The 112,921-nt window shown below is 64.3% G+C and carries 103 protein-coding genes and 2 riboswitches (1 of these 105 cut by a window edge); of the genes, 42 read left to right on the forward strand and 61 right to left on the reverse strand.

The window, feature by feature from the left end:
* The first annotated feature begins 708 nt into the window (after positions 1–708).
* Positions 709–1,779 (forward strand): PHB depolymerase family esterase, encoded by a 1,071-nt coding sequence (locus J2X56_RS16735; RefSeq protein ID WP_310161012.1) that lies wholly within the window; start codon positions 709–711, stop codon positions 1,777–1,779.
* 88 nt (positions 1,780–1,867) lie between these two features.
* Here J2X56_RS16735 and J2X56_RS16740 read toward each other — a convergent pair whose 3' ends face one another.
* Positions 1,868–2,359 carry a DinB family protein gene (locus tag J2X56_RS16740; RefSeq protein ID WP_310161014.1) on the reverse strand — a complete coding sequence of 164 codons (492 nt, stop codon included), beginning with the start codon at positions 2,357–2,359 and terminating at the stop codon, positions 1,868–1,870.
* 75 nt (positions 2,360–2,434) lie between these two features.
* A complete protein-coding gene (locus J2X56_RS16745; RefSeq protein ID WP_310161017.1) occupies positions 2,435–3,613 on the reverse strand; it encodes an MFS transporter in 1,179 nt (392 codons plus the stop codon).
* A 95-nt stretch (positions 3,614–3,708) separates the two neighbouring features.
* On the opposite strand from J2X56_RS16745, the gene J2X56_RS16750 reads away from it, so the two are divergent.
* Positions 3,709–4,155 carry a helix-turn-helix domain-containing protein gene (locus J2X56_RS16750; RefSeq protein WP_310161020.1) on the forward strand — a complete coding sequence of 149 codons (447 nt, stop codon included), beginning with the start codon at positions 3,709–3,711 and terminating at the stop codon, positions 4,153–4,155.
* Positions 4,156–4,372: 217 nt separating this feature from the next.
* On the opposite strand, the gene J2X56_RS16755 is transcribed toward J2X56_RS16750, so the two are convergent.
* From J2X56_RS16755 to J2X56_RS16775, 5 genes are all read right to left on the reverse strand, one after another.
* Entirely contained in the window at positions 4,373–4,960 is a 588-nt protein-coding gene (locus J2X56_RS16755; RefSeq protein WP_310161023.1) for a mechanosensitive ion channel family protein, read from the reverse strand.
* A 248-nt stretch (positions 4,961–5,208) separates the two neighbouring features.
* Positions 5,209–8,388: a CusA/CzcA family heavy metal efflux RND transporter gene (locus J2X56_RS16760; protein WP_310161027.1), complete on the reverse strand. Its 3,180-nt coding sequence runs from the start codon at positions 8,386–8,388 to the stop codon at positions 5,209–5,211.
* Between the two features lie 29 nt (positions 8,389–8,417).
* Positions 8,418–9,668, reverse strand: a complete 1,251-nt coding sequence (locus tag J2X56_RS16765) for an efflux RND transporter periplasmic adaptor subunit (protein ID WP_310161029.1) — start codon at positions 9,666–9,668, stop codon at positions 8,418–8,420.
* Between the two features lie 8 nt (positions 9,669–9,676).
* A complete protein-coding gene (locus tag J2X56_RS16770) occupies positions 9,677–10,963 on the reverse strand; it encodes a TolC family protein (protein ID WP_310161031.1) in 1,287 nt (428 codons plus the stop codon).
* Positions 10,964–11,032: 69 nt separating this feature from the next.
* Positions 11,033–11,404: a cobalt transporter gene (locus J2X56_RS16775; protein ID WP_310161033.1), complete on the reverse strand. Its 372-nt coding sequence runs from the start codon at positions 11,402–11,404 to the stop codon at positions 11,033–11,035.
* Between the two features lie 378 nt (positions 11,405–11,782).
* On the opposite strand from J2X56_RS16775, the gene J2X56_RS16780 reads away from it, so the two are divergent.
* Positions 11,783–12,712, forward strand: a complete 930-nt coding sequence (locus tag J2X56_RS16780; RefSeq protein WP_310161036.1) for an NADP-dependent oxidoreductase — start codon at positions 11,783–11,785, stop codon at positions 12,710–12,712.
* A gap of 50 nt (positions 12,713–12,762) precedes the next feature.
* Here J2X56_RS16780 and J2X56_RS16785 read toward each other — a convergent pair whose 3' ends face one another.
* From J2X56_RS16785 to J2X56_RS16795, 3 genes are all read right to left on the reverse strand, one after another.
* Positions 12,763–13,350, reverse strand: a complete 588-nt coding sequence (locus tag J2X56_RS16785) for a carboxymuconolactone decarboxylase family protein (RefSeq protein ID WP_121040862.1) — start codon at positions 13,348–13,350, stop codon at positions 12,763–12,765.
* A 139-nt stretch (positions 13,351–13,489) separates the two neighbouring features.
* A complete protein-coding gene (locus J2X56_RS16790; RefSeq protein ID WP_209569397.1) occupies positions 13,490–13,801 on the reverse strand; it encodes a hypothetical protein in 312 nt (103 codons plus the stop codon).
* Positions 13,802–14,083: 282 nt separating this feature from the next.
* On the reverse strand, positions 14,084–14,989 hold the full coding sequence (locus tag J2X56_RS16795; RefSeq protein WP_310161042.1) for an alpha/beta hydrolase: 906 nt from the start codon (positions 14,987–14,989) through the stop codon (positions 14,084–14,086).
* Positions 14,990–15,079: 90 nt separating this feature from the next.
* Between J2X56_RS16795 and J2X56_RS16800 the strand changes: the two genes are divergently transcribed.
* Both J2X56_RS16800 and J2X56_RS16805 read left to right on the forward strand, forming a co-directional pair.
* Positions 15,080–15,457: a MerR family transcriptional regulator gene (locus tag J2X56_RS16800; RefSeq protein ID WP_121040866.1), complete on the forward strand. Its 378-nt coding sequence runs from the start codon at positions 15,080–15,082 to the stop codon at positions 15,455–15,457.
* Between the two features lie 242 nt (positions 15,458–15,699).
* Positions 15,700–16,629, forward strand: a complete 930-nt coding sequence (locus J2X56_RS16805) for an amidohydrolase family protein (protein WP_310161047.1) — start codon at positions 15,700–15,702, stop codon at positions 16,627–16,629.
* A gap of 69 nt (positions 16,630–16,698) precedes the next feature.
* Here J2X56_RS16805 and J2X56_RS16810 read toward each other — a convergent pair whose 3' ends face one another.
* The 6 genes from J2X56_RS16810 to J2X56_RS16835 all read right to left on the reverse strand — a co-directional run bounded on the left by J2X56_RS16810 (position 16,699) and on the right by J2X56_RS16835 (position 22,980).
* On the reverse strand, positions 16,699–18,021 hold the full coding sequence (locus J2X56_RS16810) for an MFS transporter (protein ID WP_121040870.1): 1,323 nt from the start codon (positions 18,019–18,021) through the stop codon (positions 16,699–16,701).
* Positions 18,022–18,082: 61 nt separating this feature from the next.
* On the reverse strand, positions 18,083–19,024 hold the full coding sequence (locus J2X56_RS16815; RefSeq protein WP_310161052.1) for a hydroxyacid dehydrogenase: 942 nt from the start codon (positions 19,022–19,024) through the stop codon (positions 18,083–18,085).
* A complete protein-coding gene (locus J2X56_RS16820; protein ID WP_121040874.1) occupies positions 19,021–19,710 on the reverse strand; it encodes an RraA family protein in 690 nt (229 codons plus the stop codon). The genes J2X56_RS16815 and J2X56_RS16820 overlap by 4 nt, the downstream gene beginning before the upstream one ends.
* 47 nt (positions 19,711–19,757) lie before the next feature.
* The gene (locus tag J2X56_RS16825; RefSeq protein WP_310161057.1) at positions 19,758–20,678 is read right to left on the reverse strand and encodes an SMP-30/gluconolactonase/LRE family protein; all 921 of its coding nucleotides are present in this window, start codon (positions 20,676–20,678) and stop codon (positions 19,758–19,760) included.
* Positions 20,675–22,021 (reverse strand): MFS transporter, encoded by a 1,347-nt coding sequence (locus J2X56_RS16830; protein ID WP_121040878.1) that lies wholly within the window; start codon positions 22,019–22,021, stop codon positions 20,675–20,677. Before J2X56_RS16830 ends, J2X56_RS16825 begins: the two co-directional genes overlap by 4 nt.
* Before the next feature lie 11 nt (positions 22,022–22,032).
* Positions 22,033–22,980, reverse strand: a complete 948-nt coding sequence (locus J2X56_RS16835; protein ID WP_134134349.1) for an amidohydrolase — start codon at positions 22,978–22,980, stop codon at positions 22,033–22,035.
* 127 nt (positions 22,981–23,107) lie between these two features.
* Between J2X56_RS16835 and J2X56_RS16840 the strand changes: the two genes are divergently transcribed.
* A complete protein-coding gene (locus tag J2X56_RS16840; RefSeq protein WP_121040882.1) occupies positions 23,108–23,989 on the forward strand; it encodes a LysR family transcriptional regulator in 882 nt (293 codons plus the stop codon).
* Positions 23,990–24,107: 118 nt separating this feature from the next.
* On the opposite strand, the gene J2X56_RS16845 is transcribed toward J2X56_RS16840, so the two are convergent.
* The 3 genes from J2X56_RS16845 to J2X56_RS16855 all read right to left on the reverse strand — a co-directional run bounded on the left by J2X56_RS16845 (position 24,108) and on the right by J2X56_RS16855 (position 27,098).
* Positions 24,108–24,605, reverse strand: a complete 498-nt coding sequence (locus tag J2X56_RS16845; protein ID WP_310161062.1) for an SgcJ/EcaC family oxidoreductase — start codon at positions 24,603–24,605, stop codon at positions 24,108–24,110.
* 168 nt (positions 24,606–24,773) lie between these two features.
* Positions 24,774–25,457 carry a response regulator transcription factor gene (locus tag J2X56_RS16850; RefSeq protein WP_134134346.1) on the reverse strand — a complete coding sequence of 228 codons (684 nt, stop codon included), beginning with the start codon at positions 25,455–25,457 and terminating at the stop codon, positions 24,774–24,776.
* Positions 25,458–25,469: 12 nt separating this feature from the next.
* The gene (locus tag J2X56_RS16855) at positions 25,470–27,098 is read right to left on the reverse strand and encodes a HAMP domain-containing sensor histidine kinase (protein ID WP_310161065.1); all 1,629 of its coding nucleotides are present in this window, start codon (positions 27,096–27,098) and stop codon (positions 25,470–25,472) included.
* Between the two features lie 155 nt (positions 27,099–27,253).
* On the opposite strand from J2X56_RS16855, the gene J2X56_RS16860 reads away from it, so the two are divergent.
* From J2X56_RS16860 to J2X56_RS16875, 4 genes are all read left to right on the forward strand, one after another.
* Positions 27,254–28,273, forward strand: coding sequence for a GNAT family N-acetyltransferase (locus tag J2X56_RS16860; RefSeq protein ID WP_310161068.1), 1,020 nt, complete (start codon positions 27,254–27,256; stop codon positions 28,271–28,273).
* Positions 28,274–28,580: 307 nt separating this feature from the next.
* A complete protein-coding gene (locus J2X56_RS16865; protein ID WP_166675520.1) occupies positions 28,581–29,702 on the forward strand; it encodes an alpha/beta hydrolase in 1,122 nt (373 codons plus the stop codon).
* A 467-nt stretch (positions 29,703–30,169) separates the two neighbouring features.
* The gene (locus J2X56_RS16870) at positions 30,170–30,847 is read left to right on the forward strand and encodes a YitT family protein (RefSeq protein ID WP_310161073.1); all 678 of its coding nucleotides are present in this window, start codon (positions 30,170–30,172) and stop codon (positions 30,845–30,847) included.
* Between the two features lie 115 nt (positions 30,848–30,962).
* A complete protein-coding gene (locus J2X56_RS16875) occupies positions 30,963–32,222 on the forward strand; it encodes a nitrate- and nitrite sensing domain-containing protein (RefSeq protein ID WP_310161076.1) in 1,260 nt (419 codons plus the stop codon).
* 24 nt (positions 32,223–32,246) lie between these two features.
* Here the strand turns inward: J2X56_RS16875 and atzF are convergent, their stop codons facing one another.
* From atzF to J2X56_RS16910, 7 genes are all read right to left on the reverse strand, one after another.
* Positions 32,247–33,662: an allophanate hydrolase gene (gene atzF / locus J2X56_RS16880; protein WP_310161078.1), complete on the reverse strand. Its 1,416-nt coding sequence runs from the start codon at positions 33,660–33,662 to the stop codon at positions 32,247–32,249.
* Positions 33,659–37,282, reverse strand: coding sequence for an urea carboxylase (gene uca / locus J2X56_RS16885; protein WP_310161080.1), 3,624 nt, complete (start codon positions 37,280–37,282; stop codon positions 33,659–33,661). Before uca ends, atzF begins: the two co-directional genes overlap by 4 nt.
* A gap of 98 nt (positions 37,283–37,380) precedes the next feature.
* Positions 37,381–38,016, reverse strand: a complete 636-nt coding sequence (locus J2X56_RS16890; protein ID WP_121040900.1) for an urea amidolyase associated protein UAAP2 — start codon at positions 38,014–38,016, stop codon at positions 37,381–37,383.
* 15 nt (positions 38,017–38,031) lie between these two features.
* On the reverse strand, positions 38,032–38,763 hold the full coding sequence (locus J2X56_RS16895) for an urea amidolyase associated protein UAAP1 (protein WP_039783237.1): 732 nt from the start codon (positions 38,761–38,763) through the stop codon (positions 38,032–38,034).
* Between the two features lies 1 nt (position 38,764).
* Positions 38,765–39,541: an ABC transporter ATP-binding protein gene (locus tag J2X56_RS16900; RefSeq protein ID WP_209569415.1), complete on the reverse strand. Its 777-nt coding sequence runs from the start codon at positions 39,539–39,541 to the stop codon at positions 38,765–38,767.
* Positions 39,538–40,353, reverse strand: coding sequence for an ABC transporter permease (locus tag J2X56_RS16905; RefSeq protein ID WP_134134335.1), 816 nt, complete (start codon positions 40,351–40,353; stop codon positions 39,538–39,540). Before J2X56_RS16905 ends, J2X56_RS16900 begins: the two co-directional genes overlap by 4 nt.
* Positions 40,354–40,501: 148 nt before the next feature.
* Positions 40,502–40,602: riboswitch (guanidine-I (ykkC/yxkD leader) on the reverse strand.
* A 94-nt stretch (positions 40,603–40,696) separates the two neighbouring features.
* Complete coding sequence (locus J2X56_RS16910; protein ID WP_310161086.1) at positions 40,697–40,852, reverse strand: hypothetical protein; 156 nt, start codon at positions 40,850–40,852, stop codon at positions 40,697–40,699.
* A gap of 440 nt (positions 40,853–41,292) precedes the next feature.
* A riboswitch (guanidine-I (ykkC/yxkD leader) is annotated at positions 41,293–41,392 on the forward strand.
* Between the two features lie 67 nt (positions 41,393–41,459).
* Between J2X56_RS16910 and J2X56_RS16915 the strand changes: the two genes are divergently transcribed.
* From J2X56_RS16915 to J2X56_RS16925, 3 genes are all read left to right on the forward strand, one after another.
* A complete protein-coding gene (locus J2X56_RS16915) occupies positions 41,460–42,536 on the forward strand; it encodes a putative urea ABC transporter substrate-binding protein (protein ID WP_034333841.1) in 1,077 nt (358 codons plus the stop codon).
* Between the two features lie 150 nt (positions 42,537–42,686).
* Positions 42,687–43,619, forward strand: coding sequence for a TorF family putative porin (locus J2X56_RS16920; protein WP_310161090.1), 933 nt, complete (start codon positions 42,687–42,689; stop codon positions 43,617–43,619).
* A 141-nt stretch (positions 43,620–43,760) separates the two neighbouring features.
* Entirely contained in the window at positions 43,761–44,378 is a 618-nt protein-coding gene (locus tag J2X56_RS16925; RefSeq protein WP_134134333.1) for a flavin reductase family protein, read from the forward strand.
* 15 nt (positions 44,379–44,393) lie between these two features.
* On the opposite strand, the gene J2X56_RS16930 is transcribed toward J2X56_RS16925, so the two are convergent.
* From J2X56_RS16930 to J2X56_RS16970, 9 genes are all read right to left on the reverse strand, one after another.
* Complete coding sequence (locus tag J2X56_RS16930; RefSeq protein ID WP_034333847.1) at positions 44,394–44,837, reverse strand: MarR family winged helix-turn-helix transcriptional regulator; 444 nt, start codon at positions 44,835–44,837, stop codon at positions 44,394–44,396.
* A gap of 101 nt (positions 44,838–44,938) precedes the next feature.
* Complete coding sequence (locus J2X56_RS16935) at positions 44,939–45,721, reverse strand: Asp/Glu racemase (RefSeq protein WP_051156182.1); 783 nt, start codon at positions 45,719–45,721, stop codon at positions 44,939–44,941.
* The gene (locus J2X56_RS16940) at positions 45,718–46,743 is read right to left on the reverse strand and encodes a carbon-nitrogen hydrolase family protein (RefSeq protein ID WP_310161096.1); all 1,026 of its coding nucleotides are present in this window, start codon (positions 46,741–46,743) and stop codon (positions 45,718–45,720) included. The genes J2X56_RS16935 and J2X56_RS16940 overlap by 4 nt, the downstream gene beginning before the upstream one ends.
* Before the next feature lie 60 nt (positions 46,744–46,803).
* Positions 46,804–47,739, reverse strand: a complete 936-nt coding sequence (locus tag J2X56_RS16945; protein ID WP_121040914.1) for a fumarylacetoacetate hydrolase family protein — start codon at positions 47,737–47,739, stop codon at positions 46,804–46,806.
* A gap of 53 nt (positions 47,740–47,792) precedes the next feature.
* The gene (locus tag J2X56_RS16950) at positions 47,793–48,932 is read right to left on the reverse strand and encodes a cupin domain-containing protein (RefSeq protein ID WP_310161099.1); all 1,140 of its coding nucleotides are present in this window, start codon (positions 48,930–48,932) and stop codon (positions 47,793–47,795) included.
* Between the two features lie 31 nt (positions 48,933–48,963).
* On the reverse strand, positions 48,964–51,285 hold the full coding sequence (locus J2X56_RS16955; RefSeq protein ID WP_310161101.1) for a bifunctional salicylyl-CoA 5-hydroxylase/oxidoreductase: 2,322 nt from the start codon (positions 51,283–51,285) through the stop codon (positions 48,964–48,966).
* Positions 51,282–51,725 carry a thioesterase family protein gene (locus tag J2X56_RS16960; protein WP_204726885.1) on the reverse strand — a complete coding sequence of 148 codons (444 nt, stop codon included), beginning with the start codon at positions 51,723–51,725 and terminating at the stop codon, positions 51,282–51,284. The genes J2X56_RS16955 and J2X56_RS16960 overlap by 4 nt, the downstream gene beginning before the upstream one ends.
* A 10-nt stretch (positions 51,726–51,735) precedes the next feature.
* A complete protein-coding gene (locus tag J2X56_RS16965) occupies positions 51,736–53,244 on the reverse strand; it encodes an indolepyruvate oxidoreductase subunit beta family protein (RefSeq protein ID WP_310161104.1) in 1,509 nt (502 codons plus the stop codon).
* A 59-nt stretch (positions 53,245–53,303) separates the two neighbouring features.
* Positions 53,304–55,508 (reverse strand): indolepyruvate ferredoxin oxidoreductase subunit alpha, encoded by a 2,205-nt coding sequence (locus J2X56_RS16970; RefSeq protein ID WP_121040924.1) that lies wholly within the window; start codon positions 55,506–55,508, stop codon positions 53,304–53,306.
* A 483-nt stretch (positions 55,509–55,991) separates the two neighbouring features.
* Here J2X56_RS16970 and J2X56_RS16975 point away from each other — a divergent pair, with 483 nt between their 5' ends.
* On the forward strand, positions 55,992–57,017 hold the full coding sequence (locus J2X56_RS16975; protein WP_134134324.1) for an AraC family transcriptional regulator: 1,026 nt from the start codon (positions 55,992–55,994) through the stop codon (positions 57,015–57,017).
* Positions 57,018–57,098: 81 nt separating this feature from the next.
* On the opposite strand, the gene J2X56_RS16980 is transcribed toward J2X56_RS16975, so the two are convergent.
* The 5 genes from J2X56_RS16980 to J2X56_RS17000 form a co-directional block, all read right to left on the reverse strand.
* Positions 57,099–58,724: an NAD(P)/FAD-dependent oxidoreductase gene (locus J2X56_RS16980; RefSeq protein ID WP_310161108.1), complete on the reverse strand. Its 1,626-nt coding sequence runs from the start codon at positions 58,722–58,724 to the stop codon at positions 57,099–57,101.
* A 4-nt stretch (positions 58,725–58,728) separates the two neighbouring features.
* The gene (locus J2X56_RS16985; RefSeq protein ID WP_121040930.1) at positions 58,729–59,526 is read right to left on the reverse strand and encodes a cyclase family protein; all 798 of its coding nucleotides are present in this window, start codon (positions 59,524–59,526) and stop codon (positions 58,729–58,731) included.
* Positions 59,527–59,571: 45 nt separating this feature from the next.
* Positions 59,572–60,024, reverse strand: coding sequence for a flavin reductase family protein (locus J2X56_RS16990; protein WP_310161574.1), 453 nt, complete (start codon positions 60,022–60,024; stop codon positions 59,572–59,574).
* Between the two features lie 117 nt (positions 60,025–60,141).
* Positions 60,142–61,392, reverse strand: a complete 1,251-nt coding sequence (locus tag J2X56_RS16995; protein WP_286866643.1) for a styrene monooxygenase/indole monooxygenase family protein — start codon at positions 61,390–61,392, stop codon at positions 60,142–60,144.
* Positions 61,393–61,496: 104 nt separating this feature from the next.
* Positions 61,497–62,285 carry an SDR family oxidoreductase gene (locus J2X56_RS17000; protein ID WP_039783210.1) on the reverse strand — a complete coding sequence of 263 codons (789 nt, stop codon included), beginning with the start codon at positions 62,283–62,285 and terminating at the stop codon, positions 61,497–61,499.
* A gap of 427 nt (positions 62,286–62,712) precedes the next feature.
* On the opposite strand from J2X56_RS17000, the gene J2X56_RS17005 reads away from it, so the two are divergent.
* The 3 genes from J2X56_RS17005 to J2X56_RS17015 all read left to right on the forward strand — a co-directional run bounded on the left by J2X56_RS17005 (position 62,713) and on the right by J2X56_RS17015 (position 66,726).
* Complete coding sequence (locus tag J2X56_RS17005) at positions 62,713–63,624, forward strand: transporter (protein WP_209569423.1); 912 nt, start codon at positions 62,713–62,715, stop codon at positions 63,622–63,624.
* Between the two features lie 103 nt (positions 63,625–63,727).
* Entirely contained in the window at positions 63,728–65,308 is a 1,581-nt protein-coding gene (locus J2X56_RS17010) for a methyl-accepting chemotaxis protein (RefSeq protein WP_310161118.1), read from the forward strand.
* Between the two features lie 257 nt (positions 65,309–65,565).
* On the forward strand, positions 65,566–66,726 hold the full coding sequence (locus J2X56_RS17015) for a Bcr/CflA family efflux MFS transporter (protein WP_209569425.1): 1,161 nt from the start codon (positions 65,566–65,568) through the stop codon (positions 66,724–66,726).
* 78 nt (positions 66,727–66,804) lie between these two features.
* Here J2X56_RS17015 and J2X56_RS17020 read toward each other — a convergent pair whose 3' ends face one another.
* Both J2X56_RS17020 and J2X56_RS17025 read right to left on the reverse strand, forming a co-directional pair.
* The gene (locus J2X56_RS17020; protein ID WP_209569426.1) at positions 66,805–67,980 is read right to left on the reverse strand and encodes a Xaa-Pro peptidase family protein; all 1,176 of its coding nucleotides are present in this window, start codon (positions 67,978–67,980) and stop codon (positions 66,805–66,807) included.
* Entirely contained in the window at positions 67,980–68,378 is a 399-nt protein-coding gene (locus tag J2X56_RS17025; RefSeq protein WP_209569427.1) for a nuclear transport factor 2 family protein, read from the reverse strand. Before J2X56_RS17025 ends, J2X56_RS17020 begins: the two co-directional genes overlap by 1 nt.
* Before the next feature lie 62 nt (positions 68,379–68,440).
* On the opposite strand from J2X56_RS17025, the gene J2X56_RS17030 reads away from it, so the two are divergent.
* Positions 68,441–68,842 carry a helix-turn-helix domain-containing protein gene (locus tag J2X56_RS17030; RefSeq protein ID WP_209569428.1) on the forward strand — a complete coding sequence of 134 codons (402 nt, stop codon included), beginning with the start codon at positions 68,441–68,443 and terminating at the stop codon, positions 68,840–68,842.
* Here J2X56_RS17030 and J2X56_RS17035 read toward each other — a convergent pair.
* Positions 68,809–70,056, reverse strand: coding sequence for an MFS transporter (locus J2X56_RS17035; protein WP_209569429.1), 1,248 nt, complete (start codon positions 70,054–70,056; stop codon positions 68,809–68,811). The two genes, J2X56_RS17030 and J2X56_RS17035, sit on opposite strands and share 34 nt — an antisense overlap.
* The gene (locus tag J2X56_RS17040; protein WP_209569430.1) at positions 70,053–70,586 is read right to left on the reverse strand and encodes a GNAT family N-acetyltransferase; all 534 of its coding nucleotides are present in this window, start codon (positions 70,584–70,586) and stop codon (positions 70,053–70,055) included. Before J2X56_RS17040 ends, J2X56_RS17035 begins: the two co-directional genes overlap by 4 nt.
* A 73-nt stretch (positions 70,587–70,659) precedes the next feature.
* Here J2X56_RS17040 and J2X56_RS17045 point away from each other — a divergent pair, with 73 nt between their 5' ends.
* The 5 genes from J2X56_RS17045 (at position 70,660) to J2X56_RS17065 (ending at position 76,243) form a co-directional block, all read left to right on the forward strand.
* Complete coding sequence (locus tag J2X56_RS17045) at positions 70,660–71,580, forward strand: LysR family transcriptional regulator (protein ID WP_310161132.1); 921 nt, start codon at positions 70,660–70,662, stop codon at positions 71,578–71,580.
* A 109-nt stretch (positions 71,581–71,689) separates the two neighbouring features.
* Positions 71,690–72,076 carry a FlxA-like family protein gene (locus J2X56_RS17050; protein ID WP_209569432.1) on the forward strand — a complete coding sequence of 129 codons (387 nt, stop codon included), beginning with the start codon at positions 71,690–71,692 and terminating at the stop codon, positions 72,074–72,076.
* 171 nt (positions 72,077–72,247) lie between these two features.
* Positions 72,248–72,955, forward strand: coding sequence for a gluconate 2-dehydrogenase subunit 3 family protein (locus tag J2X56_RS17055; protein ID WP_134134317.1), 708 nt, complete (start codon positions 72,248–72,250; stop codon positions 72,953–72,955).
* A 43-nt stretch (positions 72,956–72,998) separates the two neighbouring features.
* Positions 72,999–74,780, forward strand: coding sequence for a GMC family oxidoreductase (locus J2X56_RS17060; RefSeq protein WP_034334785.1), 1,782 nt, complete (start codon positions 72,999–73,001; stop codon positions 74,778–74,780).
* A gap of 11 nt (positions 74,781–74,791) precedes the next feature.
* Positions 74,792–76,243, forward strand: a complete 1,452-nt coding sequence (locus J2X56_RS17065) for a cytochrome c (protein ID WP_209569433.1) — start codon at positions 74,792–74,794, stop codon at positions 76,241–76,243.
* Positions 76,244–76,264: 21 nt separating this feature from the next.
* Here the strand turns inward: J2X56_RS17065 and J2X56_RS17070 are convergent, their stop codons facing one another.
* Genes J2X56_RS17070 through J2X56_RS17080 form a run of 3 tightly spaced genes read right to left on the reverse strand, consistent with a single transcriptional unit; the run spans position 76,265 to position 78,031 of the window.
* Positions 76,265–77,065 (reverse strand): alpha/beta fold hydrolase, encoded by an 801-nt coding sequence (locus J2X56_RS17070; RefSeq protein WP_121040946.1) that lies wholly within the window; start codon positions 77,063–77,065, stop codon positions 76,265–76,267.
* Between the two features lie 14 nt (positions 77,066–77,079).
* Positions 77,080–77,391, reverse strand: coding sequence for a YciI family protein (locus tag J2X56_RS17075; protein ID WP_121040948.1), 312 nt, complete (start codon positions 77,389–77,391; stop codon positions 77,080–77,082).
* A 13-nt stretch (positions 77,392–77,404) separates the two neighbouring features.
* Complete coding sequence (locus J2X56_RS17080) at positions 77,405–78,031, reverse strand: FMN-dependent NADH-azoreductase (RefSeq protein WP_121040950.1); 627 nt, start codon at positions 78,029–78,031, stop codon at positions 77,405–77,407.
* A 155-nt stretch (positions 78,032–78,186) separates the two neighbouring features.
* On the opposite strand from J2X56_RS17080, the gene J2X56_RS17085 reads away from it, so the two are divergent.
* Entirely contained in the window at positions 78,187–79,173 is a 987-nt protein-coding gene (locus J2X56_RS17085; RefSeq protein ID WP_121040952.1) for a LysR family transcriptional regulator, read from the forward strand.
* Here J2X56_RS17085 and J2X56_RS17090 read toward each other — a convergent pair.
* On the reverse strand, positions 79,151–80,044 hold the full coding sequence (locus J2X56_RS17090) for a LysR family transcriptional regulator (protein ID WP_034334773.1): 894 nt from the start codon (positions 80,042–80,044) through the stop codon (positions 79,151–79,153). The genes J2X56_RS17085 and J2X56_RS17090 overlap by 23 nt on opposite strands.
* Positions 80,045–80,284: 240 nt before the next feature.
* Here J2X56_RS17090 and J2X56_RS17095 point away from each other — a divergent pair, with 240 nt between their 5' ends.
* Genes J2X56_RS17095 through J2X56_RS17130 form a run of 8 tightly spaced genes read left to right on the forward strand, consistent with a single transcriptional unit; the run spans position 80,285 to position 87,290 of the window.
* Positions 80,285–81,316: an ABC transporter substrate-binding protein gene (locus J2X56_RS17095; protein ID WP_227022542.1), complete on the forward strand. Its 1,032-nt coding sequence runs from the start codon at positions 80,285–80,287 to the stop codon at positions 81,314–81,316.
* A 39-nt stretch (positions 81,317–81,355) separates the two neighbouring features.
* Positions 81,356–82,408 (forward strand): ABC transporter ATP-binding protein, encoded by a 1,053-nt coding sequence (locus tag J2X56_RS17100; protein ID WP_227022541.1) that lies wholly within the window; start codon positions 81,356–81,358, stop codon positions 82,406–82,408.
* Positions 82,405–83,265, forward strand: a complete 861-nt coding sequence (locus J2X56_RS17105) for an ABC transporter permease (protein WP_121040957.1) — start codon at positions 82,405–82,407, stop codon at positions 83,263–83,265. The genes J2X56_RS17100 and J2X56_RS17105 overlap by 4 nt, the downstream gene beginning before the upstream one ends.
* A complete protein-coding gene (locus J2X56_RS17110; RefSeq protein WP_310161144.1) occupies positions 83,262–84,062 on the forward strand; it encodes an ABC transporter permease in 801 nt (266 codons plus the stop codon). Before J2X56_RS17105 ends, J2X56_RS17110 begins: the two co-directional genes overlap by 4 nt.
* A complete protein-coding gene (locus tag J2X56_RS17115) occupies positions 84,059–85,183 on the forward strand; it encodes an FAD-binding oxidoreductase (RefSeq protein WP_121040959.1) in 1,125 nt (374 codons plus the stop codon). The genes J2X56_RS17110 and J2X56_RS17115 overlap by 4 nt, the downstream gene beginning before the upstream one ends.
* Positions 85,155–85,466 carry a (2Fe-2S)-binding protein gene (locus J2X56_RS17120; RefSeq protein ID WP_121041360.1) on the forward strand — a complete coding sequence of 104 codons (312 nt, stop codon included), beginning with the start codon at positions 85,155–85,157 and terminating at the stop codon, positions 85,464–85,466. Before J2X56_RS17115 ends, J2X56_RS17120 begins: the two co-directional genes overlap by 29 nt.
* Positions 85,463–86,866, forward strand: a complete 1,404-nt coding sequence (locus J2X56_RS17125; RefSeq protein ID WP_310161148.1) for an FAD-dependent oxidoreductase — start codon at positions 85,463–85,465, stop codon at positions 86,864–86,866. The genes J2X56_RS17120 and J2X56_RS17125 overlap by 4 nt, the downstream gene beginning before the upstream one ends.
* 52 nt (positions 86,867–86,918) lie before the next feature.
* On the forward strand, positions 86,919–87,290 hold the full coding sequence (locus tag J2X56_RS17130) for a RidA family protein (RefSeq protein WP_083859679.1): 372 nt from the start codon (positions 86,919–86,921) through the stop codon (positions 87,288–87,290).
* Between the two features lie 58 nt (positions 87,291–87,348).
* On the opposite strand, the gene J2X56_RS17135 is transcribed toward J2X56_RS17130, so the two are convergent.
* Positions 87,349–89,424: a TonB-dependent receptor gene (locus tag J2X56_RS17135; protein ID WP_375163930.1), complete on the reverse strand. Its 2,076-nt coding sequence runs from the start codon at positions 89,422–89,424 to the stop codon at positions 87,349–87,351.
* Positions 89,425–89,612: 188 nt separating this feature from the next.
* On the opposite strand from J2X56_RS17135, the gene J2X56_RS17140 reads away from it, so the two are divergent.
* Positions 89,613–90,530: a LysR family transcriptional regulator gene (locus J2X56_RS17140; RefSeq protein WP_134134310.1), complete on the forward strand. Its 918-nt coding sequence runs from the start codon at positions 89,613–89,615 to the stop codon at positions 90,528–90,530.
* A 3-nt stretch (positions 90,531–90,533) separates the two neighbouring features.
* Here the strand turns inward: J2X56_RS17140 and J2X56_RS17145 are convergent, their stop codons facing one another.
* The 3 genes from J2X56_RS17145 to J2X56_RS17155 all read right to left on the reverse strand — a co-directional run bounded on the left by J2X56_RS17145 (position 90,534) and on the right by J2X56_RS17155 (position 92,476).
* The gene (locus tag J2X56_RS17145; RefSeq protein ID WP_134223774.1) at positions 90,534–91,070 is read right to left on the reverse strand and encodes an SRPBCC domain-containing protein; all 537 of its coding nucleotides are present in this window, start codon (positions 91,068–91,070) and stop codon (positions 90,534–90,536) included.
* Between the two features lie 106 nt (positions 91,071–91,176).
* Positions 91,177–91,881 carry a carboxymuconolactone decarboxylase family protein gene (locus tag J2X56_RS17150; RefSeq protein WP_310161155.1) on the reverse strand — a complete coding sequence of 235 codons (705 nt, stop codon included), beginning with the start codon at positions 91,879–91,881 and terminating at the stop codon, positions 91,177–91,179.
* A gap of 37 nt (positions 91,882–91,918) precedes the next feature.
* Entirely contained in the window at positions 91,919–92,476 is a 558-nt protein-coding gene (locus J2X56_RS17155) for a flavodoxin family protein (RefSeq protein WP_121040969.1), read from the reverse strand.
* A gap of 150 nt (positions 92,477–92,626) precedes the next feature.
* Here J2X56_RS17155 and J2X56_RS17160 point away from each other — a divergent pair, with 150 nt between their 5' ends.
* Complete coding sequence (locus tag J2X56_RS17160) at positions 92,627–93,580, forward strand: LysR family transcriptional regulator (protein ID WP_310161158.1); 954 nt, start codon at positions 92,627–92,629, stop codon at positions 93,578–93,580.
* 13 nt (positions 93,581–93,593) lie between these two features.
* Here J2X56_RS17160 and J2X56_RS17165 read toward each other — a convergent pair whose 3' ends face one another.
* Both J2X56_RS17165 and J2X56_RS17170 read right to left on the reverse strand, forming a co-directional pair.
* Positions 93,594–94,058, reverse strand: a complete 465-nt coding sequence (locus tag J2X56_RS17165; protein WP_310161160.1) for a cyclophilin-like fold protein — start codon at positions 94,056–94,058, stop codon at positions 93,594–93,596.
* Between the two features lie 115 nt (positions 94,059–94,173).
* Positions 94,174–95,085, reverse strand: a complete 912-nt coding sequence (locus J2X56_RS17170) for a LysR family transcriptional regulator (protein ID WP_134134301.1) — start codon at positions 95,083–95,085, stop codon at positions 94,174–94,176.
* 256 nt (positions 95,086–95,341) lie between these two features.
* Between J2X56_RS17170 and J2X56_RS17175 the strand changes: the two genes are divergently transcribed.
* Both J2X56_RS17175 and J2X56_RS17180 read left to right on the forward strand, forming a co-directional pair.
* On the forward strand, positions 95,342–96,571 hold the full coding sequence (locus J2X56_RS17175) for an MFS transporter (RefSeq protein ID WP_121041364.1): 1,230 nt from the start codon (positions 95,342–95,344) through the stop codon (positions 96,569–96,571).
* A complete protein-coding gene (locus tag J2X56_RS17180; RefSeq protein WP_121040977.1) occupies positions 96,568–96,981 on the forward strand; it encodes a cupin domain-containing protein in 414 nt (137 codons plus the stop codon). The genes J2X56_RS17175 and J2X56_RS17180 overlap by 4 nt, the downstream gene beginning before the upstream one ends.
* A gap of 98 nt (positions 96,982–97,079) precedes the next feature.
* Here the strand turns inward: J2X56_RS17180 and J2X56_RS17185 are convergent, their stop codons facing one another.
* The gene (locus J2X56_RS17185; protein WP_039783185.1) at positions 97,080–98,129 is read right to left on the reverse strand and encodes an NAD(P)-dependent alcohol dehydrogenase; all 1,050 of its coding nucleotides are present in this window, start codon (positions 98,127–98,129) and stop codon (positions 97,080–97,082) included.
* Between the two features lie 371 nt (positions 98,130–98,500).
* Between J2X56_RS17185 and J2X56_RS17190 the strand changes: the two genes are divergently transcribed.
* Positions 98,501–99,514, forward strand: coding sequence for an XdhC family protein (locus tag J2X56_RS17190; RefSeq protein ID WP_204726868.1), 1,014 nt, complete (start codon positions 98,501–98,503; stop codon positions 99,512–99,514).
* A 104-nt stretch (positions 99,515–99,618) separates the two neighbouring features.
* Here the strand turns inward: J2X56_RS17190 and J2X56_RS17195 are convergent, their stop codons facing one another.
* The 6 genes from J2X56_RS17195 to J2X56_RS17220 form a co-directional block, all read right to left on the reverse strand.
* A complete protein-coding gene (locus J2X56_RS17195) occupies positions 99,619–100,977 on the reverse strand; it encodes a cytochrome c (RefSeq protein WP_121040983.1) in 1,359 nt (452 codons plus the stop codon).
* Between the two features lie 18 nt (positions 100,978–100,995).
* Positions 100,996–103,248, reverse strand: a complete 2,253-nt coding sequence (locus tag J2X56_RS17200; RefSeq protein ID WP_310161166.1) for a molybdopterin cofactor-binding domain-containing protein — start codon at positions 103,246–103,248, stop codon at positions 100,996–100,998.
* Positions 103,245–103,859, reverse strand: coding sequence for a 2Fe-2S iron-sulfur cluster-binding protein (locus J2X56_RS17205; RefSeq protein ID WP_310161168.1), 615 nt, complete (start codon positions 103,857–103,859; stop codon positions 103,245–103,247). Before J2X56_RS17205 ends, J2X56_RS17200 begins: the two co-directional genes overlap by 4 nt.
* Positions 103,860–104,094: 235 nt before the next feature.
* Positions 104,095–104,475: a DUF2442 domain-containing protein gene (locus tag J2X56_RS17210; protein WP_310161170.1), complete on the reverse strand. Its 381-nt coding sequence runs from the start codon at positions 104,473–104,475 to the stop codon at positions 104,095–104,097.
* Between the two features lie 142 nt (positions 104,476–104,617).
* A complete protein-coding gene (locus J2X56_RS17215; protein WP_310161172.1) occupies positions 104,618–105,682 on the reverse strand; it encodes an aldose epimerase family protein in 1,065 nt (354 codons plus the stop codon).
* Positions 105,679–106,944: a DNA-binding transcriptional regulator gene (locus tag J2X56_RS17220; protein ID WP_039783179.1), complete on the reverse strand. Its 1,266-nt coding sequence runs from the start codon at positions 106,942–106,944 to the stop codon at positions 105,679–105,681. The genes J2X56_RS17215 and J2X56_RS17220 overlap by 4 nt, the downstream gene beginning before the upstream one ends.
* A gap of 324 nt (positions 106,945–107,268) precedes the next feature.
* Between J2X56_RS17220 and xylF the strand changes: the two genes are divergently transcribed.
* From xylF to J2X56_RS17245, 5 genes are all read left to right on the forward strand, one after another.
* A complete protein-coding gene (gene xylF, locus J2X56_RS17225) occupies positions 107,269–108,285 on the forward strand; it encodes a D-xylose ABC transporter substrate-binding protein (protein WP_034330283.1) in 1,017 nt (338 codons plus the stop codon).
* Positions 108,286–108,393: 108 nt separating this feature from the next.
* On the forward strand, positions 108,394–109,950 hold the full coding sequence (gene xylG, locus J2X56_RS17230) for a D-xylose ABC transporter ATP-binding protein (RefSeq protein WP_134134290.1): 1,557 nt from the start codon (positions 108,394–108,396) through the stop codon (positions 109,948–109,950).
* Positions 109,951–109,975: 25 nt separating this feature from the next.
* Positions 109,976–111,166 (forward strand): sugar ABC transporter permease, encoded by a 1,191-nt coding sequence (locus tag J2X56_RS17235; protein WP_199725046.1) that lies wholly within the window; start codon positions 109,976–109,978, stop codon positions 111,164–111,166.
* A 76-nt stretch (positions 111,167–111,242) separates the two neighbouring features.
* Positions 111,243–112,034: an SDR family NAD(P)-dependent oxidoreductase gene (locus tag J2X56_RS17240; RefSeq protein WP_034330287.1), complete on the forward strand. Its 792-nt coding sequence runs from the start codon at positions 111,243–111,245 to the stop codon at positions 112,032–112,034.
* A 33-nt stretch (positions 112,035–112,067) separates the two neighbouring features.
* On the forward strand, positions 112,068–112,921 hold the beginning of the coding sequence (locus J2X56_RS17245) for an IlvD/Edd family dehydratase (RefSeq protein WP_310161177.1). It continues 931 nt past the right edge of the window; only the first 854 of its 1,785 coding nucleotides appear in the window; its start codon is at positions 112,068–112,070; its stop codon lies beyond the right edge, outside the window.

The following is a 112,921-nucleotide window of genomic DNA, read 5'->3' on the forward strand; positions in this document are numbered from 1 at the left end:
GATATCAAGGGTCGTACGACCGTGTGGCCGCCTTTGGTAGACGATGGAAGGTGGGTCAAATGGAGAGGGTCAAATCTGCGAGCAAATCAACACACCTAATTTATTATGTTTGGCCAATCACTTCCCCTTATTAGAGTTTTGTGATCGTAATCAGCCTCGGTGCTACCCCTAGCACATGCAGTGAGGCCAATCGATCTAATTTTTGTCGCGAAACCCCCGTTACATTGTTATTTTTTGGGAAGTTTCTTAATTCATATTTCACCGCAATTCTATTAGAAGCAGATTTTCCTGTCACTTTGTCAGAATTTAAAAATCTATTCTGGTTAATTGCTATCGGCTAGTTGGGACTGGCGGCGAATCAAGCTCTGGGTACTGCGCGGTGCACGCCTGGAAGATTCCAAAAGGAAATTACGCGAGCAACTTTATTATTTGCGCTCATCATGGAATCACCTAAACCGCTATAGCCCGACCATCTTATTCACTGTAGTCATGGCTGCGGCGTGTCCTTGAGCAACGAAGAAGCCCCCCATTCGCCCTTAATTGATCCCCCTGGCAGTTCCAGCTGGCCGCTAGGCCATGCCCGGAAAGGCCAGTTGGCCGACTGTCGTTTCGGACATTGCGCGCTGCGCCCTTTCCGTATTTCGCACGAGAACCCGCCAGCAGGCACCACGGTCAAATGAAACCCTTCATCCACCCGGCATCACCCCGATGAAAAAACTGAGCCGCCTGTGGCTATCGGCCATGAAAAAAGCCGGGAAAGTACAGCGCAAACAATTTCTCGATTTTCTTTCGCCCACTTCACCCCGCAGCAAAACCTCATCCATACGCAAGCCCAAGACCGCTCCCCGTGGAGCCAGCGCATCCACATCCGAAGTCACCGTCACCTCCGCAGTCCATCACGTCCCCGCCACCACCCATTCACTGCAGTATCGCCTCTGCCTGCCCAAGCCCACTCCTTCAGAGCTGCCCTTGATCGTGATGCTCCACGGCTGCCAACAAAACGCTGCCGACTTTGCGCAAGGGACCAGGATGAATGCGCACGCAGCAAAACACGGCTTTGCCGTCCTGTATCCCGAACAATCCTTGCGTGCCCATCCGCACCGATGCTGGCGATGGTACGCACCGGACGCCCAGAAGGGCGAAGGTGACGTCGCATTGGTGGCCTCCCTGATCCAGGAAATCCTGAAAACGCACCCCATCGACCCGCAACGCATCTACGTCTGCGGTATCTCTGCCGGTGCAGCGTTGGCACATCTCCTGGCATTGACGCATCCCGAACTCATCGCCGCTGTCGCGCTGCACGCCGCCCCGGTTTCGGGTGTCTGCAGCAATGCCGCCGCAGCGTACTCGGTGATGCAGCACGGATCGCTGCGCGCTTCAGCCGCCGCCAAACGGGCCCTCACACGCTTTCCCCGAACGGGCGCATTACCTGCGATCCTCATCGGCGGGACTGACGACAAGATCGTTCGGCCCATCAATCAGCGCCAGCTGCTGGAACAATTTCTTTTACTCAATCACACGCAGGGCCTGACTGAGCAGCCTGCCCGGGAAACACCCTACGGCCGCACCTCCAAAAAGCAGCCTCGGCGCAGGATAGTTGCAACCCGTGACTATGTGCGTGGCCGCAAGCTCATCATCCGCTCAGTGTTGATCGAGGGACTCGGACACGCCTGGAGCGGAGGGGACACCACCCTCTCCTACAATGCAGCGGGGCCGGACGCCAGTCGGCTGGTTGTCGATTTTTTCTCCCGGCATCGCCTGGAACCGGGGATGAAGTGAAGCATCCTGGTCACCCGCACTACCGAAAAGAGAGGAGCGCAAAGCAGATCAGCCATGCATCAAAACACGACTGCGTTTTGATGCATGGCTAGTTCCTTCTCTCGGGTTCTGCAGCATGAATGAACACGTTGTAAGTATCCGCAGGACGTGTCCCCGCGGCCAGATCAAGCGCATGGCCAATCGCCCCGCGATGGTAAGTGCCGTGATTGATGAGGTGAAAGATGACTTCTTCGCGGCTGAGTCTTCCGCGCTTCCCATCCACGAACGTGAAAGAAATATCTTCCTTCAACTGGCTGGGACTGAGACTCTTCGCATAGGTCAGCAACCACTGGTTCGCCGCCATCAGCCTGGCCCCCAGCTCAGCCAGTTCAGGCAGGTGCTCGGTATTGGTGGAGTCATGCGGATCGGCCACGCCACGCAATCTGGCTTGGAACAATTCCTCAACACGCACCATGTGGTTCAACTGTTGCCGCGCGAAATCGAACGCGCGCTGTTGTTCCTCTTGCGTGAGTTGCGCGACCGCGTCAAGAATGCGGCGATCCGACCAGTGGTTGTATTCCAGGATATTGGTAAAGTCCATGAGCCATCTCCTCCGTAGCCCTGAACGATACCTCAATGGTGCGCATCATGCCTGGCGCGATTACAGGGTCCTGCCCTATCGCAGTCTGCAGGTGATCCGCCAGAACAGCAGAGCGCTGAAGCTGACGGCGGCACCAAGAAGACAGACACCCCGCCACCCCTGGGCCGCATAGACAACGGTAGTAGAGAGTGCGCCCAGACCGCTGCCCACCGCGTAAAAGAGCATGTAGATGCCGATCAGGCGGCCATGCGCTTCCGGACTGCTGCGAAGAATCAAGCTCTGGTTCGTGACGTGCAGCGCCTGCCCGCCCAGGTCGAGCAAGATGATGCCGGCCACCAAGGCCCACAGCGACCCATCCATCAGCGACAAGGGCCACCAGGCCAACAGCAAGAGCGAGAGCGCGGCCGCACTGGTGCGTTGTGCGTGTCCCTTGTCCGCCCATCTTCCAGCGCGTGATGCCGCCAGCGCTCCAATGACGCCAACCAGACCAAAAGAACCAACCACGGTATGAGAGAAGTGATAGGGACTCGCGCTCAAGGGAAGAACCAAGGCACTCCAGAAGATATTGAAGCTGGCGAACATCAACATCGCCAGCACACCTCGGACCTGAAGTACCTTGTCATGACGAAGCAAGGACCACATCGACGCAAGGAGCCTTGCATAACTCAATCCATTCGAGAACACCGGTACTGCGGGCAGGCCTCGCCACAGCGGCCAGGCCAACAACAGCATCATGAGGGCCGCACAGAAGTAAACGCCCCGCCACCCCGTGACATCGCTGATCGCACCAGAGAAGACGCGTGACAAAAGCAAACCGATGAACACGCCAGTTTGCGCAGCACCCACTACCCGCCCACGTTCGCTCTCACTTGCGACGCTCGCGGCGTAAGCAATCAGGCCTTGCGTCATTGCCGTTCCCAGCAAACCGACTGCCAGCATGCCCGCCAACAGCGTACAAGAAGTCCGTGCCAGTCCCACCGTGACCAGTGCACAAATCAGACCGGACAACTGAAGGCCAGTCAGCTTCTTGCGCGCCACCTTGTCGCCAAATGGAACCAGAAAGAGCAAGGCCAGCGCACAGCCGAGCTGGGTCGCCGTCACAACACCGCCGACAGCTGACTGATTGATCCTGAAATCTTGAGACAACGCATCCAGCAAAGGCTGGGCGTAATAGACATTGGCTACGCTCAAGCCACTGGCCAACGCAAACAGAAGCAGCAAGCGGCGGGATAACGCAGGGGAAGATGGGACCATGGCAGCAATCTGGTTTCAATTTAAAACCATTTGAATGCTAGTGGATATGGTTTTAAAATGCAACCACATTGCGGACTACTCCAGCTGGAAGGCTTATGTCGACTCAACTGAATCATGATGAAGAATACTGTCCCGTCGCACGCAGCGTGAGCGTGGTGGGGGACCGATGGGCGCTGCTGATCGTGCGGGATGCGTTTGACGGGGTACGCAGGTTTGGCGACTTTCAGCGCAACCTGTCTGTATCGAAGAACATTCTGGCAGACCGCCTGCGCAAACTCGTGGATGCCGGCATCCTTCAGACGCAAGCGGCATCCGACGGGACGTCTTATCAGGAGTACGTGCTGACTGAAGCGGGACTCAGTCTGTTTCCATTGCTCGTTGCGCTAAGACAATGGGGGGAAGCACACCTGTTCAAGCGCGGTGAGCGCCATTCCGTCCTCATTGATGCAGAGACCGGGAAGCGGGTGACGTATATGGCACCGCTTTCCGCAGACGGCAGCTACCTGCACCCGGCACGCACACTGGTGAGGAAAGTGAAATAACCAGGCTGCCGTTTATGTTGGCCCCGCTGTTGGGGAGGCCGCCTGGCATCGTGCTGATGCAACCTCGGTATCTGCAGCATATGGAATTCCTTGAATGGCTGTCGCTGTTCAGGGACCTGCGCAGTGCGGGAGCTCTGATAAGCAGCCCGGACTGACGAACTGGTCGGTTGGAAGAGATCGCCCCCGCGAACCAGTCAGTACTCCCTTCCGCGAGCCACTAAAATTCCACCCCACCCTCATCATTCCACCTCCGCACAATCCGCTGAAAGAACATGCTGTTGGGCAGCTGCAAAATCGTCTTCGCTTCCTGCTCCTGCCCTTCCTCCAGCAAGGTGGTATAGACCAGATTGATATCCAGCACGCGCCCCTTGACGCCGGGCTTGTCGCCGCCCTCCAGTACCTCGATCAGATCCCCCACGCGGAACGGGCTGGTGGTGAAGATCAGGATGGCGCAAAACAGATTGGACAACACGCTCCACACCGCAAAGAACGCCACCGCACCCACAGCGGCAAACCCGGTGAACGCCGACCACAGCACCGCTCCGGACACGCCCATGCGCTCCAGCGCCCACAGCATGGCACCGCCATAGATGAAAAATCCCAGTACCCGCTGCGTGAGCATGACGGCCGTGGCCGGCAGTCCGTAAGTCCGCGCGATCCTGGCCATCACGCTTCGGGCCACCCGCATGATGGCCAGCGCCAGCAGGAAGATCAGGACCACCTCCGTCGCCGGCACGAGCACGTCGAACCAGTCGGCCATCCATTGCGGCAGGTTATCGTGGATGGACTGCAATACTCTGTTCATTCATTTCCTCTTGAAAATCATTTTGACGATGCGTTCCCGATCATGCACCGACACCCCACCTGCAGAAAAAGTGCCCTGAACATCCATCGTGATCCGGCAACATCGAAACAGCGCACAGAGTAAACCAGTTTCAACGGAAAATCTGACTTCGTCACATCAGCGGACAAAGTCCCTGATAAAAACAGGAGAGCCCCTGGCAGGCCCTCCTTCACGTCAGTGCGTCTCCTGCTGTTGAAGAGTTGACGCCCTCATGCTGCCCCCCTCCTCTTCCGCCAAAATCCAGACCGGCGCACCACGCCCTCTTCATCCCCCGCATGCGCCAGCCGGTACAGCAGCGGCAGCACCAGCAAGGTCAGCGCCGTCGAGGACAGGATGCCGCCGATGACCACGGTAGCCAGCGGACGCTGCACTTCGGCACCAGTCCCGGTCGCCAGCGCCATCGGCACGAAGCCCAGCGAAGCCACCAGCGCCGTCATCAGCACCGGACGCAAGCGGGTCATGGCCCCCTCGTGAATGGCTACATCCAGCGACCGCCCCTCCTCGCGCAGACTGCGGATGAAGGAGATCATCACCAACCCGTTGAGCACCGCCACCCCGGACAGCGCAATGAAGCCCACCGCCGCCGAGATCGACATCGGGATGTCGCGCAAGGCCAGCGCGAGAATGCCGCCGGTCAGTGCAAACGGAATGCCGGTAAACACCAGCAAGCCATCCTTGACGTTGCCAAACATGGCAAACAACAGCACGAACACCATCAGCAAGGCCACGGGAATGACGATCTGCAGACGCTGCGTGGCCGATTGCAGGTTCTCGAACTGGCCGCCCCAGGTGGTCCAGTAACCGGTCGGAATCCTGACCTCGGACTGCAACTGGCGCTCGGCATCAGCCACGAAACCACCCAGGTCCCGTCCGCGCACGTTGGCGCTGACTACGATGCGGCGCTTGCCATCTTCGCGGCTGATCTGGTTGGGACCCGGCGCGATGTTGAGCGTGGCGACCTCACCCAGCGGAACGTAACTGGTACGCTGCGCGCCCTCCTGCAGCGGCAAGGCCACCGGCAGGCGACGGATCGCCTCCAGATCGGTGCGGGCCTGATCAGGCAGGCGCACCACGATGGCGAAGCGGCGGTCGCCCTGGAACAGCGTCCCGGCTTCCTTGCCGCCGATGGCGGTGGCGATGGTGTCCTGGATGTCCGAGACATTGAGTCCATAGCGCGCCGTCTTCTGGCGATCGATGTCCACCGTCAGCATCGGCAGGCCGGTGGTCTGTTCGATCTTGACTTCGGTGGCACCGGGGATCTTCTCCAGCACGGCCGATATCCTGGCCGCCGTCTCGTTGAGCACCTTCATGTCATCACCAAAGACCTTCACCGCGACGTCACTGCGCACGCCCGAGATCAGCTCGTTGAAGCGCAGCTGGATGGGTTGCGAGAACTCGTAGCTGTTGCCCGGGATCTTTTCCACTTCGGCCTGGATCGCGGCCAGCAACTCTTCGTGCGTCTTTCTCGGCTGGGGCCACTGGTCCTGCGGCTTGAGCATGATGTAGCCATCCGAGATGTTCGGCGGCATCGGATCGGACGCCACTTCGGCCGTGCCGGTGCGGGCGAACACGCGTTCTATCTCGGGGAATGTCTGCTTCAGCGTGCGCTCGATCTGCTTTTGCATCTCGAGCGACTGGCTCAGGCTGGTACCGGGAATGCGCAGCGCCTGCACCGCCATGTCACCTTCGTTCAAACTTGGTACAAACTCCGTTCCCAGGCGCGTAGCCACTGCACCGCACACCACGATCAGGGCCCCGGCAAAGGTCAGCACCACGGCCTTGTTGTCCATGATGCGCTTGAGCATCGGCTCATACAGGCGCTTGGCCCAGGCCATCATGACGTTCTCCTTTTCCGCGACGCGCTCGCCGATGAAGAGCGCGATGGCGGCGGGAATGAAGGTGACCGACAGGATCATCGCGCCGACCAGCGCCGCCACGACGGTAAAGGCCATCGGCGTGAACATCTTGCCCTCGACGCCGGTGAGCGCAAACATCGGCAGATACACGATCATGATGATCAGCTGGCCGAACAGCAGCGGGCGGCGCGCCTCCTTGGCCGCAGCGAAGACCTCATGGAAGCGCTCGCTGCGGGTGAGCGTGCGCCCATGATGCTGCTGCGCATGGGCCAGCCTGCGCACGCAGTTTTCCACGATCACCACCGCGCCGTCGATGATGATGCCGAAGTCCAGCGCACCCAGACTGAGCAGGTTGGCACTCACCTTGTTGGAGACCATCCCGGTGAAGGTGAACAGCATGGCCAGCGGAATCACGGTGGCCGTGATGATGGCCGCGCGGATGTTGCCGAGGAAGACGAACAGTACCGCCACTACCAGCAAGGCTCCTTCGACCAGGTTCTTCTTGACGGTGGCGATGGCCTTGTCGACCAGTACGGTGCGGTCATACACGGTCACTGCCTCCACGCCCTCGGGCAGGGTGCGGTTGATCTCGCGCATCTTCTTGTCCACCGCCTGCGAGACCTTGCGGCTGTTTTCGCCGATCAGCATGAACACGGTGCCCAGCACCACTTCGCGGCCATTCTCGGTGGCGGCACCGGTGCGCAGTTCCTGACCGATCCCCACCTCGGCCACATCGCGCACGCGTATCGGCACGCCCTTCACGTTGGCCAGGACGATGTTGCCGATGTCTTCCGTGGAACCCACCTGGCCCGGTGCACGGATCAGGTATTGCTCGCCACGCCGCTCGATGTAGCCGGCACCGAAGTTGTTGTTGTTCTTCTCCAGCGCCTTGACGACCGTGTCCATGGTCATGCCGTAGGAGGCCAGCTTCTCCGGTGAGGGTGCTACCAGATACTCCCTGGCGAAACCGCCGATGGTGTTGATCTCGGTGACGCCCGGCACCAGGCGCAGTTGCGGCTTGATGACCCAGTCCTGGATCTCGCGCAGGTCGGTGGCGCTATAGGGCGTGCCATCGGCCTTGCGCGCATCCTCCCTGGCCTCTACCGTCCACAGGTAGATCTCGCCCAGGCCGGTGGAGATCGGCCCCATGCCGGGATCGATGCCGGGGGGCAGCTGGCTTCTGGCCTGCTGGATGCGTTCATTGACCAGTTGCCGCGCAAAGTAAATGTCGGTGCCGTCCTTGAAAATCACCGTCACCTGCGACAGGCCATAGCGCGAGAGCGAGCGCACCTGTTCCAGATGCGGCAGTCCCGACATGACGGTCTCGATCGGATAGCTGATGCGCTGTTCGGTCTCCAGCGGTGAATAGCCGGGCGCGGCGGTATTGATCTGCACCTGCACGTTGGTAATGTCGGGGACGGCGTCGATGGGCAGCTTCTGGTAGCTGTAGATCCCGTACGCGCCCATGCCGAGCACCGCCAGCAGGACCAGCCATCGATGCTCGATGGCAAAGCGAATGATGCGTTCAAACATGATTGTCGTCTTTCCTGAAGTCGCGCTGGTCAGTGGCTGTGCTCGGCGGAACCCTTGCCAAGTTCAGCCTTGATGGCGAAGCTGCCGGTGGCGGCATAGCCGGTGCCGGCATCGAGGCCCGAGATAATCTCGACGGACTTGCCATCGGAACGTCCCAGGCGTACTTCCCTGACCACGAAGCCATCCGCATCACGGACGAACACCACGTTCTTGCCCTCGACCGTCTGGATGGCATCGGCTGCAACGGCCACCGGGACCTGTGTCTCGCCGGCGATCACCTCGACATTGACGAACAGGCCCGGACGCCAGAGGTCACCGGTATTGGGCAACACCACATGGGCCTTGGCCGTACGGCTCTGTTCGCCGATCAGGGAGCCGACGTAGGAGATCTTGCCTTCGGCACTGGCATCGAAGGCGGTGGCGCGCACCACCACCTTCTCGCCGACCCGGACCACCTGCATGTCCTTGGGCGAGACGATGATCTCGGCCCAGACACTGGAGAGATCGGAGATCAGGAAGGTATTGGCATCCTCGCGCACGGCCTCGCCCAGGCCGAGATGTTTCTCGACCACGATGCCGTCGAAGGGCGCGCGGATTTCATAGCGGTTGAGGTTGCCGGACGATGTGCCCGTGGCACCGATGGCCCGCAGCTTCTGCTGCGCATTGCGCACCGCCACCTCGGCCTCGCGCAGCGCGGCTTGTGCTTGCAGATAATCCTGTTCGGCCGAAATCTTCTGTTCCCACAGGTGCTTCTCGCGCTGATACGCGCTGCGGGCCAGCGACAGGCGCTGTTCTGCATTGAGCAGGTCGGATCGCTGCTCGGAGACGGCACTGCTGCTGATGACCGCCAGTACCTGGCCTTTCTTGACCTTCTGGCCCAGATTGGCCGAGACCGATTCGACGATGCCGGCGACCTGCGGGACTACGTGCGCAGTGCGATCTTCATTGAAACGGATCTCGCCCGGCAGCTGCACGGTGGACCTGATCTGCAGGGGACCGGCAGTGTCGACCCGGATGCCGGCGGCGGCAATCTGCTCCTTGCTCAGGGCGATCTTTCCTTCTTCCTTGTGCTCACCTTCCTTGTGCTCGTCGTCCTTGTGCTCATCATGCGCACTCTTGTCCTTGTGTCCGCCCTCTTCACGATGCTCGCCATCTTCCTGGTGGGCGTCCGGCTTGGCGTTGCTACCCTGAGCGGAGTTGCCCTTCATCAGGATGATTCCCGACACGAGCGCTGCAATGGCGATGATCGCCGCGATGGTGAATGTCTGCTTCTTTGTCATGGTTGTTCTCACTCTGCTGGAAGGGTCTCGATGCCGGCCAGACGATCAAGATCGGCGGCGGCCTGGAAGGCGGTGGACAGGGCTTTCCAGTACTGTGCCTTGGCCTGGAAATAGGTGCGCTGGGCGTCAAGGACGTCCAGGTAAGCGAACTTGCCTGCTTCAAATCCGGTACGGGCGGCCTGGTAGGCCGATTGCGCGGCCGGAACGATGTCGTTGCGCAAGGCCGTGGCCTCTTCCCTGGCATTGCGCAACCGCTCGAAGCCCTGTGCGGCCTCGCCCTGCATTTGCACCTCGGCCACCGCCAAGGTATCGCGTGCGATATCGACGCGCTTCAAGGCTTCCAGCTCATTACCCTGGTTGCTGTCGAAGACCGGGATGGGCACGGAAAAACCCACCACCCACATGTTGCGGGCACTGGATTCATCGCGCTTGTTGCCCAGGGTCAGGCTCACATCGGGAGTGCGCTTGCTGGTCTCGATCCGGGCCAGCGCACGGCGGCGCTCGACTTCAAGCCGGGCCAGGCGCACTGCCGGGCCATTGGCGACCTGTTCGGTCAGCTGTGCAATCGCCGGCAAAGGCGGCAGGGACTCGACGCCGCCTTCACTCAACTGAACGCGGTCATTGCCACCACCCCACAGCATCGCGAGGGTTCTTCGTGCGAGGAGCAGCTCGCTGTTGGCTTGACTGAGTTCCAGTTGCGCGCCGGACTGCGCCACCTGCGCCTTGGTCTGTTCGACGGGAGAAATCTTGCCTGCCGTAACGCGCCGACCCGTCATCTCGGCCGCGGTCTTCGCCAATCCGAGCAGTTCGCTGGCAAGACGCTGCCGCTCGGTGGCGACCATCACGTCGACATACGCGGCCACCACGGCGGCGCGCAGTTCGCTGCGTTTGGCGGCGTACTCCAGCACGGCCATGTCGCGGGCACGCTGCGCGGCCTCGATGCGGGCACCGCGCTTGCCGCCGAGTTCGATGGCTTGATTGATCTGGTAGGTGGTGGTGCGGCTGGATTTGCGGACATCCTCGATCAGCGCCGAGAATTCCGGATTGGGCCGGGCACCCGCTTGCAGGATCGTGGCCTCGACGGCCTCGATCTCTTTGCGGGCGGCGGCCAGCGTCTTGTTGTGGTCAAAGGCCAGGCTGATCGCGGCTTGCAGCGAGAGCGGGCCGGCTTCCCGGTCCAGGGCGGATGCCGTGGCGTGCAGAATGGATTGCGGGTTGGATTGCGCGGGTGATTGCGCATGGCTGGAACTGGCCGCAAGCAGCGCCAGCCCCAGCGTGAAGCTGTGACGAAACATCGAATTCTCCTGTGATAAGAAAGGGAATTCGGCGAGAGCAGATGATGGGTGTGGATTGTCCTCGCCGACTCAGGCGGCGAGCAGCCAATTGGGCTTGTCGGGCCCGTCGGCGATGTGGGAGGCAGGATGGGAAACGTGCTTGAAATGGGCGGATACACGCGTGGCCAGCGGCGCGATGAGGAGCCTGCTGCCGGCCTGTACCGACTTCATGGCGCAGAAGTGGCAGAGGGAACAATCCAGGTCGAGCTCCCCTGCTTTGGATTCCTTGGAGTCCTTGGAGTCCAAGGACTTCACCTGCGCGTGCATCTCGGCAGCGGGGTGGTCGTGATGTCCCAGGTGCGCGGACGTACTCTCCTTTTCCGCCTGGCAATACGATGCCACGGCCGCCCAGGAGAGCTGCATCGGCAACAGGAAAGCAAGCAGGAGAATCAGTGCGCGCATGGTGGAAATGAGAGATGGCGACCAGCCAGTCCGGCAAGAAGCGGGGCGATTATGCACCGTCGTACAGCGACGCGTCAAAGGCCTTGCGCTGTGCGGGGCTGCCGGCAACATCCGGCTTGACGGAGCGGGCCTGCATCGGCTGGCCCGGACGCGTGGTTTCCGGGAATGAATTCTAAGAAGCGGGTAGAGACAGAAAGATTGCCGAGTCATTACAGCGCTGTAATGACTTCGGCCAGGCTGGCCTTGCATCAGCAAGGCTGATCGGCTGAATCTGCAGGACCGATTTGCACGACCGTGAGTCGACTCTCTAGTATCCGTGCATGGCCTCCTGCGAGGAGGAATGCGGCATCTTCACAAGCACTCCATGAAAGACACACGATGAATACGCAAGCCATCCGCTATCACCAGTATGGCCCGCCCGATGTCATGGCCCTGGAAGCCATTGCGCAGTTCCCGCTGGAACCCGGCCAGGTCCGCGTCAGCCTGCGCGCGGCGGGCGTGGCTCCGCTGGATACCAAACTGCGCGCGGGCCTGCTGCAAGCTCAGCTGGCATTGACGCTGCCCAAGGTACCGGGCCGCGACGGTGCCGGCGTGATCGTCGAATCGCGGGCAGAGGGTCTCCCTGTCGGTGAGCCCGTGTGCGTGATGGCCGACATGTTCGGCCAGGGCAGCTACGCCGACAGCATCGTTGTGCCGGCCGCGCGCGTGGTCAGGCAGCCGTCCACGCTCTCGACCAGGCAGGCAGCCGCCTTGTTGCAGCCCGGTGCCAGTGCCTGGATCCCCATCGTCAAGACGGCGCAGGTGCGCAGCGGGATGAAGGTACTGGTGCACGCCGGGTCGGGTGCAGTGGGGAGTCTGATGATCCAGCTGGCGCTGCATCTGGGGGCCGAAGTCTGGGCGACCTGCAGCAGCGCCAACCGGGACGACGTCCTGGCACTGGGCGCGACCGGCGTCATCGCCTATGACAAGGAGGATTTTTCGGCGCTGCGCGGAGTGGATGTCGTCTTCGACCTGGTGGGCGGGGAGACCCACGACCGTTCCTATCCGGTGCTCAAGCCGGGCGGCCAGCTGGTCTGGCTGGTTGCATCACCGATCCGGGAGCGCGGCGAGGAATTCAAGGTGCGCGTGGTCCGCGCGATGATTGATGATGCCCCGGAGTGCCTGCGCGCGGTGGCGAAGCTGGCAGAGGAACGCGTATGGGTGCCGACGGTCGGCCAGTGCTTCCCGCTGGCCGAAGCTGCCCGCGCGCATGCCTTGCTGGAGTCAGGCAAGGCAGCGCGCGGCCGGATCGTGCTGGATATCCCCTGATTCAAACATGGGGGCGGAATGTTTGAATTTCCGCCAGGGCCGCCCTCCGATCATCGCGCAGCTTGACCGGTCTGCTCCGCAAAGGGCAGCGCGCCATCGCCGTGGCGCACATGGAAGACATTCAGAGTCATCGCCACCAGGGAGTAGTAACCCAACAAACCCACGAGATTGACCAGCACCTCGATGCCGAAACGCTGTTCGGCTTCCCGGTACAAGGGGTCGGAAATGCGTTTGGTCTCGTAGAGTTCCTCCACCAGTTCCCAGATCATCTGTTCATCACGCGCAGCGAAGTCAGGGCGCTCGCCGCGACGGATCCGTTCGACGTTGGCCGCGTCCAGTCCCGCTTCGATCCCGATCGGATAGTGGATCTGCCATTCGGCCTGGGCTTGCCACCTGGCGGCGGTGCACAGGATGGCCAGTTCCGACAGGGACAAGGGCAGCTGCGTGTGATAGCGGCAGAATGCGCCCAGCTTCTGCGCATGCTGGGCCAGTTCGGGACTGTGGATCCAGGACAGGAAGGGGCCGGCGAGGTTGCCGCGCGGGCCCTTCAGGATATCGTCCAGGACTTCCTTTTGGGCCGGCGTGGCGGTGGCGACGTCGACGGCGGGGAGACGGGGCTGGCTCGTGTCTTGCTGCATGGGCTTCCTTGGCAAAGGCGGGAGTGACGGAAACGAGCATGATAACGCCCGATCCGGCTGCGGGGCACCAGCCTGGTGTGCAGCTCATCTTGCCCGCTGCCTCTCCACGCCCGACTATGTTCTGCGAGGGCGCAATGGCCTACTGGCTGGACAGCACACCCAGGACGATGAATCCCGCCAGGGTGATCAGCTGCAGAACGAACAGGATCGACACCGGCTTGTTCTGCCAGGGCTTCTGAATGCAGGCGTAGATCGCCAACAGACAGCCGCCGGCAAATGCAGCGTACAGGACGAAGTTGAACAGTGCCCCGATCAGGTAGACGCCGGCCATCGGGCCCATCCCGGAAGCACCGAACCTGGCCGTGGATATCGTCAAGACCGCCAACCCCACTGGCCCCCAGAACAGCAGCCCCGAGAGGAACAGCACCAGACTGCCCCATGGGTTGCGCACGGCAGCGGCCGGGGATGGAGAATTTTCCGGGGACGGGATTTCCGGGGTTGGAGTTTGGGGTGAGCGGGCTTCTGGCGATGAGTTTTCTTGTGGTTGCATGGCGCGCGATCTCAGTTGGACAGGAAAACGATCGGGAACCGACGCCAGCGGCGCAGCACCGGACAGTGCTGCTATAGAGCCCTTTCCGCCCCCGGAAGTTCTCGCTTGGCGAGAATTTTATTTCATATTGCTGCAGCTTTTCGCGAGCCAGCCAGCCGTGGAAGCATCATCCGCGATATCCCGTTAGCGACCAGCATGCTTGTTCAGGAAGGCAGCCAGGTCCGCATTGAAGCGGATCGGTTCCTCGATGAATGGTGCGTGTCCGGAATCAGGATAGACAATGCTTTCAATCGCGGGATTGAGCTGACGCGCCCGGGCAATCGCCGGTTCTGTCCTGACCAGCGCATCTTTGCCGCCGTAGAGGAACAGCAGCGGAATCCTGGCACGGCTGAGGCCCTGCTCAGCAAACACGCTCATGGACTGCACTGCCTTCTGCATCGGCCATGACGCCATGGCGGCATTGGCCAGCAGCCGGGAGAACGTGGCCTCATCGGGCTTGCTGTTGAAGCACAGTGCGAGGAAGGCACGCTCGCCGTCCAGATGTGTCTTCAGGTCCGCCGAGATCATGTCCTTGTACACCTGCGGATGTGAGGTGATCTGCTCGGCGTTCAACTCCACCACACCGTCGACGTAGACGGCACCGCGAATGCTTGCATCGCCGTAGGCAGCCAGATAATTCGAGATGACCACGCCTCCCAGCGACCATCCGACCAGGATCGCCCCCTTTGCATGGGCCGCCTGAATCACCGCTGCCAGGTCTGCGGCCCAGATGCGTCCATCCCGGTATGCATTCTCGGTTGCTGGCTTGTCCGATTTACCGTGCCCGCGCAGATCATAAGAAATCAGACGGTACTTCGCCAGTGCGCCATCGGCGAACTGTGCTTCCCAGTTCAGGTGGCTGCCCAGCAGACCGTGGATGAACAGTACGGGCGGCCCGTCGGGATTGCCCGCCTCCTGAATGGCCAGGACGACGCCATCAGGGGCTACGGCAGAATATTCTTTCAAGCCGGAGTGCGCCCAACCCGGACCGGCAAAGGCCAGGGACAGGATCAGCAAGAAAATGAATCGGCAAGACTGCTGGACAAGCATGGGGAACTCCTCATTGAGCAAGTGGTTTAGACTTGCAGTCTCAACCCTGACATCAATGTGAGGGTCAAGCCATTTTTTGGAGTCAAGGCGATGAAGACCAAACAGCGCCACAGCCAGCTCTCGATTGGCGAGCTGGCCAACAGCACCGGAGCCAGCATTCGAGCCATTCGGCACTATGACGAACAGGGCCTGCTGGCTTCCACCAGATCGGACAATGGCTACCGGATGTTTTCAACACTGGCGGTCACCCAGGTGAAGCAGCTCCGCCGCTTTCTCGACGCAGGATTCAATCTGGCCGAGATCAAGGGTTTTCCCGAATGCATGCTGATCGTCGATGGCGCACTGGCCTGCCCGGAAACCAAAGGCGTACAACGGACAAGGCTGCTGGCCATCGACAAGCAAATCACGGAATTGCAGAAGCGCCGCTTGCAGTTGCGCTCGATGCTGGAGGACAGCGCCGGCAAATGAACGGCCGACATCGCCGGCTGATCACTTCGTTGCAGAATGTCACTAACGCAAGCAGTCAATCGTTCGAGGCGTCGTCAACAGGCCTCTCGGCCTGAATTGCAATCCATTCCCCGCAGTTATGAATGCAGAAAAAAAAGGAAATAGTCTGCATCCCACCCCATCACTAGACTCCATGGCAGACGCTGGTGCCCTCTGATCTGGTGCGCCCCGGCCGTCCCGACAACAACAATGCAAGGAGACCCATGGTCAACAGAAGACAATTCCTGGCCGGCAGCCTGCTCGCCTGTACTGCAGCGCGCTCGGCTATCGCCCAATCCATTCCCAACTCAGCCGGCGACCAGCCACCTCGGCTCAAGGCGCCAGCGCTGGCCTGCGACAGCCATCACCACATCTATGACGCGCGCTTCCCGGTCTCGCCGCACTGGCGCGGCGGCCGCCCCGACGGCGCCACCGTAGCCGACTACCGGCGCCTGATGGCCAAGCTCGGCATCGCCCGCAACGTGGTGGTCCAGCCCTCCACCTATGGCAGCGACAACCGCTGCCTGCTCGATGCACTCACCCAGTTCGGCGCGCAGGCACGCGGCATCGTGGTCATCGACGATGACGTGGAACTGGCGCAATTGAAGGAGATGGATCAGTTGGGAGTACGCGGCGTGCGGGTCAACTTCCTCTCGCCGCAAAGCTGGGGCATCACTACCGTGGACCGCTTGCTGCGCACGGCAAAGCGCATCGCGCCGCTGGGCTGGCATGTGCAGGTGCTGATGTCGGGCGCGCAGATCGCCGAGCATGAAACCGTGCTGGCCGGCCTGCCCACCCCGGTGGTGATCGACCATCTGGGCCGCATCCCGCAGCCGCAAGGGCTGGATCATCCCGGCGCACAAGCCATCCTGCGCCTGCTGGCCAAGGGCAATACCTGGATCAAGCTCTCCGAGCCCTATGCCGATACGTTGCAGGGGCCGCCTGATTATCCCGATACCAGCCTGCTGGCGCGCGCCTATCTGCAGGCTGCACCGCAGCGTACGCTGTGGGGCAGCGACTGGCCGCATCCCACCGAAAAGTTCAAACCGGATGACGCCGTGCTGTTCGACCTGCTGGCCGCCTGGGCCCCTGATCCGGCGCTGCGCCATCAGATCCTGGTGAGCAATCCGGCGAGTTTGTTCGGTTTTTCCTGAAACCGCGACACGCAATGCAAAAGAGCCGCCTGCGCAAGCAAGGCGGCTCTTTTGTCATCACGCTTGTGCTCAGCGCACGGCTTCCTTCAAACCACCGGTAGCGGCCACGCGCGACTTGCGCGACAGCACCAGCAGGATGGCCACGCTCACCACCGACAAGCCCACCAGCGGCAACAAGGCCATGGCGTAGCTGCCGGTCGCATCCTTGATCCAGCCGTAGGCGTTGACCATCAGGCCACCGCCGATCAGGTTGGAGACGGCATTGATCCCCGCCAGTCCGGCCGCGGCCGAACCCGTGGCCAGCCAGGTCGAGGCCATGGCCCAGAACGGTCCCTTGAACGAATATGCGCCAATCAACACCATGGTCAGCAGCAGCACCACCGGGGCCAGCGTATTGGCCAGCGATGCCAGCGCCAGGCCGCCACCGATGAGGATCAGCGGAATGGCGGTATGCCAGCGGCGTTCACCGGTCCGGTCGGAATGACGGCCCCACCACACCATCAGCACCGAGGCCACCAGGTAGGGAATCGAATTGACCAGGCCGGTCTGCATCACCGTCAGCCCGAAGGACTTGAGCAACTGCGGCTGCCACACGTTCAACACCGAACCGGCCGCCGAAGCGCAGGCACACACCAGGGCCATGCCCCACACGTGCGGCTGGCTGAACAGCTTCCACAAGGGAATGTGCTGCTTGGCGGTGCGGCTGGCCGCTTCCTTGTTCATGGTGGCAACCAGCCACTGGCGCTGCGCATCATTGAGCCAGCGCGCCTGGTCCGGACGATCCGTCAGGAAGAACAGGCAGACCACGCCCAGCAACACGGTCGGCAACCCTTCCAGCAGGAACAGCCAGTGCCAGCCGCGCAATCCGCCGATGCCATCCATCTGCAGCAGCAGCGCCGAGACCGGCGAGGCCACGAAGCTGGCCGCCGGGATCGCCACCATGAACAGCGCCACGATGCGGGCGCGATATGCCGATGGCACCCAATAGGTCAGGTACAGCACCACGCCAGGGAAGAATCCGGCCTCCGCAGCGCCCAGGATGAAGCGCACGAAATACAGTGAAACCGGCCCCTGCACGAAGGCAGTACAGGCCGAGATCAGGCCCCAGGTGACCATGATGCGGGCCAGCCATTTGCGTGCGCCGAACTTCTGCAGTGCCAGGTTGCTGGGCACTTCGAAGATGAAATACGCAATGAAGAACAGGCTGCTGGCAAAGCCGAACATCTTGGGCGAGAGCCCGATGTCGTGGTTCATCTGCAAGGCCGCCATGCCGATGTTGCCGCGGTCGATGAAGGCAAACAGGTAGCACAGCATCAGGAAGGGCAGCAAGCGCCAGGTCACCTTGCGCACGGTCTCTTGTTCGAGCCGCTTGTCGTCTTGGATGGTCTCCATGTCTCTCTCTCGGAAGTCGGGTGCCGCCTGTGTCGGCGGCTGGCCCGTCAGTCATTATGAATCAGCCGGTAACGGTCTGTTCGTTCAATACCGCCAGGACGTTGCTGGCCGCGCCGGTGCCCATGGCGATGTAGGCGTCGGCCGTCACGCCGCCGATATGCGGGCTCAGGATGGCGTTGCTGACGTCCTGCAGCGGATGCGGTGCGGAGAAGGGTTCCTTCTCGAAACTGTCCAGGCCGGCTGCGCGCAGCTTGCCCGAAGCCAGTGCCGCGATCAGCGCCGGTTCATCGATCAGTCCGCCGCGCGCCGTGTTGACCAGGATGGTGCCGTCCTTCATGCGGGCCAGCGATTGCGCATTGATCATGTGCTTGTTGTCGGCCGTCAGCGGGCAGTGCAGCGAGACCACGTCGGATTGCGCAAACAGCGTATCGAGATCGACCAGCCGCACGCCTTGCGGAGCGTCCTTCGCATACGGGTCATAGGCCAGCACCGGCATCTCCAGCGCGACCGCCACAGCAGCCACGCGACGCGCGATGGCACCGATGCCGACCAGGCCCAGCGTGCGTCCGCGCAGCTCCAGGCTCTTGTGGGTGGACTTGTCCCAGTGGCCTTCGCGCATGCGCTGGTCCAGTCCGACCACGTTCTTGGCGCAGGCCATGATGAGCGCCCAGGTATGCTCGGCCACCGCCGGCGCATTGGCACCGGCCGCCGCCTTGACGGCAATGCCGCGCGCCTTGGCCGCTTCGGTATCGATGGAATCGATGCCGGTGCCGTGCTTGGAAATCACGCGCAGGCCGGGGGCCGCATCCATCACGCGCGCGCTCACGCCGCCATAGCGCACGATGATGGCCACCGGCAGATGTTGCTGCACCAGCCTGACCATGTCTTCCTCGGTCGGCTTGGCACCGGCATAGACCAGCTGAAAGTCGCGCAGGATCTCAACCGCTTGCGGTGCCAGGTCGACACCGGTGACGATCACCACTTCCTTCTTGAAAGCGATCACAGCGATTCTCCTTCGGCCAGCACGCCGCCCTTGCGCAGTGCGCCTTCCAGCCAGGCCGGGCGCAGCGGGCCGCCACCACGGATTTCGGTGAGGCGCTTGGTTTCATCGGCCACCTTCTTGGCGGCAGCCGCCAGCAGCGATGCGGCTTTCTCACGCTCGACCACCACCACGCCATCGGCGTCGCCCACGATCAGGTCACCTGGCTGCACGGCGGTGCCGCCCACCGAGACCGGCCAGTTCACGCGGCCGGCGATGTTCTTGGTCGGGCCGTTCGGATTGGCGCCCACGGCATAGACCGGAAAGCCGATGGCACGGATCGCTTCGGTATCGCGCACCGAGCCATAGATGATGATGCCGGCCAGGCCGCTGGCCTTGCATTGCGACACCATGATCTCGCCCATCAGCGCGCAGGTCTCATCACCCTTGCCATCGATGACCAGCACGTCGCCCGGCTTGGCGATGGCCATGGCGGCGTGGATCATCAGGTTGTCACCGGGACGCACTTCCACCGTCACGGCCGGTCCGGCCACGCGCATGGAGGGCGACAGCGGTGCCACGCGGCTGCACAGGGTACCGCGACGGCCGGCCACATCGGCCAGGATGGAGGCCGGGAATTCTGCGGCCTGCGCCACGATGGCAGCGTCGACGCGTTCGATGTCGCGGATGAAATCAGGTTGGGTGCTCATGGGGATCCTTTGATGGAAGAATTGAAGATGCAGTCAGGGGACCACGCTCAAGCGTGGGAATACATGGGCAGGCCGGCCACCGGCACGTCGGCGCGCAGGATGGATCCGGTCTGGGATTCGGTGATGAAGAGGCTCTTGCCATCCACTCCGCCAAAGGCCAGGTTGGTGGTCGAGATGCCGGCCGTGGAGCGGATGCGCAGCAAGGGTTCGGCGAACTTCGACAGACGCCAGATGGAACCGAAGCCGGTGTGGGCGATGTAGAGGCAGCTCTCGGCATCCAGCGCCAGGCCATCAGGACCGGCCATGCCGCCGTGCAGGTTGGCGAACACGCCGACCTTGCCCACCACGCCGTTGTGATGCAGCGGGATGCGCCAGATCTGCTGTGCCCGCGTGACCGCCACCAGCAGGTGGTTCAGGGCCGGGTCATAGACGATGCCGTTGGGGCTGGGGATGGTGTTGATGAGGCAGGTCAGCTGGCCATCAGGTGCCAGGCGATACACGCGCCCGGTGGCATCCTGCATGCCGGTCTGGCCTTGGTCGGTGAAATAGATCTCGCCCTTGGGACCGAACACCAGGTCATTGACGCCCTTGAAGCCTTCCGAGCCAACCGTTTCCAGCAGCGGCGTGACGGTGCCGGTATCGGGATCGAGCTGCACCAGGCCGCGCTTGTAGTCGGTGATGACGATGCGGCCGCTCTTGTCGATCTTCAGGCCATTGGGCCAGCCGTCGTATTCAGTGACCAGTTCCCATTGGCCGTCCATGCTGATGCGGAAGATGCGGCCATAGGGAATGTCGGTGACGTAGAGCCGGCCCTGGCGGTCGAAGGACGGGCCTTCGAGGAAGGAATCGATGGGCAGGCCGCCCCGGTTGGCATCGCCCCAGGCATTCTTGCGGGGGGACCGGAAATGATCGGGCAAGCGCGTGAAGACGCTGGCTTCGACCGTGGGAGGCGGGGCAAAGAAGCTCATGCTGTTTCCTTGGAAGTGGAAGGGGCACGGGACGGATCACCCAGTGCCAGCGTGATGACGGCACCCAGCAGCAAGGCACCGGCCACGAAGATCAGCGGATAGGTAAAGCCCTGGGTGCTTTCGCGGATGAAGCCGATCACCGACGGGCCGACGAAGCCGCCCAGGTTGCCGATGGAGACGATCAGCGCCAGGCCGCCGGCGGCCGCGCGGCCGGTCAGGAAGCCCGAGGGAATGGCCCAGAAGGTCGCCTGGAACGACAGGATCGACGCCACCGCTATGGTGATGGCCAGCATCTTCAGCAGCGGCGTATGCAGGAAGGCCGAGATGGCCAGCGACAGCGCCGCCAGCACGATGGCCCCGGCCACGAAGAACAGGCGGTGCGCACTGCGATTGGCCAGGCGCGCCCACAGCGTCATGGCCACCGCGCCGACCAGGTAGGGAATGGCCGCCACCAGGCCGACCTGATGCGAGGGCAGTCCGAACTCGCGGATGATCTGCGGCAGCCACAGGCCGATGCTGAGCGAACCGATGATGCCGCAGAAATTCGCACCAGCCAGCGCAAAGACACGCCAGTTGGTGAAGGCATCCTTGAGCTTGTTGCCATGGCGGGCGGCCAGCACGTTCTGCTCGGTGGACAATTCGTTTTCCAGCCACTGCTTTTCAGAAGGCGTGAGCCAGGCCGCCTTGGACGGACGATCCGGCAGCAGGAACAGGCACAGCACACCCAGCAGCACGGCCGGCAGTGCCTCCAGCAGCAGCAATACCTGCCAGCCCTTGAAGCCCCACATGCCGTGCAATTCCATGAGCGCACCCGACAGCGGCGAACCGATGATGTTGGCCACCGGGATGCCGATCAGGAAAAAGGCCGTGGCCTTGCCGCGCCAGGCACCGGGGAACCACTGCGTGAAATACAGGTAGATGCCCGGCGTGAAGCCGGCCTCGGCCATGCCCAGCAGGAAGCGCGCCAGTGCAAAGCTCTTGGGGCCGACCACGAAGGCGGTGGCCATCGAGATCACGCCCCAGGAAATCATGATGCGCGAGATCCACATGCGCGCGCCGAAGCGGTGCAGTGCCAGGTTGCTGGGAATCTCGAAGAAGAAGTAGCCGATGAAGAACAGACCCGCACCCAGACCGAACTGCGAGGGCGTCAGGCCCAGGTCCTTGTTCATGGTCAGCGCGGCGAAGCCGACGTTGATGCGGTCCAGATAGCTGACCACGTAACACAGCAGGATGAAGGGGATGAGGCGGCGCATCACCTTCTTCATCGTGGCTTCTTCGCTGACGGCGGCGGTGAAGCCGGCTGCGGCAGCGTGCGCCGCGGCTTGGGTGGAAACCTGCGACATGGTGTTCTCCGTCAGAATTGGTAAAGGCGGGCGGGGTTGTCGACCAGCACGGTGCGCAGCATTGCGTCGGACCCCAGCCATGTCGTCATCACATCGAGCAGGCGCGCATCATCGGGCTTGTGCTGCTCGGTCGGATGCGGCCAGTCGCTGCCCCACACGACCTGCGACGGTGCGGTCTGCACCAGGGTGCGGGCCAGCGGCGCGACATCCTCGTAATCCGGCGCACCACGCTTGCTGTAGAGGTAGGCACCGGAAAGCTTGACGCTGGCGCGCTGCTCGCGCATGAGTCCCGTCACGAAGTCGAAGACCGGATGGCCCGGACCGGCCTGCAGGGGGATACGCGCAAAGTGATCGAAGACCAGCGGCACCGGCAGCGCCGACAGCAGCGCGCGATTGGCCAGCAGCACGTCATTGGGCATGTTGACCTGGAGATGCCAGCCCAGCGCTGCCACGCGGCGTGCGAGAGGTTCCATCATCTCCACGGTAGTGACCGAGCCCAGCGCCAGGTTGAAGCGCAATCCGCGCACGCCGGCCTGATGCAGGCGCTGCAGCTCGGCATCGCTGACCTGGTCATTGACCACCGCGACGCCGCGGGCAGTCGCACCCAGTTGCGCCAGCGCATCGAGGGTGCAGCTGTTGTCCACGCCATAGGCCGAAGGTGTCACCACCACGTTGCGCGTCGTGCCCAGCCGCTGCTGCAGGCGGCGATACATGGGGACGGTGGCCGGAGCGTGCAGCAGCTTGGCACCCGGTGCCCACGCGAAACGCGGGTCGTAGATGTGCATGTGGCAATCACAGGCATCGGCGGGCAGGCGGCTGGCGGCGTGTTGCGTGCCGGCGGAGTGGGCATAGGGCTCGGTTTGCGCACGCGCCAGCGGCAGCCGGGCGATGGCACCGAGGCCGAGCGCGAGCCGTGTACTGTGCCGCAGGAAAGCGCGCCGGGAAGGCAGGTCTTGCATCGTGCTGGTCTCCGTGTTGTCGTCGCCGCGAAGGGCGAGGGTTCTTGTTTGGAGGGCAGTCTACGTGCGGGGATATTTAATGTATATTTGCTTTTATTTTGTTATCCATAACTTTCAGGAATGAATCATGGACTTCCGCGATCTCAAGTATTTCGCCGTCATCGCCGAGGAAGGGCACGTGGGACGGGCGGCTGAGCGGCTCTTCAAGACGCAGCCGGCGCTGACCAAGTGCATTGATCGCCTGGAAGAACAACTGGGCGCACCGCTGTTCGAACGCGTGGGTCGCGGCATCCGTCTGACACCGGTGGGCGAGGCCCTGCTGCACCGCGCACGCCGCATCAGCCTGATGATGGACGAGACTGCACGTGAGATCGGCGACTACGCGCACGGGCGCGAAGGCAACATCCGCCTGGGCTGCATCCCGACCCTGGCCGAACACATCCTGCCGGGCATCTGCCAGCAGTTGCTGGCCGAGGCGGAGAAGGTCACGATCGATCTGAAGGTGTCGATGAACGATGCCCTGCTGGAGGGCCTGAAGGCGGGGGAACTGGATGTGGTGCTGGGGCCGATGATCCAGGATGACGAACTGTTTCACACCGAAGAAATCATGCGCGACGAGATGGTCGTCATGGCCAGCCCCAATCACCCCATCTTTGACCGCAAGATCCGGCTGCGCCATCTGCTGGAGTATCAATGGGTGCTGCCGGCGCAATCCGTACTGAGCCGGCAGTGGCTGGACAACGTCTTCGACCGTCATCACCTGTCGCGTCCGACGGTGCAGATCACCCCGACGGTGCTGAACATGATCATGCCGCTCATCGAGCGCAGCAATTTGCTGGGCTTTGCTTCCAAGCTGAACCTGCTGGCCGGACGCAATCACCTGCGCGAGGTGGTGCTGAAAGAAACCACGATGCTGCGCCGGATGGGATTGAGCTACCGGCGCGATACCTATCTTTCGCCGGCGGCACTGAGGCTGATCAAGATCATTCGCGGGACCACGCTGGACTGATGGGCAAGAGGCCCGCTGGTCCGCCCTGCGGCGCATGCACATTCCTTTCGTCTTGGCGATGACAGCAGGACGAACCAGCGCAGCGATTTATCGTGATCCGCTGACCCGGCAATGCGCCTCAGCGAATCGCCTGCTCCGGCATGGCCGAGGAGTGATGGTGGGCGATGAGCCACTTGCCGTCCTGCCACTCGTAGACATAGGTGTAGCGCGCCTGCACCTTCTTGCCATCGGCGAACTTGAAGGTATAGGTGCCGACGTCCTGGGCCACGTTGCAGCCGATCTTGACGATGCGGCTGTTGATCGTGCCTTGCGGACCGCTCTTGAGGAACTTCACGAAATAGTCGCGAATCTCGGCCGGGTTGGTGCGCGGCTGGTTGGAGACGGTCGGCAGCAGCACGCCGTCGGCAGCATAGTTGGCCACGACCTGGTCCGGATCACCCGTGCGCAGGGAGGCGTTCCAGCGATCGAACAAGGCTTCGATCTGCTTCGGGGTGGCGGCTGCGCAGGTGGCGCTGGCAGGCTGTGCGGCCGCTGCGGTCTGAGCCGCAGCCGGCAGGGCGGTGGCGATGCCAAAACCGGCCAGGGTCAACAGGGGGATGGCGATACGATAGTTCATCAGGTTTCCTCTCAGGGGGACTGGTTCAGATGCCGTCTCCGGCACCGCGCCACGAAAACGGCGCAACACCATTCTGGAGAGGCGAGATGAACCTCAACCCGCGATTTCCATGAAGGCTCGCTGAGCGGAAGATGAACGCAAGATGAACGGCGGCCGCTGGCCGGCCCTTCACGCAGGCTGGTCGTCGAGGCGATAACCGAGTCCGCGCACGGTCTTGAGCAGGGGCAGATCGTGGCCCTCGTCGATCTTGCTGCGCAGGCGGCGAATGTAGACGTCGACGATGTTGGTCAGCGGATCCTCGTTGGCCCCCCAGACGTTGGAGAGGATGCGCTCGCGGCTGTAGAGCCGGCCCGGTGCGCTCATCAGCAATTCCAGGAAGGCCAGTTCCTTGGCCGTGAGCGTGATGGGCTTGCCGGCGCGCGTGACCTGCATGCGCTCGCGATCGAGCACCAGATCGGCCACTTCCAGCACGGTCGCCACGGTGCGCTGCTCGCGTCCGCGACGCAGCAATGCCTCGATGCGGGCCAGCAATTCCTCGAAGGCGAAGGGCTTGGTGAGATAGTCGTCCGCGCCCAGGCGCAGGCCGGCGACGCGGTCGTCGACATCGCTGAGCGCCGTCAGCATCAGGATGGGGACGTGATTGCACTCGGCGCGCAGCGTCTGGCACAGTTCCAGCCCGGTCATGCCGGGCAGCATCACGTCCAGCAACAGCAGCGCATGCTCGCCTTCGCGAGCCAGCTGCAGGCCATCCGGCCCGGTGCGGGCATGCTGTACGCGGTAGCCTTCGGCACGCAGTCCACGCGAGAGGAAATCGGCCACGCGGGCGTCGTCTTCGATGATGAGGATGTTCATGGTGATGCAGGATCAGTGGTCTCGGCTGCCGGATACCGGTGCGGGATGGCGCGGCAAGTCGATGGTGACGCAGGTCCCCTCTCCGGGTGTGCTCTGCAAACGGATCTCCCCATGGTGCGCATGCAGGATGGCACGCGCGATCGACAGCCCGATGCCGGTCCCGTCGGCCCGATGCGCCCGCGCACGGCGGCCGCGCACGAAGCGCTCGAAGACCTGCGGCAATTCGTCGGCATCGATGCCGATGCCCTGGTCGGTGATCAAGATCTGCACCCGATCCGGCTGCTGCAGGCATTGCACGCTCACCACGGCCCCGCGCGGAGAATAGCGGATGGCATTGTCCAGCACGATGACGATGGCCTGGCGCAGGCGCTCCGCATCCGCCATCAGCCAGCAGGCATCGGCCTCCGGGAAAGGCAGGCGCTGCACGCTCACCTGATTGTCCGCGCCCAATGCTTCGGCAACGTCGGCCGCATCGGTGAGCAGTTCGTGCAGCTGGATGGGCTGCGGCTGCATCACGATCTGGTCGGCTTCGGCCTTGGCAATGAGCAGCAGGTCATTGATGCGGCCGGTGAGCTGCTTGCTGTCTTCGACGATGCGCTGCAGGGCCTGGCGATATTCCTGCGCCGGCTTGTCCGCGCCGCGCAGGGCGATCTCGGCTTCGCCACGGATGGCAGTGGTGGGGGTGCGCAATTCGTGGCCGAGATCGGCGAACAGCTGGCGTCGCCGCAGGTCGATGTGCTGCAGGGTTTCATGCGCATGGCGCAGTTCGCCGGTGCGCGCCTCCACGGCCTCTTCCAGCCGGCGCCGGGCGGCATCGGCATCGGCGCGGTGCTGCTGCAGTTCGGCGGCCATGGCATTGAAGTCCTCGGCGACGCGATCGAATTCATCGCCGGAACCGACCGGTACACGATGATCGAGCTGGCCCGCGCGCAAGGCGCGCACGCCGTCCAGCAAGCGTTCCAGCGGCCGTTGCAGGCGGCGTCCCAGGTGCAGCGCCAGCAGTGCCGCTCCCAGCAAGGTCATGATGACCATGAAGATGGCCTGGGTGCGTACCCGGTCCAGGCCGCGTTCGGTGGCCAGGCGCGCAATCGGCACCGCCTTGCGCTGGCGCTCGATGGCTCCGTTGAGCAGCTCGCGTAGGTCGCGTCCGCGCGCCATGTCGAAGACTTGATTGATCTCGCGCCAGACGCCCGAGAATTCGGCATCGCCCCGCAAGGGGGCCAGGGCCAGCAGGCGGGTCTGCACGGCGGCGATGTTGTCGCTCAGCAGGTCAGCCACCGACGCCAGCTGTTCGACATCGGCGGGGATCGGCACCTGGTCGCGCGCGGCGATCTCGGTCCACAGCGTGATGTCGCGCCGTGCCAGTTGCTGCAGGCGCGCGGCACTCTCCTGCATGCTGGCCAGCAGGCGGTCGCGTACCTCGGGCGAGGCATCGGCATCCATCAGCTGCTGCGAAGCCCACACGCGCAAGCGCTGCTTGTTGGCGGACAGTTCCAGCAGCTCGGACTGGATGTCGCTGGCCAGCCGGCTGTGCTGCGCATAGTCATTGACGCGGTTGGCACCCCAATAGACGAAACCGGCCTGCACGCAGACCAGCACGACCAGCAAACCAAAGGCGAGAGAAAGCCTGAGACGAAACATGAGCGATGCACGAGGAGGGGCAGGGAACGTGGAGTGTACACGGAACAGATCACCGCAAGATCACGGCTGCCCGCAGCCGGCACGCCAGCCCCGACACGGGTATGCTGATAGCCCCGCTACCACCTGACCGATGCCCGCGCCCCCGGTCCCGCAAGATGACGCGCTCTCCCCTGCTCCGCCTGGCCCCGCTGGCGCTGTTCCGGCAAACCCTCCCCTCGGATCTCGACCACCTGGTCGCCCTGCGCATCACCGCCATGCGTCCCAGCCTGGAGCAGATCGGGCGCTTCGATCCGCAACGGGCGCGCGAACGCTTCACCAGCGGCTTCGTGCCGGAAGTGACCTTCCACATCATGCAGGCAGGCCAGGCCGCAGGCTTCTTCGTGCTGGAGCGACAGACCGACAGGCTGCGGCTGCGTCATCTGTATCTGCATCCGGACTTCCAGCATGGCGGCCTCGGTGCGCAAGTCCTCAGGCGCATTCTGGCCGATGCCCGCCGCCATGGCTGCAGCGTGCAGCTGGCCGCCCTGCGCGACAGCCCTGCCAATGCCTTCTATCAGCGCCACGGCTTCGTGCAGGCCGGCGAGGGAGAATGGGACATCCTTTATGAGCATCCCCGGCCTGCAGACGCCACCGCAGCGCATGCACCTGAAGCTGGCGTCATACGCTGGCTGGAGCACGCCGACCTTCCCGCACTCGATACGATCCTGCGCCAGCATGTCCGCGATCTGCACGATGGCAGCGTGGTCGAGGTCGAGATCGCCGCCATCCGGCAAAGCATGAACGGCGAGCGGGATGCCGATGGGCGCTACCGCAGCTATCTGGTGGCGCGTGATGCGCAGGGCGTCGCGCTGGGCTGCATGGCGCTGTCGGGTCCGGATGCGCGCATCAGCAGCCATCTCGCACTGGATACGCAGGGACAAGGGAGCGCGCTCGAATTGCTCAATGTCTTCGTGCATCGCGACGCCATGCGCGGACGGGGAATCGGCCGTGCGCTTTTGCAAGCCGCCTGCGATGAGGCCCGTGCGGCCGGGGCCACCAAACTGGTCGTCAACAGCGGGCCGCGCTATCGCGCCAGCTGGGGTTTTTACGACCATCTCTTCGATGCCAGCCACGGAATGATGATGGATTACTACGGCGCAGGCCGGCATGCCAAGGTGTGGAGCATGGCGCTCTGAACAGCGCACGCATGGCCACTCCGATGGGGTGGTCGTCACAGCTGCAGGCGAACACACACCTCTATCCATTAGCCAGGCTAATAAGGTAATTAAGCATTGATTAGCTAGTCAGTCCTGCGGTCCCCTGACAGACTTTGTTCTGTCCCGGAGAGGTTCCCCCCTGACCGCCCGGGGCACATCACGGCGCATGGTCCGTATCCACCAGGACGACAGCCGCCGAGCCTCTGCCCGGCGGCTGGTGGGTTGCGCGCCGATATGAACTTCCTTTCCCCCTTGGCGTCCCGGGGGGCCATTGACCGGAAATGCAATGAACGAACCGACCCAATCCGCAGAAAACCCGCTCCGTCCGGAGCCGTCCACCGTGAGCCGCCGCGGCATGCTCAAGGCAGCTGGCGCCGGCCTTGCCGCCCTGGGAACCACCTTCATGACCACTGCCAACGCCCAATCCAGGCAAACTACTGCGCTGCCGTTCAGCGCTGACGGCACCCTGTGGGACAAAACCTTCGCGCGCAGCGACAAGGTCGAGCACCGCAAGGTCAGCTTCCGCAACCGCTACGGGATCGTGCTCGCAGGCGATCTCTATGAACCGAAAAACATCAGCGGGCGCATCGCCGCCATCGTGGTGAGCGGGCCATTCGGCGCCGTCAAGGAGCAATCCTCCGGACTGTACGCCCAGACCATGGCCGAACGCGGCTTCGTCACGCTGGCCTTCGATCCCTCTTTCACCGGCGAGAGCGGCGGCGAGCCGCGCAATGTCGCCTCGCCCGACATCAATACCGAAGACTTCAGCGCCGCCGTCGACTTCATCGGCCTGCTGCCCCATGTCGATCGCCAGCGTATCGGCATGATCGGCGTCTGCGGCTGGGGTGGCATGGCCCTCAATGCGGCCGCTGTAGACAAGCGCGTCAAGGCGGTGGTTGCCAGCACCATGTACGACATGACACGCGTGCTCTCGCGCGGCTACAACGACAGCGTCACGCTGGCCCAGCGCACGGAGCTGCTGGAGCAGCTCGGCCAGCAACGCTGGAAGGATGCCGAGCGCGGCACGCCGGAACATGGTCCGGTCATGAACCAGCTCAAGGGCGGCGAGCCGCCATTCCTGGTGCAGTATCACGACTACTACCGCACCCCGCGCGGCTTCCATCCGCGCTCGGTGAATTCGAATGCCTCGTGGACCAGGACCATGCCGCTGTCCTTCATGAACATGCCCATCCTCAGCTACATCAAGGAAATCTCTCCGCGCCCGCTGTTGCTGATCCATGGCGAGAAGGCACACTCGCGCTACTTCAGCGAAACCGCCTTCGCCGCCGCCGCCGAGCCCAAGGAACTGATGATCATCCCGGGGGCCGTACATGTGGACCTGTACGACCGTGTCGACCTGATTCCCTTCGACAAGCTGACCAGCTTCTTCCGCACGCACCTGGCCTAGCCGCTGCAGGCGATCAGGGGTGCCACATCAGTGCCCTGATCGCTTTCTCCCTCCTTCTTCGGGCCACGCAGAGTGCGCTGGCCCGATCCACGTTGCCTGTGCGGTGAGACTCATGCGCCCGATCGATGAACGCAAGTGGATTGATCTGTAGCGCAGATGAATGCCAACGCGCCAAAGACCCGTCATCTTCCCTCCTGCGGCCAATTCCTTGCACCAGCAAGGTGAATCCTGCTGCCTTGCTGCTCTTTTTTGCATTGGCACATTTCCTGCTAGCCGAGAAGTGTTGCAGCAGCGCCGCGCCGCCTCATCCGGCGGTCGCCGCACTGCAACAAATCCATTACCATGCGCACCTGCGGCGGCTGTCGGCGATTGAAGGCAGCTGCACACTGATGACTGGGTCAGCTTACCCGCCGGCCTGGCCATTGACGTGACGCGTTCGTTATCCACGATTGATGATTGGTATTGCCATGACGACTTCCACTGCGGATTCCTCGCCCTCCTCGCCGATTGCCTCCGCGCCTCCTGCGCGCGCAACGGCTCCTGCCACCCCGGCCGTGCGCCACAGCTGGATCGACAACCTGCAGGGCCAGCTCTTCGGGGTGGTGATGATCGCCTTCGGCATGTCCATGCTGCACAGCCTGGGCCTGATCATCGGCCAGATCGCCGGCGTGGCCTTCCTGGTGACCTATGCCACCGGGATCAGCTTCGGCATGGCCTTCACGATCATCAACCTGCCCTTCTACCTGCTGGCCGCCTTGCGCATGGGCGCGGCCTTCACCTGGCGCACTCTGGCGGCCGTCACCGCCGTGTCGGTCCTGACCAACGTGGCTGGCAACTACATCAGCTACAGCCATCTCGATCCCGCCGTCGGTGCCGTGCTGGCCGGCCTGTGCGTGGGCATTGGCCTGATCGGCCTGTTCCGCCACCAGGCCAGCTGCGGCGGCATGAGCATCCTGGCTACCTATGTGCAAGAGCGCACCGGCTTCAAGGCCGGCTGGCTGCTCATGGGTTTCGACCTGGCGCTGTTTGCGACGGCGGCGCTGTTCCTGCCGATGGATCGCGTGTTCTATTCGCTGGTCGGCGCCATCACGATGAACCTGTTCGTGGCGTGGAATCATCGCTACGAGTGGTATATCGCCCGCTAGCGCTGGCAGGGGAAGCGCCGGGCGGGGCGATTCCATTACAATCCGGGACATCCATGCATCGCACGAATCTTGCTCGCGATGCGGCCAGCCATTGTGATTCTTAGCCCTGCCCGCCATGAGCCAAGTCCTGAACTACCTGATCACCGCCCGCCGCTGCGAAGCGGAAGAACTGCAACGCCTGGCACACACCTGCCAGCTGGTACTGACCGTGGGCAAGCTCATCCATTGCCTGCAGCAGGAACGCGGCCTGTCCAACATCTATCTCGGTTCGCGCGGCGAGCGGGATGCGCAGGCCTGGCAGGAGCGCGTGGCCGCCAGCCAGGCGGCCCAGTGCGAGTTCGACACCTGGCTCGGCTCCACCGTCCCCGACAACGCCCTCTCCAACGGCGCTCGCCTCTACACCCGCATCGCCTTCGCCCTGCATGCGCTGGACGGGCTGCCCAAGCTGCGCGCCGATGTGGCCGCACTGGCCTGCACCCCGGCGGCCAGCTACGAGCGTTTCAAGACCGTGGTGGGTGCCTTGCTGGCGCTGGTATTCGAAGCCGCTGACGTGGCGGTGGATCCGCAGATTTCGCGGTTGCTGGTGGCGCTGTTCAACCTGATGCAAGGCAAGGAATTTGCCGGCCGCGAACGGGCCGCCGGCGCTGCCGCCTTCGTCACGGGCAAGATCACGCGCGAACAGGAACAGACCATCGAGACCCAGATCGAGATGCAGGAACAGGCCCTGCGCCGTTTCGAATCCTTCGCCGAAGGCTTCCGCAATGAATGGAGCGCCATGCAGGCCACGCTGCCGCTGGCCGATCTGGAACGCCTGCGCCGCAAGCTGCTCACCGCCCACGGCCGGCCGCTGGATCCCGAGCTGGCCGATGCCTGGTATCAGTGCTGCTCCACCCGCATGGATGGCCTGCATCAGGTCGAGATCCATCTCGCGCAATACGTGCAGTCGCAATGCCAGGACAAGATCCGCGAATTGCAGAAGGACCTGGACCATCAGGGCCAGTTCTTCACGCAGGCCGATGACCGTGATCCGCTGGCCTCGCTGACGGCCTTCGCCTCCGGCCTGGATGGCCAGCCGTTGCCGGACGGCTCGCTGAGCGCGGGCGTGGGCCCGCACCTGACCCAATCCATCGTCGACATCCTGCGCACCCAGTCCGAACGCCTGCAGAACCTGACCCAGGAACTGGCCACCGTGCGCGAGAGCCTGGAAGAACGCAAGCTCATCGAACGCGCCAAGGGCGTGCTGATGATGAAGCAGGGTCTCAACGAAGAGGCCGCCTATCGCCTGCTGCGCAAGCATGCGATGAACCAGAACCGGCGCATTGCCGAAGTGGCGCAGGCGATCCTGTCGCTGACCGAGATCCTGCCGGACGCCTGATCCGGCCTCCCTGCCCTCGCTCTTTCAAGCAGCCAGCAGCCGGCTTTCGATGTGACGCTGCCCGGCCAGCGGCCGCCCATGGGCGCGCTGCAGGGCATCGGCCACACCCAGCAGCCTCTGGTCGCTGAAGGCCGGACCGAATACCGTGATGCCCCAGGGCAGGCCGTTCTTCATGAAATTCATGGGCGTGGCCACGGCGGCGTAATCCAGCATGTTCATGAAGTTGGTGTACCAGCCCAGGTCCGAATTGCGCTGCACTGGCTGCTCGCGCAATTCTTCAAGCGTCACCGGGCGCGGATAGGCCGGCGTCACCACGCAATCGACGGTGGCCAGAATGCGGTCGCATTCGGCCTTCAGTTGCTGCAGGCGATATTGCGCGCGGAAGGTATCGACGGCGCTGAACTGCGGTGCCTTGCGCAGCACGTCGCGAATCACCGGCAGGATTTCCTCAGGCCGTTCCTGCAGCAGTGCCTCGATGGTGCTGTAGCGTTCTGCTACCCACGGCCCTTCGTAGAGCAGACGCGCTGCCTCCAGGAAGGGAGTGAAATCGATGGTCACGGGCACACCGCCGATGGCCTCCATCTGCTCCAGCGCCTCCACGAACAGGACCGGACTCTCGCTGCAGCCGAGGAATTCCAGCTGACGCGGCACCCCCACGCGCAAGCCTTTGCGCGGTGGCTGGAAGGCCGCAGCATCGTTGTGCGGCAGGTTGGCGCGGCTGTATTCATCGCGCTCATCGGGCTGCATGGCCTGCGTGCAAAGCGCCAGCAGGTGGCTGGCCTCGGCCGCCGTGGCAGTGAAGAAGGTCACGCAATCCAGCGTGCGGCAGGCGGGCACCACGCCGGCAGTGGAGAGCAAACCCTTGGTCGCCTTCAACCCGACCAGATTGTTCAGGGCGGCGGGAACGCGGCCACTGCCGGCGGTATCGGTGCCCAGTGCAAAACTGCTCAAGCCCAATGCCACCGCCAGCGACGAGCCGGAGGATGAACCGCCGGAAGGATAATCCGGATGCACGCTGTTGCGGCAAGCGCCATAGGGCGAACGCGTGCCGTTGAGGCCGGTGGCGAACTGATCCAGATTGCATTTGCCCACGGGGATCGCGCCCAGTGCGATGAGCTGCGCCACCAGCGTGGCGCTCTCGCGCGGCACGTAGCTGAAGGCCGGACAGGCGGCCGTAGTGGGGATGCCGGCCAGGTCGATGTTGTCCTTGATCGAGAACGGCACGCCATACAGGGGCAGGCTGTGCGGGGATTGCCCTTCCAGTGCCTGCAGGTAGGGCTCGGTTTCCTCCTCGCTCAAGAGATGGATGTAGAGCCGGTATTGCGGGTTGAGCGCGATGGCACTCTCACGCAGGCGGCCGATCACGGCGCGCGGCGACAGGCTGCCATCACGATAGGCCGCCGTGAGCGCATCGATGCGCAGGTCAAAGGAATGGATCATGCGGCCTCCTCTTCAGTGTTTTCCATGACCAGCACGCACTGTCCCGCGCGCACCGGACTACCCGGCTGCACCCGCACTTCGGCGACGATGCCCGCTTCAGGCGCGGTGATGTTGATTTCCATCTTCATCGACTCCAAGATCATCAGCAGCTCACCCTGCGCTACACGCTGGCCGGGACTGACCTTGACCTGCCACAGGTTGCCGGCAATCGGTGCATCCACGGACAATTGGCCCGCCTGCAGCGGCTGGTGATCTTGCACGATGGCGCTGCTCTCCTCGCTCTCGTAGTTGGCCTGGCCGCTGGCGATCCAGCGCTGGCGTTCGGCATCGAAGGCGGCCTGCTGGTGCTGGCGGAAGGCGGCAATCCCCTCGGCTTCGCGCTGCAGGAACTCCTGGTAGTCCGCCAGGTTCAGCTGGGTCTCTTCGATGCCGACCTCGAAGCGGCCCAGCGGGAAATCGCGGCGGATGGTCTGCAATTCTTCGGCCGTGACCGGATAGAAACGAATCTGGTCAAAGAAGCGCAGCAACCACGGCTTGCCCCGGAAGGCGGCGACCTCGCGATAGCGGTTCCACATCTGCAGCGTGCGGCCCACGAACTGGTAGCCGCCCGGCCCTTCCATGCCATAGATACACATGTAGGCGCCGCCGATGCCCACCGAATTCTCGGCAGTCCAGGTGCGCGCCGGGTTGTACTTGGTGGTGACCAGGCGATGGCGCGGGTCCAGCGGTGTGGCCACCGGCGCGCCCAGGTAGACGTCGCCCAGTCCCATGACCAGGTAGCTGGCATCGAAGACCGTCTCACGCACCGCACCGATGTCCTTGAGGTCGTTGATGCGGCGGATGAATTCCAGATTGCTGGGACACCAGGGCGCATCCTTGCGCACCGTGGTCATGTATTTCTCGATGGCGAGCTGGCAGGCCGGATCGTCCCAGGACAAAGGCAGATGCACGATACGCGACGAAACCGTCAGGTTTTGGCGGGCACAGACGGCGTCCCACAATCCGGCGATGGTTTCCAGCAGCCTTGGCAAGGGCAGCGCTTCGGGCTGGTAATGCACTTGCAGCGAACGGATGCCGGGGGTCAGGTCGATCACGCCAGGCAAGGCCTGTTCTTCCAGCGCCGCGATCAGGGCGTGCACGCGGAAGCGCAGTACCAGGTCCAGTTGCGGGCTACCCACTTCCAGCAGCAGGTTGGCATCGCCCGACAGGCGCGCCACCAGCCGTTGTTCGTCCTGGCCCAGGTCCAGCACGATAGGCGAAGCCAGCGGTGCCGGCGACCAGTCCACCGCTTGCGCCTGCAGGCTGGCGATACCGGCATGCGCTGCCAGAGCGATGCGGCGTGCCGTGCTCACGTCCACCGGAATGAAGCGGACCTTGTCGCCCGCCTTGAGCTGGCCGATCTGCCAGAGATCGGCCTCGATCACCGTGACCGGGCAGACAAAGCCGCCCAGGCTGGGGCCATCCGGCCCGAGGATCACCGGCATGTCGCCGGTGAAATCGACGGCACCCACGGCATAGGGATTGTCATGGATGTTGGAGGGATGCAGCCCGGCTTCGCCGCCGCTGTCGCGCACCCATTCCGGTTTGGGACCGATCAGGCGCACGCCGGTGCGGCTGGAATTGAAATGGACTTCCCAGTCGGTGGCGAAGAAGGTCTCCATGTAGGCCGGCGTGAAATACTCCGGCGCACCATGCGGACCATAGATCACGCGGACCGGCCGCACCTGCTCCAGCGCAGGATACAGATCGGCCGGCAAGACCTGGCCGGCCGCGGGCATCTCATCGCTGGCCAGCGGCAGCAGATGCAGGATGTCGCCACTGGCCAGCGCGCGGCCCGCGTGGCCACCGAACTGGCCCAGCGTGAAGGTGCTGCGGCTGCCAAGATAGGCAGGGACCTGCACGCCGCCGTGCACAGCGAGGTAGCTGCGCGCACCGGCCCCGCTGATGGTGCCGAGCTTCAAGGTACTGCCGGCAGCAATGTGCAGCACGGTGGCCATTGGCTGGGCCACGCCATCGAGCAGCACCGGGATCACGGCACCGGTCACCACCACGCAGGCAGCGGTATTGAAGCGCAATACCGGACCCATCATCGTCACTTCCAATCCGGCCGCATCCTCGGCATTGCCCAGCAGACGATTGCCCAGCCGCAAGGCGCGCTCATCCATCGGGCCCGAGGGCGGCACACCGACCGCCCAGTATCCGATGCGGCCGGGATGGTCCTGCACCGTGGTCTGGGTACCGGGCGACAGCACCTCCACGGTATCGGCGCGATAAACCAGATGTTCCAGGCAGCGCGTCCATGGCTGGCCGCTGGCGAACGGGACATCGTCGAGGATCTGGCGCAGGTAGTGCTGGTTGGTCTCCACGCCGTACAGCGCGGTCTCGCGCAGCGCGGAATTGAGCGCCACACGGGCTGCCTCGCGGGTGGGCTGCCAGCTGATGAGCTTGGCGATCATGGGATCGAAATACGGCGGGATCTCGCATCCGGCCTCGACCCAGGTATCGATGCGCAACGCCTGTCCATCGGCGTCCGGAAAACCGACGGCGGTCAGCAGGCCCGGGCAAGGCTGGAACTGGCGGCCCGGGTCTTCCGCATACAGGCGCGCCTGGATCGCATGGCCACGCGGCTGCAGACCGGCCACCAATTGCGCCAGCGGCGGCAGGTCGCCAGCGGCCAGCTCGATCATCCAGCGCACCAGATCCACGCCCCAGACCTGTTCGGTCACGCCATGTTCCACCTGCAGGCGCGTATTGACTTCGAGGAAGTAGAACTGCCCGGCCAGGCTGTCATAGACGAACTCCACCGTGCCGGCACTGCGGTAGTTCACCGCCTTGGCCAGCTTGATGGCCGCCGCGCACAAGGCGTCGGCCATGCCCTCGGGCAGGTTGGGGGCGGGAGTTTCCTCCAGCACCTTTTGATTGCGTCGCTGTACCGAGCAGTCACGCACACCCAATGCGATCACCTCGCCTTGGCCATCCCCGAAGACCTGCACTTCCAGATGGCGGGCGCGCTCGATATATTTCTCGATGAAGACGCCGGCGTCGCTGAAATTGTTCTGGCCCAGGCGACGCACCGAATCGAAGGCATCGCCCAGTTCGGCATCGCTGCGGCAGACGCGCATGCCGATGCCGCCACCGCCGGCCGTGCTCTTCAGCATCACCGGATAGCCGACGCGGGATGCAGCGGCCAGCGCATCATCGATGCTCTCCAGCAGGTCGGTGCCTTCCAGCATCGGCACGCCCTGTTCGCGTGCCAGTGCGCGCGCGGTGTGCTTGAGTCCGAAGATGCGCAACTGCGGCGGCGTCGGGCCGACGAAGGCAATGCCGGCCGCTTCGCAGGCTTCGGCGAAGGCGGCATTTTCGGAGAGGAAGCCATAGCCCGGGTGGATGGCTTGCGCGCCGCTGTCGCGGGCGGCGGCCAGGATCTTGTCCACGGCAAGATAGGTCTGGGCGGCCGGTCCTTCTCCCAGCGAGATGGTGCGGTCGGCCTGCAAGACGTGCAGGCTGCCGAGGTCAGCTTCGGAATAGACGCACACGCCGGTCACGTCCAGCGTGCGCAAGGTGCGCAGGATGCGGCAGGCAATGGCGCCGCGATTGGCGATGAGCAAGTGGTCAAACATGGAATGGGCCTGGAAATCCGGGTCGTCCCGTGATTCGAAAAACCGGCTCGCGGTCGTCCGCGAGCGGTGCACTACTGCGGTCGTTCAAGCGGTGCGGATCAGTCCCACACCAGCACTTCGGCCGCCGTGGGGTTCCAGCCGTTGCAGGGATTGTTGAGCTGCGGGCAGTTGGAGATCAGCACGATGAGATCCTGCTCGGCGCGCAGCTCCACGTACTTGCCGGCGGCCGAAATGCCATCCTCGAAAGTGAGACCGCCCTCGGGGGTGACCGGCACGTTCATGAAGAAGTTGATGTTGGCGCCGATGTCGCGCTTGTTGAGGCGGCCATCGTGCAGACAGGCACAGAGGAAATTGTCGCGGCAGCTGTGCATGTAGCGTTTGTCCAGCGCATAGCGCACGGTATTGCTCTCCTGCGCGCAGGCCCCGCCCAGCGTGTCATGGCGGCCGCAGGTATCGGCCACGATGGTGGCCAGTGCGCGGCCCAGGTTGGAATACAGCACGCTGCCCGCACCCAGGTAGGCGCGATTCTGGCGGCGCAGGGTGCGCTGGGGATCGTAGCGTTCACGCGGATTGGCGGCGCTGTAGAACAGCGTATCGATGGCCTGGTTGCCTTCCAGGTCCAGCAGGCGCACGGTCTGCCCGGCGCCGAGGTTGAAGAGATAGGGTTCGCCGGCCGGGATCACGTGACGGAACACGGCTTGTTCGGGGGCGCGCTGGCTTTCGATGATGTGCATGTGAGTCTCCCTGGTTCAGAGATGGAAGCGTTCAGTGTTGTGGAAGGCGCGCTCGTTCTCGGGGCGAGAATGGCGGCAGGCATGGGTGCTGTCGTCGCTGTGCGTCTGCAGCCATGCCAGCCGGACCGGGCGCGGTGCGTAGTGCGGATGCGGGTCCATCGGATGCTGCAGGGCCGTCAGGATGATGAGCGTGTCCATCGGCGCGGCCAGTTCGATGAAGTCACCCGCCTTGGAATTGCCGGGCACGAAGTGGAAAACGCCCTCGGCATCCACGTTCACGCGCGAGAACAGGTTCACCACCATCAGCAGGTCCTGCAGGTCGAGGTTCCACTTGCCCATTTCCACCAGCAGGTTGTCGGCGCCGTTGCGATGGAATCCGTTGCGCAATTCCTGGTAGCGGCCCTGGCCGTATTTCTCGCGCACCTCTTCGGCATTGAGCACGCCGCCGAAGCTGTCATGCCAGCCGCAGGTGTCTTCGGTGATGGCCGCCAGCACGCGGCCCATGTCGGAGTACAGGCAGTGACCGGCCTGCAGGCGCGCGGTGTGCTGGCCCTTGAGGGTGTCGGGCAGGTTCAGGCGTTCGCTGGGCTGCTGGGCGTTCAGCATCATCATGCTGACGTTGGCACCGCCTTCGATGTCGGTGATGCGCAGCGATTGCCCGCGCTTGAGGATGAAGGACGTATGGCCGCCGCCGGGCAGCAGTTCTTCGTAGAGTCTGGCCTGCAGGGCCAGGGGATCCTTGCTCATGTCAGCTTTCCTTTGCAGTGAGGAGGGAGGCCAGCTTGTCCGCCTGTTCGCGGGCACGGGCCTCGTTGAGGGCGATGTCGTAAGTGATGTGGGCCCCGTAGGCCTGCGGGTATTGCGGATCGGCGCGCACCTTGTCGAACACCAGCAGCCGTGTGCCCAGAGTGAAGCCTTCGGAGAGGTCATGGGTGACCATGAAGACGGTCAGGCCGCTGTCCTTCCACAGGTCCAGCAGCAGCGCATGCATCTCCTTGCGGATGCCCGGATCGAGGGCACCGAAGGGTTCATCCAGCAACAGCACGCGCGGACGCACGATGAGCGCCTGGGCAATCGCCAGCCGTTGCTGCATGCCGCCCGACAGGCTGCTGGGATACAGGTCCAGCGCGTGGCCCAGACCGACACGATGCAGCAGCTGCGCCGCCTCTTCGCGGGCGCGCCGCTTGGCACCGCCGAACAGGCGCCCCAGCAACGGCGACTGGGGCAGTTCCAGACCAATGGCCACGTTGTCCAGCACGTTCAGATGGGGGAACACGGAATAGCGCTGGAACACCACGCCGCGCGTGGCATCAGGTTCGGCCGGGAAGGGCTGGCCCTGCAGCAGCAGCTGGCCCTTGCTCGGACGCTCCTGCCCCAGCAGCAAGCGCAGGAAAGTGGACTTGCCACAGCCGGAAGCACCGACCAGGGTACAGAACTGGCCTTCTTCCACGCGCAGGTTGAGGCGCTCCAGCACCACGTTCTGGCCGTATTGCTGCCACACGTTGCGGATCTCGATGTAGCTCATGCGCGGCCTCCTTCAGCCCAGGGGAAGAAGCGGCGGTGGATGGCACGCAGAGACCAGTCCATCAGCCACGCCAGCAGCGTGATCCAGACCACGTAGGGCAGGATCACGTCCATGGCCAGATAGCGGCGCACGAGGAAGATGCGATAGCCCAAACCAGCCGTTGCCGAAATCGCTTCCGCAGAAATGAGAAACAGCCACGCCGCCCCCAGCGACAGGCGCAGCGAGACCAGCAGGCGTGCCAGCATCTGCGGCAGGGCCACGCGCAGCACAACGGTCCAGCTGTTGGCGCCGAGTGTCTGCGCCTTGATCAGCAGTTCGGCAGGGATGGCGCGGCCGGTGTGTTCGAGATCACGCGCCAGCAAGGGCGTGACGCCGATGACGATCAACATCACCTTGGACAATTCATCCAGCCCCATGACGATGAAGAGAATCGGCAGGATCGCCAGCGGCGGCACCATCGAGATCACGGTCAGCAGCGGCGAGAATCCTGCGCGCAGCACCGGGAAGATGCCGTTGGCGATGCCCAGCACCAGCCCGGCCACGGCCGCGATGCCCAGGCCCAGCAGCACGCGCTGCAGGCTGGCCAGGGTGTCGCTCCAGAACAGGTAGTCGCCGGTGCGCGGGTCTTCCATGAAGGCCATGTGACGGACCGCATCGACCATCTGCGCGAGGCTGGGCAGGAGCTTGTCATTGGGATTGTCGGCCAGGCGCGTGGCCGAGCCGAAGGCGTACAGCAGCGCCAGGATGAGGAAGGGCAGGAGCGTCAGCAGCCACTGCCCTGAGCGGCCGGGATGGCGATTCAGGAAACGCATGGCGCGCCTCCCTGTGGCAAGGACCGAGGCAGGGACGGACGCAGCACGCGGGCTGCGGGATGGAACCTGGGGTGGCGAACAGCGATCACGGGAAACTCCGGTCGGGGTTGAACAAAAGCAGGAGCAGCGCGGCACCTGTGGTGCAACTCTCTCCCGGGCTTTTGTCCCGCCGTGTAACCTCGACCGAGGTCGCCGGCTCTCGGACCAGTCATCTGCCTGCGGCAGACCGGAACCCTAGCCAGCTATTTGAACGTCTTGTGCAGCCGTCGGATGATCAGGTCATTGTCAGATCATCGGTGCGGGCTGCTCTGCATGTCATTGGATTTCAGCAAATTCCATACCATCAGCGCGCACGGCGCAGCCAGCGCACCGCATGCGCAAGCACTTCAATGAGCAGCAATGAAGTGCGCATGCGGCCACAGAGCGGCAGGGCCTGTGCGGCCTCGCTGGAAAAGGCGAAGGGAAAAACGGAAGTGTCGTGAGATCGGGTCATGGGCATGGTCTGCTCCTGCGAACATGGCCTGGCCGTCCAGGGATGGTTGCCGCCGCCACGCGTGATGCATGCGCTTCATTTGCTTCGGCCCAAGTCGTCTTGGCTCGCCCTCGGCGAGAACGACAATCTTGCATGCAAGATCCAGACCAGCCCTGCATGCCCTTGCGCTCCCGGCGCAAACCCGCACCTGTACTGGTTCGCAGCCAATCACGTGAAACTTCGCGGATCGCTGGAGCGCAAGCATGGTGCAAACCGGCACCGATTTGGCGCGCGCACGATGCGCCAGCATCGCTCACGGGTGACGCAGCGAATGGCGCGTTGAACCGTTCGCTATTAATAGCGAAAACCGGCATCCCGCATCATCGACATCGCATCCGGGCATTGGCATGAACCTTGCTGAAAAGCGAGCGGGAGCCGGCGAGTCCGGTCTTGAGTCAGCACAATTTGCAATGGACAGCTAGGGTTCCGGTTCGCTGGTGCGGATGTCTGGTCCGAGAGCAGTCGACCTCGCAAGGGGTTACACGGCGGGAGAAAAGCCCGGGAGATGACGCGTTCGCAACGACCGCGCCGCTCCCGGGCTTTTTTCCAATAAACCCTTCGAGGACCCTACGCCGTGTACAACATTTCCCGAATCCTTGGTGGCGCTGCCATCGCCCTGGCCGCCTTCACGGGCGCGCTTTCATCGGCCCACGCCGCCCCCCGCACCGACTTCAAGGTCTGTACCTCCATCTATGCCGGCTGGATGCCCTGGGGCGAAGCTCAGGCACAAGGCATCCTGGCCAAGTGGGGCAAGAAGTACGGCATCACCATCAGTGCCGTGCAGTTGAACGACTACGTGGAGTCGATCAACCAGTACACCGCCGGCAAGTTCGACGGCTGCACCATGACCAACATGGATGCGCTCACCATTCCCGCCGCCGGTGGCGTGGACTCCACTGCCCTGATCGTGGGCGACTATTCCAACGGCAACGATGGCATCGTGCTCAAGGGGAAGAACAAGAAGCTGGCCGACATCAAGGGCCAGTCGGTGCAGCTGGTGGAATTCTCGGTCTCGCACTACCTGCTGGCGCGCGCGCTGGAAACGGCCGGCCTGCGCGAGCGTGACGTCAAGGTGGTCAACACCAGCGATGCCGACATCACTGCCGCCTTCGCCACCCCGGCCGTCACCAGCACGGTGACCTGGAACCCGATGCTGTCCTCGATTGCGGCCTCGCCCGATGTGTCGCTGGTCTACACCTCCAAGCAGCTGCCCGGCGAAATCATGGACCTGATGGTGGTCAACACAAAAACCCTGCAGGAAAACCCCGCCTTCGGCAAGGCCCTCACCGGTGCCTGGTACGAGATGATGGCCATCATGACCGCCAAGGATGAGCGCGCCACGCGCGCGCTGACCGCCATGGGCAAGGCTTCCGGCACCGACCTGGCGGGCTTCCAGTCGCAGCTGGCGGCCACCGCCATGTTCTACCAGCCCAAGGCAGCGCTGGAATTCGCCACCAAGAAGGAGCTGCCGGCCATCATGGGCCGCATCGCCAAGTTCAGCTTTGACCACGGCATCCTCGGTCCCAACGTCAAGAGCGCCGATGGCATCGGCGTCGCCTTCGACGGCAACGTGGTGATCGGCGACAAGAAGAACGTCAAGCTGCGCTTCGACCCGGCCTACATGAAGATGGCGGCCGACGGAAAACTTTAAGTTTTTCGCGCACACGCGCGCACAACGTCACCACCACAACAGCATTACCCACTGTCTTGCGCGGGTCCGGCAACGGACCCGCCGGGGCCTGCTCGTCCCTTGCTTTCACACTGATCCACGCTGCTTCCAGACCAAACCACGGAGAGAACCTTGACTACCTACGCCACGTCCCTGTCGCGCCTTTGCGGCCTCGGCACCTGCGCCGCTGCCCTCACCACCCTGCTGGCCTGCGCTCCGGCGCTGGCCGATGATGCCGCGCCGGCTGCGGCCCCGGCCGGTCCGTGGACCATCACCAAACACATCGACCTGGCCTCGCGCTATGTGCTGCGCGGCGTCACCACCACCTACGGCAACGGCCAGCCGCTGGGCAATGCCGGTGCCGACGCGCCCGAATCGGACCAGGCTGCGCTGCAATGGGGCATCGACTTCGTCCACAGCAGTGGCTGGAGCTTCGGCTACTGGGCCTCGACCATCAATTATTCGTACAAGCAGCTGGGCAATTCCTATAGCGATCGCAGCATCACCGAATTCCAGAAACCGCGTTCGGTGGAAAACGATTTCTACTTCGCCTACGCCGGCAACATCAGCGGCGACCTCGGCTATACCCTGGGCATGACCGGCTACTACTACGCCAACGGCAGCCATGCCAATGCGCTGGAAACCAAGGCCGGCCTGACCTGGGGCGCGCTGTCCTTCAATGCGCAGACGCTGCTCAACGACGTGGTCTGGGGCAACAAGGGCGATACCTACTGGACCCTGGTCTACACCAAGCCGCTGCCCTACGACATCACCTTCACCGGCACGCTGGGCGCCTACACCTACAGCCGCGAGGGCAAGTATCTCGGCACACGCGACACCGCCACCGGTGCCTCCTGCGGGGCAGGCCAGGCCTTCGTGGTCAATGGCTGCTTCGCCGGCAACGGCCCCAGCAGCGGCGGCCTGCGCCACCTGACGCTGGGCCTGTCGGCGCCCTTCCCCGACTCTTCCATCACCTGGTCGCTGCAGGCCATCCTCGGTGGCTACAACCGCTTTGACGTCAAGCAGGGCAATCAGCTGGTGGGCATGCTGAGCTGGGGCTTCTGAACCGGGTAGCATTCACAGTCCAGGCAGCGCGGTGACCGTCCGTATCTGGCAGCTTTGATGCGGCGGTCCCCCTGCCTGGACGGCAGGCGCGACATAATACGGTTTCCATCCGTATCCGGCAGCGCTTGCCCGCATATCGCAATGAGCCCACTCTTTCACCGCTATGAACCGCGCCACGGCCACGGCCTGGCGCACGATCCCATCCCGTCCATCCTGGGTCCGCGCCCGATCGGCTGGATCTCCACGCTCAATGCCGAGGGCCGTCCCAACCTGGCGCCCTACAGCTTCTTCAACATCTTCAACTACCGGCCACCCATCGTCGCCTTCGCCAGCGTCGGCAAGAAGGACAGCGTGCGCAATGCCGAGGCAACCGGCGAATTCGTCTACAACCTGGCCACGCGGGCGCTGGCCGGGCAGGTCAACCAGAGCAGCCTGGAACAAAGCGAAGTCAATGAATTCGAGCTGGCCGGACTGACGCCGGTAACGGGCTTGGTGGTGGCCGCACCGCGCGTGGGCGAGAGCCCGGTGGCGATGGAATGCAAGGTGACACAGATCCAGCCGCTGACCACGCTGGAGGGCCGCACGCTGGACACCTGGATGGTCTACGGAGAAGTGGTGGCGGTGCACATCGACCAGTCGCTGCTGGTCGATGGCGTCTACGATACGGCAGCGGCGCAGCACATCCTGCGCGGCGGCGGACCGGCGGATTACTTCGAGGTGCTGCCGCAGGGCCGGTTCCAGATGCGGCGGCCCAAGTAAGCGCTGCGCGCCGGGTCAGCGCTGCGGACGATAGCGCGTGATGATTTCCTGCAGGAGTTCCTTGAGCATCTCCACCTTCTGCGGATTCATCGAGGCCAGCACCTCGCGCTCGTGCTGCTCGGCCAGTTCGATCAGGCCCGAGACCAGCCGGCGGCCATTGCGCGTGACCCGCACCAGCGTGAAGCGACGATCATCCTGGCTGGTGGTGCGCTCGACATGGCCCTGCGCTTCCAGCCGCAACAGCAGCCGCGTGACCGTGGGCTGCTTGCTCACCGCCGCATCGGCCAGGGCCGAGATGCTCATGCCGCCGTTGCTGGCCAGAATCGACAGCACGCGCCATTCCAGCACCGACAGGCCGTGTGCTTCCACCACCGCATGAAACTGGGTCGACAACAGCTGCCAGGCTTGCCCCAGCAGAGCCGGCAGGTAGTTGTCGACGAATGCCTTTGACTTTGCCATTCCCCTCGCTGCCTCTTCTTCTGAAAGCAGCAAGGATACCCCGTCCCCGGGCGCAATGGGGAGACCCATGGCTTCCCCGGACGGGGCTTTCTTGACCCCGCTCAATAGCGCCCCGACAGCAGCGCGCCAAAACCCGGCACGGCGGTACTCAACTCCAGCCGCTTGAGCATCATGTAGGTGGTGGCCACCGAGGAAGACAGCACCGGCAGGCCGACGCGATCCTCAATGGCCTGCACCGAGGCCAGCGAAGGCATCTGCACGCAGGCCGAGGCCACGACGGCATCCACGCCCCGGGTGTCGAGACGCTTGGTGATCTCGATGGGTGCACGCGGATCCTGGCGGCCGACTTCCAGATTGTCCGGAATTTCCAGCGAGATGCTATCGACCACTTCGATGCCTTCGTTCTCGATGTAATCGATCACCAGTTGCGTGAGCGGTTTCATGTAGGGCGTGAGGATGGACACCTTCTTGGCCCCGATGGCATGCAGGCCGTCGACCAGCGCACCGGCGCTGGTCACCACCGGAGCCGGGCCGCCATTGTCCACGGTGCGCTGGTGCAGGCGCTGCTCGGAGACGCGGTGATAGCCACGCCCCATGCTCATGATGGCCACCAGACAGGCATAGCCGAGCACATCCACCCGCGCATCCGACAATTCCAGCGCGCAGCGGTCGCTGTCGCCATCCATGGCGGCCAGCTCTTCCTTGGTGACGTGCTTCATGCGCATGCGGCTGGAATGGAAGGTGAAACGCTCCGGCAGAATCAGTTCCCGCGCACGCAGGATGGCCGGGATCTCGGTCTCCATGGTGGTATTGGAGGAGGGCACGATCTGCCCGATGCGATAGCTGCGGGCACTGTCGGCGGCTTGGCTGACTTTCGTGGTCATGGGCGATCCTTTTGAATTTCCGCCACGACCTCGACCGGCACTTCATCCATGACAGAGTCGCCATCGGAGAAATGCGCAGCCTGCAAGGGCTGGCGATTGACGTTGAGATTGAAGACATCGAAGCGGTTGTAGTGGCCGGTGATGTCGTGCATCTGGCGCGGCTGGATGCAGCGCGACAGATCGATGTCGGCATAGACGATGCCTTCCTCATCGATCAGCGGGCTGCCGATCACCCGCCCATCCGGACCCAGCACGCCGGAGAAGGCGCTGTTGCGGCGTGACAGCAGCGCGCGGGCCTGCGGGTGGCTGGCTTCCATGGCCTGGATGATCTCTTCCGAGACGGTCGAGCAGGACACGATGGTGAACACCTTGCCCTCGAAACAGTGGGCCGCTGCACGCACCTTGATGGCCTCGGCCATGTCGTAGTCGGCCGGGGCTACCGGCAGCGCAATGTAGCTGGCCACGTGCACCAGCTCGCCCTGCGCCAGCAGCGAGAAGCGCGCCAGCGTATTGGTGTTTTCCCCACAGGCCAGCGCACCGAGCGGACCGATGCTGGTCTGGTGCACGCGCAGGCCCGACGCATCGCCCGGGGCCCAGGTCAGCTTCTCGGCCCAGGTCGGCACCAGCTTGCGATGGCGGCCGATGATGCGGCCATCATCGGCGATGGTGACCACAGTGTTGTAGATCGTGCCGATGCCGTGGCGGTTGCGTTCGTTCACGCCCACCACCACGTTGATCTGGTGGCGCGCGGCCGCCTGCGCGATCTTGCTGATCTCGGGACCGGGGATCTCGATGGCCGAACGCACCAGGCGTTCGAACCAGCTGCTGCCCTCGATCGGGTTCATGATCCAGCTCCAGTAGGGATAGCCGGCCACGAACACTTCCGGGAAAGCCACCAGCTTTGCCCCATGGCCGGCGGCTTCGGCGATCAGCGCCACCACCTTGTCCACCGTGGCATCGGTATCGAGGAAGACCGGGGCCGCCTGGACCGCTGCGGCCTTGAAACGTTGAAGTTCGAGCATGTCAGTTCCTTGGTGAGAGAACGGCGGCCCGCACGGCAGACCGCACTTGAATCTGAAGGCTTAGGCCTTGCCCGGCGGCAGCTCGCCCACGGCGACGATGGGGTTGCGCAGGCTGCCGATCTTCTCGACGGTGGCCACCACCACGTCACCCGGCCACATCCATTCCTGCGGCGAACGGCCGGCACCGACACCGGCGGGGGTGCCGGTGGCGATGATGTCGCCTGGTTCCAGGGTGATGCCGGCGCTGATGTCGGCGATCAGGGTGTCGACCTTGAAGAGCATGTGGCGGGTGTTGGAACTCTGCTTGGTCACGCCGTTGACGGTCAGGCTCAGGTCCAGGTTGTGCGGGTCGGGAATCTCGTCGGCGGTGACGATCATGGGGCCGAAGGGCGCGTAGGTGTCCTGGCCCTTGGAATAGATCCACTGGCCTGCGCGGCGGTTGTCACGGGCGCTGATGTCGTTCATGACGCTGTAGCCGAACACGTAGTCCAGCGCATCGGTCTTGCTCACGCCCTTGGCCTGCTTGCCGATGATGACGGCCAGTTCCACTTCCCAGTCCATCTGGCGGGTGATGGCCTGGTTGTGCTCGATGGCGTCACCCTGGCCGATCACGGTGGTGGGCGGCTTGGAGAAGATCACCGGCTGCTTGGGCAGCTCCTTGGAGGTATCCAGGGTACGGCTGGACTCTTCCACGTGTTCCACGTAGTTCAGGCCGATGCCGAAGATGTTCTTGCGCGGACGCGGAATCGGTGCCAGCAGCCGGACATTGACCAGCGGACGGGCCACGCCCACCGGCCACTGGCCGCGATGGCGCTCCAGCAGCGCGGTGGTGCTGGTGATGGCACACGGGCCGAGGTCGATGAAGTCCAGCATGTTGTCGGGCAGTGCCTCGCCGGCGTACAGGCCCAGCTGTTGCAGGTCGACGACCAGGTCATCGACGATGGCGCCCAGGCGGGCGGCGGCGCTCACATTGGCGCGGTAGGTAACCAGTTTCATGGCATCTCACTCCTGTTGGATGTTGGTAGGGCGTTCAGAAAATCCCTGCAGCCTCACGCGGCTGCGGGGGTAATGGCGGGTTGGTGGCCGTGGTGCTCGGCATAGGCTTCTTCGCGATACAGGCCCAGCTTCTCCATGACCGGCAAATCGCTGAAGCAGAACAGGCAGGCATCCTCGCTGGCGCTGCCATTGACGTGCTCATGCCAGGCCCAGGACGGAACGCAGAAGATGTCGCGCTCCTTCCAGTCGAAGCGCTGGCCATCGATGATGGAATGGCCATGGCCCTTGGCCACCTGGTAGATGAAGCTGCCGGTATGGCGATGCGCGCGGCCCGCGAAACCCGGACGCAGCAACTGCATGCTGGCACCGATGGTGGCCATCACGTGGCCGCCGCTGACCGGGTTGGTGTAATGCATCAGCAGGCCATCAAAGGGGCTGCCCTCGGTGGCGCGGGCGTAGCGTTGCAGGGCTTCATAGGTCGGTCCCCACTGGTACTTGAAGAGCGGCGAGTAGGGCCTGTTCCAGCCCACATCCTGCGGACGCAGGCCCGGTGCGCCCCACAGCGCCACCGCATCGTCGACCGGATGGGTCACGGCCTGGTGCAGGTCGGGATGGACGGCGTAGAAGCCGGCCTCCAGCGCATTGACCAGCGGAATGTCCAGGCCGTCCTGCCAGATGCAGGGCAGGCCATCGGCTTCCACGCCGTGTTCGTGCCAGGTGCCATTGGGGGTGAGCACGAAGTCATTGGCTTCCAGCGTCATCTTGTGGCCGTCGACGATGGTGTAGGCACCGCGTCCCTCCATGATGAAGCGCAGGGCCGAGGAGGAATGCGCGTGCGCACTGGCGACCTCGCCCGGATGCATCACCTGCAGGCCGGAATAGAGCCAGCCGACAGCGGCCGATACCTCGCGGCGGCCCGGATTGTCGAGATAGATCACGCGCCGGCCCGCCTTCTCCGGCGAGACCAGCGCCACCGAACGCAGCACGTGTTCGCGCAGCTCGGCATAGCGCCACAGCACCGGCACCGATTGCGATTTCGGCTGCCAGGGCTCGATCTTGTTGGCCACCGTCCAGAGTGCGCCGGTCTTCAACTGTTCCAGCTGGCGGTAGTAGGCCAGCAGTTCCGGCGTGTCCGAGACATCGGCACGGCCGGCCACGCTTTCGCGGTACTGATCGTAGGTGTCATTGCTCACGATGCTTCCCTTTCATTGACGGATGGACGGCTCAACGGCGGGTGCCGGACAGGCTGCGTTCCAGCTGGTCGCGGCCCCACTGGTAGGCGGGCGGCCAGCTCACCTCGCGCCAGCCCTGGCGGGCGCTCTCGTGCAGCAGCCAGGCCGGGTCGGCCAGCAGCGGCCGCGACAGCGCGCACAGGTCGGCGCGGCCGGAGGCGATGATGCCGTTGACCTGGTCGGCCTCGGTGATGGCCCCCACGGCGATGGTCGGCACACCGGCCTCATTGCGGATGCGGTCGGCAAACGGTGCCTGGAACATGCGGCCATAGACCGGCTTCTGCGCCGGGGTCACTTCGCCGGAAGAGACGTCGATCACGTCGGCCCCGTGCGCATGCAGCTGGCGGGCGATTTCCACCGCCTCATCCACGGTCGTGCCGCCCTCGGCCCAGTCGGTGGCCGAGATGCGGACCGACAGCGGCAGGTGCGCGGGCCATGCGGCACGCACCGCCTTGACCACCTCCAGCACGTAGCGCAGGCGGTTGTCCAGCGTGCCGCCGTACTGATCCTGACGCTGGTTGGTCAGTGGCGAGAGGAAGCTGGAGAGCAGGCAGCCATGCCCGGCCTGCAATTCCAGCCAGTCGAAACCGGCCTCCACGGCACGTCGCGTGGCGGCCACGAAGTCCTCGCGGATGCGCGCCAGTTCATCGTGGCTGGCCTCGGCCGGGACCTGCGAAACACCTTCCAGATAGGGCAGCGCACTGGCCGAAACCAGCGGCCAGTTGCCCGCCGCCAGCGGACGATCCGGCTGCTCCCAGCCGAGCTGGGTGGAACCGCGCCGGCCCGCGTGATTGAGTTGCAGGCCGATGCGTGCCTGGCTGTTGGCATGGACCATATTGACCACGCGCTTCCAGCCCTGCTTCTGTTCCTCGTTCCACAGGCCGGGGCAGCCCGGCGTCATGCGCCCCTCGGGACTGACGGCCGTGGCCTCGGTGAGCAGCAGGCCGATGCCGCCCAGCGCACGCGCACCCAGATGCACCAGATGGAAATCGCCCGCTATGCCCTCGCGCGCCGCATACAGCAAGGTCGGCGAGGCGACCACGCGATTGGCCAGCGTCAGCTCGCGCACCTTGAAGGGCGTCAGCAGCGGCGGCGTGGGGCGCGCGCCATCGGCGGGCAGCCCGGCCCGCTTGGCCAGCCAGCGTTCGTAGCCTTCCAGCCATTGCGGATCACGCAGGCGCAGGTTCTCGTGCGAGATGCGCTGCGAGCGGGTCAGCAGGGAATAGGCAAACTGTTCCGGTTCCAGGCCTTCATAGCGGGCGATGTTCTCGAACCATTCGGTGGAGTTGCGCGCCGCATTCTGGATCTTCAGGACTTCCACCCCGCGTACCGCTTCATATCGCTGCAAACCGGCGCGCAGACTGCCTTCCTGTTTGAGCATGCGCGACAGTTCGATGGCGTCCTCCAGCGCCAGCTTGGTGCCGGAGCCGATGGAGAAGTGCGCCGTGTGGGCCGCATCGCCCATAAGCACCACCGGCACCTCGGCACCGGCCTCGCCATGCGGACGGGTCCACTGCACCCACTTGTCGCAGATCACGCGCGGGAAGCGGATCCAGATGGCCGAGCCGCGCAGGTGGGTGGCATTGGAGATGAGCTTCTCGCCATCGAGCCACGGGGCGAACAGTTTTTCGCAGAAGGCCACACCGTCTTCCTGCGACATCTTGTCGATGCCGGCCGCCTGCCAGGCGGCATCGGTGGTCTCGACGATGAAGGTGGACAGGCCATTCTCGAAACGATAGGCATGCGCCTGGAACCAGCCGTATTCGGTCGGCACGAAGATGAAGGTGAAGGCATCGAAGACCTTGCGCGTGCCCAGCCAGACGAAGCGGCAATTGCGTTGATCGATGTCAGGACGGAAGGTCTCGGCATAGCGGGTGCGCACGGCGCTGTTGATGCCGTCGCTGGCGATGAGCAGGTCGGCCTGGTACTGGCGCGCGATCTCCTGGTCATCCTGCACCTGGGTTTCAAAGACCAGTTCCACACCGAGTTCTTCGCAGCGCGCCTGCAGGATGTTGAGCAGGCGCTTGCGGCCGATGCCGATGAAACCGTGGCCGCCGCTGCTGATGACGCTGCCCTTGAAATGCACGTCGATGTCATCCCAGCGGCTGAACTCGCCGGTGATGGTGGCGGCCGATACCGGATCGGCCTCGCGCAGGTTGTCCAGCGTGGCATCCGAGAACACCACGCCCCAGCCGAAGGTGTCATAGGGACGATTGCGCTCGACCACCACTACACGATGAGACGGGTCCTGCAGTTTCATCAGCAGACCGAAATACAAGCCGGCGGGACCGCCGCCGATACAGACGATGTTCATGTCGCACTCCTTTGTTGTTGGTGAGCCCCCGTCTCCAGGGCGTTGCGCAGCAGGGCGGGCACATCGATGGAGCGATGCGTCTCCAGCGAGGTACACACCAGCACCTGCCGCACCTTCATGCGCAGTTCTCCGCCGGCGGCGATGCAGGACAGATTGAGCGTGAGCGACTTGCCGCCCAGGCGCTCCACCTCCAGCACCAGCGTGACCTCATCGCCCATGCGCGAGACCGCCTCGAACTGCGCATGCAGTTCCACCGTCGGCAGGCCGTAGCGCAACTGGCCGATGTAGCCGGCAAAGCCGACCTCGGGCAGCAGGTGGTCGATCCAGGCTTCGAGCAGATCGTTGAACAGCACGAAGTACTGCGGATAGAAGACGATGCCGGCCGGATCACATTCGGAAAAGCGGATGCGGTGGGCACGTTCGAATCGCGGAAATGTCATGCCGTCCTCCTCATTGCAGCGCGTGTTGTTGCAGGCTGGCGCGCAGCTTGTGGCCGTGCTCGTCGGCCAGCGCCGCATCGCGCAGTTCACGCAGGACGGCGGGGGCCAGCACGCGGGCATGGCGATCCACCACCTGCATCAGGGTCTCGTAATTGCGCAGGCCGCGCACATGGGTATCGCTGTAGCCCTTGACCAGCCGCTGACATTGCGCCACTTCCAGGGCCAGCGCCGGATTGACCGCCGCCAGTGCGGTCACGCGCTGCCACCAGCGTTCGATGCGCTCGGTCTCCTGGGCATAACGCAAGGTGACGCGGCGGAAACGACGCCAGCGCGACAGCCCGTACAGCAGCAGGAAGCCGGGCAGCGAACTGGTCTTGATGACGCGGCCTTCCTGCGTATAGCGGCGTACCAGGCGATGCGCCCAGTGCGTTCGCGCCAGCCAGCGGCCAAGACCGGCCGGCAGGGTCTCGCAGATTTCTTCCAGGCGCGGGTGCATGAATTCATTGATGTCCACCAGTTGCTCCTCCTTGGCGCGCACGTCGCTGCGCACCCGGTTGAAACGGCTGCTGCGGGTCTTGATATCGGCCACGCGGATGGTGTCTTCATACGACATCCACAGGGCCAGGTAGCGCGCCGATTCGGCCAGCAGTTCCGTGTCCTGGCCGCCGGGGGCCGTGGCCAGGGCAGCGAGCCTCTGCAGGTAGAGCGCGGCGTAGTCGGGGTCCTGATAGTCGATCAGGCGACGCACGCCTTCCACCGCGATGGCGGCCACCGGATCGGGATAGGCCTGGGCCTGCTGCACCAGGCGCACGACCTGCTGGTCGGCGATGGCGGCCAGTTGCACCGGCTTGAACTGCGCTGCCTCGGCCGTTGCGCCAGGTGCGGCCGCCTCGGCCTGCCGCGCCTGGTCGTGGCCGACGGCAAAGGCTTTCAGGCTGGGCTTGACGCCGACCCCGCCACGCTCGATGGTGGCTTCGAACTGGGCCCGGCTGAACGGCAGTACACCGGTGCCGCACAGGCTGCCGAAGAGCACGGCGCTGATGACGCTGCCCACCCGCTCGGCGGACTCGGCCATGTCAAAGCTGACGAAGCGCTTGGCGGCCTTGCGGGCATGTTCGATCAATGCGTCGCTGTCGACCCGGCCATCGCCCATGGCGGTGCGCTCACCGATGGAATACACGCGATGGGTGGAACTGAGCAAGGTGGTACGGTCCGGCGTGACCAGGCCGCGTTGCACGGCGCGGCCCGCTTCCATCAGCTCGGAGGCGAGCACCACGTCGACGTCGCCCGGCATGGGCATCAGCGCCAGCACCGGCGTGCGTGCGCCAGGCTGGCCGGCGCCGGGGAACAGTTCCACGTAGTAGATGGTGGCCCCGGTGCGCTGGGCTACGCCGGGCACGGAGGTGGTCTGGGCAAAATAGCCGTTGGATTCGCCCAGGTCGACGATCCAGTCGGCCAGCACGCCACCGCCCTCGCCGCCCATGGCGAGGATGGCGATCTTGATCGGTTTAGGGGACATGGTGCAGCTCCATCTTCAAGGTCAGGTTCTTGTTCATTGCAGTCATGGCGCGTCCCGGCTCAGAAGGCGTAACGCGCACGGCGCCTGGCGTCGCGTGCCTGCAGCCAGCCGATCACCACGGTGCGCACGCGCTGGCGCAGCTTGTCCATGCGGCTGGGGTTGGTGATGATCTCGGCGCGGAAGAACGAGGGGCACAGCACCGCCGCATGCGAGACCTCGCCGCACAGGCCGCAGCCCACGCAGCTGTCCACCACGGTGGCGACCGGATCACGCCGCAGCGGATCGGGGTTGCTCTTGATGGAGAGCGACGGGCAGCCCGACAGGCGGATGCAGGAGTGGTCCCCGGTGCAGGTCTCGGGATCGACGCCGAAGCGCTCGCGCACCACGCGCTGGCCGGCAGCGACGGCCTTGCGCACCTTGGGTTTTTCGCGGCGCTGCAGGTTGAGCATGCATTCGCTCTGCGCCACCAGAACCTTGGGACCTTTTTCGGTGGTGGTCAGGGCTTCGCGCAGGGTGCTGGTCATGCGCTTCAAGTCATAGGTGCGCTTGATGGTGCGCACCCATTTCACGCCCACGCCCTTGACCGCCGTCTCGATCTCATGACCGGTGCTGCGGGTGGCGTTGACGGCGCGCGAGGACGGAATGTCCTGGCCGCCGGTGGCCGAGGTGTAGTTGTTGTCGATGATGATGGTGAGGTTGTCGCTCTGGTTGAAGACCGCATTGGCCACGCCGCTGGTCAAACCGTTGTGCCAGAAACCGCCATCGCCCATCACCGAGATGGCGCGCTTGCCGGCCGGCGCATTGAGCGCCGCCGCCCCGGCCCCGCCGAGGCCATAGCCCATGGTGGTGTTGCCCAGGTTGAAGGGCGGCAGGATGGAGAACAGGTGACAGCCGATGTCGGCGCTGATGTGGTGTTCGCCCAGCTCACGTTCCACCAGCTTCATGGCGGTGAAGATCGGCCGCTCCGGACAGCCGGTGCAGAAGCCCGGCGGCCGTGCATGCACCGACTGGTCCAGCGTGGGCAGTTTCGCTTCCTTGATGGTGACCTCGGCGCTCCTGGCCGGGGCATTGCCGTTGGCGATGGGGATCACGCGCGGCGTGCTGGCTACCGGTGCGGGAGCGGGTTGCGCCTCGATGATCTGGTAGCGCTCCAGGAATTTGCGCACCCCGGCCAGTACGGTGGCGGTGTTGTATTCACCGGCCATCGGCAACAGGTCCTTGCCATGCAGCTGCGTGGGCAGGCCGAGCTGGCGCAGGATGTTGGCCACGTTCTGCTCGACGAAGTTGGGCTGGCCTTCTTCCAGCACCAGGATGGCGCGCTTGCCCTGGCAGAAGCGGTCAAACTCGGCATCCACCAGCGGATAGGCGACGTTCATCACGTACAGAGGAATCTTCGACTCGCCGAATACATCGGACAGGCCCAGTTGTTCCAGCGCACGGATCAGCGTGTTGTAGGTACCACCCTGCAGGGCGATGCCGACATCGGCCGCGTCTTCGGCAAAGAATTCGTTGAGCTGGCGGGCGCGGATGAATTCGATGGCGGCGGGCCAGCGCTGCTCGACCTTTTCCTTTTCATGCAGGAAGCTGGCGGGCGGCAGCACGATGCGGCTGAGGTCGCGCGCCGGATTTTCCAGCGCATCCTTGACGGTGAAGGACGGACGGCGATTGGCCGAACTGACGAACTGCCCGTGCACGTGGCAGGAGCGGATGCGCATCTGCAACATCACCGGCGTGCTGCTCGCTTCGGAGAGGTCGAAGCCATCCTTGACCGCCTGCACGATGCAGGGCAGGTTGGGACGCGGATCGAGCAGCCACATCTGCGACTTCATGGCGAAGGCATGGCTGCGTTCCTGCATGATGGAGGAGCCCTCGCCATAGTCTTCGCCGACGATGATGAGCGCACCGCCCAGCACCCCGCCCGAGGCCAGGTTGGCCAGCGCGTCGGAAGCGACGTTGGTGCCGACGGTGGCCTTGAAGGTCACCGCGCCGCGCAGCGGATAGTTCACCGAGGCTGCCAGGGTGGCGGCAGCGGTCGCTTCGCTGGCGCTGTTCTCGAAGCGGATGCCGTGTTCCGACAGGATGTCCTGGGCATCGGCCAGCACGTCCATCAGGTGCGAGATCGGTGCGCCCTGGTAACCGGCCACATAGGCCACGCCCGACTCCAGCAAGGCCTTGGTGACGGCCAGGATGCCCTCGCCGCTGAATACTTCCCCTGCGCCCAGGCGCAGTTTCTTTACTTCTTCTACGAATGATCGCTCGGCCATCGTGGTCCCCGTGTGCAATGAATTTCCTTGTGTTGCACTTTCGTTCCCGGGGAGGCTGGCGTCAATACATGATTAATCATGCATCAGGACTTTTGGCAGAGGCTGGATAAGGCGCGCATTCCGGGGATAGAAACAGGATTGGACCAAGGATGGAAACGGGCGGCAAGACAACTTTTCCGCCGATGGCCGGGGGCGCCAGGAAGCTTGAAACCGTGCGGAAAAATCACCAATAATAATGATTTACGGATTTTTCGTTACTCGCCGACAACATCCGCTGCACGCCATCGATGACGCCATGTTGCAGCGCATATTGCCACCACGGGCCCGGCAATGAGATAAAGACATCACAAGAACTAAAACATGATTTTTCATACATCTTGGCACGAAACTTGTTAGGCAAAGGAAGTCATTTCCGCCCTCTTGTTTCCGCCCTGATGATGACAAGAGACACCACCGCCGGACTAGCCTGCAGAGGTAGCAGCCATGATGAACGTACTCCACTCCGATCCCTCCACCGGGCGCATGCCCATGCCGGCGTCGGTCGAACGCCTGCTCAATGGTTCCAACAAGCTCCTGTTCGCCTCGTCCGACCTGGACGAAGTGCGCTCCATGGTCGGCCGCGTGATGAAACCGCACCGGCTGGACCTCACCGGCCAGGGCGAGCGCCTGGATGCGCGCATGCATTACACCTCGCTGGGCGACCTGTCGGTGAGCCGCCTGCGCTATGGCTCGGCGGTACAGATCGAGCCGGGCTCGCTGGACAGCTTCTTTCTGGTGCAGATGCCTCTTTATGGGATGGCGCGTATCGAAAGCGGTGCACAGCACATCGATTCCTCGGCCGAGCTGGCCTCGGTGCTGAGCCCGCAGGAAGCCACCCGCATGACCTGGATGGCCGGTACCGATCAGCTGATGCTGCGCCTGTCGCGCTCGCTGGTGGAACGCACCCTGGTCGGTTATCTCGGCCATCCGCTCAACGAGCCGCTGCGTTTCGAGCTGGGCTTTCGCTGGCGCGAGTGTGCGCCGTGGCAATGCATGCTGTCCTACCTGATCGACTGCACCCTGCAGCATCCCGACCTGGCCATGCACAAGATCGTGGTGTCGCAGATCGAACAGCTGGCGGCCTCCATCCTGGTCACTTCGCATCGTCACAACCATTGCGAGGACGCCCCGGCACGCCGCAGTACCATCCTGCCGCGCCATGTGCGGCGCGCCCAGGATTTCCTGGAAGCCCATGCACACGAGCCGGTCACGGCCGAGCAACTGGCCCAGGCCGCCGGGGTGAGCGTGCGCAGCCTCTATGCGGGCTTCAAGGATTTCCTCGGCGTGAGCCCGATGCAATACCTGCGCGACCTGCGCATGGAACGCGCCCGCGCCGAGCTCATGAGCGGCGACAGCAACCACGTGGCCGGTGTGGCGCTGCGCTGGGGCTTCGCCCACATGGGCCGCTTCAGCAACGAATACAAGCAACGCTACGGCGAATCGCCGAGCAAGACCTTGCGGGCACGCTGACCCCTGGCGATTGACGAAAAAAATGCGCCGGGATCACCGGCGCACAAAACCCTTCAGACCAGAGAGTAGAGAAAGACCGCGTCAGCGTGGCGCCAGCCGCTGCGCCACCATGTAGCCGGAACCCGCGCCCAGTCCCGGTCCGGGATGGGTGCTGGCACCGATGTGGAAGACATTGGCGACGGTCGTCTGCTGTCCGCGCGCCCCGTGGCTGCCGGCAAACGGACGCAGCCAGAAGAACTGGTCGGGCGAACACACGCCCGAATACGGATCGCCGCCCACCAGATTGCAGTTCAGCGCCTCCAGATCCGCCGGCGAATAAGTGCGGCGGCCCACGACCCGTTGACCCAACCCCGGCATGACCTGCTCCAGCTGCGCCTGCACCCGGTCCGCGAAGGCCTCGCGCACGTCGGTGGTCCAGCGGCCATCTGCCGCAACGGCGATCTCGCCGGCGCTGTCGCCCTTGAGGCGGGACGGCAATTCCTGCATCTGTATCCACAGGATCCAGCCCCCCGCCGGTGCGCGCGAAGGATCGACGGCCACCGGCTGGCCGATGGCCAAGGTGGGATGCGCCGGCAGCCAGCCGTTGTTGGCCCCGGTCACATTGGCGCACACCTGCTCCATGCTCTCCGTGAGGTGCACCAGCGGCACCTGCAACAGCTCCGGCGTGGTCCAGGCCGGTGGGGCATTCAGGGCGAAGTGGATCTGCATGCCGCCACGTCCGAACTGGTAGCTCCCGGCCCGCTCCTGCACCGCCTGCGGTGCCTGCGCCAGCAGACGGCCATAAAGCTGCGGCGGCGTGACGTTGCAGACCACCGCCTGCCCGGCCTGCAACTGCGTACCGTCGGCCAGCTCGACGCCGGTGGCGCGCTGCTTGCGGCCTTCGCCGCGCGTCATGATGCGGGCCACCTCAGCGTTCGTGCGGACCTCGCCGCCACGCTGCATGATGAGATGCGACAGGGCCGCCACCAGTTGCCCGCCCCCGCCCTTGACCACCGGCATGCCACCGCTGACCACGGCTGCGAAGGTCAGCTTGCCGATCAGGGCCGAGGTGGCATCGTCCGGACCGAGGCCGGAATGCAGCACCCACGGGGCGATCAAGGCGCGCGCCAGATCCGACTTGAGCGTGCGCTGCGCCCAGCGGCGGAAGCTTTCCATGGCATCCGCGCCAAAACCGAGCAGGCCATCCAGTCCGCGCGCCCGCCATTCGGAAAACAACAGCCGCAGCAGCTTCCAGCCATACGGATCGCTGCCCAGCAGACCGAAGGTCAGCGCCGCATCCTGTCCGAACAGGCGCTGCGCCATGGCCAGCAAGGCCGCGCCATCGCCCGGTGCCAGCGCGTCGATGCGGGCAGCGGCATCGGCCAGGTCCTGACGCAGGGCCAGGCCGCGGCCATCGGGCGTGACCAGTCCGGTGGTGTAGGCCGGCTGCAGGAATTCCAGTCCGGCCGCCTTGAGGTCCTCCGCCAATTCGGCATAGGCGGGGCTGCCCATGAAGAGCGGATACCAGGACGACAATACCTCGTGGGTATAACCCGGAAACAGCGTCTCGGTGCGGATGCAGCCACCGGCGCGGTCATTGCGCTCCAGCACCAGCACGCGCTTGCCGCGCCGCGCCAGCAGCGCGGCGCCGACCAGTGAATTGATGCCGCTGCCGACGAAGATCACATCGGCCGCATCCGGCCCGGCAAAGGAATGTGCGCTGGCCATGTGCTTACTCCACCAGTGCCAGCACGCGCAGCGGACTGCCGGAACCGCCCTCGATCTTGAGCGGTGCGGAGAAGAGCATCGCCCCCTGCGGCGGCAACTGATCCAGATTGCGCAGGCATTGCAGGCCGTAGCGATTGGCACCGTGCATGAGCGTGTGGCAAGGATAGGGCACCGGCCACGCGTAGGACTGGCCGGCATCGGTGTTGATGGTTTCCACGCCGAATCCGTGTACCTTGCGCTGGTGGATCAGCCATTCGACAGCGGCCTGCGTGGGGCCGGGCGTATGCGCACCGTCCTCGCGCAGGTTGAGGAAGGCGTCCGCATCATTGACCCGCAGCGACCAGTCGGTACGCAGCAGGACCCAGGCACCGGCCGGGATGGCACCATGCTGCGCTTCCCATTGTTCGAGGAAAGGCACGTCGAGCAGCCAGTCTTCATTGGCGGCCACTTCGGCGCTGGCATCGATCACCACGGCCGGCGCAATGAAATTGCCGGGCGCGATGGTATCGACGCTGTTGCCGGGATGGTCGCGTCCGCTGATCCAGTGCACCGGTGCATCGAAGTGGGTGCCGGTGTGCTCGCCACAGGAGAAGTTGTTCCAGTACCAGGCCGGACCGGATTCATCGTAGTGCGAGATGCGCTCGATCTTGAAGCCCTGCACCTGGCCGAACTGCGGCGGCAGTTGCAGCGCGGGGAAGGACGGGGACAGCGTTTGCGTCAGGTCGACCACGCGCAGGCGGCCATCGGCCAGACCGGCGGCCAGGGCGGGCAGCAGCGCAGTGGAGGTGTGGGGGGATGCCATGGAGGGCTCCTTCAGTGATGCGAACAGGATGAAATCAGGAGGCCATCAGGCCGCCGCCTGCAGGGCGGTGAAGCGCCCGGCATGGAACACCAGCGGTGCGGCGGGCTGGTGGCCGGTGCGCACGATGCGCCCGACCATCAGCAGGTGATCGCCCACGGTACGGCTATGGTCGTTCTCGCACACCAGCACGGTGAGCGCACCGGCGATCACCGGCAGGCCTTCCGGTGCCTGGGCCACGGCCACGCCCTCGAACTTGTCGGCGATGGCCGGGGTGGCGAAGCGGCGCGCCAGCTCTTCCTGTCCGTCAGCCAGCACGTTGATGGCGAAGTGCGCACAGTCGCGGAAGGCCTCCAGGTTGGGCGAGTGGTTCACCAGACTCCACAGCACCAGCGGCGGATCCAGCGACAGCGAGGCAAAGGAATTGATGGTCAGCCCGACGTCGCGTCCGTCGCGGGTGCGCATGGTGACGATGGCCACGCCGGTCGGATAGGCCCCCATCAGGTTGCGCAGGGTGCGCGGTGCCAGGTCGGTCTGGCCCCACGGGGCCGGTTGCGCCTGCAGATCAGGCGTGGTTTCGGCCAAGGCCAGGGTTGCAATGGACGACATGATGGCTCCTTATGCAGCGACGGCAACGGCCTTGGCCTGATGGCCGGCCACCAGTTCCTCGCAGGCCTGGGCATCGGCCCACCAGGGGAAATAGCGCGGCGGGTGGTTGAAGCCTTCGGCGATTTCCTTGGCCAGTGAGGGCATCTGTCCGGCTGCACCCAGCAGGCCGAGGATGTGCGGTGGCGGCGGGGTCAGCAGGGAGTTGGTCCACTGCACCACCCACTTGGCGTAATCCCAGAACTGTTCAAAGGTCTGCTCCATCCAGTCACGGGTATAGGGCTTGTCGCCATGGGCCAGGATGGCATCGAGATAGACCTTGGCTGCCTTGGTGGCATTGTTGGCCCCTTGCCCGGTGATCGGGTCATTGGTGGCCACGGCGTCACCCAGGCCAAAGACCAGGCGGCCGGACGGCAGCGTCAGTACCGGCTTGCGCACGGTAGGCGCGAACGAACCGGCAAGGATGCCCTTGTCATCGGTCAGTTCAGCGTGCTCGGCGCGCTCGGCCTCCCACGGCAGGAACTTGCGCAGAAAGTCCTTGGACGTGGCCAGATGCTCCTGCGGAGTCCGCACCTCGCGCCAGCAATCCAGCGGACCACCGGGAATGCCCTCGAAGACCATGATGTCGCACGGGCCGGACAGGGTCAGGGCCGGGAACACGAAGTACTCGCCGACGCCGGGGATCAGGTTGAAGGCCACGCTGGAATAGTCCGGCTGACGCTTGAGGCCATGGACATAGGTCAGGGCCAGGGAACGCTGCGGCTTGTCGAAGGGAGAACGGGCGGCATCGCGCTCGAAGAGCTTGACCACTTCGCCCTTGCCGGCGGCCAGGATCACCAGGTCATGTTGCTCGGAGAGGACCTCCAGTTCGGCCACGCCGGCATCCTGGATCAGGACCTTGCCGCCGCGCGCCTCCACCTGTTCCAGCCAGGACGACATCTTCAGGCGCTGGTCCACGGCCTGCGCCGGACGGTCCAGGCGGGCGCTCCAGTCGATGGCCTTGGCCCCGGGCACCTCCGGATGCGGTACGGCAAAGCTGATGCCCTGCACCGGCGGACATTGCTGTTCCCAGTCATTCAAGCCGAGATCGCGTTCGATCTGCAGCGACGGATCGAACATGCACTGGCTGGACATGACCTTGCCGTTGCGCAGGTCATCGGGTGTGCGATTGGTCACCACGGTGACCTGATAACCCTGCTCCAGCAGACCGAATGCCAGCGGAAGACCGGCCTGACCACCACCTACGATCGCGATGCTACGCATGATGTTTCTCCTCTCGTTGTCAATCGATCCGGATCAGCTGAATGATGCGAACCGACCGTTGAAAATTGTTTAAATGTTTTAAATCGTATGAATCATTGATGGCTTCACTGCGCCAGGCGCGGAATGGCCGGCACGGCCTGCTCCGGCCCCATGGCGGAATAGCCGCCATCGACGGCGTAATCGGCCCCGGTGACAAAGGAAGCGTGGCCGGACAGCAGGAAGGCCACCACATCAGCCACTTCTTCCGGGTTGCCCACGCGCTTCAACAGATGGAAATCGGCCGCCACGCGGTCGGTCTTGGCGCGGTCGCCGCCGGTCAGTTCATCCATCACGCGCGACCAGGTCCAGCCGGGCGAGACCGAGTTCACGCGGATGGCGTCACCCGCAAAATCCATGGCCATGTTGCGCGTGACCTGCACCAGCGCTGCCTTGGAGACCGGATAGAGCCAGCGCCCGGTCTGCGCCACCTTGGACGAGATGCTGGTGAAGTTGACGATGGCACCGCCGCCCGCCTTGACCAGATAAGGCCGCACCGCATGGGCAGCCATGACGGCGCTGACCAGATTCACATCCAGGGTCTTGAGCCAGTCCTGGCGCGAGGAAGCGGCACCGTCATCGAGATAGGAGGCGGCCAGGTTGACCAGGAAATCGAGACGGCCGAAGTGCGCCGCCACTTCTTCCACGGCCTTGGCCACCTGCGCGTCATCGGTGATGTCCACACGCCAGAAGCGACAGGCGCTGCGGTCTTCACCGGCCACGCGCTGGCCGCCGTCGGCGTCGATGTCGAACAGCGCCACCTTGACGCCATAACTGCGCAGGCGGCGGACCACGCCTGCACCGATCAGGGTGGCACCGCCGGTGACGACCGCCACTTTGCCTTCGAGATCTTTCATTGCGCTAACCCTCTGTTGTCGGTTGTGGTGATGCAGGGAGAAGAGCATCGCTTGCTCGCTGCGCCTGCAATGCATGATGGACGCAGCAAGCCGCAAGGCCCTATCCGCAGCGCGCACGGGCTATCCATCGTTTGCGGCAATTTGAAAAGCCGGGTCCGGCAGGCGGCGCGCGTTGCCGCGCGGCATGGCCGGGTTCGGCGATGGCGCAAGTTCCTGCACTCAGGGGATAGCGATGACCGGATCTGGATCATCGGTTTGCGAGCACTGCCGCGATCATTGATCCGCCTCAATTCATCTACACGCCAGGCCACTCCGCCACCCGCGCCGGTGTTTCACACCGCAGCACGCTGGGGCCGCGGCAAGTGCTGAAGCGAGCGCGTCGTCTGCACCTGACCTGCCACCACCATTTCACACACAGAGGGAAACCATGAAGAACGCACCACGCACACTGCTGGCACGCGCCCTGGGACTGGGCTGCAGCCTGGGCCTGGCCCTGGCCTGTCTGCCGGCCCATGCCATCGACGGCAGCGGCCTGCCGTCCTATCCGGACGGGCTGGAAAACTTCGGTTCGGGCGCACTGCCGCCACCGGGGGTCTACGGCATGGTCTATACCGGCTTTGCACAATACGACCATATCCGCGGCAACAACGGCCAGGACATCGGCCCGCCGGACTTCCGCGTGCAGGTCGGCGTGCTGGCACCGCGCGTGGTGTGGGTCACGCAACAGAGCATCCTCGGCGGCCAGCTGGCCTTCCACGCACTGGCACCGCTGCTGGATGTGGATGTGCGTGCAGGCGGCCGCAATTTCCACAGCCGCGGCCTGGGTGACATCACCGTCGGCCCGGCCCTGGCGTATCACGCCTCGCCGGCCCTGCATTACGCCGTCGGCTTCGACATCACCATGCCCAGCGGCCAGTACAGCAGCGACAATCCCTCCAGCCTTGGCAAGAACATCTGGGTCTACCAGCCGCTGGTGGCCCTGAGCTACATCCAGCGCGAAGGCGTCAATGCCGACGTCAAGCTGATGTATGACTTCAACGGCCGCAACGGTGCCACGCAAACCCGCTCGGGCCAGGCCATCCACGCCGACTATGCGCTGGGCTGGGGCTTCGGCAACGGCCTGGTGGCCGGGGTAGGCGGCTATGTCTATCAGCAGGTGACCAATGACAGCGGCCCCAATGCCGCAGCCGGCAAGTCGCAGGCACTGGCCATCGGCCCCAACCTCAAATACGACAACGGCAAAGGCCTGGTGGTCACCGCCAAGTTCCAGCAGGAATATGACATTCGCAATCGCCCCGAGGGCAAGCAGTTCTACGTGAAGGCCATCCTGCCGTTCTGACGCGGCTCACGGACTGGCACTCCCGCCATCGGCCAGGCCGGCCGGTGGCGGGCCTCTTCCCTGCCGGCCATCGCCGGCGACCTCATTTGCAGGAGTTCCGCTCATGGACACCCAGCCTGGCACCACGCGTCCTCTGCCCCTGGCATTGCGCATCGGCCTCACCTTCGGCACGCTGGTACTGCTGTGCATCCTGTCCGGCGTGATCGGGCTATGGCAGTTGCAGCTCGTCACCGGCAAGCTCGATGCCGTGGTCAACGACGGCAATCTCAAGCTGGCGCTGGCACAGGACCTGTCGCGGCAGGTCCATATCGGAGTGGAATCCTTCCAGAGCGTCATCATCATCAGCGACAAGGCGGCGGCCGAGGCGGCCATGCAGCGCGGGGGCGCGGCGCATGAGCGTTTCATCAAGCAGCGCAAGGCACTGCTGGCACTGGTGTCCGATGAGCAGATGCGGCAACTGACGCAAACCGTCTTCACCGTGAACGACCAGAAGGCCGAACCAGCCTTTGGATACTTCGTGCAACTAAGTATGGCCGGACAGCGCGAGGAAGCCGGCCGCTGGCTGGCCACGCAACTCAATCCGGCGCTGGCGCAATTGCAGGCGGCGATCCAGGCACTCATCGATGTCCAGACCGAACGCAATCATCAGCTGCAACTGCAGAGCCAGCGGGACAGCCAGCGCGCGCGCTGGCTGATGGGAGCGTGCTTCGTGGCTTGCCTGGTCTTTGCAGGCGGGGCGGGTTACGCACTCATTGCCGGCATGCGCAAGAGCCTGGGCGGCGAACCGCATGACGCGCTGCATGTTGCGCACGAGATCGCCGGCGGCAACCTGGTGGTGACGGTACCGGTGGCCGGACGTGACCAGGCCAGCATGATGGCGGCCATGCGCGAGATGCGCGACAAGCTCATCGCCGTGGTCGGCCTGGTCAATCACAATGCGCAGGCGGTGGCCTCGGCCAGCCAGCAGATCGCGCAGGGACATCACGATCTCTCCGAGCGCACCGAAATCCAGGCGAGCTCCTTGCAGCAGACCACGGCCTCGATGGGTGAACTGAGCAGCAAGGTGCGCTACACCGCCGACCAGTCGGCGCTGGCCTGTCGCCTGTCCGATGAAGCATCGGCCGCGACCCGCAGCGGGCGCGAAGTGGTGGAGCGCGTCATCGCGCAGATGCAGGAAATCGATACCAGCTCGGGCCGGATCGTGGACATCATTTCGGTCATCGAGGGCCTGGCCTTCCAGACCAACATCCTCGCCCTGAATGCGGCGGTGGAAGCGGCGCGTGCGGGAGAGCAGGGGCGCGGCTTTGCGGTGGTGGCGACCGAAGTGCGCACGCTGGCCCAGCGTTCGGCAGCGGCCTCGCGCGAGATCAAGCAACTGATTCTGGCGTCGGTGGACAGCAGCGCCGCGGCCAGCAAACTGTCGCGCGAGGCCGGGGCGGCCATGCAGCAGGTGGTGGATAGTATTGCCCGCGTCAACAGCGTGATGCGTGACATCTCTTCGGCCAACCAGGAACAGAGCACCGGCATCGGCGAAGTGAACCAGGCGCTGATCCAGCTCGACGACCTCACGCAAAAGAATGCGGCGCTGGTGGAAGAGGCGACGGCGGCCTCGATTTTCCTCAATGACAAAGCGGGGGAACTAGCGCGTTCGGTGCGGACTTTCCAGCTACCCGTGATTGCCTGAGCATCTCCGCCTGGTTGACCGTTCCGCTTGCGCAAGCGGCGGCATCTAGGGGAAAACCTGCATTGTCTCCCTGCTACCGCGTCCACTAGAATGGCTGCTCGCTGGCCGCGATGCGGCCAGCGCTGCATGCGAAGGTGTTGCGCCTTGCCCGTCCTCCGATCCGGGTATCTGTCGGCCAGCCGTCGTCAATGAGAACAAGGCCGCCAGACCACCAGGGAGACGATGTGATGAGCGATACACGCGACGGAAAATCTTTCATGTTGTTTCTGGGAGGACTGTCAGGCCTGGGGCCCATGGCCATCGATATGGGCTTGCCGGGACTTCCCGCCATCGAATCCGAGATCAGCCATGCGGCTGGACAAGGCGCCCTGGTACTGAGCGTATTCCTTGCCGGTTTTTCGGTCGCGCCCATCGTATGCGGCCCCCTGGCAGACCGCTTCGGCCGGCGCGCGCTGCTCATCGGGGGCATGAGCCTGTTCGCAATTGCTGCGGCCCTGTTTGCGCTCAGTTCCAGCTGGACGCTTCTGTTGGCGGCACGATTGCTGCAAGGTTTCGCCGCTGGTGCCTGCGCCGCGTTGCCCGTAGCCATCCTGCGGGACCTCTACACCGGACCTGCAGCCAGAAGCCGCATGGCCCAGGTGGTTTCCGTACAGGGCATCGCGCCCATCGCGGCACCGGTGCTCGGCGGAATGATTCTGCTGCTGACGCACTGGCGCGCCATCTATGTCGTGCAAGCCATCCTCGGCCTGCTGTTGCTGCTGTATGCAATCTTCCTGTTTCGCGAATCCCTGCCCGCAGACATGCGCCGTCCGCTGCATCCGGCCGCGCTGGCCGAAACCTATGCGATGGTGCTCAAGGATGCGGGTCTGCGCCGCCATGCACTGATCTACGGCTTCGCCTTCGCCTGCATGTTCACCTACATCGCTGCCGCAGCCAATGCCTATGTGGGCCAGTTCGGCATGTCCGAAACCTTGTTTGCAGTGGTGTTTGCCGCCAGTTCCATGGGTATCGTGGCAGGTGCACAGCTCAACGCGCGCCTGACGCGGCGAGGCCTCTCCGGACCGCGGCTGATCCGCAGCGGCCTGGGCCTGATGCTGGCCAGCGTGCTGGCCATCAACCTGCTCAACGTGACTGGAGGCCTGCACGTTGCGGCTCTGGCGGTGCTGGCAGGGCTGGTGGTCTTCAGCTTCGGACTGCTCGCATCGGCGGCCAACCATGAGGCCCTGCTCAATCTCGGGCATGTGGCCGGGGCTGCGTCGGGCGTCATGCGCTGCCTGCAGATGCTGCTGGGATCTCTGGCCAGCGCCGCCAGCGTGGTCCTTCCCGCCGGGATCACCGCGACATCGAGCATGGCGCTGCTGATGCTGGCGATGGCTATCCTGGCCTGCCTGGCTGGATGGCGATATGAACGAAAATGAAGAAGCGTGGCCCGAAGAGGCCACGCCACAAGAGGCAAGGATCACGCGGCAAACGGGAGGATGAAGATCCTGGCGCGTTTACCACATGAACGCGGGGCAGGCTGCGGTGAGAAGTTCACATCCGCCTGCATGCACCAGAATATCCTGCTCGAACTTCGCGCATCCCACGCCCGGCAAGGCGGCGATGGTCTCGATACTCAGCGCCATCTGCTCCTCAACCACATCCTGGCTGCCTTCGATGAGCCATGGTCCTTCCCAGCCCAGGCCGTAACCATGTCCCGCCAGGGGATGGGGTGCCTGCATGCCGGCGCGCAGCAGGCTATCGCGTACCGTGCGCCAGATGTCGTGGGCGACGGCCCCTGGGCGGACGGCATCGATACCGTCGGCGACAGCCTGCGCGGCGGCCTCAATGAGGTGCCGCTGCGCTGCAGAGGGACTGCGGCCGCAGACCACCGTGCGCGAGAGATCGAAGCGATAACCGCCGATGGCCGACCCATACAGGTCGCAGTGGAACAGGTCGCCCTGCTGCAGTATCCGGGTGGTCCAGCTGGGGGCCTGTCCGAAGGCATAGAACTCGGTATGCGGACCTGAGGCGGTCGCTGCATCGATGACCGTCCCGCCACCGGCCGTGATGATCTGACTGGCCATCGAGACCGCATAAGCTTCAGTACATCCCGGCTGCGTGGCCGTGCGCATCATGGCCGCCATGGCATGGCTGCCCAATTGCGCTGACTGGCGCAGCAGATCCATTTCCATCGGGCTCTTGATCCTGCGCATCTGTTCGACCAGCTTGTCACACGGCACGAACTCCGCCTCGGGACAGGCCTGCAGCAGCCTCCGATACGAGGCCAGCGCCATCGCATCGCCAGCCACCAGACCAATGCGGGCCCGCCCCAGGCCAAGCTCGTGCAGCACCGCTGCGGCGGTGTCGGCGACCATGCTGGTAGTGCGCACGTCCTGCACCGGAATCTGCTGGCGGCGATAGCGCGACGCATCCACCACCAGCACCGGCTCGCCGTGAGCGGGAAGCACCAGCGCGCTGCAGGAAAGACCCGACCAGACGCCTTGCAGATCGGGGACCAGGGGCGTGGCACTGCAGACATTGGCGAGGTAGATCAGATCCTGGGCGCAATCGACCGAGCCGCCGCCGCGCGACCAGATCAGCAGCGCGTCCAGATCCAGCGTGCGGCAGCGCTCCTGCAGCCGGTGCCAGCGGTCCTGAAACACCGCAGGCGTGGTGCAATTGCCCAGCATTACCGTGCCAGCCCGTCAACTCGCGCAAGACTGCTGCCCACGGCATGATCGATGCAGTAGAGCCAGTGGCCCTCCGGCTGTTGGCGCAGGACTTCCGCCGAGGAGCCGCTGGCGAGGATGTGGCCGGCTTCGTCAGTGATATGCCAGTCTGCCCGCAGCAATGCCAGCTCGCCGCACTGCAGGCAGAAGTGATTGATGGCCGTCATCCTGCCGGGGAGCTCCATCAGTGCCGAGAGCATCTGGCGTATCTCTGCATTCCCCTTCAGCACGGCACCCTCGGGGCTGCCCTGCACGAGCGCCTGCGCTTCGTAGAGCGACATCAGATCATCCATGCTGCGCGCATTGAAACCGTCGGCAAACGCCTGGTTCATCCGTTGCGGTTCTGTTACCTTCGTCACTTCCTTATCCTTTCTCTGCACAAGAGGCGCTGAGTAAATCAGATGTTCACTGGAGTTCCCAAATGGAAAGTACGCCGCCCTGCGCGCCGGACCTCCCGGTGGCATTGCATGCCCTCCAGTGTCCGGTGGAACACTGGCTGTCCTTCCTCGGCCATCGTTGGACTGCGGTGATTCTCTGGCATCTGCGGGAAGACAAACTGCGTCATGCCGAGCTGCTGAGCCGCTTGCCGGGGATCACCGCCAAGGTACTCGGTGAGCGCATGAGCGCACTGGGGGACGCGGGACTGCTCGTGAAATATGAAGGCGGGCACTTTCCGCGCACCACCCACTATGCGTTGACGGAGAAGGCGGAAGCACTGCTGCAGATCCTCGATCAGATCGATCTCTGGTCCAAGTCCCATGGCGCAGCCCAGCCAGCCTGCCTGCTGCCTCAGCGACCCGGGACAGCCTTGCCCGAGAGCTGATGGAAGCGCCGGATCGACCAGGGCCCCGCCAGCGCGCCCACGCCAACCAGAGTCCAGGCCAGCGTCCAGCCGCTGGCCGGCAGCGCAAAGGTACGTTGACCCCAGTCCAGCACCATGCCAAACAACCACGGGCTGATGGCACCGGCACCGAAACCCATCAAGGAACGCACCGCAAACGCGGTGCCCAGGCGCGAGGCCGGGACAACGTCGCACAAGGCGGTGGAATACACCGATGAGTCGGCGATGGCCAGCAAGTTGTAGAGCGCGGCAAAGACCAGCAGCATCCACACCGGTGCGGACGCCATCCAGCCGAACAGGAAAGAACAGCAGAGACTGGCGCAGGTGGCCAGCATCATCACCCGTACCCGACCATAACGGTCCGAGGCCGATCCTCCCAGCAGACTGCCTGCCACACTGACAACGTGTGACAGTGCTGCTATGAACAGTCCGTGCTCAGGATTCAATCCTGCATGGCCGACGACGAAGGCCAGATAGGCCGGCAGCCAGGCCCACAAGGCCATGAGTTCCCAGCAATGCGCGGCATAGGCGGCGCTGCTGAAGAGGGCTGGCTTGTCGTGCAAGGTCTCGCGCAAGGTCGTGCGCAGGGCATGTTCGCGCTGCGCCGGCGCCACGGCATCTGGCTTGAGCCTGGTCAGCGCCACCATCGTCAGCAGCGCGCCAAGAGTTACCAGGCCCGCCACCAGCGCGCTTGTCTCCGGCCACGACCAGCGCGATGCCAGCAAGGCCACCAGCAACAGCGACAAACCATATCCCAGCGAGGCGGCACCAATGAACATGCCCATGCTGCGCCCGCGTATGTGCGGCTGAGCATTGCCGGCCACCAATTGCAGTGCCGGACTGTAGCTGCCGCCCGCGCACAAGCCCACCAGGCCATATAGCAAGGCCGTAAGCGCCGGGCCGTTGCTGAACCAGGCGAAGACCAGCATGGCGGCTGCCGTCAGCACGGCGCTGGCCAGCACGACGCGGCGCGGGCCGACCCGGTCGGCAATGAATCCCGTGCCGCACAGCGACACCATGTAGCCGAGGGTCCAGGCACTCTGAACCGCGCCCGCCTGCGCCGCGCTCAGGTTCCATTCGGCCATCATGCGCACCATGCTGCCAGCCCACAAGGTCGCTGCGCTGGCCTGCAGCATCCGGCCGGCACACAGCAGCAGCAAGCCGGCGCGCGCCGAGGTCGCCGTCGGTACAGTCATCGTGCCGCCAGCGGCAGCTGCATCAATACCGTATCGACCAGGCAGTTGAACTTGCGGCCCACCTGCCTGAGCGTACCGACGTGCTGGAACCCAACCTTGCGATGCAGGGCGATGGAGGAAAGGTTGCCACTGTCGCCAATGACGGCCACCATCTGCGAATAGCCTTGTGCACGGCACTGTTCCACCAGCGCCTGCATCAACCGCAGGCCCAGCCCCTTGCCATGGTGGCGATTGCTGACGTAAACCGAACTCTCCACCGTCCCGTTATAGGCCGAACGCGTCCGATAAGGAGAGGCATAGGCATACCCGACCACCTCCCCTGCCTCGATGGCGACCAGCCAGGGCAGGCCGGCGCGGCGCAGGCGATCAAGGCGTCGATGCATATCGGCCAGGGACGGCGGCACCTCCTCGAAGGTACACAGGGCCGTGAGGACGTAGACGGCATAGATGTCGAGCATGGCCGGAACATGTTCCGAGCGGGCCTCGGCCAGGGTGACGGCAGCGCTGGGGGGTAGAGTCGGGATATCCATGTCGGGAATGCTGACATGGCCATGGCAAATGACCTAGGTTATCCTCCTTATTCATTGCATAAGCGATTCTTATATGAAGATTTCCTCGATCGATCAGCTGGACACCTTCATCAAGGTGCTGGACAACGGCAGTTTCTCGGCCGCCGCTGCCCTGCTGGACGTAAGCCAGCCGGCGGTCAGCCAGCAGGTACGCGAGCTGGAGCGCCGCATGGGAGTGAAGCTGGTGGAGCGAGTGGGCCGCAGCGTTGCCCCTACCGCCGCAGGTACCAGCCTGCTGGGTTTTGCCCGGCAGATCGTGGAGACCGCCGCACAGGCCAGCGAAGCCGTCAGCGATCACGCGAACGGCGTACTGGGCAGCGTGCGCCTGGGTACCGGCGGCACCGCCTGCCTGCATTGGCTGCCGCCCGTGCTCAGCGCACTCAAGCAGCAGCATCCGGCCTTGCAGGTGGTCGTCAGCACCGGCAATACCGACGAATTCGTACGGCGTGTCGAGCACAACCAGCTGGACCTGGCGCTGGTGACGCTGCCGGTGAGCAGCCGCGCCCTGCAGGTCACACCAGCCCTGAAGGATCCTTTCGTGGTGATCGGCCCGGCCAAGGGCGCGCGCCTGCCCAGGAAAACCACGGCCATTCATCTGGCGGCCTTGCCGGTGATCCACTTCGAACCCGGTGCCAACATCCGGCAGTTGATCGACGGCTGGCTACTGGCCGGCGGGGTCAGGCTGCAACCCAGCATGGAGCTGGGCAGCGTCGAAGCCATCAAGGAGATGGTGGCCAATGGCCTGGGATACGCGATCATCCCGGCCATGGCCTTGCGCAAGGCCGATCATCGCCGCTTGCAGGTACGCGCCATGGAACCGGCGCTTACGCGTGAGCTGGGCTTGATCGTGCGCCACGACAAGCCCGTTACGCGCGCGCTGCAGGCCATGATCCAGGCGCTGGCCAGGCACACCCCGCCCGGTGCACGGCCGGTCCGGACTGGCGGAAAACGCTGACAGACGGTATGCGCAAGATAAAAGGCCCAACAGCGTAGACAATCTGCAACGTCCCTTGATGCCACGGCTGCGCTGTCTATACTTCGCAGCACACTTCAAGGAGATGCGCATGAGCAATGTCACACTCAACCTCGGATTGGCCGCGACCGGACGCAACCAGCAGGCCTCGGCCACCGAAGACGATCCGGGCAACAGCGTGGCCGATCGGGTGGCGGCCATCATGAAGAAGATCGGCAAGCTGCAAAAGGAAGCGGCAGCCTTGCAGGGACCGCCGGAGGAAGTGGCCAAGATGCGCAAGGCCATCGAAGCCGAGATCCGTGCACTGGAGCTGAAGATGGAACAGATGATGGAACAGCAGGCACGCGATCAGCAGGAGGCCCAATCGGCGACCAAGTCGTCCGCCAACAGCCCGGGCGACCAGGACGGCGAGGCCGGAGCACAGGACAAAGACACCCCGCGCAAGCGACGGGGGCACTTCATTGACGAGGTGGTCTGAGCGCAAGATCGCGATGACGTCGCCGGCTCCCGGCGCCGCGCGTCAGACATTTCCCACATCAAAAGCACAGGATGACTGATCCCCCTGCGGCGTCATCGCGCGCATCATGGCTCGGCCGTGAGCAAGGCAAGGCCTTGCTCACGCTCCGGATTTCCCTCAAGGAAACGCGCCATGAAAAAAATAAGCATCTCCGCCAATCGCCGCCGTTTCCTGCGCGGCGCGCTGACCGCCGCGCCCGCTGCCGCGCTGGCTGTCACCACCGGCAGCCTGAGCGCCACCGCCCAGGAACAAGCCGGCAACGTCCCCTACAAACCCGTCTTCTTCAACCAGGATGAATTCGCGCTCCTGAGCGCCCTGGCCGATACCCTCATCCCCGCCGACGAGACCGGGCCCGGTGCGCTGGAAGCGGGCGTGCCCGCCTTCATCGATGCGCAGATGAATACCCCCTACGGGCAGGGCCAGCTGTGGTACATGCAAGGCCCCTTCACCCCGGACGCTCCGCCCGAATTCGGCTACCAGCTGCCCTATCCGCCACGCGAACTGTACAAGAAGGGACTGGCCGAATTCGACGCGGCCATCCGCCAGCAGTATGGCCACGGCTATGTGGAACTGAACACCCAGCAACGCGAAAAGATGATGGGCGAGTTCGAGAAGGGCGACCAGGGCAGCCTCAAGATGGCCACCATCCCGCCTGCAGCGCTGTTCAACCTGTTGCTGCAGAACGTGCACGAAGGCTATTTCTGCGACCCCACCGATGGCGGCAACAAGGGCATGGGTTCGTGGAAGATGATCGGCTTCCCCGGTGCCCGCGCCGACTATTACGACTGGGTCGACCAGTACGGCCGCACCTATCCCCTGCCTCCGATCTCGCGCGGCTGATCACTGCCCTCTTCGCATCGTTTGACCCCGAAAGCCCAAGCATATGGCCAACAAGAACATGAAAGCAGTCGACGTCGTCATCGTCGGCTTCGGCTGGACCGGTGCCATCATGGCCAAGGAAATGACCGAGGCCGGACAAAGCGTGGTGGCGCTGGAACGCGGCGTCTATCGCGATACCTACCCGGATGGCGCCTATCCCAAGACCATCAATGAGCTGGAATACCAGCAGCGCTTCAAGTTATTCCAGAATCTGAACAAATCCTCGTTCACCTTCCGCCGCAAGAGCGGTGACAGCGCCATCCCCTATCGCCAGATCGCCATGTTCAAGCCGGGCGAAGGCGTGGGCGGTGCCGGCCTGCACTGGTCGGGTTGCCACTGGCGCATCCTGCCGGAAGAGTTGCGCATGCGCAGCCATTACGAGGAACGCTACGGCAAGGGTTTCATTCCCAAGGACATGACCCTGCAGGACTGGGGCGTGACCTACGAAGAACTGGAACCGTATTTCGATTTCGCCGAAAAGATGATGGGCACCTCCGGCACCGCCTACCGCGTCGGCGGCAAGGTGGTCGACGACAGCGGCAATCCCTTCGAAGCCAACCGCTCGGACAACTTCCCGCTGCCCGCACAGAAGGAGCAATACCAGGCCGCGCTGTTCCGCAAGGCCGCGCAGCAGGCGGGCTTCCATCCCTTCACCCTGCCCTCGGCCAATGCCTCGGCGCCCTACGTGAACCAGTACGGCTGCCAGATGGGGCCCTGCACCTTCTGCGGCTACTGCTCCGGCTATGCCTGCTACAACTATTCCAAGGCCTCGCCCAACGTCAACATCATGCCGGCCCTGCGCAAGAGTGCGCTGTTCGAATTGCGCAGCAGCTGCAACGTGCTGCGCATCGAACTCGACAGCACCCGCAAGAAGGCCACCGGCGTGACCTACGTGGATGCCAATGGCGATACCGTGTTCCAGCCGGCCAACATCGTCATCGCCAGTACCTTCGCGTACAACAATGCGCGGCTGTTCCTGCTCTCGGGCATCGGCAAACCCTATGACCCGGTGAGCAACACCGGTGCGGTCGGCCGCAACATCGCCTTCCAGATGATGTCGACCATCAATGCCTTCTTCGATCCGGGCAAGAACATCAACGGCTTCATCGGTGCCGGTGGCAATGGCGTGGCGGTGGATGATTTCAATGGCGACCACATGGACCACGGCCCGCTGGGCTTCGTCGGTGGCTCGCCGATCTGGTGCAACCCGGCCGGGGCCAAGCCGATCTCGGGCATCGCCGTGCCCAGCGGTACGCCCAAGTGGGGCCGCGACTGGAAGCGTGCGGTCAAGGCCAGCTATCTGAACACCATGTCCTTCGACGTGCATGGCGCCAACATGGTCTATCGCGACGTGTATGTGGATCTCGATCCCAACTACAAGGATGCCTTCGGCCAGCCGCTGCTGCGCTTCACCTTCGACTGGAAGGACAACGACATCCGCATGAGCCGCTACGTCACCGACCAGGCCGTCAAGATCGCGCACGAACTGAAGGCGCGCGAGATCAAGGTCACGGTCAAGGACTTCGGTGCCGCGCCCGACCTGCGCAGCTACCAGACCACGCACTGGGCCGGTGGCGTGGCCATGGGCACGGATCCGTCCACCAGCGTGGTGAACCGCTACCTGCAGAGCTGGGATGTGCACAACGTCTTTGCGGTGGGCTCGGGCGTGTTTGCCCAGGGCATCGGCTACAACCCGACCGGGGCGGCGGTGGCGCTGACCTACTGGTCGGCGCGCGCCATCCGTGAGCAGTACCTGAAGGACCCGCGACCGCTGGTCAGCGCGTGAAGACGGGAGCGATGATGAAACGACTGATCCTGATCTCCGCCCTGGCGCTCGGTACGGCGGCGCTGGCCGCCAGTGCCGCCTACAACCTGGCGCACGCCGATGCATCGCTGAGCGTTCCTGCCCCACCCAAGCCACCCGTGGGGGCGCGCCTGCTCAACCGGGAAACGGCCCCCCTGCGTCCGCTGGCCACGCCGCCGGCCGATGCGGCACTGGCCGAGCGCGTCGCCAAAAAAGACAGCCCCAGTGCCGATGACCAGCTACTCTTGCGCGGTGCTTATCTTGCACGCGCCGGGGATTGCGTGGCCTGCCACACCAGCAAGGGAGGTGCGCCCTTCGCAGGCGGACTGGCGCTGGCCTCGCCGATCGGTGCGATCTACTCCACCAACATCACGCCGGACAAGGAACACGGCATCGGCGACTGGAGCTATGAGGACTTCGCGCGCCTGATGCGCACCGGCGTCACCAAGGCGGGTTATACGGTCTATCCGGCCATGCCCTATCCGTCCTATTCGCGCCTGAGCGATGAGGACATGCAGGCGCTGTATGCGTATTTCACCAAGGCCGTGCCGCCCTCGGCGCAGGCCAATCGTGCCAATGACATCCCCTGGCCCTTGTCGATGCGCTGGCCGCTGGCGATCTGGCGCAAGTTGTTCGCGCCCACGCCCGCGCCCTATGCGGCCCCGGCCGGGACGGATGCGCAACTGGCACGCGGAGCCTATCTGGTGGAAGGACTGGGCCACTGCGGCAGCTGCCACACGCCGCGCTCGACCACGATGCAGGAGAAGTCGCTGCGGGATGACAGCAGCCGCCTGTATCTCTCCGGCGGGCAGGTGGTCGATGGCTGGAGCGTACCGTCACTGCGCAATGAACATGGCGGTGGTATCGCGGGCTGGAGCCAGGCCGACCTGGTGGAATTCCTGCGTACCGGCCGCAACCAGTACACCGCTTCCTTCGGTGCCATGAATGACGTGATCGAGCATTCCATGCAATACATGACCGAGGCCGATCTCAATGCGATGTCGCGTTACCTGTTGAGCCTGGCACCACGCAACGGCGCCGAGCCTTATCGCTATGACGAGGCCACGGCCACGGCGGCTTACGAAGGACGTCCGCAGACGCCGGGCGCAGCGCTCTATCTGGATCGCTGCGCGGCCTGCCATCGCAGCAACGGCACCGGCTATGGCAAGGCGTTCCCGGCGCTGGCCGGCAATCCGGTGCTGCAAACCGGGGATGCCACCTCGGCCATCCGCATCATCCTGCAAGGGGGGCGCCAGCCCTCCACCGATTCCGCCACGGCGGGGCTGGTGATGGCACCCTATGCCCAACTGCTCAACGATCAGCAGGTAGCCGAAGTCACCTCCTACATCCAGACCGCCTGGGGCAACCGCGGCGCGACCGTGAGTGCGGCCGATGTGGCCAAGATACGCAAGACGGCCAAGCCCGTAGAAGACCGGGCACCCTGAGCGCAACGCCGCTGCACCCCTTCAATGCAGGCTACGGGCGGCACGATCAATCAGGTCGGCCACCTGTCGCGGATGCGAGACCAGCGACAGGTGGCTGGAAACAATGGTCTCGGTCTGCGCCTTCATGGCAGCAGCAAACTGCTGCTGCACGGCGGTCGACAAGGCGTGATCGCCCTGCGTGACCAGATACCAGCCGGGCTTGTCGTGCCAGGCCGCGTGCATGACCGGTTCCGCGAAGGCACTGGCGGCAATGGGTTGCTGCACGGCCGCCAGCGCACGTACCTGATCGACCGCCACGTCGTGCGCCATCACCTGCGCAAATACCTTGGGGTCATCCAGCCAGATGAGTCCGTCGTGGTCCGGCTGCAGGCCCTGCATGGGTGCCTGCAGGCGCTGCAAGGCCTGCGCCACGCTCTCGCCGGAATCCGGTGCCAGCGCTGACAGATAGACCAGTCCCTTCACCTTCTCCTGATTCCCGGCCTCCGAAATCACCGCCCCGCCCCACGAATGCCCGACCAGCAGCACCGGATGCGGCTGGCGCGCAATGACGCGGGAAGTAGCCGCCACATCGGCCGCCAGGCTGCTGAGCGGATTCTGTACCGCCGTCACGTGATAACCCTTGCGTTGCAGGAGCGCGATCACTTTGCTCCAGCTGGAGCCATCGGCGAACGCGCCGTGGACCAGGACGATATCGATCAAGGGGGCGGGCTCCGTACGCATGGTCTGGGCCGGTGAGAGAAACGGGATCAGAAAAAGCCAGGCCATCAGGCCGGCCAGTATCCAACGCCTGCGCAGGCGATGGCGGTCCAGGTTGTGCTTCATCGCTCTTGCGCTCCTCATCCGATGAAGGTGGCCTGTGGCACCCAGTGCGCCGGGAAGCCAGCGGCAGCCAGGGCGGGTGTGCAGCCATGGGCCTGGTAACTGGCCACGCCCTGGCGGATGAAGGCATCCAGCGCCATCATCGCGTGCAGTTCCGCTTCATCGGCGCAGGAAGCCAGGATGAGTCCGCCGCCGCCCGCCGCCAGCGGGCCCGCGCAGATCACGCGGCCCTGCTTGAGCTGCGCGGCAAGCCAGGCCTTGTGCGGGTCGAGGTGCCGCTGCACTTCCTCGATGGGGCGGGTGTAGGTGAGGACGATGGCAAAGATCATGATGCGCTCCCGATCAGTTGGCCAGCAGGTCGGCCACGACGGACGGGATCTCGTCCAGCGCCACGCGCATGGATTGGCTGCGCAGCTCGGCCCCCTTGGTCAGCCGTTCGGCACGTACGAAGCGCACGCGCTGGATGCCGAGGAAACTGAAGAAGGCCTTCAGGTACGACTCCTGATGGTCCATCACCGCCGCCGGTCCGCTGGAATACATGCCGCCGCGCGTGGAAGCCACGATCACCGCCTTGTCACCGGACAATCCCAGCGGCCCCTGTTCGGTATAGCGGAAGGTGCGTCCCGGCTGGGCCACACGGTCCAGCCAGGCCTTGAGCTGGCTGGGCACCGAAAAGTTGTACATCGGTACGCCCAGGACGATGACGTCACTGTCGAGGAATTCGCTGACCAGCGTCTCTGAAAGCGCGTGCTCGGCCAGTACGCCCGCATCCGTGACGCTGCCACCGGGCTGGCGGAAGCCGGCGGCAATGGCACCGTCCAGGTGGGCGATGGGCGCACTCACCAGATCGCGTGCGCTGATCCGGGCTTGCGGATGCCGGGCCTGCAGATGATCGACGATGGCCGCGCTCAGGACACGTGAGGCGGAGGCATCGGCCAGGATGCTGGTATCGAGGTGGAGAATCTTCATGGCGAGGTCCTTTCAGTCATCAATGAGGAAGAGCACGGGACTGACGATACCGACGCAAAGGCCGCGCCACTAGCCATCATCGGCGCACCAGATTGTTCCATGCATGGAACAATGCCGATCTTATAATCAGGCTTTCCCTCATCGTCGGAGCGCGCATGGAAGACCTCAACGATCTCGCCTTGTTTGCGTCTGTCGTGGTGCACGGCAGCTTCTCGGCAGCCGCCCGTGCGCTCGACATTCCCAAATCACGCATCAGCCGCCGGGTGGCCGAGCTCGAACAGCGACTGGGCGTGCGGCTGCTGCAACGTTCGACACGGGTGGTGCGTGTCACCGATGTGGGTGCGGCTTTCTTTACCCACTGCGAAGCCATGACGCAGGCGGCGCGAGCAGCGGTGGAAGTGAGTGAACAGGCCGGGGCCAAACCTGCGGGCCGGCTAAGGGTGAGTTCGCCCATGGGAGTGGCGCACATCTTCCTGGCGCCGCTGCTGGCGCGCTTCCTGTGCGCCCATCCTGATGTGCGGCTGGAGCTGGAATTGAGCAATCGCCGGGTCGATGTCATCGGCGAGGGTTTCGATGTGGCCATGCGGGTCAGGAGTACGCTGGAAGATTCCAACCTGGTGGTGCGTACCTTCGGCACCAGCCAGCAGGTACTGGCTGCCAGCCCTGCGTACATTCGGCAGCACGGGCCCTTCGACAGCGTGGAGGCTCTGCAAGGACAACGCGGCCTGGGTCCCGGCGGCATGCCGGGCCAGGCCCAGCGCTGGCGACTGCACGGTCCGCAGGGAGAAGTCGCCGAGATCGACTACGTCGCAGCCATGGTGACGGACGACATGCATCTGGCGATGCAGGCTGCCATCGGCGGTGCCGGCGTGGCACTGCTGCCCTTCAACGTCTGCCACGCTGCCATCGAAGGCGGTCAATTGAGGGTGCTGCTCCCTCAGCATCGTGGCACGCCGCATCAGCTGCATGCGGTGTTTCCGTCGCGGCGCGGACTGGTGCCGGCCGTACGCGCCTTCATTGAATTCATGGCGGTGGAGCTGTCGCAGACCATGCAGCAGGAAAACCAGGCCTTGTTGGCGCTGCTGGCGCACAAGCCAGCGCGGACCGGTAAGCCCCGGATCAGGCGGACTGGCAGCGCCTGAGCTCGTCCCGCAGGTCGGCTGCGAATGTCTCCGCCAGTGCCAGCCGCTTGCCGGGATAGGGGAAGATGATGGCGCAACGCGTATCGAGCTCTTCCACCACCGGCCGGATCACGACGCCCGCGCTGACGAACGGTTCCGCCGTGATGCGCGATACCAGCGTGATCCCGGCCCCTTCCGCCACCAGCGCACAGGCCACCAGCGAATTGGGCGTCTCCATGGCCACCTGCACCGATACCCGCAGCTTGGACAGCGCATCATCGATCTGGTAGCGCATGTAGCTGTGCTGCGACAGCAGAATCATCCGCTCTCCATCCAGCTCCTTGAGCGAGATCCGCTTGCGGCGCGCCAGCCGGTGCCCGACCGGCAGCACCAGTGCGCGCTCCAGCGGTTCCAGCGGTTCGATCGAAATCGAAGGCTGTGATAGCGGCAACTCGACAATTCCTATATCGAATTGCTTGGTCGCAACCATCTCGGCAATCTGGCGTGACGGCAGGGTCTGCACGAAGACCGACACCTGCGGACGGGCCGCCGCGAAGCGTGCCACCGTACGCGGCACCAGGCTCTGCGAGAGCGCCGGCAATGTCGCAATGCGCAATGCACCGGCCCGCTGGTGCCCGATATCGTGCGCCACCTGCGCAATGCGGTCGAGGTTGCCATAGATCGGTTCGAGCTCTGCATAAAGGGCCTGGGCCTCGGGTGTGGCGACCAGTTTGCGGCCGCGCCGCTCGAACAGGTCGTAGCCGATCCTGATCTCCAGATGCGCGATGGCCCGGCTCACCGCCGGCTGGGTCACGCTCATCATCTGGGCGGCACCCACTACGGTGCCGGTGCGCATGACCGAATAGAAGGCTTCGATCTGGCGCAAATTCACGCTGTTTCTCATATAACCAACTCGCTGTAATGGTTCGGCAAATATGCTTCAAGGAGGTGCAGTATCGCATCTTTGCAGTGCCTTTTCCCTCGTAAATTCGCTGATTTGCACCGCAACAAGACACATAACAAACAGGCATAAGCAACCCTCGAAATTTTAATATTTGAGGCGCGGAGGACTGCCTACACTAGGGGCTCCTGCTGTCCATTCAACTGCAGTCCCTACCCGGAGGAATACCTGATGCGAAGCGTTCTTGGCGTAACGATGGCGGCCGCCTTGCTGGCCACGGCAACTTCCCATGCGGCGGAAACGGTCTATGTCGGCGGCTACGGCGGTTCGACCGAACAGGCCTTCAAGGAAAAGATCATTCCGCCGTTCGAAGCGAAGACCGGCAGCAAGGTGGTCTACGTATCCGGCAATTCCACCGACCTGCTGGCCAAGCTGCAAGCGCAGAAGGGCCGCCAGGAAATGTCGCTGGCCATGATCGACGATGGTCCGATGTACCAGGCCGTCGGCCAGGGCCTGTGCGCCAGGATCGAAGAAGGCAGCGGCTCGCGCGAGGCCTATCCCAACGCCCGCATGATCGGGGACAAGTCGATCGGCATCGGCTTCATCGCCACCGGCCTGGCTTACAACAAGGAAGTCTTTGCCAGGAACGGCTGGAAGGCCCCCGACTCCTGGCAGGACCTGACCAATCCCAAGTACAAGCAGAAGGTGGTGATTCCGCCCATCACCAACGGCTATGGCCTGCTGACGCTGGTCATGATGGCGCGCCTCAACGGCGGCAGCGAAGAAAAGATCGCACCGGGTTTCGACGCCATGATCAAGAAGGTGGCGCCCAATGTGCTGGCCTGGGAGCCCTCTCCGGGCAAGATGGCCGAGATGCTGCAGACCGGTGAGGCGGCCCTTGCCGTCTGGGGCAATGGCCGCGTGCAGGCGGTCATCGACCAGGGCGCACCGGTGGAATTCGTCTATCCCAAGGAAGGGGCGGTGGCACTGATGTCGGCCGCCTGTGTCGTCGAAGGTGCACCGCAGCCCAAGCTGGCGCAGCAGTTCCTGCAGTACGTGCTGTCGGCCGAGGTGCAGGCCATCCTCGCCACGGCCCAGGGCTGGGGACCGGTCAACAAGAACACCAGGCTCGCACCGGAGGTCATGAAGCGCGTGGTCTACGGACCCGAGAAGGTGGGCCAGATGATCGCCCCCAACTACGGCGTCATCAATGCCCAGCGCGCCGAGTGGACCAATCGCTGGAACCGCGCCGTCGAGCGCTGAGCGCTCCTCCTTGCCAGATCAGACCAGGGGATTTCCTCCATGAGCTTTCTTCAATTGAATGGCCTGTCCAAGCACTACGGCGATGTAGTGGCCGTGGGACAGTGCGAGCTGTCGGTGGCCAAGGGCGAATTCATCAGCCTGCTGGGTCCCTCGGGCTGCGGCAAGACCACCACGCTGCAGATGATCGCCGGCTTCGTGCAGCCCAGCAGCGGACGCATCCTGCTCGATGGCCGCGACATCACCGACATCAAGCCAAGCCGGCGCGGCCTCGGCATCGTCTTCCAGAACTACGCCTTGTTCCCGCACATGACGGTGGCGCAAAACGTCTCCTTCGGCATGGAGATGCAGGGCCTGGCCAGCGGCGAGCGCAACCGGCGGGTGGCGGAAACGCTGGAGCTGGTGCACCTGGCTGCGCTGGCGCAACGCTATCCCAAAGAGCTCTCCGGTGGCCAGCGCCAACGGGTTGCGCTGGCACGCGCCCTGGCCATCCAGCCACCGGTACTGCTGCTGGATGAACCGATGGGCGCGCTCGATGCCAAGCTGCGCGAAGAAATGCAGATCGAACTGCGCGCCCTGCAGCACCGTGTGGGTGTGACCACCATCATGGTCACGCATGACCAGGCCGAGGCCATGACCCTGTCCGATCGCGTGGTGCTGATGAACAAGGGCTGCATCGAACAGATCGGCCGCCCCTACGACATGTACGAACAACCCAACGGACGGTTTTCCTCGACCTTCCTGGGAAAGGCCAACGTGTTTGCCGGCACCCGCATGCAGGGCCGCGACTGCGTCGAACTCCAGGGCTATCGCCTGCCTGCCTCCGATCCGGCCACCCACGGCGAGGTCGAATACATCGTGCGTCCCGAGAAGCTGGAATTCACCACGCCGGAAACCGCCATGCTGGCCGGGCGCGTGGAGGCACGCGTATTCCTCGGCAATCACTGGCTCTATCAGGTGCAGACACCACTGGGCCTGGTGCAGATCAGCCAGTCCAACAAGGGTGCCCCCAGCTCGGCCGAAGGCGATACGGTCAGCCTGCGCTGGGCCGCGGAACATGCGCACGTGGTCCCCCGTGCGGGAGCCGCGCGATGACCGCCCGCAGCAGTGCCCTGCCCTACTGGATGGGCACACCGGCGGCCCTGCTCACGCTGGCCTTCGTGGTGCTGCCGCTGGTGGTGACCTTGTCGCTGAGCTTCTTTCCGTTCGTGGCCGGTGGCGGCACGGGCGATCAACTCACGCTCACTCACTATCTCGACATCGCCACCGATGACTACTTCCAGAGCATCTTCCTGCGCACCTTCGGGCTGGCGCTGGTGGTCACCCTGATCTGCATTGCCATCGGCGTACCGGAAGCCTATGTGCTGTCGCGCCTGTCGGAAAGATGGCGGGCGGTGTCCATCGTGATCGTGCTGGGCCCGCTGCTGATCTCGGTGGTGGTCCGTACCCTGGGCTGGGCCATCCTGCTGGGCAACGAAGGCGTGATCAACAAGGCCTTGATGGCGATGGGTCTCATCGAGACACCGCTCAAGATGCTGTTCACCTTTACCGGCGTGGTGATCGCCCTGGTGCATGTGCTGGTACCGATGATGGTACTGGCCGTCTGGGCCTCGCTGCAGAAGCTCGATCCGGCCACCGAACAGGCTGCCGAATCGCTGGGCGCGGGACTGGGAACCATCATGCTGCGCATCGTCTTCCCGCAGGTGATCCCGGGCGTGCTTTCGGGCGGACTGATCGTGTTCTCGCTCGCGGCCAGCGCCTTCGCCACGCCGGCCATCATCGGCGGACGACGACTGAAAGTGGTACCGACCACCATCTATGACGAATTCCTCGGCAATCTGAACTGGCCACTGGGGGCGGCGCTGTCGGTGGTGCTGCTGGTGATCGTGCTGGCTGTCTCGCTGGGCGTGAACCGCCTGGTGGAGCGCCGCTACAGGCAGGTGTTCCAATGAAGACGCGCGCTCCGCTTCCGCTGTTGCTGTTCCACTTCGCCTTTGCGGCCTTCATGCTGGCTCCGCTGGTGATGGTGGTCTACGTTTCCTTCACCGACAAGGGCTATATTTCGCTGCCCTTCGATGGCGCCTCGCTGCGCTGGTACGGTGCCATCCTGCGCGAAGACAGTTTCATGACGGCCTTCTATCGCAGCCTGTCGCTGGGCGTCACGGCAGCCACGCTGGCCACCTTGCTGGCGGTGCCGGCCGGCATGGCCATCGCCTGGTATCGCTTTCCCGGACGCGATGCCTTGCTGGGGCTGCTGCTGTCGCCGCTGATGGTGCCCAACATCGTGCTGGGCATCGCACTGCTGCGCTTGCTGACCTTGCTGGGCTCGCCCGGTACCGCCTGGGGCCTCACGGTGGCACACACGGTCATCGTGCTGCCCTACGTACTGCGCCTGGTGGTAGCCGCAGCCACCGGCTTCGACCGCACCATCGCGCAGGCCGCGCAATCGCTGGGTGCATCGGCCTGGACGGTGTTCCGCCGGGTCGAGCTGCCGCTCATCATCCCGGGCGTGGCGGGGGGCTGGATCATTGCCTTCATCAACAGTTTCGACGAACTGACCATGTCCATCTTCGTCGCTTCCGCCGGTACCGAGACCCTGCCGGTGAAGATGTACAACCACATCGCCAACACCATCGATCCGCTGCTGGCCTCGGTCTCCACGGTACTCATCGTGCTGACCCTGGTGCTGATGGCGCTGCTGGAACGCTTCTACGGGCTGGACCGGATTCTCTCTGGAAAGACATCATGATTTCAACGGATATCGATACGCTGGTCATCGGCGGCGGCGTGGTGGGCATGTCCATCGCCTACGGCCTCTCCAAAGCCGGCGAACGGGTGCTGGTGCTGGACGAGGGCGACGATGCCTTTCGTGCCGCACGCGGCAATTTCGGCCTGGTCTGGGTGCAGGGCAAGGGCGAAGAACGGCCCGACTATGCGCGCTGGAGCATGGCCTCGGTGCTGCGCTGGTCCTCCTTTGCGCAAGAACTGACGGCGGCCAACGGCATCGACCTGGAGCTGCAGCAGATCGGCGGCCTGCAATTCTTCCTGGACGAGGACGAACTGCGGGCCTACGTACGGAAGCTGGAAAACCTGCGCGCCGCCGTCGGTGACTACCCCTTCGAGGTCCTCGATCCGGTCGCGCTGAAACAGCTCTCGCCTCACATCGGCCCGGAAGTGGTCGGTGCGGTCTACGGTCCGCGTGACGGCCACGTCAGCCCGCTGCGCCTGCTGCGCTCGCTGGTACAGCGCTTTCACACGCTGGGCGGCATCCTGCGCAATGGCGTGCGCTGCGAGCAGATCGTCCATCGTGCCGACCGCTTCCACGTGCAGGCGGGCGGCAAGGAATACGTCGCCGGCAAGCTGGTGCTGGCGGCCGGGCTGGGCAACCGCACGCTGGGCCCGATGGTCGGCTTGCATGCCCCGGTCGCGCCCAATCGCGGACAGGTGCTGGTGACCGAACGCATGCAGCCCTTCCTGCGCCATCCGTCGGGGCACGTGCGGCAGACCGGCGAGGGCGTGGTGCAGATCGGCGATTCAAAGGAGGACGTCGGATTTGATGACCGCACCTCGATCGATCAGCTGGCCCACATCGCCCATCGCGCGCGTAAATATTTTCCGCTGCTCGACGGGGCCAACGTGGTCCGTACCTGGGGAGCGCTGCGGGTGATGACGCCGGACGGCTTCCCGATCTACGAAGAATCACGTCAATGCCCGGGAGCCTTCCTGGTGACCTGCCACAGCGGCATCACGCTGGCCGCCATGCACGCCGGTCCCCTGGCGGACTGGATCCGGGGTGCGGCCGAGCCAGCCGCCATTTCCACCTTCAAAGCGGAGCGATTCCATGTTCAAGTCCATGCTGACGGCCAGTGAAGACCAGCGCGCCGACATTGCCATCCTGGTCGATGGCAAGACCATCCGGGCACGCGCAGGTGAAAGCCTGGCCACTGCCCTGCTCAATGCGGGCGTCGTCCCCTTGCGGCATACGCCGGTCTCGGGCAGTCCGCGCGCCCCCTTCTGCCTGATGGGGGTGTGCTTCGATTGCCTGGTCGAGGTCGATGGCCGCCAGAACGTGCAATCCTGCATGGTGCAGGTGCATGCAGGGATGCAGGTCCGCCTGCCCGACGGCGCGCGTCACGTGGGAGACCCGGCATGATGGCCCCCACTCACGATCTGATCATCATCGGTGCCGGGCCGGCCGGCATGTCCGCCGCCCTGCATGCGGCCGCGCTCGGTCTGAAGACGCTGCTGCTGGATGAGCAGAGCCACCCGGGCGGCCAGATCTATCGCAATGTCACGCAAGTGCCGCCCAGGGTAGCAGCAGTACTGGGACCGGACTACCGCCATGGACGCAGTCTCGCCGAGCGCCTGCAGCAATGCGGCGTGGACTATCGTCGCGGTGCCGTGGTCTGGGAGATCACCGAGGATCTGGTGGTCACGTTCCAGCAGGATGAGCGTTCCTCACGCGTGCGGGCGCGCCAGATCATTGCCGCTACCGGCGCCATGGAACGGCCTTCGCCGGTGCCGGGCTGGACCTTGCCGGGCGTGCTCAACGCCGGTGCCGCGCAGATCGCGATGAAGACCTCGGCCTCGGTGCCGCAGGGGCCGGTGGTACTGGCCGGTGCGGGCCCGCTGCTGTTGCTGGTGGCTTGCCAGTTGTTGGAGGCGGGGGCCGAAGTCGCGGCCGTGGTGCAGACAGCGCCCCGCGAAAACCTGCGCCGCGCCCTGCGTCATCTGCCCGCAGCGCTGGGCGCGCCGCACTATCTGATCAAGGGTCTGAAGATGCTGTGGCGTTTGCGCCGGGCTGGCGTACCGCTTTATCAAGGTGCCAGCGAGCTGCGCATCGAGGGCGAGCATCAGGTACAGCAGGTGCAGTTCAATATCGGACCACAGCGCCACACGCTGGCGGCCAAGGTCGTTCTGCTGCATCACGGGGTGGTACCCAATACGCAGCTCAGCCGCCAGCTGCGCCTCGATCACCAGTGGGATGCCATCAATCTCTGCTGGACGCCGGTAGTGGACGCAGGCGGCCAGACCTCCCTGCCCGGATTGCGCATTGCCGGCGACGGTGCCGCTATTGCCGGCGCCCGTGCGGCAGAACCGGCGGGCGTCATTGCGGCCGCCCATGCCGCACTGGCCGTGGGCAAAATTGATGCGCCCACGTGCGCCGCCAGCGTGCGGGAAGCGCAGGCGGAACGTGACCGGCATCTGCGGATCCGTCCCTTCCTGGACGCACTCTATCGTCCGCCGCAATGGCTCGCGCAGCCGCCGGACGAGGCCATCGTATGCCGCTGCGAAGAGGTCACGGCCGGACAGATCCGCGAGATGGCACGCCTGGGATGCCAGGGGCCGAACCAGACCAAGTTCTTCAGCCGCTGCGGCATGGGTCCTTGCCAGGGACGCATGTGCGGCCTGACCGTCACGCAGATGCTGGCGCAGGCGTTGCACAAGTCGCCCGAGGAAGTCGGCGCCTATCACATCCGCACGCCGCTCAAACCCATTGCGCTGGCTTCGCTGGCGGCACTGGCCGATACCGAACCGCTGGCCCCGGAATGATCCGGGGCAGCCCCATGGCAGTGACATGATCCATCGTTGACAGGAGAATCGCTTGAGCACCACCGACCACAGCATCGAGAGAAAACACACCAATGCGCGCATGAGCAAGATCGTCCAATATGGCGGCCTGGTCTACCTGTGCGGCCAGACCGCCAATGGCGGACCGCATGCCGAGGCCGACATCGCGACCCAGACCGGCGAAGTGCTGGCCCGGATCGATGCCCTGCTCCAGGAAGCCGGCACCGGCCGGGAGCGCATCCTCTCGACCACCATCTACCTGCGCGACATCGCCGACTTTGCGGCCATGAATGCGGTGTGGGATGCCTGGGTGCCTGCCGGAACCGCGCCGGCCCGTACTACGCTCGAAGCCAGACTGGGCGCATCCAATCTGCTGGTCGAGATGACCGTAATCGCTGCCCGATAAGCAGAAAAAAAGAAGGGCAGGCAGCCATTGCGGCTGCCTGCCCTTCCGTATTTTTTGCTCAATACTTCACATTGGCAGAGAGGTAGACCGCCCGCCCATCCCCCGGTGCATGCCGGGTCTGGTCGTTGATCCAGACATATTCATAGTAGCGATTGGCCAGGTTCTTGAGCTGCAGTTCCAGGCTCAGCTTGTCGTTGACCTGATAGGTCGCGCTGGCATTGAAGAGCGTATAGCCACCGTACTTGCCGCCGGTATTGGCCGTGGTCAGGTAGTAGCTGCCCTGGCCGTTGACCGAGGCCGACAGCTTCAGGTCCGCCGTGGCCTGGTAATCGATGCCACCGGAATACACCTGGCGCGGCACGTGGTCGATTTCCTTGCCGAGGGTGTTGGGTGCGGTCGGGTCCGGCGTGATGATTTCCGAACGCTGGCGCGAATACGCCAGCCACAGCGTGGTGCGCTTGCTGGCGCGCAGATTGATTTGCAGGTCGACACCCTTGCGCTGCGTGCGTCCCACGTTTTCCGAATCGCCCGTGGGATCGTTCAGGCGTCGCTTGACCTCATCCGAGGCCCGCTGCTCCCACACCGCCACGCGGCCATCGAGCCAGTCCACCGGCGTGAACTTGACGCCGGTTTCCCAGCCGTCATTGATGGAAGGACGCAGGTCATTGTTGTTGGACTTGTAGGCCGCCGCGCCCGCGCCGACCTGGAAGGTGCGGCCCCAGTTGGCATACAGGCTGGCCTCGCGGATCGGTGCATAGACCACGCTCAGCTTGGGCTGGCGGATGTAGCCGTAATCCTGGATGCCATAGCTCACCCCGCGCGAGGGATCGTTGAAACGTCCTCCCACATGGTCGACCCGGTAGCCGGGGATGATGCGCAGCGACTCCACCGGCTTGATCACGGCCTGTACATAGGCACCCACCGTATCGAAGACGAAATGATGGTCGCGCGTCTGCGATACGCGTACCTGGTTGACCGTGTTGTAGCGCGGGCTCTGGTCTTCCTGGCGCTCCATGCTGAAGCCGCCTTCCAGTGCCAGGTCGCTCATGCCTTCGAGCGCCTTCCAGCGGGGGCGATAGGTGGCATTGGTCAACAGCCCGTAGTGGGTCTCGTCGATGACGCGCTCCTGCTGCGAGGTCGTGGAGGAATAGCGCAGCCAGCGCTGGTCACGCACACGATTGAGATAGAGCTTGGCACCGACCGAGAGCTGGTCATCGATGTCGCCATCGAAGTGCAGGCTGACCTGGTCCATCTGGCGGTTGCCGCCATCGGACTGGGCATAGGCATAGGACGAAGTCGGGTTGCTGCGCGCATCCTGGGCCGTCAGGTAGCCCGGTTCCTGGGCATAGGCATTGGCATGACGGATGCTCAGGCCGGTGCGATAGCGGCCATCATCGCTGGTGTAGAACCACTTGCCGGAGAAGGCGATGTTCTCGGCCTGCGCATGGTCGCGATAGCCATCCGATTTTTCGTAGCCGACGAAATAATTCTGGGACCAGTTGCCGTTTTCCACGCCCTTGACCACCTGCACCTGGCGCGTGTTGAAGCTGCCGTAGGTCAGGCGCGCCTCGTCGTAGTTGCCGCCCTGGCGGGTGACGATGTTGACGTTGCCGGCGATGTTGTGCAGGCCGTAGCGCGCATCGTTGGTGCCGCGTACAACCTCGATGCGGGCGATATCGAGCGGGAACAGCGTGCCCAGGAAGGGCATGCCGCCCGCATTGTCATTGCTGGGGATGCCGTCGATGAGCAGCTTGACCGCATTGACCTCGCCCTCGCCATTGAAGCCACGGAAGGACAGCTTGCCCGATTCATTGCCCTGGCGGAACTGGGTCAGCATCACGCCGGGCGACTGCGCGAACAGCTCCCAGTTGTATTGCACCTGCTGTTGCTGGATGCGGTCGGCCCCGATCAGGTCCACCGAGGTCAGCACGTTGTTGAGTTGCAGCGGACCACTGCGGCGTGCGCTCACTTCCACGGTACCGAGCGTCAGTGAAGAATCCTCAGCGGCGCTGGCCGATTGCGCCAGCGCCCAAGGTGCGGCGCCCAGGGCCAGCAGGCCGGACAGGGCGGTGAGTTTGAACACGGGTCGTGCGCGATGCTGCGGCCCGGGCCGGCGGGCGGAGTGAGTCGTCATTGGTCTTGTATTGGTCTTGGTATAGGCAGAGCATGCGGCCTCCCCCGGCAGCTGCGCTGCCGTCCCCTGGATGCCGCATGGGAAATCAGGAGCGGCAAGCATAATCTGGTATGACCACTTGTTGAATGTGGCAATTTGTCGCAGGGGCTTGCTACCATGCGAGATCTCTTCCTGCTGATTCTGCGCGCATGAAAAAACCGGACCTCCGTACCCTCGACCTGAACCTGCTCAAGGCACTGGCCGCCCTGCTCGATGAACGCAACGTCACGCGTGCGGCGGCGCGGCTGGGGGTGAGCCAGCCAGCCATGAGCGGCATCCTCACGCGGCTGCGCGAAAGTTTCGATGACCCCCTGTTTGCCCGCAGCCAGCGCGGCATCGTGCCCACGCCACGGGCGCTGGAACTGGCGCAACCGGTGCAGCGCGTACTGCGCGACATCGATGGCCTGCTGCATCCGCCGGTCTTCGATCCGGCCACGGCCCATCTGGATTTCACCATCGCCGCCACCGACTATGCCTTGCGCGCGGTCGCCCTGCCCTTCCTGACGGCGCTCAAGCAGCATGCCCCGTTCATCCGCGTGGCGCTGGCGTCGATGGAAGATGCACCGCTGCAGGAGCGGCTGGAGCGCGGCGAGATCGACCTGGCACTGACCACGCCGCAGGATACGCCGCCGGGCCTGCATGCGCGGCGGCTGTTCGACGAGCATTACGTCTGCGCGATGCGTGAGGATCATCCGGTGGTGCGGGGACAGCGGCTCTCGCTCAAGCAGTTCTGCGCGCTGGATCATGCGCTGGTGTCGTATGCGGGCGATCCCTTCCATGGCGTCACCGATGAAGCATTGGCGCAGCGCGGCCTGCAGCGGCGCGTGAGCCTGTCAGTGAAGCGCTTCCTGGTGTTGCCGGAAATCTTGCGCAGCACCGACCTGGTGGCCGTGGTGCCGTCCCGGCTGGTGGCCGGGGTGGAGGGCCTGAAGCTGTTGCCGCCGCCCCTGGAGATCGCTGGCTTCACCAAGACGGCGGCGTGGCACGAGCGTACGCACCGCGATCCGGCGCAGCGCTGGCTACGCCAGCTGCTGTTTGCCACGGCCGGGCTGGTGCCGCTGCGTTGATCCTTAGCGCGGCGTGGCGGCCTCAGCCGCTGCCCGCGCCAGGCCGGTGATCCATTCCTGATGGGCGTTGAGCATGGGATTGGGCAAGGTGGCTGCCAGCTCGCGCGCGGGCTGGCCGTTCTGGGTCTCCTGCGTGAGGATGCGCACGCGGCCGCCCTCCAGGTCTTCGAACAGCCAGGCGTGGTGGACATCCAGACGCTGCGCGGCATCGCCTTCGACCCAGCCGTGCCAGGCGATGCGAGCGGCCTGGCCAGGCTGGGGCGGCAGGTATTCGGTCACTTCCGCTTCGACCGCAAAGCCGAAGGTCGTAAAGCGGAAACGAGCGCCCGCCGACAGCAGCGGACCGCTGCCATCATGGAAGCGGATCTCGCTGGCATTGCCGTAATAGCCGGGCCAGGCGCGCGTGTCGTTGAGCAGCGGCCACACCTGCGCCGCCGAGAGACCGGCGATGATCACTTCATTGGAAACATAGTTGTCGGTGGTACCGGGCAGATAGCCGGCCGGCCAGATGATGGCGGCTTGAGTGGTGATGGCAGACATGATTTTCCTTGGCGGATTGTTGGACAGGTCTGCATGATGCGGACCGTCCAGTTATTACGCCAATCCTGAAAACCGATGATGGATATCGGGAAAACTGATATCTGGATCAGGGCGCAGGCCTGAGCGCTGCGGCTGCTTTTTGCGCCAGTCCCCAGCCACCGTAGAAGGCCACATGTGCCATCGCCTCGCCCAGCTGCTCACTGCGCAAGCCATGATGCGTGGCCAGGGCCAGATAGCCCGGGAACCGCTCAGTCTGGCCCAGTGCCGCCAGCGCGGCCAGCGTCACCAGCACACGTTCGCGCGCGGCCAGGCCGGGACGGCACCAGATCATCCGCTGCAGGACCGATCCGGTGAAGTGCGCCAGCGCAGGTGATGATGCTGCCATCTCATCGATCCCGAAGACCGCTTCCTGAAGGGTCGGCGGAACGACATCGTCCAAGGCCAGCAATTGCGGTGCTGCGGCCGCCTGCAAGTCGACCTGCAAGCCACGCTGGTGCAGCACGTCGCGCGCGGCGCCGATGGCGGCAAAGGCATTGGCCAGGCTGGCGTACGGGCCCAGGTGGGTCAGCACTTCGCTCAACGCATCGGCCGACACGCCGCTGTCGAGCGCCTTGTTGAAATAATGCGGGTAGGCCAGCGTGGCATTGCGTGCCACCAGCACGGCCACCGTGACCAGCGCCCGCTCGCGCGGGGCCAGGCCGGGCCGGTTCCAGAGTTCATCCACGACGTGCTTGCGGGTGAGATCGACCAGCGCCGGGGCAACGCTGGAAAGCATGTCGAACAGGGCATCGGTTGCGGAGGCTTGTGTCATGGCGGATTCCTTGATGGTGAGGGCGCTGGTCCGGGGGTCAGGCGCGGCCGCGTGCGAATTGCGCCGCCACCTCGGCCACGCGCTTGCCCAGATAGGCGGCCGTGGCCAGGTCACTGGCACCGGGCGTGACCTCGGCGGGGGCGTCGTCCGATTGCGCCATCGCTCCCAGCCAGCCACCGATGCGATTGAGTTCATCACCGCTCTTGCCGGGGAACAGATCGACCCCGGTCCAGAGCATGCCGTGCTGGGCCGCGAACAGCGCCAGGGTCACCAGGGAATTGAGCTTGTCGCCATGCAGCGCGCCGGAATTGGTGAAGCCGGCCGCGACCTTGTTGCGCCAGGCCTGCGGGATCCACGACTGGCGGGTGGAGTCTTCCATGAACTGCTTGAAGCGCGCCGAGATGGTGCCGTTATAGGTCGGTGAACCGAAGATGATGGCGTCGCTGGCGGCAATGGCAGCCCAGTCCACGCTACCGGCGGCGAGCGGCACCAGGGTGGCGTGAGCCCCTGCGACTTCTTCCACGCCGCGCGCCACGGACTGGGCGAGTTTTTCGGTATGGCCGTAGCCGCTGTCAAAGACGATGCTGATGTTCATGTTTTCTCCTGTGGATAAATCAAACTGTTCGGGACCGGGGAATGACGTAACAGGCTCATTCTGCGCAAATGGATTACATGACGGTAGCGGTGCAATCCTTTAGGATTCATCAAGATGAACTTATCAATCCATTTTTCGGGGAGCAACGGCATGGATACGTCGCAACGGGTACGCGCCATCATTTCCTTCGTGCAGGCAGCCGATAGCGGCAGCTTCGCCGGTGCCGGGCGGACACTGGGCATCTCCTCAGCTGCGGTGAGCCAGAATGTGGCCGGACTGGAGACTGCGCTGGGCGTGCGTCTGATGAACCGCACGACGCGCAGCCTGAACCTGACCGAGGAAGGCAGTGCCTTCCTGCGTCAGGCACGCATTGCGCTCGATGCACTGGAACAGGCAACCGATGACGTGGTGGCGGCGCGCGCGACACCGACCGGACGCGTGCGCATCTCCACCAGTGCGGCCTTCGGCCGCGAACAGTTGCTGCCGCTGCTGCCCGGCCTGAGCCAGCGCTATCCGGCCTTGTCGGTGGAAGTGGATTTCGATGACCGCCTCAGCGAGCTGGTGCAGGACGGCTATGACCTGGCGATCCGGGGCGGACGCATCGCCGATTCGTCGCTGGTCTCGCGCAGCATCTGCAAACTGAACCTGGCGCTGGTCGCCAGCCCCGCCTATCTGGAGGCCCGCGGCACACCGCGCCGCCCGCAGGATCTGCACAAGCACAGCCTGATCACGCGCAAGTTTCTGGGCGGCAAGGTGTCACCCTGGAATTTCCAGGGCAGCGACGGCAGCATCATGACCTGGAATACCGAACACGCACTGCTGACCTTGTCCTCGCCCGAAGCGCTGGTCCAGGCGGCCCTGGCCGGCATGGGTATCGCCGAAGTCGGGGTGCATCACGCGTGGCGCTATCTGCAACGCGGGCGATTGAAGGTGCTGCTCTTGCGCAGCCATCATCCGGGCAACTACGAGATGTGCCTGCAATACCCGCACCGGGCGCTGATCGCGCCGCGCGTGCGGGTGGCGCTGGATTACCTGCTGGAAGGCTTCGCCGCCAGCGAGGAACTGCACGTGCCGCTGGCCGCCTTGCGCAAGTACGCGGCCTGATTGCGGCAGCGATTCATTCCTGCTCGATCAGGGCCATATACGGTCCTGGCTGACGCAGGACCGCGATGTCGCCGGTGATGTGGCCCAGCTTGACCAATCCCTTCGAGTAAGCGAAGTCCTTGTAGAACAGGGCGATATTGCCCCAGGGCGCATAGAAGGCGATATCCCCGCTGCGCGGCGTATAGCCCTCGGGCTCGCCGCGCGTGGCCAGCTTGCGTGGCAGCTGGGCAATCTTCTCGGTCTGGTTGTAGTCGGACAACTCCAGCGTCAGCGGCAACAGGGCGGCGAAGTCGCGGGCGGCCGGGCCGGGTTCGAGACGCGCGGTCAGGACGGTATCGGCGATGGTGATGCGCAGGGTCATGGGCAGGCTCTTGGCAGGGGTACGGGTCTGCGCCGCTGCCGTCATCGGGCAGAGGCTCATGGCGCCGGCCATCAGCACGGCAATCACGGTCAGGCGCGGCAGGAAAGAGGAAGACATGGGCAATCCGAAAGCAATCGATCTGACCTGATTGTCGCTGCATCATCGGTCCGTGATTAGTCCCGCCGGCCTGAATGCGGTCATCAGTCCAGCTTATGAATCAGGCACCCTGTCATCACCCCGGCTGACGTGGCCGGTTTTCGTAGCGCAGGGCATTGACCACCAGCGAGAACGCCGGCGAAGGCTGGCGGCGGCTGGGATAGTAGAGATGATAGCCCTCGAAGACCGGACACCAGTCCTCCAGCACCCGCACCAGCTGGCCGCTCTCCAGATGCGATTGCAGCTCGTCTTCCGGCAGCAGCACCACGCCCAGCCCGGCCAGGGCCGCATCGATCTGCGGCGGCACGGTGTTGAAGATGAGCGAACCGTCCACACGCACGTTGATCTTTTCGCCGTCCTTTTCAAAATCCCATACGTAAAGCCCGCCCGAGGACGGCATGCGCTGGTTGATGCAATCCTGGGCCATCAGGTCGTTCGGATGCAGCGGCACCGGATAGCGCGTGAAGTACTCGGGCGAGGCCGCCACCACCATGCGCAGCGGCGGGCCGATGGGCACCGCGATCATGTCGCGGTCGATGGTCTTGCCCCAGCGCACGCCGGCATCGAAGCGGTCGGCCACGATGTCGCGCAGGGCGTAGCTCATGTCGAATTCCAGCTTGATGTCGGGATATTGCTGCAACAGCGGGGCCAGCTTGGGCAGCAGCACGCGCTGGATCATGCCGTCGCCGCAGGTGATGCGCACGGTGCCACCAGGTTTTTCGCGCAGTGCGGTGAGGGCATCGAGCTCGGCCTCGATCTCGTCGAAGCGGTTGCCGATGGACTGGATCAGGCGCTCGCCAGCGGGCGTGAGCGAGATGCTGCGCGTGGTGCGGGTCAGCAGGCGGATCTGCAGGCGCTCTTCGAGGCCGCGGATGGCTTGCGACAGCGCCGATTGCGTCACGCCAAGCGTGGCGGCGGCACGCGTGAAACTGCCCTCGCGCGCCACGGTCACGAAACCCAGCAAGTCATTGAGATTGCGTTTGATCATGCAGCCACCCTTCCTGTGGTGAGCAATAAAGCCGGATCAGCCGGAGGCCGCGCCTGTGAAACTCGGGGTCGGTGCCGAAGGGGGACGGGATTCATTGATTAGTTTTTCTAATAGGGTAATTAAGGATTGATTACCTAGTCAATACGGCGCACGCGCGCGACACTGATTGCCTTCACATTCTCCACGGCAAGCGCTGCGACCCGTGCATGCTGATCTTCGGCGTGCTGCGGCGGGCACAGTCTTGCCCGACATCATCATGAGCAGTTCCTCTTGCACCACCTCTTCACTGCAGGCCGCCGACACCCCGGTACAGGCGCACTGGGGCGGCGTCTTCGCGATGACGCTCACGGCCTTTGCCCTGGTCGCTTCCGAATTCATGCCGGTAAGCCTGTTGACGCCCATCGCACAGGATCTGGGCGTGAGCGAAGGCCTGGCCGGGCAAGCGATCTCGGTCTCTGGCGCCTTCGCCGTGCTCACCAGCCTGAGCATTGCGCGCCTGGCCGGGCAGCTGCCACGCAAGACGCTGCTGTTGTGGCTGACGGCGCTGATGATGATCTCCGGCCCGGTCATTGCGCTGGCCCCCAACTATCCGGTCTACATGGCGGGGCGCGTACTGATCGGCATCGCCATCGGCGGCTTCTGGTCGATGTCGGCCGCCGCCGCCATCCGCCTGGTGCCGCCGCAGGACGTGGCGCGTGCACTGGCCGTCTTCAATGGCGGCAATGCCTTGGCCACCGTCGTGGCCGCCCCGCTGGGCAGTTACCTCGGCGCACTCATCGGCTGGCGTGGCGCCTTCCTGTGCCTGGCACCGGTGGCCTTGCTGGCGCTGCTGTGGCAGGCGCTCAGCCTGCCGGCCATGCGTCCGGCCGCGCGCCACACCGCGCCCACGCATCCACTGGCCCTGCTGGCGACACCGCTGGTGGCACTGGGCATGGCGGGCGTGAGCCTGCTCTTCATGGGGCAGTTCACGCTCTTCACCTATCTGCGCCCCTTCCTCGAAAGCGAAACGCGGGTGCAGGTGCAAACCCTGTCGCTGATCCTGCTGGCCATCGGCGTGGCCGGATTCATCGGTACTACGCTCATCGGACGGCTGCTGCGCCGTTCGTTCTACGGCACGCTGGTCTTCATCCCGCTGCTGATGGCCGTCATCGCCCTGGCGCTGGTGGCCTGCGGCCATCACGTCCTGCCGGTCAGCTTGCTGCTGGCGCTGTGGGGTCTGGTCGCCACGGCCGCACCGGTGGGCTGGTGGTCGTGGGTGGCGCGCACCCTGCCGCACGATGCCGAAGCCGGCGGCGGGCTGATGGTGGCGCTGGTGCAATTGGCCATCGGCCTGGGGTCCACCCTGGGCGGACTGCTGTTTGACCACGGCGGCCATCACATCACTTTCTTTGCCAGCGCAGGCGTGCTGCTGGCCGCAGCCTTGCTGGCGGCGCTCACGGCCCGCCAGGATCGCCGGCCTTCTTCCAACGAAAGGACATCTCCATGAAGATCATTCGCAACGGCAGCACCCCATCGGCCAAGGGACCGGCCTCCTTCTTCACCGGCCATGTGCGCATCGACAGTTTCTTCCAGGGTGAAGAACCGGCGCGCGCGGGCGGTGCCATCGTCACCTTCGAACCCGGTGCGCGCACCGTGTGGCACACCCATCCGCTGGGCCAGACCTTGATCGTGACGCAAGGCGTCGGCTGGACCCAATGCGAAGGCGGCCCGCGCACCGAGATCCGCGCCGGCGACGTCGTCTGGTGTCCGTGCCAACGCCGTCACTGGCACGGTGCCACCGACACCACTGCCATGACGCACGTGGCCATCACCGAACTGCTTGATGGCAAGAACGTGGAGTGGATGGAGCCGGTCACCGATGCGCAGTATCTCGGTGGTGAAGTCGTCAGGGACTGAGGCTCCCCCACTTCGCTCAGTAATCAAAAAATCAGGCGGACACCTTGTGGGTGCCCGCCCGATTTCATTCACCGTGCCATCAGGTCAGCCGTTGGCCCTCAGGCCGCCATGCTGGCGTTGTCGATCACGAAGCGATACTTGATGTCGCCCTTGAGCATGCGCTCATAGGCGGTGTTGATTTCTTCGGCGCGGATCAGCTCGATGTCGGCCACGATGTTGTGCTTGGCGCAGAAGTCCAGCATCTCCTGGGTTTCGGGGATGCCGCCGATCAACGAACCGGCCAGCGAACGGCGCTTCATGATGAGGCTGAAGACATTCGGCGACGGGTGCGGCGTGGCTGGTGCGCCGACCAGGGTCATGGTGCCTTCACGCTTCAGCAGCGAGAGGAAGGCATCGAGATCGTGCGGTGCCGCCACGGTGTTGAGGATGAAGTCGAAGCTCTTGGCATGCGCGGCCATCTCTTCGGCATTGCGCGAGACCACCACTTCATCGGCCCCCAGGGCCTTGGCATCGGCACGCTTGGAATCCGAGGTGGTGAAGGCCACCACGTGCGCACCCATGGCGTGCGCGATCTTGATGCCCATGTGGCCGAGGCCGCCGATGCCAACCACACCGACCTTCTTGCCGGGACCGGCACCCCAGTGGCGCAGCGGCGAATAGGTGGTGATGCCGGCGCACAGCAGCGGGGCCACGGCGGCCAGGTCGGCTTCCGGATGGCGGACCGTCAGCACGTAGCGCTCGTGCACCACGATCTGCTGCGAGTAGCCACCCATGGTCCAGCCGGGGGCGTCATCGGTCTTGCCGTTGTAGGTGCCGACCATGTTGTCGCAATAGTTTTCCAGGCCTTCTTCGCAATCCGGGCAGGTCTGGCAGCTGTCGACGATACAGCCCACGCCGACCAGGTCACCGACCTTGAATTTGCTGACGTGGTTGCCGACGGCGGCGACACGGCCCACGATCTCGTGACCGGGGACACAGGGGTATTGGGTGCCGGCCCATTCGGAACGGACCTGGTGCAGGTCGGAGTGGCAGATGCCGCAATAGGCGATGTCGATCTGCACATCGTGCGGGCCGGTGGCACGGCGGGTGATTTCCAGATGTTCGAGTGGCTTGTCGGCGGCGTGTGCGCCATAAGCGTGGACTGGCATGGGGATCTCCTCAGTAAACGAGCCAATAAGCTGGCGTTGAGAAAGAACAGGTCAGGGGTGGGCAACCTGTCTTGAAAATGGATGATTGTGGCGTCTTGCAGCGCGCGAAGACAGACCTATTTCGCGATGATTCTTGCCTGAAATTCCGGGACCATCGCAGCGACAAGCGAGTCATTCCCGCGACATCCGCTACCGCGCGCCTCGGCAGAAAGGCATGCGGACACACTGCGTGCGAGCTTGCAGATTCTGCCTCATCATTGGTACCGGGATTAGCGGGACCGGGCTTAATTGGTCTATAAGCCCGGCTAATTAGTTCCTGTGCCGATGTCATGGCAGACTGGACCTCCGATCGAACGTAAACTGATGCCGCAATGAACGATACTTCCGACCTCAAGGTCTTGCGCGCCCTGCGCGAATGGCGGCGCAATGGGCGCAGCGCGCTGCTGGCCACCGTGGTTTCGACCTGGGGCTCGTCGCCGCGTCCGGTCGGCTCGCAACTGGCCATCCGCGACGATGGCCGGCTCATCGGTTCGGTCTCCGGCGGCTGCATCGAGGATGACCTGCTGTTCCAGTACCTGCGCCAGCGCCCCGCCACATGGGGCCAGGCAGGATCACCGCAACAGGTGCGCTACGGCATCGATGCCGATGAAGCGCATCGCTTCGGCCTGCCCTGCGGCGGTACGCTGGCGCTGCTGCTCGAATTTGATCCTGCGCTGAACATGCTGGACGAACTGGTGAGTACGCTGGAACGTGGCCAACTGGTCTGTCGCCGCGTCGATTGCCACGATGGCAGCAGCCGCATCGAGGTCAGCGAGTCACCGGCCGAACTGCTGTTCGATGGAAATACGCTGCGCCATACCATGGGGCCGGATTACCGGATGCTGTTGATCGGTGCCGGCATGCTGGCCGAATACCTGGCGACGATGGCGCTCTTCAACGGCTTTGCGGTGACGATCTGCGATCCGCGTTCGGAATACCTGGGCAGCTGGTCGGTGGAGGGCGTGCGCATCGTCACCGACATGCCCGATGATGCGGTGCTGGATTTCCGTCCCGATCAGCGTAGCTGCGTCATCGCCCTCACCCATGATCCCAAGCTGGATGACCTGGCACTGCTGGAAGCGGTGGCCAGTCCGGCGTTCTATGTCGGCGCCATCGGTTCGCGCCGCAACAGTGCTGCGCGCAAGGACCGCTTGATCACCCACTTCGAGCAGACCGAAGAAAGCCTGGCGCGCCTGCGCGGGCCCATCGGGCTCTATATCGGCAGCAAGACGCCTTCCGAGATCGCGGTGAGCGTGATGGCCGAGGTGCTGGCCGTCAAGAATGGCGTGGCCTTGACGCCGGTGCATTCGGTGGCGGCGATGAAGACGGCCGGTACTGCGTTCTAAGTTTTCATCCTTCGCGCCAGCTTTTCCTCTTTCCTCCCGTCATGAAAAAAGGACCGCTGCCTGCAAAGGTCAGCGGTCCGAACGGGACTTCATGAAAAAACGATTCAGCGCATCTGCAAGACGATGGGATTGCTGCTGGCCGGATTGGTACGGTCGCGCAGAGTCTTGACGTCGTCCACCTTGACCGCACCGCCATGATTGCCCCAGCTGCTGCGAATGAAGCTGAGCACGTCGGCAATCTCGGCATCGCTCAACTGGCTGCGGAAGGGCGGCATGCGATACGAATCGGGCACGCCATCAGCGACCACGCGCACCGAGCCATTCAAAGTCACGTTGATGGCCGATGCATCCTCCTTGGCCAGCGAGGAGACGGCACCGGCCAGCGGCGGAATCCACGGCGCACGCCCGCGACCATCGACCGCATGGCAGGCCGCGCACTTGGCCATGTAGGTGCGTGCAGCGGGGCTGTCCAGGCGTTGTGCGGCCAGGGCGGTGGTGGTGCCGTTATCGTATTTCCACGGTTCCCCATCGCGCTTGGGATCGCCCGGCAGCGACTTCAGGTAACGGGCGATGGCCTGCAGGTCGGGGTCGCTCAGGAATTGCGTGGAGTTGTTGAAGGCATCGGCCATGGAACCGAACACCACCGCGTGCTGGTTGCGGCCGGTCTTGAGGAATTGCACGACCTCGGCTTCACTCCAGCGGCCGATGCCGGTGTTGACGTCGCCGCGCAGGCTGGGGGCATACCAGCCATCGAGCAGCGCACCGGACAGGTACAGCGGATGGCCGCCATCGAGCCCCTTCTCGTTCATCGCCACGCCGCGCGGCGTGTGGCAGCTGCCGCAGTGGCCCGCACCCTGCACCAGATAGGCACCGCGATTCCAGAGGGCATCCTGTTTCGGATCGGGCTGGTAGGGATGCGGGCTGGTAAAGGCCAGGTTCCAGAACGCCAGCGGCCAGCGCATATTGAGCGGCCACGGGATGTCGCTCTCCTGGTTGGCCTGCACCACCGGTTTCACGCCATGCATGAAGTAGGCATAGAGCGCGCTCACATCCTCATCCGACATCTTGGCGTAGGACGGATAGGGCATGGCCGGATAGAGCCGGTGCCCATCGCGTGCCACACCGTGACGCAGCGCGCGGTCGAATTCGGCCAGGCTGTAGTCACCGATGCCGCTGCCGCGGTCGGGCGTGATGTTGGTGGCGTAGATGGCACCGAGCGGAGTGGCCATCTCCAGTCCACCGGCGAAGGGCTTGCTCTTGGGCGTGCTGTGGCAGGCCACGCAATCAGCCTGGCGCGCGACATACTCGCCGCGCTGGATCAGCGCGGCGGAGGGCGGCGGCGGCGCAGCTGCGCTGTCGAAAGGCGAGGCCGGAGTGCGCAGGGCGACCCACGCTGCGGCGATCAGCAGCGCGGCGAGGATCAGCAGGAAGACGCGCAGCTTGCCGTTTTTTTGATCAGTCATGGATGCGTCAGTCTGCCATCAGGCCTTGAAGGTGTAATGCGACAGCGGCATGCTGCGAATGCGCTGGCCGGTCAGGTGCGAAACCGCATTGGCCACCGCCGGCGGCACGGCCGGCAGGGGCGGCTCGCCGATGCCGCCCATCTTGGCACCGCTCTCGATGATCTTCACATGCACGCGCGCCATGCGCTGCGGCGGCAGGATGGGATAGAGATCGTAATTGCGTGCCACCCGTGCGCCCTCCTTGTAGACCACTTCTTCCAGCAGCACCTGCGACAAGCCCAGCGTGACGGCTCCGTTGACCTGGGCCTCGACAATGGCCGGGTTGACGATGCGGCCCGGATCGATGGCTTCCCAGATGTCATGCACCCGCACCTGGCCGTTCTCGATGGAGACTTCGGCAATGGCTGCGGTCTCGGTACCGAAGGCTTTGGCCATGGCCACACCGCGCGCACGGCGCGTGCCGTCGGGGGCGGTGAAAGGACCGCGCTTCCATCCACCGGAGAGATCCACGGCCGCCTTGAGCAGCGTGGTCAGGCGATCATTTCCCTGCAGCAGGCGCAGGCGCACATCGAGCGGATCCTGGCCGCCCTTGTCGGCGATCTCGTCGAGGAAGGCTTCGTAGAAAAAGTCATTCATCGAATTGCCGACCGAGCGCCAGTAGCCGACGATGGGCGGATTCTTCACGAAACGCTGGCCGATGCGCTTGTGGGCAAACTGATAGGACTTGCCGGCCAATCCTTCCAGCGCAGTGGGGTCGATCTTGTTGCGCTTGTTGGCAATCGATTCGGTCGGCCCTTCGGTGGCGCTGATGGCTTCGATGGCGATGGGGAAACCCTTGTCATCGAGGCCGGCACGGAACTGCACCACCGCCATCGGGCGCATGGTGTCGCGAGCGAATTCTTCTTCGCGGCTCCAGATCACCTTGACCGGGCGGCCCACGGCCTTGGCCAGCTGGATTGCCTGGGGGAAGGGCATGGCCGTCTCGTACAGGAAGTGCCGGCCGAAGAAGCCGCCCAGCAAGGGCGAATGGATGGTGATCTTTTCCGGGGACAATCCGGTCTGCTTGGCGATGGCGGCCTGGAACATTTCCGGGGCCTGGTTGGGCAGCCACATCTCCAGCGTGCCATCGGCATTGAAGCGGGCCGTGGCCGAAGGCGGTTCCAGCTGGGCATGATTGAGGTACTGGCTGCGGTAGCTGGCTTGCACCACGGTCTTGGCACCGGCCAGGGCCTTGGTCACATCGCCTTCGGTCTCGGCTTCATCGACGGCCGCAGTGGACTTGGCCAACTGCTCGGCAAACCCTTCGGTGGAAAAGTCGGCCGGCACATAGCGGCGATCCGGTGCCGGGCCGGGGTCGCTCCAGTCCACCTGCAGCGCTTCCACCGCACGCTTGGCATTCCACCAGCGCTCGGCCACGACGGCGACAGCGCCCGGCAGGCGATGCACCGAATGCACGCCGGTCATCTTGCGTACCTCGGCTTCATTGCGGATGCTGCCGACCTCCAGGCCCAGGCGCGGTGCGTGTTGCACGGCGGCCTGCAGCATGTTCTCGACTTGCGTGTCGATGCCGTATTGCGCGCGGCCCGTGGATTTGTCCAGCACGTCGAGCCGGGCCAGCGGCTTGCCGATCCAGCGGAATTGTTTGTCGTCCTTGAGCTTGATGGTCTCCAGCGGCGGATTGGGCAGGTCCAGCGCCTTGGGTGCGAGTTCGCCGTAACTGATCGAGCGGCCGCTGGCCGCATGCACCACACGGCCGGGCTCGGTGGTGAGGCTGTCCAGCGGCACCTGCCATTGATTGGCGGCCGCCTGCAGCAGCAGGTGGCGCGCCAGTGCGCCCACACGCCGCATGGTCGGATAGCTGGTACGCACCGACATGCTGCCGCCGGTGATGCGGATGCCGATGTCCATCACTTTGTACTGGTCATTGGCGGGCGCGTTGTGGACCACGAAACGTCCGGGGTCGGCATCGAGTTCTTCGCCGACGATCTGCGCCATGGCCGTGAAGATGCCCTGCCCGCCTTCGACGAAGGGGCTTTGCAGGTGGATGCTGTTGTCGGGTCGGATTTCCAGGAAGGCCGGCACGCGCGTGCCGGGCGCTGCCGGCGCGGCATTGGCCTGGGCGCGAGCATTGCCGGCCGGCAAGGTGAAGCCGACCACCAGCGAACCGGCGGCGGTGCCGGCCGAGGCCAGCAGGAAGCGGCGGCGCGAGATGTTGACCGGCTCACCATCCGGCAGCAATTCGTTCAGGGGAAGATCGTGCGGCTGGTTCATGCTTGCTCCTTGCCGGCCTTGGCCTTCTGGGTCTTGCTCCACTGGATGGCGGCGACGGCCCCCACGCCGACCACAGCGGCAGCGGCCACGGCGGCCTTGTTGACGCCCGCTGCGCCGGCCGGTGCAGCGGGCGTGGTGGCCGCAGCAGCGGCTGCAGGTGCGCCCGTGCCGCCGGAGAGCTCATGCATGGCGGCCTTGATGGCGTTGTAGGTGCCGCAACGGCAGAGGTTGACCATGGCGCCGACGATCTGTTCGTCGCTGGGCTGGGCCACCTGTTTCAGCAAGGCGGTCGCAGCCATCACCTGGCCAGACTGGCAATAGCCGCATTGCGGCACCTGGTGCCGGACCCAGGCATCGACCACTTTCTGGCCGACCGGATCGGCGGTGACCGCCTCGATGGTGGTGACCTTGCGTCCGGCCATGGCGCCGACGGGCATGACGCAGGAGCGCAGCACCTCGCCATCGACCATCACGGAACAGGCCCCGCACTGGGCCAGGCCGCAGCCGTATTTGGTGCCGGTCATGCCGAGTTCATCGCGGATCACCCACAGCAGGGGCGTCTCGGCATCGGAGGTGATCTGGTAAGTCTTGTCGTTGATCTGGAGTTCCATGGTTCCTGCCATCGGGGTTGAGAACGCAAGCCAGCGCGGACGGGCGCTCTGGAGGGGAAGTGAAGGACGCAGCAAGGCGACACTAAACAGGATCCCCGCATGATGGCGCATCACGCGGGGACTGATTAGCTGAGCCGGGCTTAATGGGGATATTAGACGAGCTAATGAATCTCGGCTGGAGATGAAGGAATTTACCTGGGAGACCAGGGAGGAAGTCTGGGCAAAGGCGACGGTATCAAGCCATACCATCGAGGGAGGGCTCAACCATCAAGGCAGCTGCCAGGCTCATCAGCGCTTTACTGGATGCGGCCAGTCCGACCAATGAGACATGCAGGTCTCGCTGCTCCAGACACAAGGCCCGACCGCCATAACCAATCTGAATGCGGTTAAGCAGTTCCACCGTCAACGATGAAAATTCAGCATAGTGATTGACCGGAAGCAAGACACCGGTCTGATCGACAAACCTTACCAGCAACGCATCCAAGGCAGCCAGATAACAGACGCTGATAGCCCTGACCTCCGATTCAGGAGCCTTCTCCCCGCGTGCCAGTGCCCGCTTCAACACTCCGCGCGTAACGTTATTGGGATAAGTTTTCTTGGCTTTGATCACGTTCATCGCTATGTCTCCACTCGGTTGAGATCGGTCTGAATTGACCGATGCTGAAGGCTACCGAGATGGAGATGCGATTGCGAAACAAGCGCCCCATCGAAAGCTGCTTTTTAAAATTTCTTCAATACGTTCTCACGGCGCGGCGCAGTCAATCCCGCACCCCCAGACGATACACCGTGGTCTGCCGATACACCTGCCCCGGCCGCAGGATCACCGCTTCACGCAGCGAGGTGTTGACCTGGTCCGGATAGGACTGCGCCTCCAGGCAGAAGCCATCATGGATGGCATACGGCTGCTCGCCCCGCCCCTGTACGCCGGAGAGGAAATTGCCGCTGTAGAACTGCAGCCCGGTCTCTGTGGTGGAGACGCGCAATTCACGCCCCGACCCTGGCTCGTAGACGCTGGCCACTTCGCGCAGGGTCTGCGCCACACGGCTCTGGCCCGGCTGCGGTTCGTGTTCGCTGCGCAGGCAATAGCAATGGTCGAAGCCACCGGCCAGCTTCAGTTGCGGATCCGGCCAGTCCAGGCGCGGACCGATGGGGGCCGGCTGGCGGAAATCAAACGCACTGCCGGCCACATCGGCGCGGCCTTCCGGAATCAGCCTGGCATCGACCTGCAGGTAGCCATCGGCCTCGATGGCGATGATGTGGTCGCGGATGTCGCAGGTGCCGCCATTGAGGTTGAAATACGCATGCGAGGTCAGGTTGATGGGCGTGGCCGCATCGCTGGTGGCGGTGTAATCGATGCGCAACTGGCCCTCGTCATCCAGGCGGTACAGCACCGACGCCATCACCGTGCCCGGAAAACCCGCCTGCCCGGCCGGCGAGACCAGCATCAGGCGCAGGCCTTCCGGATCGGGCTGCACCTGCCAGCGCTGGGCATGGAAACCTTCGCGGCCGCCGTGCAGGTGGTTCTCGCCTTCATTGCAATCGACCTGGTGCGCCACGCCGTCGAGTTCGAAACGGCCGCCCGCGATGCGGTTGCCCCAGCGCCCGACGATGGCGCCGAAATACGCCGGGTTGTGCGCGTATTGCTCGACCCGCTCAAAGCCCAGCAGGACATCGGCCTCGCGGCCATAGCGATCAGGTGCCCACCAGTTGACCATGGTGGCCCCCAGGTCGCTGATGGTCACGCGCATGCCGGTGTGGTTGCGCAAGGTGTAGAGACGGATGCCGTCCGCAGAAGTGGTGTGGGAGAGGGTGAAGTGCGTCATTTTGTGGTGGTAAGAAGGGAGGGCCCCGTGGTTTTCTTCTTGGGCCGGACGGCAGGGGCGGACGGTGCAGCCGAGCGCTCCAGTCCGGCGGCGAATTGTTCCTGGTACTCCCTGGGCGTGCAGCCCAGTTCGCGTTTGAAGACGGCGTGCAGGTATTGCACGGTGGTGAAGCCGCAGCTGACGGCGATCTCGGCCGCATGGCTGCCGGCCTGCTCCAGCATGCGCTTGGCGGCTTCCAGCTTGAAGCGCAGGATTTCATCATGAACGCTGCGGCCGAGCTCGCGGCGGAAATACCATTCCAGCGACGAGCGTGAAATGCCCACGTAATCGGCCACCTGGTCAGTCTTGATGCCCTGGCAGGCGTACTGGCGGATGAAGTGCAGCGCCTGCATCACGTGCGGATGGTTGCGCACCTCATGGCGGCTGGAGGCCAGCACATTGATGCCGACCGGCGGCACCATGATGCGCGTGTCCGGAAAGCGCGCCCCGTGCAGCATCTGGTGCAGCAGGTGGGCGGCGGTGCGGCCCATCTCCACGCTGCCCTGGATCACCGAACTCAAGGGGATGCGCGTCAACACGCGGGCCAGCGGATCATTGTCGATGCCGATCAGCGCCACCTGCTCCGGCACCGCGATGCCGGCGAACAGGCAGGCCTGCAGCAACTGCCGCGCCCGCGCGTCCGTGACGGCGATGATGCCCACCGGCTTGGGCAGGCTGCGCACCCAGGCGATCTGCTGCTCCACGGCGGCGTCCCAGGATTGCGCACTGGTGCCCACGCCGCGATAGATGTGGCCGGTGATGCCATCAGCACCGGTGAGGTCGGTGAAGATGCGCTCGCGCTCCTGCGCCCAGCGGTTGCAGGGCGACTCGGGCAGGCTATACAAGGCGAAATGCTGCAGGCCGGCTTCGATCAGGTGGTCGTAGGCCAGCTTGACCATCTTGTAGTTGTCGGTGGCCACATAGGGCCGGTTGGCCGGATATTGCGAGGGGTCGGCATAGGAGCCGCCGATGGCCACCACCGGCAGCTGCACGCCTTCCAGCGCGGCGGTCGTCACCGGATCGTCGAAGTCGGCAATGATGCCATGCCCGGCCCAGCGCTCGATACCCTGCGGGCGGCAGCGGAAATCCTCCTCCAGGTACAAGTCCCAGGAGGCACGGGTGCTGCTGATGTATTCGCCGATGCCGGAAATGATTTCCCGATCGAAGATCTTGTTGCCATTGAAGAGCAACGCAATCCGGTGCACCGTGGGGGTTTTTGCCACGCTGTGTCTCCTGGTTGCCGGCGTCGTCAGGCGCGCCGTTCTTTTATTCGTCGAATTGTAGCGAGCCATCGTCGAAATGACGGTTATGTGCTCCTGCAACAAAAAGAATCACTAAGCCGTTTGGTGAATTTCGTAATTGTAGAGGGGATTGGCCCGGGGCTAGTATCCCCCTCGCACCATCATGCGGCGTAGACCATTCCTGACAAGCTCGGCCCCACGCGCCATTGGAAGCGATTGCCCCAAAACGGGCCACCGGTTCCACCCGGTCACGCCGCTTCAAAAATCATAATCAATTCAAATTCAATTCAAATCGGAGACTGGACTATGAAGGCAATGCTGAAGAAGACCGTATTGGCGCTGATGACCGTGACCACCCTGTCCATGGTGGCCGGCAGCGCCATGGCCGACGCCAAGAATCCCAAGATCGGTTTTTCCATCGATGACCTGCGTGTGGAGCGCTGGGCGCGCGACCGCGACTTCTTCACCGCCGCCGCCGAGAAGCTGGGCGCCAAGGTCTATGTGCAATCGGCCGATGCCAGCGAGCAACGCCAGATCTCCCAGATCGAGAACCTGATCTCGCGCGGCGTGGACGTGATCGTGATCGTCCCCTTCAACGCCACGGTCCTGACCAACACCATCAAGGAAGCCAAGAAGGCCGGCATCAAGGTGCTGTCCTATGACCGCCTGATCCTGAATGCCGACGTCGACGCCTACATCTCCTTCGACAACGAGAAGGTCGGTGAAATGCAGGCCGAGGGCATCCTGAAGGTCAAGAACAAGGGCAACTTCTTCCTGCTGGGCGGCTCGCCCACCGACAACAACGCCAAGATGTTCCGCGAAGGCCAGATGAAGGCCCTGAAACCCTACATCGACAAGGGCGACATCAAGATCGTCGGCCAGCAATGGGTCAAGGAATGGAACCCGACCGAAGCCCTGTCCATCGTCGAGAATGCGCTGACGGCCAACAACAACAAGATCGATGCCATCGTGGCCTCCAACGACGGCACCGCCGGTGGCGCGATCCAGGCCCTGGCGGCCCAGAAGCTGGCCGGCAAGGTGCCGGTCTCGGGCCAGGATGCCGACCTGGCTGCGGTCAAGCGCGTGGTGGCCGGTACCCAGACCATGACCGTCTACAAGCCCCTGAAGCAGATCGCCACCGAGGCAGCCAACCTGTCCGTGCAACTGGCCCGCAACGAGAAGCCGACCTACAACGCCCAGTATGACAACGGCTTCAAGAAGGTCGACAGCCTGCTGCTGAAGCCCATCCTGCTGACCAAGGAAAACGTCAAGGTCCTGGTCGATGACGGCTTCTACACCCAGGCCCAGATCGACGGCCGTTGATTCCTGAGTGACGAACGCCGGCTGCCGCAACGGTCGCCGGCGTCGCTCTCTGCGCCCCCGGCATGGCCGCCGGGCGCAGGCTCCAGAGGCTTCTTGGAAAGAACAGGCATGTCCGAGTATCTGTTAGAAATGAAAGGCATCGTCAAGAGCTTTGGCGGTGTGCGTGCCCTGGACGGCATCGACATCAAGATCCGCCCCGGCGAATGCGTGGGCCTGTGCGGTGAAAACGGCGCGGGCAAATCCACGCTGATGAAGATCCTCTCCGGCGTCTATCCCCATGGCACCTGGGATGGCGAAATCCTGTGGGACGGCAAGCCGCTGCAGGCCCATTCGGTGCGCGACACCGAAGCCGCCGGCATCGTCATCATCCACCAGGAACTGATGCTGGTGCCCGAGCTGTCGGTGGCCGAGAACATCTTCATGGGCCACGAGATCACCCTGCCCGGTGGCCGCATGAACTACCCCGCCATGTATCGCCGCGCCGAAGAACTGATGCGCGAGCTGAACATGCCCGACATCAACGTGGCCCTGCCGGTCTCGCAATATGGCGGCGGCCACCAGCAACTGGTGGAAATCGCCAAGGCGCTCAACAAGGATGCGCGCCTGCTGATCCTGGACGAACCCTCGTCGTCGCTGACCGCCTCGGAAATCGCGGTGCTGTTGAAGATCATCAAGGACCTCAAGGCCCGCGGCGTCGCCTGCGTCTACATCTCCCACAAGCTCGACGAAGTGGCCGAGATCTGCGACACCATCTCGGTGATCCGCGATGGCAAGCACATCGCCACCACGCCCATGCAGGACATGGATGTGGACAAGATCATCACCCAGATGGTCGGCCGCGAAATCACCGCCATGTACCCGGAGCGCAATCACGCCATCGGAGAAGTGGTGCTCGAAGCCCGCCACATCACCTGCTACGACATCGACAATCCGCGCCGCAAGCGCGTCGATGACGTCTCCTTTTCGGTGCGCCGGGGCGAGATTCTGGGCATTGCCGGACTGGTAGGTGCAGGACGCACCGAACTGGTCTCGGCCATCTTCGGCGCCTATCGCGGACGTTACGAGGGGCAGGTACTGCTCGAAGGCAAGCTGGCCGATACCGGCTCGCCCCTGAAGTCCATCCGCCAGGGCCTGTGCATGGTGCCGGAAGACCGCAAGCACCATGGCATCGTGCCGGACCTGGATGTGGGCCAGAACATCACGCTGACCGTGCTCAACCGCTTCTCGCGCGGCACCCGCATCGACAGCAGCGCCGAACTGAAGACCATCCAGGGCGAGATCAGCCGCCTGCGCGTCAAGACCGCCTCGCCCTTCCTGCCCATCACCGGACTCTCGGGTGGCAACCAGCAGAAGGCGGTGCTCTCCAAGATGCTGCTGGCCCAGCCCAAAGTATTAATTTTGGACGAACCCACGCGCGGCGTGGATGTCGGTGCCAAGGCCGAGATCTACCGGCTCATTTCGGAGCTGGCCAAGCTGGGCCTGGCCATCATCATGGTGTCCTCGGAACTGGCCGAAGTACTGGGCGTGTCGGATCGCGTGCTGGTCATCGGCGAAGGCAAACTGCGCGGCGACTTCGTCAACGACAACCTCAGCCAGGAAACCGTGCTGGCCGCTGCCATCAACCAGCCCGTTCCGCAAGCGTCCCCACGCGCGGTGGCGGTCTGACACAACATCACAAGGTGAATTCGGTATGACTACAAGCAATCTGAGCAGCGCCGCCGGCGGTGCCATGGGTGGAGCAGGCGGCATGGCCAACCTGAAGCTGGTGTTTCGCCGCTACAAGATCATCGCGCTGTTGATCGCCATCGCCATCATCTGGGGCTTCTTCAGCTTCATGACCGATGGCGGCTTCCTCACGCCCCGCAACCTGTCGAACCTGCTGCGCCAGATGTCGGTGACCGGCATCCTCGCCTGCGGCATGGTGCTGGTCATCATCGCCGGCGAAATCGATCTCTCGGTGGGGTCGCTGCTGGGCCTGCTGGGCGGCATCGCCGCGCTGCTGGACGTGAGCCATCACCTGCCGCTGGCGCTGAACCTGGTCCTGGCGCTGGGCTTCGGCCTGGGGCTCGGCCTGTTGAACGGCTATCTGACCGCCTACCTGGGCATCCCCTCCTTCATCGTCGGCCTGGGCGGCATGCTGGCCTTCCGCGGCATCCTGCTGGGCATTACCGGCGGCCTCACCATTGCGCCGGTGTCGGACAACATGGTCTATCTCGGCCAGGGCTACCTGCCGCCGCAGATCGGCGTGGCGCTGGGCATCGCCTTGTTCGTGCTGGCGGTGGCGCTCACGTGGATGAGCCGCGTCAACCGCAGCCGTCACGGCCTGCCGCTGGCGGCCCTCTGGCGCGATGGCTTGAAGGTGCTGGTGATCGGTGCGGTACTGCTGGCCTTCGTGCGCACGCTCAACAGCTATGACGGCATCCCCGTGCCGGTGCTGCTGTTGCTGGGGCTGCTGGGCCTGTTCAGCTACGTGAGCACGCAGACCGTGTTCGGCCGCCGCATCTATTCGGTGGGCAGCAACATGGAAGCCACCCGTCTGTCGGGCGTGAACGTGCAAGCCGTCAAGCTGTGGGTATTCGGCATCATGGGCCTGATGTGCGCACTGGCCGGTCTGGTCAACACCGCCCGCCTGGCCGCAGGCTCGCCGTCGGCGGGCAACATGGGCGAACTCGATGCGATCGCGGCCTGCTTCATCGGCGGCACTTCCATGCGCGGCGGCTCGGGCACCATCTATGGCGCGCTCATCGGTGCACTGGTGATGGCCAGCCTCGACAACGGCATGTCCATGCTGGACGTGGGCACCTACTGGCAGATGATCGTCAAGGGCAGCATCCTGGTGCTGGCGGTGTGGGTCGACGTGAGCACCCGTTCGGGCCGCTGAGCGCAACGCCGAACAAATTGTTTATATCATTTCCGGGCCGCATCTGCGGTCCATCCTATCCTCTGGAGCATCAAGCATGACCGCAGCCACCCCCACCGTCTTCGAACACGCCCTCTATCGCAGCCTCGCCGGCAAGCGGGTCGTCATCACCGGCGGCGGCAGCGGCATCGGTGCGGCGCTGGTGGAAGCCTTCGTCGGGCAAGGGGCGCAGGTGTGCTTCCTCGATATCGCCACCGAACCCTCGGAGGCCCTGGTGGCCTCGCTCAAGGACGCCGCCGTGGCCCCGCGCTTCTTCCCCTGCAACCTGATGAACCTGGAAGCCCTGCGCGCCACCTTCACCGAGATCGAGACCGTCATGGGCGGCGTCGACATCCTCATCAACAACGCCGCCAACGATGACCGCCACAAGAGCGAGGACGTCACCCCCGCCTACTGGGATGAACGCCTGGCCGTGAACCTGCGCCACCAGTTCTTCTGCGCCCAGGCGGTGCTGCCGGGCATGCGGGAACGCAAGGGCGGCGTGATCCTCAATTTCGGTTCGATCTCATGGCACCTGGGCCTGCCCGACCTGACGCTGTACATGACCGCCAAGGCCGGCATCGAAGGCATGACCCACGGCATGGCGCGCGACTTCGGCCGCGATGGCGTGCGCGTCAATGCCATCATCCCGGGGGCCATCCGCACCCCGCGCCAGACATTGCTCTGGCACACCCCCGAAGAAGAGGCGAAAATCCTGGCTGCGCAATGCCTGCCGGTCCGTGTCGATCCGCATGATGTCGCGGCGCTCGCGCTGTTCCTGTCCTCCGACAGCGGTGCCAAGTGCACCGGCCGCGAGTACTACGTCGATGCCGGCTGGCTGGGCGCGTAACTTATCCACACGCCTTTCGGCCCAGAGGAATCCATGAACAAGCCACACGCCACACCCCGTCGCTTCCGCTCCCAGGATTGGTTCGACAATCCGGACCACATCGACATGACGGCGCTCTACCTGGAGCGCTTCATGAACTACGGCATCACCGCCGAAGAACTGCGCTCGGGCCGCCCCATCATCGGCATCGCCCAGAGCGGCAGCGACATCAGTCCCTGCAACCGCATCCACCTGGAGCTGGCCAAGCGGGTGCGCGATGGCATCCGCGATGCGGGCGGCATTCCCATGGAATTCCCGCTGCATCCGATCTTCGAGAACTGCCGCCGTCCCACCGCCGCCATCGACCGCAACCTGGCCTACCTGGGCCTGGTGGAAATCCTGCATGGCTACCCCATCGATGCCGTGGTGCTCACCACCGGCTGCGACAAGACCACGCCCTCGCAGATCATGGCGGCGGCCACCGTCGATATCCCGGCCATCGTGCTCTCCGGCGGCCCCATGCTGGACGGCTGGATGGATGGCGAACTGGTGGGCTCCGGATCTGCCATCTGGAAGGGCCGCAAGCTGCTCTCGGCAGGCGCCATCGACAACGAGAAATTCCTGGAGATCGCCGCCGCATCGGCCCCCTCCTCCGGCCACTGCAACACCATGGGCACCGCCTCCACCATGAACGCCATGGCCGAGGCGCTGGGCATGTCGCTCACCGGCTGCTCGGCCATCCCCGCCCCCTATCGCGAACGCGGCCAGATGGCCTATGAAACCGGTCGCCGCATCGTCGGCATGGCCTATGAAGACCTGCGTCCGTCGGCCATCCTCACGCGCGAGGCCTTCCTCGATGCCATCGTGGTCAATGCCGCCATCGGCGGCTCCACCAATGCCCAGCCGCA

Origin of the sequence: Herbaspirillum sp. 1173 (genome assembly GCF_031455335.1) — a bacterium.
In the GTDB taxonomy this organism is placed as follows: domain Bacteria; phylum Pseudomonadota; class Gammaproteobacteria; order Burkholderiales; family Burkholderiaceae_D; genus Herbaspirillum; species Herbaspirillum huttiense.

What these genes read in the sequence shown, in the direction of transcription:
- J2X56_RS16985 (WP_121040930.1), bottom strand. Translation starts at nt 59,526, where the DNA reads ATGGCATCCCCCCACACCTCCACTGCGCTGCTGCCCGCCCTGGCCGCC.
- J2X56_RS17140 (WP_134134310.1), top strand. Translation starts at nt 89,613, where the DNA reads ATGAAAAAACCGGACCTCCGTACCCTCGACCTGAACCTGCTCAAGGCA.
- J2X56_RS17190 (WP_204726868.1), top strand. Translation starts at nt 98,501, where the DNA reads ATGAACGATACTTCCGACCTCAAGGTCTTGCGCGCCCTGCGCGAATGG.
- J2X56_RS17210 (WP_310161170.1), bottom strand. Translation starts at nt 104,475, where the DNA reads ATGAACGTGATCAAAGCCAAGAAAACTTATCCCAATAACGTTACGCGC.
- J2X56_RS16865 (WP_166675520.1), top strand. Translation starts at nt 28,581, where the DNA reads ATGAACGAACCGACCCAATCCGCAGAAAACCCGCTCCGTCCGGAGCCG.
- J2X56_RS16800 (WP_121040866.1), top strand. Translation starts at nt 15,080, where the DNA reads ATGAAGACCAAACAGCGCCACAGCCAGCTCTCGATTGGCGAGCTGGCC.
- J2X56_RS16765 (WP_310161029.1), bottom strand. Translation starts at nt 9,668, where the DNA reads ATGACAAAGAAGCAGACATTCACCATCGCGGCGATCATCGCCATTGCA.
- J2X56_RS17150 (WP_310161155.1), bottom strand. Translation starts at nt 91,881, where the DNA reads ATGACACAAGCCTCCGCAACCGATGCCCTGTTCGACATGCTTTCCAGC.
- J2X56_RS16970 (WP_121040924.1), bottom strand. Translation starts at nt 55,508, where the DNA reads ATGGCCGAGCGATCATTCGTAGAAGAAGTAAAGAAACTGCGCCTGGGC.
- J2X56_RS16900 (WP_209569415.1), bottom strand. Translation starts at nt 39,541, where the DNA reads ATGAGCTACATCGAGATCCGCAACGTGTGGCAGCAATACGGCCAGAAC.
- J2X56_RS16875 (WP_310161076.1), top strand. Translation starts at nt 30,963, where the DNA reads ATGAGCCAAGTCCTGAACTACCTGATCACCGCCCGCCGCTGCGAAGCG.
- J2X56_RS17000 (WP_039783210.1), bottom strand. Translation starts at nt 62,285, where the DNA reads ATGAAAGATCTCGAAGGCAAAGTGGCGGTCGTCACCGGCGGTGCCACC.
- J2X56_RS16955 (WP_310161101.1), bottom strand. Translation starts at nt 51,285, where the DNA reads ATGAACATCGTCTGTATCGGCGGCGGTCCCGCCGGCTTGTATTTCGGT.
- J2X56_RS16925 (WP_134134333.1), top strand. Translation starts at nt 43,761, where the DNA reads ATGAGCCCACTCTTTCACCGCTATGAACCGCGCCACGGCCACGGCCTG.
- J2X56_RS17180 (WP_121040977.1), top strand. Translation starts at nt 96,568, where the DNA reads ATGAAGATCATTCGCAACGGCAGCACCCCATCGGCCAAGGGACCGGCC.
- J2X56_RS16975 (WP_134134324.1), top strand. Translation starts at nt 55,992, where the DNA reads ATGATGAACGTACTCCACTCCGATCCCTCCACCGGGCGCATGCCCATG.
- J2X56_RS16930 (WP_034333847.1), bottom strand. Translation starts at nt 44,837, where the DNA reads ATGGCAAAGTCAAAGGCATTCGTCGACAACTACCTGCCGGCTCTGCTG.
- J2X56_RS17005 (WP_209569423.1), top strand. Translation starts at nt 62,713, where the DNA reads ATGAAGAACGCACCACGCACACTGCTGGCACGCGCCCTGGGACTGGGC.
- J2X56_RS17105 (WP_121040957.1), top strand. Translation starts at nt 82,405, where the DNA reads ATGACCGCCCGCAGCAGTGCCCTGCCCTACTGGATGGGCACACCGGCG.
- atzF (WP_310161078.1), bottom strand. Translation starts at nt 33,662, where the DNA reads ATGATCCATTCCTTTGACCTGCGCATCGATGCGCTCACGGCGGCCTAT.
- J2X56_RS17185 (WP_039783185.1), bottom strand. Translation starts at nt 98,129, where the DNA reads ATGCCAGTCCACGCTTATGGCGCACACGCCGCCGACAAGCCACTCGAA.
- J2X56_RS17120 (WP_121041360.1), top strand. Translation starts at nt 85,155, where the DNA reads ATGTTCAAGTCCATGCTGACGGCCAGTGAAGACCAGCGCGCCGACATT.
- J2X56_RS17205 (WP_310161168.1), bottom strand. Translation starts at nt 103,859, where the DNA reads ATGGAACTCCAGATCAACGACAAGACTTACCAGATCACCTCCGATGCC.
- uca (WP_310161080.1), bottom strand. Translation starts at nt 37,282, where the DNA reads ATGTTTGACCACTTGCTCATCGCCAATCGCGGCGCCATTGCCTGCCGC.
- J2X56_RS17170 (WP_134134301.1), bottom strand. Translation starts at nt 95,085, where the DNA reads ATGATCAAACGCAATCTCAATGACTTGCTGGGTTTCGTGACCGTGGCG.
- J2X56_RS17200 (WP_310161166.1), bottom strand. Translation starts at nt 103,248, where the DNA reads ATGAACCAGCCGCACGATCTTCCCCTGAACGAATTGCTGCCGGATGGT.
- J2X56_RS16770 (WP_310161031.1), bottom strand. Translation starts at nt 10,963, where the DNA reads ATGTTTCGTCACAGCTTCACGCTGGGGCTGGCGCTGCTTGCGGCCAGT.
- J2X56_RS17085 (WP_121040952.1), top strand. Translation starts at nt 78,187, where the DNA reads ATGGAAGACCTCAACGATCTCGCCTTGTTTGCGTCTGTCGTGGTGCAC.
- J2X56_RS17070 (WP_121040946.1), bottom strand. Translation starts at nt 77,065, where the DNA reads ATGAAGCACAACCTGGACCGCCATCGCCTGCGCAGGCGTTGGATACTG.
- J2X56_RS16980 (WP_310161108.1), bottom strand. Translation starts at nt 58,724, where the DNA reads ATGGCCAGCGCACATTCCTTTGCCGGGCCGGATGCGGCCGATGTGATC.
- J2X56_RS17030 (WP_209569428.1), top strand. Translation starts at nt 68,441, where the DNA reads ATGGAAAGTACGCCGCCCTGCGCGCCGGACCTCCCGGTGGCATTGCAT.
- J2X56_RS16840 (WP_121040882.1), top strand. Translation starts at nt 23,108, where the DNA reads ATGGACTTCCGCGATCTCAAGTATTTCGCCGTCATCGCCGAGGAAGGG.
- J2X56_RS17125 (WP_310161148.1), top strand. Translation starts at nt 85,463, where the DNA reads ATGATGGCCCCCACTCACGATCTGATCATCATCGGTGCCGGGCCGGCC.
- J2X56_RS16740 (WP_310161014.1), bottom strand. Translation starts at nt 2,359, where the DNA reads ATGGACTTTACCAATATCCTGGAATACAACCACTGGTCGGATCGCCGC.
- J2X56_RS16755 (WP_310161023.1), bottom strand. Translation starts at nt 4,960, where the DNA reads ATGAACAGAGTATTGCAGTCCATCCACGATAACCTGCCGCAATGGATG.
- J2X56_RS16990 (WP_310161574.1), bottom strand. Translation starts at nt 60,024, where the DNA reads ATGGGGGCCTATCCGACCGGCGTGGCCATCGTCACCATGCGCACCCGC.
- J2X56_RS17075 (WP_121040948.1), bottom strand. Translation starts at nt 77,391, where the DNA reads ATGATCTTTGCCATCGTCCTCACCTACACCCGCCCCATCGAGGAAGTG.
- J2X56_RS17035 (WP_209569429.1), bottom strand. Translation starts at nt 70,056, where the DNA reads ATGACTGTACCGACGGCGACCTCGGCGCGCGCCGGCTTGCTGCTGCTG.
- xylG (WP_134134290.1), top strand. Translation starts at nt 108,394, where the DNA reads ATGTCCGAGTATCTGTTAGAAATGAAAGGCATCGTCAAGAGCTTTGGC.
- J2X56_RS16905 (WP_134134335.1), bottom strand. Translation starts at nt 40,353, where the DNA reads ATGCGTTTCCTGAATCGCCATCCCGGCCGCTCAGGGCAGTGGCTGCTG.
- J2X56_RS17080 (WP_121040950.1), bottom strand. Translation starts at nt 78,031, where the DNA reads ATGAAGATTCTCCACCTCGATACCAGCATCCTGGCCGATGCCTCCGCC.
- J2X56_RS17050 (WP_209569432.1), top strand. Translation starts at nt 71,690, where the DNA reads ATGAGCAATGTCACACTCAACCTCGGATTGGCCGCGACCGGACGCAAC.
- J2X56_RS16995 (WP_286866643.1), bottom strand. Translation starts at nt 61,392, where the DNA reads ATGCGTAGCATCGCGATCGTAGGTGGTGGTCAGGCCGGTCTTCCGCTG.
- J2X56_RS16860 (WP_310161068.1), top strand. Translation starts at nt 27,254, where the DNA reads ATGACGCGCTCTCCCCTGCTCCGCCTGGCCCCGCTGGCGCTGTTCCGG.
- J2X56_RS17015 (WP_209569425.1), top strand. Translation starts at nt 65,566, where the DNA reads ATGTTGTTTCTGGGAGGACTGTCAGGCCTGGGGCCCATGGCCATCGAT.
- J2X56_RS16810 (WP_121040870.1), bottom strand. Translation starts at nt 18,021, where the DNA reads ATGGAGACCATCCAAGACGACAAGCGGCTCGAACAAGAGACCGTGCGC.
- J2X56_RS16935 (WP_051156182.1), bottom strand. Translation starts at nt 45,721, where the DNA reads ATGACCACGAAAGTCAGCCAAGCCGCCGACAGTGCCCGCAGCTATCGC.
- J2X56_RS16895 (WP_039783237.1), bottom strand. Translation starts at nt 38,763, where the DNA reads ATGAGCAAGGATCCCCTGGCCCTGCAGGCCAGACTCTACGAAGAACTG.
- J2X56_RS16855 (WP_310161065.1), bottom strand. Translation starts at nt 27,098, where the DNA reads ATGTTTCGTCTCAGGCTTTCTCTCGCCTTTGGTTTGCTGGTCGTGCTG.
- J2X56_RS16775 (WP_310161033.1), bottom strand. Translation starts at nt 11,404, where the DNA reads ATGCGCGCACTGATTCTCCTGCTTGCTTTCCTGTTGCCGATGCAGCTC.
- J2X56_RS16830 (WP_121040878.1), bottom strand. Translation starts at nt 22,021, where the DNA reads ATGTCGCAGGTTTCCACCCAAGCCGCGGCGCACGCTGCCGCAGCCGGC.
- J2X56_RS16760 (WP_310161027.1), bottom strand. Translation starts at nt 8,388, where the DNA reads ATGTTTGAACGCATCATTCGCTTTGCCATCGAGCATCGATGGCTGGTC.
- J2X56_RS16845 (WP_310161062.1), bottom strand. Translation starts at nt 24,605, where the DNA reads ATGAACTATCGTATCGCCATCCCCCTGTTGACCCTGGCCGGTTTTGGC.
- J2X56_RS16785 (WP_121040862.1), bottom strand. Translation starts at nt 13,350, where the DNA reads ATGCAGCAAGACACGAGCCAGCCCCGTCTCCCCGCCGTCGACGTCGCC.
- J2X56_RS16870 (WP_310161073.1), top strand. Translation starts at nt 30,170, where the DNA reads ATGACGACTTCCACTGCGGATTCCTCGCCCTCCTCGCCGATTGCCTCC.
- xylF (WP_034330283.1), top strand. Translation starts at nt 107,269, where the DNA reads ATGAAGGCAATGCTGAAGAAGACCGTATTGGCGCTGATGACCGTGACC.
- J2X56_RS17115 (WP_121040959.1), top strand. Translation starts at nt 84,059, where the DNA reads ATGATTTCAACGGATATCGATACGCTGGTCATCGGCGGCGGCGTGGTG.
- J2X56_RS17020 (WP_209569426.1), bottom strand. Translation starts at nt 67,980, where the DNA reads ATGCTGGGCAATTGCACCACGCCTGCGGTGTTTCAGGACCGCTGGCAC.
- J2X56_RS17095 (WP_227022542.1), top strand. Translation starts at nt 80,285, where the DNA reads ATGCGAAGCGTTCTTGGCGTAACGATGGCGGCCGCCTTGCTGGCCACG.
- J2X56_RS17145 (WP_134223774.1), bottom strand. Translation starts at nt 91,070, where the DNA reads ATGTCTGCCATCACCACTCAAGCCGCCATCATCTGGCCGGCCGGCTAT.
- J2X56_RS17060 (WP_034334785.1), top strand. Translation starts at nt 72,999, where the DNA reads ATGGCCAACAAGAACATGAAAGCAGTCGACGTCGTCATCGTCGGCTTC.
- J2X56_RS17175 (WP_121041364.1), top strand. Translation starts at nt 95,342, where the DNA reads ATGAGCAGTTCCTCTTGCACCACCTCTTCACTGCAGGCCGCCGACACC.
- J2X56_RS16820 (WP_121040874.1), bottom strand. Translation starts at nt 19,710, where the DNA reads ATGAGCACCCAACCTGATTTCATCCGCGACATCGAACGCGTCGACGCT.
- J2X56_RS17155 (WP_121040969.1), bottom strand. Translation starts at nt 92,476, where the DNA reads ATGAACATCAGCATCGTCTTTGACAGCGGCTACGGCCATACCGAAAAA.
- J2X56_RS17100 (WP_227022541.1), top strand. Translation starts at nt 81,356, where the DNA reads ATGAGCTTTCTTCAATTGAATGGCCTGTCCAAGCACTACGGCGATGTA.
- J2X56_RS17240 (WP_034330287.1), top strand. Translation starts at nt 111,243, where the DNA reads ATGACCGCAGCCACCCCCACCGTCTTCGAACACGCCCTCTATCGCAGC.
- J2X56_RS16780 (WP_310161036.1), top strand. Translation starts at nt 11,783, where the DNA reads ATGAATACGCAAGCCATCCGCTATCACCAGTATGGCCCGCCCGATGTC.
- J2X56_RS17055 (WP_134134317.1), top strand. Translation starts at nt 72,248, where the DNA reads ATGAAAAAAATAAGCATCTCCGCCAATCGCCGCCGTTTCCTGCGCGGC.
- J2X56_RS16910 (WP_310161086.1), bottom strand. Translation starts at nt 40,852, where the DNA reads ATGCCCATGACCCGATCTCACGACACTTCCGTTTTTCCCTTCGCCTTT.
- J2X56_RS16835 (WP_134134349.1), bottom strand. Translation starts at nt 22,980, where the DNA reads ATGCAAGACCTGCCTTCCCGGCGCGCTTTCCTGCGGCACAGTACACGG.
- J2X56_RS16745 (WP_310161017.1), bottom strand. Translation starts at nt 3,613, where the DNA reads ATGGTCCCATCTTCCCCTGCGTTATCCCGCCGCTTGCTGCTTCTGTTT.
- J2X56_RS16795 (WP_310161042.1), bottom strand. Translation starts at nt 14,989, where the DNA reads ATGCTTGTCCAGCAGTCTTGCCGATTCATTTTCTTGCTGATCCTGTCC.
- J2X56_RS17195 (WP_121040983.1), bottom strand. Translation starts at nt 100,977, where the DNA reads ATGACTGATCAAAAAAACGGCAAGCTGCGCGTCTTCCTGCTGATCCTC.
- J2X56_RS17110 (WP_310161144.1), top strand. Translation starts at nt 83,262, where the DNA reads ATGAAGACGCGCGCTCCGCTTCCGCTGTTGCTGTTCCACTTCGCCTTT.
- J2X56_RS16890 (WP_121040900.1), bottom strand. Translation starts at nt 38,016, where the DNA reads ATGCACATCATCGAAAGCCAGCGCGCCCCCGAACAAGCCGTGTTCCGT.
- J2X56_RS17065 (WP_209569433.1), top strand. Translation starts at nt 74,792, where the DNA reads ATGATGAAACGACTGATCCTGATCTCCGCCCTGGCGCTCGGTACGGCG.
- J2X56_RS16965 (WP_310161104.1), bottom strand. Translation starts at nt 53,244, where the DNA reads ATGTCCCCTAAACCGATCAAGATCGCCATCCTCGCCATGGGCGGCGAG.
- J2X56_RS16735 (WP_310161012.1), top strand. Translation starts at nt 709, where the DNA reads ATGAAAAAACTGAGCCGCCTGTGGCTATCGGCCATGAAAAAAGCCGGG.
- J2X56_RS16850 (WP_134134346.1), bottom strand. Translation starts at nt 25,457, where the DNA reads ATGAACATCCTCATCATCGAAGACGACGCCCGCGTGGCCGATTTCCTC.
- J2X56_RS16750 (WP_310161020.1), top strand. Translation starts at nt 3,709, where the DNA reads ATGTCGACTCAACTGAATCATGATGAAGAATACTGTCCCGTCGCACGC.
- J2X56_RS17235 (WP_199725046.1), top strand. Translation starts at nt 109,976, where the DNA reads ATGACTACAAGCAATCTGAGCAGCGCCGCCGGCGGTGCCATGGGTGGA.
- J2X56_RS17040 (WP_209569430.1), bottom strand. Translation starts at nt 70,586, where the DNA reads ATGGATATCCCGACTCTACCCCCCAGCGCTGCCGTCACCCTGGCCGAG.
- J2X56_RS16960 (WP_204726885.1), bottom strand. Translation starts at nt 51,725, where the DNA reads ATGACATTTCCGCGATTCGAACGTGCCCACCGCATCCGCTTTTCCGAA.
- J2X56_RS17215 (WP_310161172.1), bottom strand. Translation starts at nt 105,682, where the DNA reads ATGACGCACTTCACCCTCTCCCACACCACTTCTGCGGACGGCATCCGT.
- J2X56_RS17010 (WP_310161118.1), top strand. Translation starts at nt 63,728, where the DNA reads ATGGACACCCAGCCTGGCACCACGCGTCCTCTGCCCCTGGCATTGCGC.
- J2X56_RS16825 (WP_310161057.1), bottom strand. Translation starts at nt 20,678, where the DNA reads ATGAGCTTCTTTGCCCCGCCTCCCACGGTCGAAGCCAGCGTCTTCACG.
- J2X56_RS17160 (WP_310161158.1), top strand. Translation starts at nt 92,627, where the DNA reads ATGGATACGTCGCAACGGGTACGCGCCATCATTTCCTTCGTGCAGGCA.
- J2X56_RS17045 (WP_310161132.1), top strand. Translation starts at nt 70,660, where the DNA reads ATGAAGATTTCCTCGATCGATCAGCTGGACACCTTCATCAAGGTGCTG.
- J2X56_RS17165 (WP_310161160.1), bottom strand. Translation starts at nt 94,058, where the DNA reads ATGTCTTCCTCTTTCCTGCCGCGCCTGACCGTGATTGCCGTGCTGATG.
- J2X56_RS16945 (WP_121040914.1), bottom strand. Translation starts at nt 47,739, where the DNA reads ATGAAACTGGTTACCTACCGCGCCAATGTGAGCGCCGCCGCCCGCCTG.
- J2X56_RS16805 (WP_310161047.1), top strand. Translation starts at nt 15,700, where the DNA reads ATGGTCAACAGAAGACAATTCCTGGCCGGCAGCCTGCTCGCCTGTACT.
- J2X56_RS16940 (WP_310161096.1), bottom strand. Translation starts at nt 46,743, where the DNA reads ATGCTCGAACTTCAACGTTTCAAGGCCGCAGCGGTCCAGGCGGCCCCG.
- J2X56_RS17135 (WP_375163930.1), bottom strand. Translation starts at nt 89,424, where the DNA reads ATGACGACTCACTCCGCCCGCCGGCCCGGGCCGCAGCATCGCGCACGA.